Genomic DNA, 113,707 nt, shown 5'->3' on the forward strand with positions numbered 1-113,707 from the left:
GGCCTGGACGTTCATGGGGTATTCGACGGCCTACAACTGGTTTACCGGTCTGGGCGAGATCATTGGGGGTGCCCTGCTTTTATTCCGAAAAACGACGGCTTTGGGAGCCATCATTCTGGTGGCGGTTATCGGCAACATTGTCGCCATCAACTTCTGTTTTGATGTCCCGGTGAAGCTGTATTCGTCGAATCTGCTCTTAATGGCGCTGTTTATCCTGACCACCGACGGCCGGCGACTGATGAATGTCCTTTTGTTAAACCGCCCGGCACCCGCTCTTGATCTGACGCCTTTCCGAACCTCCCGCCGTTGGCGGAGAGGCCGAATTATTTTCAAAACACTGGCAATCAGCTTTGTGCTGTACGGCCAGACTTACGGCGGTTTTATCACCGCAAAGCAATACGGTGACCACGCACCAAAACACCCGCTTTACGGTCTGTATCAGGTCGAAACCTTCGCATTGAATGGCGACACCCTGGCACCAATGCTGACAGACACGACGCGCTGGCGGCAGGTAATGGTTGGAGGGTATAAAAGCTATCCGACTCTGACGATTCGGTATATGAATGATTCCCTGCGAAACTATGCCTTTGAGCTGGATACCGCCAAATTACAAGCCGTCTTATATGCCCGTTCCGACACGGCTCACAAATACCGGCTAACCTACCAGCAACCGGACACAAACTCCCTCATTCTGGAAGGGTCCAACCAAATCGATTCTATTTGTATTCGGCTGAAAAAACAGGACATCCGGCAGTTTCTGTTGGTAAACCGGGGCTTTCACTGGATCAACGAATACCCCATGAACCGGTAATTTTGTCGGTTTTTGCGTTAAAAACTATACCGCCATTTCTCCTACAAAAATAGTTGCATTACTGAAGGATTTTATTGAACTTACTACCGGATTCTAACTGAGACCCTTATGAACCGGCTCTTCCTTATTTTCTCGCTTTTGTCTGCCAACACCACATTCAGTCAGGCACAAGCTGTCCGGGAAGCTGAAGGCAAACTTGAATCCGGACAACAAGCCCCTGATCTGGTTTTGTCCGATAAACAGAACAAACCGGTTCATCTGCTTTCTTACAAAGGCAATGTGGTTTTGGTTGATTTCTGGGCAAGCTGGTGCGATCATTGCCGTCAGGAACACGTTCGACTGAAAGAAATTTATGATCAATACAAAGATCGGGGACTTCAGATCGTCAGTATTTCCATCGATAAAAATCCGAAAGCCTGGCGAAAAGCCCTTCAAAAAGCGGAATTGCCCTGGATGCAACTCACCGATCGGGTAGGCTCCCGAAACATCATTGGCCCTCAATATGGCACAAATTCCATTCCCATCAATCTGCTGATCGATAAGAATGGATATGTGCTTCGGAAAGGACTGCACGGCACCGAACTGGATCGGCAACTCGCGCTGGTCTTTAATATGCCGTAATGTACCTGCAAACCGCCTGTGGGCACTCAGGAATGGGCGGCTACGATTTCCTTTAAAAAGGCCAGAAATGGTGCAGAGAATTCCTTGCGTTTCAGCGCAAATTCAACGGTGGTTTTCAGAAAATCCAGTTTGTTGCCAATGTCGTGGCGTTTGCCCTCGATGCGGTGCGAATAGATGTTTTCGCGTTTGAGCAATAACAACATCGCATCCGTCAACTGGATTTCGTTGTTTTTCCCTTTGGCGGTTTGCTCGATGGCGGCAAAAATGTCGGGCGTCAGGATGTACCGGCCCGCGATTGCCAGATTCGACGGAGCGGCTTTGATCGACGGTTTTTCGATCAGCGTATTCAGCTCCATGATGCTGTCGCTCAGGGCGGTTCCGCCCACAATTCCGTAGCGGTTTACCTTATCGGCCGGCACTTCTTCCACGGCAATGACCGTTCCCCGGTACTGGTCATACGTATCGATCAACTGCTGGGTCACCGGAATCACCGAATCCATGATCGTATCACCCAGCAACACCGCAAACGGCTCGTTGCCAACGTGATGCCGGGCGTAATAAATGGCGTCACCCAAGCCGTTCAACTCTTTTTGCCGGACAAAATGAATATCCGCCATGTCCGACAACCGGCGCATCTCCAGCAACAACGCTTCATCTTCTTTCTCCTCCAGCCGGGTTTCCAACTCGTAATTCCGGTCGAAATGGTCTTCGATGGAGCGTTTGCCTTTTCCGGTAATGATCAGAATATCTTCAATGCCCGAATCGACGGCTTCCTGCACGACATACTGAATCGTGGGCGTGTCGATAATCGGCAGCATTTCTTTCGGTTGTGCTTTGGTGGCCGGCAAAAATCGGGTTCCCAATCCGGCAGCAGGAATTACGGCTTTCTTGATCATAATTTTGAATGAGTGAATGAGTGAATGAGTGAATAAAAAATGGCCGCAGCTATTCACTCATTCTATCATTCGAAATTAAACTACATAAGGTTTGATGACGCGGGCGTTGAGGTGTTTCATCTCGACAAACAGGCGGTTGAGCATGTCGTCGTCCTTGTAAATACCGACAATGGCCCCACCCGAACCGGCAAATGAAGCCGAGGCTCCGATCCGCCGAGCGGCCGAAATCATTTCCAGATTACTATCGCTGATGGTATAGATGCGTCGGCGCAGGTCGAAATTTTCATTCACCAGGGCGTGCAACTGGCTGGTTTCATTGTTCAGAATGGCCTCCCGGCCCTGACGGGCCACATCGGCGATGTCCTGCAACGTTTTGACCACCAGTTCCTCGCCCTTATCCCAGCGCGACCGCACATCGTTGTGAATCCGGCCCGACTGCTTGCCGAGCGACGTTTTATACGCAATGTACAGTTTGGGCAACAACCGCGGTTCGATGGGTTCGTAGTCACCGTGACCGGTTTTTTCCAGCAGTTCCCGGTCGAAGTTCATATAGACGCAACCTTCGTAACACTGAATAACGCGGTCCTGAAGTCCGGCGGTAATGCCCAGTTCTTCCGATTCGGTTTTCAATACCAGCGTTGGCAAATGCGGCAGCGGGATTTCGACCTGATAGAACTTCATCAACGCCCGAAACGTCGCCACAATGATGGCACTGGAGCCCGAAAGCCCCACCTGACGCGGAATCGAGGTGCTGTAGCGGATGGTGAAGTTTTTGTTGGGAAGCCGAAGACCGTGCTGATCGCAGTATTCACAAAACCGCTTGAGAGCCGCTTTGATGAGCGGCACCCCGCCATGGTAGCCCAGCGAGGCAACGGCGTCACGCAGGTGGTAAATACTCCGAAACGAGTTGGTGTCCTGTTCCTGGGGCTCGATGTTCAGTTCCGGTGACTCATAGAGCGACACTGACGCGCCGAAGTTTCGTACGGAAATCGAGATCGTTTTGCCAAAAAAACCGTCGGATGGGTTGCCTAACAGCCCGGCGCGGGCATAGGCGCGAGTTTCAATAATCAAGAGTTTTCTTAATTGGTAACGTATGGCGGCAAGTTAGGGGATAAATGACTAATGAACAATGAAAACTGAGAGATCGGCCCCGGGATTCTGCGTATACGCGGTCTTGTCAGGGACTTTGATCGCTAACTACGCAGCCGATGTCAGGGTCTTTGACCGCCGACAGGGCTCCATCCAGGCAAACACTTACTTGACCGTAAACGCCAGCAGTTTCCCTTCCGTCACTTCCTGTCGCTGCTTAAAAACCTGTTTCCCGCCCCCTTGCAGGGCGAACTCCCGAAGACGGATTTTGCCGTCCAGCACCGCCAGGCTCACCCGGTTTCCTGTCCCCTCCGAACGGATCGTGCAGGTTCCCCAGGCCGACCCGTTCGACCAGAAATAGGTCCCGGGTTTGGCGGTAAAGGTCATCGTTTCGGTCACGCCGGAATACAGAAAACCGCTCCAGGCCAGAACCGCATTCCAACTGGTCATCGACCGGGCGTAGTGGTGACCGCATTCCGGCTCGTTAAACGGATTGCGTTTGCGGCCATCGAACCGGTCGCGGATGCTTTTAAGGCATTTCAATGCGTTGTCCGTTTGCCCTTCGTACAGCATTCCCACGGCGGCTGTGTACTCAAACCCGGTCATGGATTCGGCAAAATACGGAAAGGGTACTTTCAGCCGACCTTTGGGCCAACTGGCCATCAGCAGCCCCGATTCATCACCCAGAACGTACGACCGCATGTTGTTGAAATGGTCGGAAAAGTTGTCCAGGTAATTGTATTTCATGATGCTTTGCAACGACTTCTGAATATGTTCCGGTTTGGCCAGGTAGCCCAGCCCCAGCATATGCGCCATCATCTGCCCCACCAACTGATCGACCAGACAGCCTTTTCCCAACTGGTAATCCGGAACCGGGACGTCCGGGTTCCCCTCCCAATTCAGAAAGGCAAACGTTTTCGGGTCGGTGATTTTGTGTTCGTAATACTCGCCGTTGAACAGATTCTGGTCCATCCAGACACTGCCTTTCCGGTACAAATCCGCACATTTTTGGGCCAGCGCCGGGTCTTTCATGGCCGTTGCCATTTCGGAAGTGGCTTTCAAAGCACCCAGATACCAGAAACCCATCTGCGGATTGGGACCATAATAATCCACATCCATTGTATTGTGCTGCCGACCTTCCATCACCCCGTCCTGGTTGCCATCCCAACCGCCCTGAATCCAGGCGTAACTCATCACCTTTTTGACCTGCTCCCAGTTTTTCCGTAAAAATTCAGGGTTTCCCGACAGTTGCCAGTCGCGGTAAAACTTCAGAATGGTCCCCATTTGACCGTCGGCGGCCACGTTTTTCCAATCCTGGGCTTTCGACAGCGGCAACATCACCCGGAAACTCATTTTACCTTCCGGATTGGTCGCGTAATTAAATTCAATATCCCGCATCGACTGCGACAGGTCGGCGAACAGAAAAGCCGTCGCCTGCTCGTAATTCCAGACGTGTGTACACGAACCAAAACAGGAACCGAATTCATCAAAAACCCCTTCCCAGCCCATCATGTGCCCACTCGGTATCCGGAACACGGTTTGGGAACGCAGCGTAGCCAGATTGAACAGGGCCGCTTCCTTGATCACATCGGGGTACGAACTGGACAAAAAAGCCTCTACAAACTGAAGCGTTTTCTGTTCCAGAACCGGCAGACGGGGCAACGTTTTCGTCATCACCTCCCAGGCATCGGCATACTGCGTCGAATAATAATTGCCGATGGCATCCTGCCCCGCCTTTGACGAAAACGACGACCAGGCCTGTCGGTTCGGAAAATTCCAGGTAATGAAGAACGTGTAGGTCTGGGTTTGGCCCGGCGCAATGGTTTTCTGCACCGCCAGCGACGCCAGCGGATCGTCGTCCACCAGCTTCGCCTTTTCCGTCAATTGTCCGTCCGCGCTGAAATCATCCCAAAAATCGAGCATGGCATTTTCCCAGTCGTTCGAACGCGACGAGGTGCGGTAGCTCACCCCCGCGGGGCTGTTGGTCGTCAGCGCGATGGTTCCCCAAGCGGGGTCCTGCCGACTGACGCTGTCTGAAAACAGGTAGATCCCCTGAAAACCCGCACCGGTTTTATAAACATTGGTATTCTTCTTTGCGCCGGTTGGCACCACATCACCTTTCCAGTCTTTGTGAGATTGACTGCCGTCTTTTCCGACAAAATTGCGCATCGAACCACAAACCGACACCGTTAGTGGCTCTTTGCTGGTGTTGGTCACTTCATAGGCCAGCACGGCAATGGGAATGCCACTCGCGTCGGCATTGCCGGGAACAAACGGATTGAACCCTTTGACCGTCACCTTCACCGGCATTTTGGCGTCCGACAAATGAACCTGCCCAAAGGGGTAAGCCGCGTCGAACGACGCTTCCGAAAACCGGGGAAAACCGTGCTGATTGACCGGTCGGCCTTCGTAGTGCAGGTATTCGGCCGGATCGAGGGGCCCGATCAGGGCTTTGGTCAACGGTTTTCCGCCCGCGGGCAACACGTTGATGGCAAAAAAAGGCGCATTGTTTCCCACCGTAACGGTACTGAAGCCCTTGGCGGGTTTGTTCATAATTTCCCAGTCGCGCAACTCACCCCGACCACCCAGCGAAACGGTTCCGGTGCCAATGCCGCCCAGGGGCAGCGCAAGGTTGTAGAGGTGATTTTGGTCGTAGTGTTTTAATACCGGCCAGGGCGCGGGTTGCCACTGGGCAAAAACCGTCCGGGTGCCAAGCAGCAGCAGAACGAAAATACGGAAAAAAGTCATCGGGTCAGGGGTTAATCCCGTAAAGGTACGAAAGCGGATGCGAACCGGAATGGCATGTCTTTTGATATAATCTAACCCGTCAGCTTAGTCCATTGGTTATTCAACGTTCACTTAACGGTTTTCTTTTCCCATGAAATCCATCTACCCGATTGGCGTTTCAGTATTTCTGTACAGTTTAATCGCTGGCTATTACGCCTACTCGGCAATTCACAACTCCTCCAAATCCCCTGACAAAGTTCGCCGGCGTTTGCTGGCAGCGCTGGCTTTTGGATTTGGAGCGATTTTGCTGGGCTGGATGTCCTATGAATTTTTTCGATAGCGTACCCACCTTCATCACATTCTGATTTTTCCGTGCCCACCCCTATGAATGAAGATACCTTATTTACCGTATTACAAGCCTTACCCACAGCCATCGATACCCCTCTTGTTATATTTGACAATCCAGAACAGGCCCAGATTTGGATCCAACTCAATGGTCTTGAGAAAGATAACCTATGGGTTATTACCAATGACGAGCGTCAGTACTGGGTGGTTTCGGACGATGTAGGGAAACAACTGATCAACCTCGGATTCCAGCGAATCAAAGTGAAACGCCCACCAGCTCCTCCACGATCTTCAGAAGCTCCCGGGGATGAAACGGTTTAGACAGGTAGGCATCGGCCGGAAACAGGGAGGTAATATTTTGGTTTAGGATCGCCAGATCAATCGAAACCGCCACAACGGCCGTGGTCGAAGCGGGGAGTTTCCGGACTTCCCGGATCACGTCACTCCCATCGCCGGACGGCAAATGCATGTCGGCAACCACCACATCCAGTTTGTGCTGGTGCATAATTTGAGTAGCCTGCTGAATGTCGCCGGCCTGAAAAGTAGCATATCCCGCCCGTTGCAGGGCATCTACCATGAGTTTTCGTTGAGAAGATTGGTCTTCAACTACCAATACCGACTTCTTCATTCGACAAAGATGGGAATACGAACACGTTCTATAAACCGTATTTGGGCAACGATTACCTACGTTCCTTTTATCAGGCAAATACCAGACCAATGTTCAAGAAAGTTTGTTTGCGGTATTAGGCCTGAAAACCGCCCGGTCCTCCAAATCTGTGCCAATCAAACCGGGTTTTCAGTAGGGAAATGACGCATATTCCTTTTGTCCACAAACCCATCCGGAAAATGCTATGCGCGCTTTTTTAGTCGTTTTATTTTTTGTTGCATCCAGTCTGGGAAATCTGTTGTCGGTTATATTCTCGGATGACCCTTTCTTACCCGCTTCTCTTCGTCCGTCCAGTAGTCTGGCAACCGTCCCCACCCTTGCAAAAAAGCGGATCGTGTTCATTGCGGGTGCCTGTAGCCACGGTGCCGGCGAACACGAACACAAAGCCGGGTGCCTGCTGCTGGCCCAACGACTCAATGCAACGATGCCCACCATCGACGCCGTCGTTTATGCAGACGGCTGGCCCTCCGATTCGTCGGCGTTTACCAACGCGGCTGCGATTGTCATTTACGGCGACGGTGGAGAGGGGCACCTGATCAACCAACACCTGGAATCGGTGAATACCCTGATGAAAAAAGGCGTTGGACTGGCCTGCATTCACTACGCCGTGGAAGTGCCCAAAGGCCCTGCTGGCACCTATTTTCTGGATTGGCTCGGGGGCTATTTCGAAACGTTCTGGTCGGTGAACCCGGTTTGGACCGCCAGCTACAAAAGTCTGCCCAACCACGCCATTACGACGGGCGTAAAACCGTTTACGATCAACGATGAGTGGTATTACCACATGCGGTTTCGCCCGAATCTGGACGGCGTAACGCCCCTGCTCACGACGGTGCCACCCGCTTCGACGCTGGAACGGAAAGACGGGCCACACGAGAACAATCCGGCGGTACGGGCCGAAGCGGGCCAACCCCAACACACCGCCTGGTGCCGCGAACGACCCAACGGCGGGCGGGGTTTTGGAATCACGGGGGGACATTACCACCGGGTCTGGGCCGATGATAATTTTCGTAAACTGGTGCTAAACGCCATTGCCTGGGTCGCTAAGGTGGACGTACCTGCCGGGGGCGTTTCCTCCGCAACGCCTTCCAAAGAAGAAATGGGGCTCAATCAATGTCCGCATTGAAACGATCCGTTTACGGCTAAACACCTTCAACCAATGGCTTCGGCTTGCTACGCGGGGTGTTTTAAACGGATTTCTTCCTGCTGGTATTCGTTGTACATTTCTGAATCTGTGTTTCTAAACCTTTACTCTGTTGATTCCATGAAAGTTTCTCTTTTCTTTACACTCATCGGTTGTGCCCTCCTGGCGGGGTTCATAGCGCGGTATCCCCAGAAGGCCGTCCGGCTTTTCGATGGCAAGACGTTTCGGGGCTGGGAAGGCGACACGCTTAAAACCTGGCGCATTCGGGACGGTGCCCTGGTGGGTGGTTCGCTCACCGAAACCGTGCCGCACAACGATTTTTTATGCACCACGCGCCCGTACGCCAACTTCATCCTGCGGGTAAAATTCAAACTGCTCGGAACAGACGGTTTCATCAACACCGGCGTGCAGTTCCGCAGCAAACGGCTCACTAAACCCGCCTACGAAATGACGGGCTATCAGGCCGATCTGGGTAAAGGCTACTGGGCCAGTTTGTACGACGAATCGCGCCGAAACAAAACGCTGATTGCGCCGGATTCGATGCTGATTAAGAAAATCCTGAAACCCAATGACTGGAACGACTACGAAATCCGGGCCGAAAACCGCCGGATCCGGCTGTACCTGAACGGAAAACAAACGGTAGACTATACGGAACCGGACCAAACCATTCCGCAGGAAGGGCTGATCGGTTTACAAATCCACGGCGGTGGCAAAGCGGAGGTGCATTATAAAGACTTGTTTCTGGAAGAATTACGCTGAGCTAAGTGGAAAAGGTGTCCGAAAAACCACACAAGTTGTGCGGTTTTTCGGACACCTTTTCATCCTAAGGATTGGCATCAGAATCGCGGAACCCTTCGCCGGTGGCTTCCGGGTCGGTTGTAAATCCGGCAAATCGTACGGCATCATATTCGTAGGCTGTGAAATATACCGGCTTTTCAGTTTGCAACAGGTGATAGATCCGGTCAAACTGGCTAAAGGGTAGCTGAACTTCAGTATACGCAACCCCTATGTTCAGGTAGTCGGCAGGGACGGATGCCGGAAAACGCACGCTTACGGTGTGAGCAGAAAGAGCGCCATCCGCTTTCAGTTCGACCCGAATCGAGAGGGTGTAATTTAAGGACGACGAAGTGAATACATCAACTTTGTAGGTTTCCACTTCACGGTTCCAGATCATTGGCATGGCTATATGGTTTTAGGATTCCCGCCAAGGTATCGGAAAACCTAAAACCAGTAGCCATACAATTGAGTATTCGGTCGTTACGCCAGCAACAACTTAGCCTACGACAGTTTTATCGTGTGCTGAAACGGCGTAAAACCGGTCAGATAAACCGTGGGAGCATCCATCGGCGGCAGAGCGCCCCGCAGCACCACGCCCTTGTGCAAGGCCTTGCCCGGCCCAAACGTAATCGTATCACTCTGAACCGTATACGAACCCGAATCGGCCGACAAAAGATGCGCATTCGGTCGGGTTGGGTGCTTGGTAACACCAGACAAGGTGCCACCCGCCCGAAAGATCAGTTCCACAGAAACCGGGATGTTTTCGGTTCCGGCAATTTGAATTTCCGCTTCCATCCCATTGCCGGTTTCCCGAATCGTCACTTTCGCTTCATAGTGCTGAACTTCGGTTTTCTGGCGGCTGGCCTGCGGCATTTTCACCCAATCGCCAGCCGGATCAATATTTTCCCTGGCAATCGGTTGATAATACGGGCCGTCCAACGACTGGCTCAACACCCAGCTATCGCCCTGCTTCTCAATTTTTTCCGATTGAAACTGCCCTTTCCCAAAAAACGAAGCCGATACCCGAAGGCCCTGCAAAATGGCTTCCCCTTTCGAAAAGGTCAGAAAAACCGGGCTGGTTTTTAAAATGGTAGCATCCCAGTTCCCGCGACGAACCCGTACCAAACCCGAATGGGGAAAGGCTTTTGCGTAGTTGGTTGGCAAGGGTTTGCTGGCGGGAAGTTCGTTCCAGAAAGCCGGATCTTCCAGGTAATAATCCAGAAAATAAACACCTTTGAGTAAGACGGTTTTCTCAATTTGCCGACACAGAGCTGCCAGCTCGCCGTTTTTGTCCCGCAACGCCATAAACCGGGCCGGATAATAATAGCCTTCCAACGTGCCGACCAGTGCTTTGTCCTGCCGACCCGACGCGTCGGAAACCACTTCGCCGTTCGGGTGAATGTAATAGAGGGTCATCGCCAGATTTTTCCGCACGTAATCCAGCAGTTCCGGTTTGTTCATTCCCTTCGCTATCGTGATCAGCAAGCGGTCGGTCAGGGGCGAATAAATCAGGGTGCTACGTTCGTTATACTGCCCGTCTTCATCCATGTCGATGTGTTCGGCCAGCCATTGCTCGATGCGGTTTACGTAGCGGGCATCGGGCCAGAGTGCGTTCAGTTTGGTCAGAGCCGCCGACACCACCCAGCGATGATTCGGCGTGTGAATCCCCCCCACCGTCAGTGCTTCACCCGCTTTTTGCAGGAAAGCTTTCAAGTTGGGTAAAACCGTTTCCAGCCCCGGCGTGCCGGACCGGTTCAACAAACTGTACGCCGTGGTGAGCCGTTTGACAATGAAACCGGTATCGGGGGTTGAATGAAAGTTGGTCGCGGGCAGGTCGATGGTCCCATCCGAATGCTGGATTTTCAGCAGATACTGTACTGCCTGACCGGTTTCGGCCAGGAGTTCTTTCGACCGGTAAAACGTCGATTCCGGGCAGGAAATGGCACAGGCATTCCGCCGGACAAAATCGGCAGTAGACTGCGGATTCGGGATATCCTCCCCATCTTTGACGCCCCCAAAAGCCGGATTGGCCGATTCTTTGATGCGATAGGCCCGGATTTGTCCGATTTGCTGGTCATTGGCTTTAATGACCTCGAGCAGCCACGACGGTTTGGTGTCGGGCGCAGCAGCATAGGAACGGGCCAATGTGGCCGTGGTCAGGGTAGGCAGACTACAAACCGAAGCCGTTCCTATGCGTACGAATGTTCGTCGATCCATCTATACTTTTTTAGGATCGGGGTGAATCCACGGTTTCCGGTACGGACGCGTCAGCAGACCCGTTGCTTCACGGTCGCCGACTACCTCTCTTTTCACTGGATCGTAGACAATGGGGCGACCGGTTTGCATGGAAATATTGGCCAGAATACAACTCGCGGTCGAAATGTGCCCTTCCTCAATATCGGCAACTGGACGTCCGCTTTTTTCGATGGCGGCCAGGAAGTCGATCATGTGTAGTCGGGTGGCCGGGGCGGCATTCAGCTCGATGCGTTCTTCGGTCAGATCTTCGGGATATTTCTCTTTTTCGTAGATAACGTCTTTGTGGATTTTCTGTCCGCCTTTCTCCTGTGGTATAAAATCGTACTGCATGGTGCTGGCCCACAACGTTCCTTTTTCGCCGTATAGCGTAAATGACCACGGATAATCGGGGTTGGTGGCCGTCCCCCAGCTCCGCTGCGACCAGACGCAGTTCAGTTCGGGATATTCAAAAACCGCTGCCTGCGTGTCGGGAATATTAGATTTTCCTTCTTTCTGCACATAAATACCGCCTTGCGAACTGATGCGGGTTGGCCAGCCGAGTTTAAGCATCCATCGAACGGTATCGAACATGTGGATGCACATATCGCCCATGATGCCGTTGCCGTATTCTTTGAAGGTCCGCCACCACCGGATGTGGGGCAACCCGTCGTAGGGGCGCAGGGGAGCCGGTCCCGTCCACATTTCGTAATCCAGAAAATCAGGAACCGCCGTAACCGGTGGATTGCCGTTGGCCCGCATGTGCAGATGGCAAGTCATTTCAACATGCGAGATTTTACCAAGCAGACCTGCATCGACAATGTTCTTCTTGGCTTCGATCAGGTGCGGAGTGCTTTTGCGTTGCGTTCCGACCTGTACCACTTTTTTGTATTTCCGGGCGGCTGCCACCATCGCTTCGCCTTCCATGACATCGACGCTGATCGGTTTTTGCACGTAGACGTGTGCACCGGCTTTCACGGCATCGATCATTTGTAGCGAGTGCCAATGATCCGGTGTTCCGACCAGAACAATATCCAGTTCGTTTTCAGCCAGTAATTTCCGGTAATCACCATATAGTTTGGGCGTTTTGCCGGATTTTTGCCGCTGGCTAACCAGTTTTCCTGCGGCTGCCAGTTGGTTTTTGTCGACATCGCAAAGTGCAACTACTTCAACGGGAGCCACCTGTATCAACCGGAACAGGTCACTTTTACCGTACCAGCCGGTTCCGATCAGGGCAACACGCCAGGTTTTTCCCTGATGGAGTACATCCATCCCATAGGCACCCAGCGTAGAAAGAGCGAGCGACGCCGTGGCGCCCTGTAGAAAACGACGTCGATTGATGTTAAAAAGATCCATTTACTTGAAGGTTTCGGACGGTTATCGCCGGGGTTGTTAGATTCGGTGAATATGTACTTTTTACACAAAGTTTAAAACTTTGGAAAGCTACTAAATTATATGAGAAAAAGTAATTTTTGATTGGGTGGCATCCGGATGGGTAAACTCGCCCTTACCTGACGCTTATTGGATTGCAAACGAAATCTAATTCGAATTCAGCCCATGAAAACCGCCTTCCTTGCTATCTTGCTGCTGATCTCCACCTCAGCAATGGCTCAAACCGACCACATTGGAACGCAGGCTTCCCTGCCCAATCACCCGCGGATTCTGCTGCTGAAAGGCGAAGAAGAGCCGATCAAACAAACCATCGGTTCCGACAAAACCTGGGAGAAAATGCACAACGTCATCCTGGCCGAATGCGACGCGCTGCTGAATGAAGCCCCCATCGAACGGATCCAGATCGGTCGGCGTTTACTCGGTAAATCGCGGGAAGGGCTCCGTCGGATTTTTTATCTGTCTTACGCCTGGCGGATGACTCAGCAGGAAAATTACCTGCGACGGGCGGAGAAAGAACTGCTCGCCATTTCGGCTTTCAGCGACTGGAACCCGTCGCACTTTCTGGATGTCGGTGAAATGACGATGGCGGTGTCCATTGGTTACGATTGGCTGTACTACGGTTTACCTGAACAATCCCGCGCCCGCATCAAAGACGCGATCTTAAAAAAGGGCATTGAACCGTCCTTGAATCCCAAATACAATAGCTGGCTCAAATCGAGCAACAACTGGAACCAGGTTTGCAACGCCGGCATGGTCTACGGCGCGCTTGCTATTTTTGAAGAACAGCCGGAACTGGCGAAAAGCATCGTCAACCGGGCCGTCGATGCGGTGGTGTTGCCCATGGCCGACTACATTCCGGATGGAGCCTATCCCGAAGGCTACAGCTACTGGGGCTACGGAACGAGCTTTAACGTTATGCTGATCAGCGCATTGGAAAAAGCATTCGGCAAAGATTTCGGGTTGGTCGCTCAACCCGGTTTTCTAAAGACGGCGGCTTATCTGCAAAACATGACGGGACCATCCGGCGATGCCTATAATTATTCTGATTCGGGGCTGGGCGGAGGACTGGAACCGGCGATGTTCTGGTTTGCCAACCGCCTGAAAGACCCTTCGCTGCTCTGGGTTGAACGAACGAATCTAATGAACGGCGACCCGAAAAAGCTGGTCAGAGACCGTTTGCTTCCTGCCACCATGCTCTGGAGTGGCGGTATCAAGATTTCTTCGATGGCCGAACCCAAAGAGCTGATGTGGAGCGGAAACGGAAAAAACCCGGTGGCCATGATGCGCACGTCGTGGAGCGACCCCGCAGCGATCTATGTCGGTGTCAAAGGTGGCAGCCCCTCCAACAGCCACGCCCACATGGATGTCGGCTCATTCATCATGGAAGCCGACGGGGTGCGCTGGGCCATGGATTTCGGGATGCAGGATTACGAATCGCTGGAATCGAAAGGCGTGGATTTGTGGAACCGGGCCCAGGACTCGCAACGCTGGCAGGTGTTCCGCTACAATAACTTCGTACACAATACGCTGACGGTCAACAACGAGCTGCAACGCGTTTTTGAGAAAGCGCCTATCACGTCGCTCTCCAAAACGCCCTTGTTCATGAACGCGGTGATGGATCTGAAAGACCTCTACAAAGGCGGTCTGACCAAAGCCACACGCGGGGTTGCGCTGGTCAACAAAGCCTACGTTGTGGTTCGGGATGAACTCGAAAGCCCGGCTGCCGAAACGACCGTTCGCTGGACGATGCTGACCCCGGCCGATGTCAAACTGCTTGGGAAGAACAAGGCCGAACTGACCAAAGAAGGAAAAAAACTGATTCTGGAGGTGCGCGAACCGGCAAAAGTGGTGCTAAAAACCTGGTCAACCGAGCCGACCCACGACTACGACGCGGCCAACCCCGGCACCATTCGGGTCGGTTTCGAAGTCCAGGTACCCGCCAGTTCAAAAACCGCCCTGACGGTTTTACTCCTCCCCGAAAAAGCCATCAAATCCGCTGGTTCAAAAGTACCGGCCCTGGAGAAGTGGCCGAAAGAATAGTTTGTGGTTTACGGTATTCGGTTTACGGTTTACGGTGGCTGACGCGTGCTTCATGCGTCAGCCACCGTAAACCGTAAACCGAATACCGTAAACTGTATACTGTAAACTAAATCGACGTATACGAATACGATTCGGCTTCTTCGTTTGGATCTTCGTCATCCAGCCACAGTTCTTCCGACTCCAGCGTGACGTCGATGTCTTCCATTCTGCGTTGCAGGGGCTCGAACTTTCCGCGTGGCAACCACTTGATCAGAACGCCCGCAAGACTCAGCGAGAACGCTGCGGCCGACAGCGCAATGGCCTTATTTTTTCCATACTGCTTCGTGGCAATACCGGCTAAACCCGCTACGAAGGGCAACAAATACCAGGGATCATTGAGCCGCCGGGCCACGGTATACGCCACACCGGTAGTGGCTCCCAGCACGGCAATGAACACGGGGGTATCGCGATCAGGGTTTGGTTTCCAGACTTTCAGGTTCAATAACAGATTCGGTGTGCCGACGACCGAGGCCGTAGTGAGCCAGCCCGCATAGAGACTGAACGGAATCCGCAAATACTTCTCCGGGCTTTTGACTTTGGTTTTGCCAATTTCGAGTTGGTGGTGGAGGGCCAATGCCACCGGCAAACTGGCTTTTGTAACCAGATCGGAGCCAATCATGCTTTCCATGCGCGGGTCGGAAAATAACCGCCCAAAAACCGCATTCAACACATAGCTGATGGCCAGCCAGGGAGCCGCATTCCGATACCGGCGATTGTGTAGCTGGGAAGGAAAAGCCTGATGAATAGCATAAGCTGTCGTTCCGGCGTAGATGGTCGACCAGACGACGCCAAACGTCCAGCCATCGGGAATGATCGGGTTGGCATCGAAAACCTGACGGTATTCGGGCAGAACCGCATCGGGTTCCTCGTCGTCTTTTCTTTTGGTTGCCGACGTTACCGGTCGATTGGCGGTTGCCGTGTAGAGGATACTGCCAACCACCAAAACGGCGGTTCCCAGCCGCCACAAAAATGAGTTGTTTTTCATACGATCTGACTGTTAGACGGTAGCACAGCCCATCCCTGACGCTCAAGTGTCAGGGATAGGTCTCTTGTTTGCTAACAATCAGAAACGGGAGATGTTGGAAAGTTTTTGGCTTATTTGATCACCACCTTCACATCGATCTGCTTCAGGCGCGGTTTGCCGATGGCGGTGGAGTCGCCCGGTCTGATGCCGGTTCCGAGGCCAATGGCATCGATTCGAATGTAGTTGATGCCCGATTTGATCAGTTGGTTCTTGATGTTCAACACCCGCGTAACGGACAGGGCTTTGTTGCCCATCGGCGGCACGGCGTCGTTGGCATACCCCACCAACCGGATTTGCACAACCGGGTTGTTTTTCAATAAGGTCGACAATTCGCCAACGGTTGCCATTCCGGCGGGTTTTAGCTGATCGGTTCCCGGTTCGAAATCCAGGGCGGGGACCCTAAAACTCCGCCCCGCAGGTGCTTGTGGATTGGTCAGGTAAGCTGCCATGGCGGTCATGATCGGGCTGGTGACCGTTCCGGAACCGGGCAGGGTCGTCGAATCGGTTCGGGCGGTAAGGGCCGGACGGACTTTGGCGGAGTCGACCGGGGCGATGGCGGCTGAATCAACAAATTCGGTGGAGGTTGCTTCTTCCTCGTTGGCCGATGAATACGACTGAGTATTGTTCCAGATGTAATACGCGGCACCGGCCAAAGCCAGCAATGCCAAGGCTCCGACACCCCATTTCACGAGCGAGCCATTGCCTTCTTCCTCAGGTTCGGGCGTAAACCGCTGACGCTCCTGAACGGGAGAACGTTCGGCCAGACCGGTTCGTTTGGCGGGTGTTACGCCCACTGCCAGCAGTTGCTGGATATTCAACCCTTCGGCAATCCGGTCGAGCAGCCGTTCGGGCGTCAGCTCAATCAGATGATCGCGCTGATCGGCGAGCAGGGCAGCCAGACTATCAGCGTCCAGCTTTTTTTCCACCACCAGTTTATTCAGTGTTCCCAAGACCAGGGGCGTCACCAGCCCCAGCAGGGTGATAGCCGCCGAATTTTTGATGTTGGCATAGCCGGAAATGGCCAACCCAATGGCACTTTTCATCGCGGGCAGCAGGTGGCTGATGCTGTTGCTACCCTGTTCGGCCAGCCGGTTAATTTGCTCGGGATCGCGGAGGAGTTCGGGAAAGGTGGCGACGAGATTGGCGTCGAACTTTCCTTTTTGAATGGCATTATATAATTGATTAACCCCGATTTCGGTCGTTGTCCGTTTCATCAGACCCGCTACTACGGTATGAATCAGCCCTTCCAGGGCGACCCGGGTTTTTTCCGGATTCTCATCAACGTAATAGGCCGCCCGGGAAACAACCGAATCAGTCAGGTTTTCTTTCAGTTCGACTAATAAATTCATAAAGACGATATTGCATGGGAACTAACACATCAACACAAAGACCACATCCGCATACACGAGGCTGACGAATACAATATGAAGGATAAAGTTAGACAAAAAAAAGGAGCCAGAAGCGGGAAGTGAAAATCCGGGCTGCATTTTAGACAAAAAAAAGAAGTGAGAGGATCGAAGTAAGAGAAAAGAGGTAATAAATAGGAGAAAAGAAATTTGAAGGCAGAAACCGCCAAACCCCTTATCCCTCTTTTCTTTTACAGCACCCTCCCACCCGTTCAGGCACCCTGAAACTGCCGCAGAAACCGGACGTCGTTTTCAGTGTACAGCCGCAGGTCGTTCACTCCGTAGCGAAGCTGCGTAATACGCTCGACACCCATCCCGAACGCATACCCGGTATATTCTTCCGGATCGATTCCACAATTGATCAGAACGTTTGGATCGACCATTCCGGAACCGGCGATTTCGACCCAGCCGCTGTGTTTGCAAATGTTGCAGCCTTTTCCGTGGCAGATCTGGCACGAAATATCGATTTCGGCACTGGGTTCGGTGAATGGAAAATAGGAAGGCCGAAACCGAATCTTTACGTCTTTGGCAAACATCTCCTTCACAAAATGGTAGAGTGTATCTTTCAGATCCTTGAACCCGACGTTCTTATCGACGTATAAACCTTCGACCTGGTGAAACATGCAATGCGCCCGCGCCGAAATGGCTTCGTTGCGATACACGCGCCCCGGCATGATGGCACGGATGGGCTGGAAGGTTGTATTGTATTTCTGGTGTTCCATCAACCGGATCTGCACGTTCGACGTATGCGTTCGCAACAACAGGTCGGCGGGGGCGCCACTGCTCTTTTTTTCCACGAAAAACGTATCCTGCATGTCGCGGGCCGGGTGGTTATCCGGAAAGTTCAGAGCACCGAAGTTATACCAGTCGGTTTCGATTTCGGGGCCATCCGCCACACTGAAACCGATCCGGCCAAAAATGCGGATGATTTGCTGACGAACGATCATGAGCGGGTGCTGGGTACCATACTGATTCGGAACCACAGGGAGGCTCAGGTCGGCGGGGGCGGTTACGTCGTCTGGCTGGCTGTTTTCCAGCGATGTGCTAAACTCTTTAAACCGCTGCTGGGCAAAATCTTTCAGCGAATTTAATTCCTGACCAACGGCCCGACGGTCTTCCTGGGGCACCTGCTTCAGTTTCTCAAACAGATCCGTTACAACGCCTTTCCGCCCGATATACCGAAGACGAAATTGTTCCAACTGATCCTTGGATTGAATTTGAACGAGTTCAATCTCCTGATAAATTTCTTTGACTTTATCCAGCATGCGCTTTGTATTCTATCCGGGTTGTGGCAAAGATAACCATTTTCCGGGCACCGTTAAAAATAGATCTTGACCGTTCATCACATGTCGCGGTACGGTTGTTGGGCGGTATATTGACAACAGGCGGATGAGGTACATCATTGAAAATACCGCACAATCAGAGATAACCTGTTCAAAATCAGTACAAATCTTTTGTTACACAATCTTACTCGATCCACTATGGAATCCATCCTGAAGGAAAATCTTTTCGACCAAGTGTCCACAAAATTCCCCAAAAGTGTGGAAAAAAAGTCCACCCCCTCAGTCGCCCAAAAACTTCTCATTCCTTTTTACGATCGTAAACGAACAATCTCACTTGAAGAAATTGTCCGTCTGGAGGGTTCCGGCAACTACACGAATTTCTTCCTGAAAGATGGTACCCGCATGTTGGTATCGCGGACCTTAAAAGAATACGAAGACCTGTTGGATGGCGAAGCGTTTGTACGGGTTCATAAATCCTGTATCGTAAACCTCTGCTATGTTCGCCGTTTCTACGTCAAAAAAGAAGGCGAACTGGAATTGAACGACGGACAGCAGGTAAAAATTTCCCGGCGCCGGGCTCAGAACTTCATGGACCGAATTCGCAATTTTTCACCGAGTATTGTACGGTAATTCAGACCGCTAAATTCCCGCAGGTTATGTGTAGTATACGCAAACCGTCACTACGTAGAAATACGTAATCGGTCAAGGGGATATACGGAATGTAACCGCCCATTTTACAAGATAAAGGCTTGACATTTAACCACTTACCTACTCAGGCGAGTCGCTAAATGTCAAGCCTTCCTTTTTAGTGAACGGCAATTTGAGCTAGTTTTGTCATGTCAGTAACAACAAAAAACATAAACAAAACTCTAATCGTCAATCGCTATGGAATCGCTCGCATATCCCTCCTCTACGACACTGCAACCGTTGTTTCCCCGGATGTATCAGCGTAACGCTACCCGCATTGCGCTGCCTTACCTGAATCGCAACATCATGATCTCGGTGGATGACATTGTTAGTCTGCACGGAGAAGGTAATTATACGTTCATCACGACGCGCGACAAAAAGCGGTATCTGGTTTCAAAGACTCTGAAAGCATTCGAACATATGCTCGATCAGTCGATGTTTCTGCGGATTCACAAATCGACCATCATCAACCTGGCCTATGTTCAGTTCAGCGTTTTTGCCACCGAACGCATCGTTCGGTTGACCGACGGCCAGGAAGTAGCCATCTCCCGGCGCCGGATGAAGGAAATCAGCCAGCGGTTGAATGGTTTCATGCAATCGTTATTCAACTGATTGCTTTCCATACAGATAATACTATTACGGTTTATTTTGGGTTAGTTGAGCAGAACAGCCGTTGTCGGCTCCTTCGGGACGGGACAACGGCATGTTTTTTTGCCCCCAAAATGATCACCGATTCAGATGAGCAGAACGCCCCCCAGTCAATAAAAAAGCGCAGCGGTTCTTCTAAAAAAACCACTACGCCGTAAAATAATCTGATAGAACTGAATTTAGAAAAGCCGCATCGCCAGGGTTACCTGCCACGATTTCAGTCGCTGGCTGAATTGAGCCGAATTGGCATCCCCCCCCAGATTCACGGAGGCCACATCGGACAGGCTTCCTTCCCGCCGGACGTCGATCCCAAACCGTCCCAGATCCAGGCCAAGCCCAAGCTGATAACCGTACGTCGCTTTGGCCAGCGCATTGTTCAGACTGCCCGACGTATAATCCTCCAGGGCGTCACGCAATTTCTGATCATCGCTGATGCGGAACGATACGATCGGACCCGCCACGACCCGGATCGGACCACCTTTTAAACCCAGTAAAATCGGCACATCAAAATTGGTCGTTTGGATCGAAACCGTCTCCGTGGTCGGCTGGCCGTTGATGTCACGCACAATGTCGAATGAGCCGCCTTTTGACGACACCAGCAGTTCGGGCTGGATGTAAATGTTTTTTCCAAACCGGGTATAGATTCCGTAAGCCCAGCCGGTTTTGCTGTTGAAACTTTCTTTCAAATTATCGCGAATGACCTGACCGCTGACATTCACCTGGGGGGTGCCGTTGGCATTCAGGCGCGTGGTCACAAAGTCGCCCATGGTGAACTGGGACAGGTTTACCCCGCCCTTGATACCAATACTGAATTGGGCAAAAGTCAGGGAAGGCAGGATCATAACCAGTCCCAAAAACAGGATTTTTTTCATTTGGAGAGATGTTTGAGTGAATAACGAGAACGATGGCAAATGTGCTATGCCGAACCAGTTTTTTTTAGTATATTGTTACTGAACGAGCGCATCGCGTTCTTTGCAGAAGCGAATTTTAAACAGGACACGTAACAGGCCTTTTCCCCCTATTCTGTCACAGCACCCTGCTTAGAAGTGCAATTGTAACCAAAGGTTTAATGGCAAAAACAAAAACAACTTTTTTCTGTCAGAATTGTGGCACCCAGGCTCCCAAATGGCTGGGCCGTTGTCCGGCTTGTGGCGAGTGGAACACCTTTGTGGAAGAGGTGATTACGAAGGAAGAACCCGTGGCCGGCAACTGGCGACCTTCCACCGCAACCAAAACAGCCGCCAAACCGAAAGCCATCCACGCGATCAACTACGAAGAACAGGAACGGACGTTGACGCCCGATGACGAGCTAAACCGGGTGCTCGGGGGCGGTATTGTTCCGGGATCGCTGGTGCTGATTGGTGGCGAACCAGGCATCGGCAAATCGACCCTGCTTTTACAGATTGCGCTCGGTTTGAACGACACGCGGGTCTTATACGTATCGGGGGAAGAAAGCGAACAGCAGATCAAAATGCGCGCCGAGCGACTGCCGGTTCCGGTCAGCGACTGCTACATCATGACCGAAACCTCGACGCAGAATATTTTCCGAACCGTCGAACACTTTGAGCCTGAAGTGCTCATTATCGACTCCATTCAGACCATGCACTCGTCGTTGGTCGAATCAGGAGCGGGCAGCGTTTCACAGGTCCGCGAATGCACCGCCGAATTCATGAAGTACGCCAAGGAAAGCGGCACGCCGGTATTCCTGGTGGGTCACATCACCAAAGACGGTTCATTGGCCGGCCCCAAAGTGCTGGAACACATGGTGGATACGGTTTTAACCTTCGAAGGCGACCGTCATACGACCTACCGCCTTCTGCGGACGACCAAAAACCGCTTTGGCAGTACTTCCGAACTGGGCATCTACGAAATGCAGGGAACGGGTCTGCGGCAGGTTACCAATCCCTCCGAAATTCTGATTTCGCAACGCGACGAAGCCCTCAGCGGCATTGCCATCGGTTCGATGGTGGAAGGCAACCGCCCGTTACTGATTGAAATTCAGGCCCTGGTAAGCATCGCCAACTACGGAACACCCCAACGGAGCAGCACCGGTTTCGACAACAAACGTTTGCAGATGCTGCTGGCGGTTCTCGAAAAACGGGGCGGTTTTCGGCTGGGTCAGCAGGACGTTTTTCTGAATGTGGCTGGCGGACTCAAAGTGGAAGATCCGGCGATTGATCTATCGGTTTGTGCCGCCATTGTTTCGAGTTACGAGGATATTTCCATCCCGTCGTCGGTGGCATTTGCGGCCGAAGTGGGTCTGGGGGGCGAAGTGCGCGCCGTTCACCGCGTCGAATCCCGGATTTCGGAAGCCGAAAAACTGGGTTTTAAGCAGATCTTCATTTCGAAATACAACATAAAGGGGCTGGATTTTGACAGTTACAAAATCAAAATCAAACCCGTCAGCAAACTGGATGAAGTTTTTCAGGGCGTTTTGATGTAGACTGCATGAATGAGCCACTTCCCTCCGATCTCTCCGACAAACTCCGCCAGCTTGCTGAAAAATACGCGGCCATGGGGCAGGATGTTGCTTCGCATCTGGAAGGCTTGCTACAGGCCGATTACCTGACGTATTGGGATTACATTCATCTGGAAACGCTGTTGTCGCTTCAAAATCCGCGAACGGCGTATCCCGACGAACTGATTTTCATTTCCTATCACCAAAGTACGGAACTGTATTTCAAGCTTATTCTGCACGAAATCAGCCAGATTGCCCAACATCCTGCCCTGACCGCCCGGTTTTTCACCGAACGTATGCAGCGCATCAACCGGTATTTCGACATTCTGGAGCGTTCGTATTCGGTGATGGTCGACGGGATGGAAAAGGAACAATTTCTAAAATTCCGGATGGCGCTGCTGCCTTCGAGCGGTTTTCAGTCGGTGCAGTTTCGGGAAATTGAAATCGTTTCCACGGATTTTGTCAACCTGCTTTCCGGTGATTTTCCGACCGATTTCGTCCCCACTCCGACGCTGGAAAGCCTCTATCCTTATCTGTACTGGAAACAGGGCGCTACCGAACTGGCCACTCAACAAAAAACCCTGACACTCCGGCAGTTTGAAAGCCACTATTCCGACCGGCTGATCCGACTTGCAACTGAATACCGTCGCTGCAATCTGTGGCAGCGGTTTCTGACGGTACAAAATCAGAACGAACCCACGGACGAACTGATTCACCAACTGCGCGAATACGATCACCGGCTCAATGTACGCTGGAAATCCATGCATTTGCGTTCGGCGATGCGGTATTTGCACCAGAATCCCGACGATATTAAAGCCACCGGCGGTACGAACTGGCAAAAGTACCTCCCTCCCCGGGAGCAGAAACGCCTGTTTTATCCCCAACTGTGGAGTGAAGCCGAACGGCAGGAATGGGGGAAAATGAGTAAAATAGATGGTTGAATGGTTTGATGGTTGAATGATTAAAGATGGTTTGATGGTTAAATGGTTAAATGGTTAAAAATGGTTGAATGGTTTGCCAAAAATTCTAACCATCCAACCATCTCCAACCATTTAACCATCTCCAACCATTTAACCATCTTTAACCATTTAACCATCTTTAACCATCCAACCGCCGTTTTTTTTTACTTTTGCTCCGATCTACTAAATCCGTATCGAATGAACCGCATAAAACATTGTCTGCTGGTGGCCGGCTTTCTGGCTCTCAGTACCCTCACCTCGTTTGCTCAACGCAATCCTGAAGACAAAGCCGGCTGGAAGCTTGGCTCCCAGTCGTATTCCTTCCGGCTGTTCACCTTTGCCGAAGCCCTTCGCAAGATCGATAGCTGCGGACTGAAATACGTGGAGGCTTTTCCGGGCCAGACCATTGGGGGCGGCATCGAAGGCAAAATGGATTACAAAATGGATGCGGCTACGCGTCAGGCCGTTAAAAAACTGGTGAAAGACAAAGGATTAACCATTGTTGCCTTTGGTGTAGTCAATGCACCGACGGAGGCCGATTGGAAGGCATTGTTCGAATTTGCCAAAGACATGGGTGTTCTGAACATCAATACCGAACCCAAAGTGGAGCAGATGCCGTACATTGGGCGGCTGGCCGATGAGTACAAAATTAATGTGGCCCTCCACAACCACCCCAAACCGTCGCATTACTGGCATCCCGACTCGGTTCTGGCAGTGATTGGCACGAGCAAATACGTGGGTTCCTGCGCCGACATCGGCCACTGGGTGCGTTCGGGTCTGGATCCCGTAGATTGTCTGAAAAAATTGCAGGGCCACATTCTGGGCATGCACTTCAAAGACGTGAAGAAAGACACACCCGATGGCAAATACCACGATGTGATCTGGGGAACCGGCGATTGCAAGGTGGATGCCGTGATTACGGAACTCAAACGCCAAAAGTTCAAAGGCCCGATCTCCGTCGAATATGAATACCACTGGGAAAACAACGGCCCCGAAATTGCCGAAAGCGTCAAATACTTCCGAAGTACTTACAGCAAATCGAAATAAACCAAAAAGAGCCCCCATCCTGTGATTGGGGCTCTTTTTTGGTGTGGAAATGCCGGATTATCAGCGCAGAGAAACAGAGCGCTCAGGTTGAACCGGTGTTTTGGTTTGGAGGTTAACTTCTTTCACAATTTTAGAAGTCCCGTCCGTTACGACCACTTTATATTTTCCGTCTTCCAGTTGGCTCAGGTCAAACCGGGTGCGGGTGGTCGTTTCGTTCTTGTCCAGTTGCTGGGTAGCCAGAATCGCACCGCTGCCATCCAGCAGTTGTACGTTCAGTGAAGATCCTTTTTCTTTGGCAACCATTACGTTGACCTTGGCATTTTGAGCGGAGGGGTACAAGCCCACCTGATAAGTGCCGGCCACTTTTTCGTTGTCAGAGTTTGCAAAAGTTACGGTTGATGCGCTTACGGCCAGCGCGACGAGTACGGAAGAAATGAACGTTTTCATGGTGTGTTTACAATTGTTCTTAGTTGTTGTTTATGTCTGTTTGACGATTCAAATATAGCGGCTCCCAGTCGTATGGAGCGACAGATAGTACGCCAGCGGTTGCTGCACCCCGACGAACGGTTTGTTTTCTGGATGAACGATCGAACGGTAAGTGATAAAAAATATGGGTAACACTCAGATTATCAACAAGTTATATATAGACTTAATTTTGAATTATGCCTGTTTGCAAGAATAAAGTAGGGTAATTCAGCGGGTTGTTTCAAAATTTTCTTGACCCAAAAATCGATAGTGCAGAATTTGTTATAACCGAATACGTCGAATGATTGCGTTAGAATCACTTCATCAAATTCCAGCGGTATTTCAGCCTTTTCAATCGGTAATTGCCGCCGAAAGCACCCGCCACGGCGGCATCAGCCCATTTCCCTTTTCCTCCCTCAATGTCGGTTTGAATACTACCGACTTGCCCGAACACGTGGAGGAAAACCGCCGTCGCTTTTTTTCCAGTCTCGGCATTAGTCCGGAGCAGGTAGCCTCTTCGCACCAGGTTCATGGCGACCGGATTCTGACTGTTCAGCAAGCGGGGCGGTTTGAGGGTTACGATGCATTAATAACCAACCAGCCTCATCATTTTCTGACGGTTACGGTGGCCGACTGTACGCCCATCTTGATTTACGATGCCGGACAGCAAGCCGTGGCAGCTATCCACGCCGGGTGGCGCGGCACGGTGGCCCGAATTGTTGAGAAAACCGTTCAGGCCATGAACGACCAGTTTGGCTCTCAGCCCGCTGCGTGTTTCGCCTACGTTGGCACGTGCATCGACCAGGATTCATTTGAGGTTGGCGATGAGGTAGCCGAACAATTTGACGAAGCCCACAAAGTATTTGACAGTGAACGTCAGAAATACCTGATCGACTTAAAAGCTGCCAATGTGGCTCAACTGATCAACGCGGGCATTCCGGCCAGCCAGGTTGGCGTTTCTCCCTATTCGACGGTCACCCACAACCGGGATTTCTTTTCCTACCGGATTGAAAAGGGCAATACGGGGCGCATGGTGGCGGTGATTGGTTTCCGTCCGGCAGAATAACCGCTGGTTCCGGCGAAGTTTGTAAAACAAACCGACTCAGCCTGAGTTCTATTGCCTACAAACTAAACGCTTTGAAAGCCATGGGACTATTGATGACCATTCTGGTTGGAGCCATTGCCGGCTGGCTGGCCGATCTTCTTTTTAAACGCTTCTCGTTTTCCTTATTCACCGAGATTCTGTTAGGCATTGCCGGTGCCTTCGTGGGTGGCTGGATTTTCGGCAACACCTTTGCAACGGGAGCCGGTGGTGTTCTCGACCGGGTTTTGACCGCTTTCGTGGGTGCTGTGATCATCCTGGGCATCGCAGCCCTCATCAAGGGTTCCCGCAAAACCACCTAACCTGCTCCCTTCACTTCGATGTTCGATATTCAACATTCGATATTCAATCGCCATCAATCACAAACTCCACCTCCTTAAAAGCAAAACTCCGAAGCTTTTCACCCACCTGAATGGCCAGCCGACCGGTTTCTTCGACGCCGACGATGATCCCCCGGAAATGTTCGCCATCGGCTTTAAAGATGCTTTCTTCCTGATAGCGGAATAATCGCTGGAGGTAATTCGTTTTCAATACATCGCGTTGACCGGCCCGTAAGGCCAGATAACGGCGCTCGATCGACTCCAGTAAAGCCGGAAACAGTTCCGGCAGAACGAAATCCAGGTCGTTTGGTGTTTCATTGCTAAGGGAGGTCGCAGTTGGCGTTTGAAAGCGGGTTTGGTTGATGTTTAATCCAATTCCAACTACCGACCACGCAATTGTATAGCCATACAGCGTATTTTCAATTAATATTCCACCAATTTTACGCTGTAGAACGTAGAGATCGTTGGGCCACTTGATTTTCAGTCGGTCACCCACGTAAGTGCTCAGCCAGTCGCTGATTCCCAGTGAAACGGCTATGTTTAGCCAGAACTGCTCTGAAGCTTGCAGAAAGGTGGGCTGTAGAAGAACCGAAAAGGTCAGGTTGTGATTGGGCTGCGCTTCCCACTGATTACCGCGCTGCCCTCGCCCGGCGGTTTGGTTACCGGTTATGACGACGGTTCCATCCAGAGCGGTTTCGGACGTGATTAATTCGGCTGCAACATCGTTCGTAGACTGACAAGTTGGCAGATAATTAATTTTTTGTCCAATAAAAAGCGTTTTGGGTCGAAACTTGTACAAATTTTTAATACATTTAGTTGGATGAATACCGAAATTATGGTACAAATTCTAGTTTATAGTAAACGTACCCGCTGGTTTCGGTCTTTGCAATTTAAACCAGTAGCATGAGAATAAATAAACCGAAGGACTTATCATCCGAAGAATTGTGCAAACTCGTCGTGAAGGGAATGCAGGAAAAGAAGGCTGTTGACATTGTTGTCATGGATCTTCGCGACGTTAAAAATGCCATTTCTGACTACTTCGTCATCTGCTCCGGAACATCCGATACGCAGATCGACGCCATCGCTGATTCCGTTGAAGAAGAAGTATTCAAAGCCAGTAAAATCAATCCCTGGCATGAGGAAGGCAAAATGAATCGGGAATGGATTCTGCTCGATTACGTAGATGTTGTCGTTCATGTTTTCAAAAAAGAACGCCGGGTGTTCTATGACCTCGAGCAACTCTGGGGTGACGCTGAAATCCATCTCGTGGAAGAAACCTTTGCCTGATCGATACGGCCTGACCCGGTAACAGGTAACAGAACGAGTGTTTATCCGCTCATACGACCATCTACCCCGGCTACTCCCCGTTTATCGAATCCCAAACCCAGTAGAAACAATCCATTACCAAATGGTGTTTCCTTTTTTGTGTATTTAGCCGTAATTCTGTTGCAAAAATGCCTGATAATAATAGAAATCCACTTTCACCCAGAACTCCCCGTCGGCCAAACTTCCAGGGCTGGATTGTAGCGATCCTGATTGCAGCGATCCTAGGGATAACCTTTTTCAACCGCAGCAGTGCCGTCCGGGAGACGACCATCCGCGGATTTGAAAAGATGGTTAAGAATAAGGAAGTTGACAAGGTAGTCATTGTGAACAATGAGGTTGTAGAAATTACCCTGACCCAACAGGCACTGCAACAAAAATACCGGACGCAATTTCAGGACAAATCGTATTTTAACTCCGAATCCGGCCCCCATTTCAGTTTCCGGGTATCGTCAGCCGAGTCGTTCAAAAAAGACCTGGACCGTATTCAGGAAGGTATTCCCGATAACGAGAAGATCGACTATAAAATCGAACAGCGAAGCGACTGGAGCGGTTTTCTGCAAACCTGGGGCTTCTTCATCGTCATGATCCTGGCCATGTATTTTCTGCTGGGCCGGATGTCGGGCGGGGCCGGGCCGGGCGGTCAGATTTTCAACATCGGAAAATCAAAAGCCGCTTTGTTCGACGCTGAAAACCGGGTGAAGATCACGTTTAACGACGTGGCGGGTCTGGACGAAGCCAAAGAAGAAATCAAGGAGATTGTCGATTACCTGAAAAACCCTACCAAGTTTACCAAACTCGGTGCCAAAATTCCGAAAGGTGCGTTGCTGGTTGGCCCTCCGGGTACAGGTAAAACCCTGCTGGCGAAAGCCGTAGCGGGTGAAGCCGGCGTTCCTTTCTTCTCGCTGTCGGGTTCCGACTTTGTCGAAATGTTTGTCGGTGTCGGGGCGGCCCGGGTTCGTGACTTGTTTAAACAAGCCAAAGAAAAGGCTCCCTGTATCATTTTCATTGACGAAATTGACGCCGTTGGCCGCTCACGCGGACGGGGTTCGATGCCTGGTGCGAACGACGAGCGCGAAAATACGCTGAACTCCCTGCTGGTTGAGATGGACGGTTTTGCGACCGACTCCGGGATCATTATCCTGGCCGCTACCAACCGCCCCGATGTACTGGATTCGGCACTGCTGCGTCCCGGCCGGTTCGACCGCCAGATCAGCATCGACAAACCGGACATTGTTGGCCGGGAAGCGATTTTCAAAGTCCACTTGAAGCCCATTAAACTGGATACCGACGTCGATCCACGGGAACTGGCGGCCCAAACGCCGGGTTTTGCAGGGGCTGATATTGCCAACGTCTGTAACGAAGCCGCGCTGATTGCCGCCCGCCGGAACAAAGAATCGGTCGATATGCAGGATTTCCAGTACGCCATGGATCGCGTTATTGGCGGTTTGGAGAAGAAAAACAAACTGATTGCACCGGAAGAGAAAGAGATTGTTGCCTACCATGAAGCGGGTCACGCCGTTACGGGCTGGTTTCTGGAACACGCCGATCCGCTGGTGAAAGTCACGATTGTACCCCGTGGCGTTGCAGCATTGGGTTACGCGCAGTATCTGCCCCGCGAACAGTATCTATACCGCACGGAACAGCTCATCGACGAGATGTGTATGACACTCGGTGGACGGGCTGCGGAAGATAACGTATTTGGTAAAATTTCGACCGGGGCCCTGAGTGACCTCGAACGGATTACGAAGCTGGCCTACAGCATGGTGACCATGTACGGAATGAATGACAAAATTGGTAATGTTTCGTTTTACGATTCGAAACAGAGCGAATACCAGTTCAACAAACCGTATTCAGAAGCAACGGCCGAAGCCATCGACGATGAAGTACGCAAGATCATCGATCAGGCTTACGTTCGGACCAAGGCCTTGCTGGCTGAAAACCGGGCCGGTCTGGAAGCCGTAGCGAAAGAGCTGCTGGAGAAAGAGATTCTGTTCCAGAAAGACCTCGTCCGGATTCTGGGCAAACGTCCTTTCCAGAAAGAAACAACCTACCAGGCTTACAAGAACAACAGCGAAGTAGTGGAAGAGGAGATTGGTACCGACAGCAAACCGGAACAGACCAAACCGCTGCCGACGCCGGATCTGCCAGCCTTGTCGTAAGAGCCACAACAGAATAACTTAGCATATGCAAAAAGCCGACTTGGGTCGGCTTTTTGCATATCTGATAGTCAGAAGAGAAGGTATCAATTTCCTTCAACTCCTTATTTGAACTTGTACCCCGTCACGTCGAAGGAGTGGTTGGCAGGGCCGAAAAAGATAAGTTTCAAGGTACTGGTGGCCGGTTTTCCGTTCACTTTCTCCGAATAATATTCTTTTTTGGACTGAACCAGCAATTCGTTGGGTGCCAGCGACGACGAGAAATTGATGCTGTGAGCATCCGGAAGTTTGGCTTCCAGCGCCAGCTCGTTGAACAAATACAGCGGATACGAATTGAAAGGTACTTCGGCTACCCAAAGCCACTCGGTGTCGGAACGGCCCAGACTGGCCTTGTATTCGGCCGCGGTCAGGCCGTACTGGCTTCCTTCCCGGCCCGTCGGATGATACCGCTTCTGAAAACGATTCCGGCAGGCAGCGGCCCGATTGGGGGCATAATAAGCCCCGCCAACGTTGTAACGCATGATAATTTTGCCTTCATACTTGTCGGCTACGTAAACCCGGTAGCTGCCATCGGGCTGGCCCGTAACGAACGTATAGCCACCTACCACCCCCGGAAAACTCAGATTCGCCAGCTTCCGGTCGAAGCCGAACTGGCCGGTTTTGGAATTTAACAAAACCTGATACCGCACCACGGAACCATTGTAATCGGTTTGTTCATACACCAGCACCCGATCAAAAACCAACTTCTCGACCACCGCCGGTGGGTTATTTGTTACTGCTACCATCGCCAGGGGCGACTGAGCCTCTACCGGTTGACCTCCCTCCTTTCCTACGCCCATAAATCCGACCAAACCGACCAAGGCAATAAACCGTTTTTTCATATCATCTCTGCAAACTGTGGGTTAATCGACGGTTTCGTCGTTGAGAATGCAATATCCGAGTTTCGGAGGTAAAGAAGCAATGTGTTACCTTTGTATTCCTGAAAAAATATTCATGCCATCGATTGAACACCTACCGCTCCCACCGGACCGAGCCGTTTACTTTGCTTCCGACTTCCATTTAGGAATGCCTACGCCCACCCTTAGCCGCGAACGGGAACGCCGGGTTATCCGCTGGCTCGACCTGGTCAGCAACGATGCCGAAGCCATTTTTCTGGTCGGCGACGTCTTTGATTTCTGGTTTGAATACAAACACGTGATTCCGAAAGGCTTCACCCGCCTTCAGGGAAAACTGGCCGAATTGTCGGACGCTGGTATCAAGCTAAAGCTCTTTTCTGGAAATCATGATATGTGGATGGCGGACTATTTTACCGAAGAGATGGGGATTCCGGTTTACCGGGTACCGAAATCGTACCAGATTGGTGATCAACTCTTCCTGGTGGGTCACGGTGACGGCTTGGGGCCCGGCGATTTTAAGTACAAACAGCTCAAAAAAATATTTGAGAATGGGCTGGCTCGGTGGTTTTTCCGCTGGCTGCATCCCGATATCGGTGTCCTTTTCGGCAATGGCTGGTCACGCAAGCGCAAAGCCGCCGAGCAGCATAAAACCGATGTGTTCAGGGGAAATGAACAGGAATGGCTCTGGCAGTATTGCAAAGAAATGGAGACCCGCCAACACCACGATTACTACATTTTCGGCCATCGGCACCTGTCGCTGGATCTGAAAGTGACCGAAAACAGCCGGTATATCAATCTCGGAGAATGGATCAATCTCAACACCTACGCCCGGTTTGATGGACAAACCACGAAGCTGTTGACGTTCGAAGGGAAGTAGTTTTCGGTGAGCCTTCGTTACGGTGGTTAACGCATCGCATATGATCAATATCGAATATTGAACAACGAATATCGAATGTTGAAGGCGTCAGCCACAGGAACGACAGCCCGCCGAAAACTGTATACCGAAAACCGTAAACCCTAGTTATTCTTCAAAATATCCTGCCGGGACAAGCCTTCCGGTGGGGTGGCATTGAGTTCCTGCCGGAAGTCCTTTTTCTTCAAATCGCCGTTTTTAACCGATTTGATAAAGCTCGCCCAGGCAAACGGATTCAGGAACGGGATCGTGGTCAGTTGCGACCGTCCCGTTATCGATTCCCGGCCAAACCACTGCTGGTTCAGATAATACCGGTAATTCCCGGCAGCACTCATGGGCGTCAAAGCCGCCAATCGCTGCATGGATTCGGCGCTAAGATTGCGGGCCATGTTTTCCCGTTCTTTTTCATCCGGCAATTTCAGGTTGACAAAAGCCTGCTTGAAGAGTTCTTCCGTTGGATACGGATAGACTTTTACCTCGGTCAGCATCTGCACATCTTCCTGCATCGCCACCACCGCCGAATACGACTGCTCCGTTAACCGACGCGGAATGATGTGGTATTGTTTCTTAAAACCGAGGTAACTAAACACAATGCTGTCGCCCGGCAAAACCGGGATGGCAAAATACCCGATGCTGTTGGACAATACGCCCCGACCCGCGCGCGGGATGGAAATGTAAGCTTCCGGCAACGGCTCAGACGTCTTTCCGGCCGTAATAATCCCGGTAAACATGATTAGTTTTTCCTGCCCCTGCGCCCGCGCGGTGTGGCTGGTGGTCAGCATCAATCCCGACGCCAGGGTCAGAATAGCAATAAGTTGTATGAATGAAGTCTTCATGTCTTGATCGTAAAACGCCGGTCTCAACGGCGCATGGTCCAGGTTTAGAGTTCCATGACAGGACATTGGCGGTGCCAAACCGCGTCAGTGTCACGCAAACAGTTTCAAAAAAGTAATAATAAACGGTGCCGCCAGCAGCAAACCGTCGAACCGGTCTAAAAAACCGCCATGACCCGGAATCGTCGAACCGGAGTCCTTAATGGCAATGCTGCGCTTGAACAACGACTCGACCAGATCTCCGTAGGTTCCCGTTACGACAATGATGGCGCCCACACAGTACCACTCCCACGGCCGCAGATCATCGACAAAAATAGTCAGAAAAAAGGCGATAACCGCAGCCGCCAGAGCGCCACCAACCGCTCCTTCCCACGATTTTTTGGGCGATACGCGTTCAAATAATTTCCGTCGTCCAAATTTGGTTCCGGCAAAATACGCCCCAATATCGCTCGCCCACAACAGCACAAGGCAGCCCAGCATCAAACCCGGATGGTAGGTGCCGCCCCGCAACGCCAGCACATTCAGCAGCGCGAACGGAACGGCGACATAAATCAGTCCCAGAAAGGTAAACCCGATATTGGTAAACGGTTTTAAATCCCGTTTTTTATAGAGCTTAATCAAAAAAATCATGGATGCCGCCGGACAGATCAGAAAATAAGTATCGTAGTCAACAATCTGTTTTTCAATCAGATACGTCAATATACAAATCAAACACCCTACCGCCGTACCGTAATACGTCAGCGGCTGATTGCCATCCAGACCCAATAATTTATAAAACTCTAATTGCGTCAACGCACTGATGGCACAGAACAACAACGCAAACGTCCAGTCACTATACCAAATTCCAAATAAGATGATGATGACGCCGACAGCCGCAGCAATAACGCGCTGTTGCAGATTCGTCATCCGATTTAAACGTTCTTTCATGTAGAAAGTTAACTACAAATCAGGGTGGTTTATCCGGCGAAAATAACAAAATATGAACACCTCGTTCCTACCCTGGTTTCTCTTTCCGTCTATTTTTAACTTTATTTACAGTTCTCAATCATTAGAGTTGAATTTGCCAGCGTTCTACTCACCGACCCCCGCCCTGTATGCCTCTCGTTCTGCTATGCCTGTTTTTTCAATTGACAGGAAACACCCTGCAACCTGAAAACGACCTTCGTTCATTGCATTGGGGCATGAGCCGAAAAGAAGTTCAGGCAATTGAACAGACGGTTCCGTTTCGGATTACGGACACGACGCTTCACTATCGGCAGCGTTGGTTTTATAACTTCCCGGCTTCGGTGAAATTCGCCTTTGTCAACGATCAACTCGCTGGAGCCCTGTACATTTTCACTGATCGTCATGTCCGCGCCCAACAGCATTGGGATGAGTATCAAACCCTGGTCAAAACCCTGTCGGATCGCTACGGCCCTCCTTCCGGCGACTACTGGTCGTGGAACTATCCCCTGTATAAAAACCGTCCCGAACGCTACGGCGACGCCGTCCTGCTAAGTCATCTAAGCCGTTCGAGCATCTGGGAAACGGCCCGCACCGTGGTGACCCTCGAAATGTCCGGCAAACCCAAAGAGGGCATCTACACCGTGATTTCGTACGCAAAAAAAAATGACGACAAAAAATAAATGACCAACCACGAACAGGTTTGCGCCGGTCCGGATAATTGGTCATTCGCTTTTCAATATTCCAAATCGGCCGAAATCAGGTAAATCTTGGCCATGGCCGCATCCTCGGTTTGCACATACACTTCGCAGTTTCCCAGGAGATAATTGCTATCTTTTTTATTGACAACAACGGCATTGATTTCGTGTTCGGCTAACAACACTTTTGCCAGTTCGGCGCGGTAGGTGGTAGGTGTCACCAGTACTTTCTCCCACTGATCAGACATAAGGTTGAGACGACGATTGATTCGTTTTTCGAAAAAAGGCTAAAAAACCTATGGTTAAAAGTAGTGAAATTAACGCGCCGGTCAAAGGAACCGAATTCGTATTTTCAATATCGACCGAAATCATCTGCCGGTGATACAACCACACCATCAATACCGTAAACCCGTTGTTGATCGCGTGTGCCAGGATGGGAACCCAGATATTCCCCGACCACACGTACACATACCCAAACAACGCACCCAGCAAGGTGCGCGGCACAAAACCGTAAAACTGGACGTGAATGGCACTGAAAATGAGCGCCGATACCCAGATCGCAACGTGTATGTTGCCCGTCCACTGGGCCAGTTTTCGCTGGACCATACCCCGAAACAACACCTCTTCACCAATACCGGGGATGATGCCAATCACCACCAGCGCAATCACCAGGTCGAGGGGGGAGCTAAAATCGGTCAGGAACGTCGTCAGGCCGGAAATCTGGTCTTCTTTCTGCTTCATCCACGCTTCCAGCCCGGCCAGACTGTCCGGAAAATCAAGGTTCTGATTCCACTCGATGATCAGCCCGTTAAACGGCATGAAGGTGATGGTTAGCAGGGCCACCAAACCCACCGATTGCACCGCTGTCAGTGGCCGGGCATTGAACTCCGCCCACGATTTACGCTCGATCCAGCGAAGGTACAGAATGCAGGGAAGCAGAAACGAACACAGGTGGCTCACAGCCTGAATCAGCATCAGCAAATGCCAGCTCCCCGGATAATCGGCGGGATTCGTTAAAATGCCGGTAATATCCGTAACGGACGTGTTGCCACTGGCCGATGCCCAGGCCGTGAGGAACACCCCGGCCAGTAAACCGCCCAGTGACATGCCCAGCAAAACAAATCCCAACAGAACCAACAGGCTACGAAACGGATGCAGGGGGGGATTGGACGAAGGAGTCAGGCGGAAGTCTTCCATAATTGCTGTAAATTTACGCCCAAACTAGTCAGGAATTCAAAACCGTACCGGTTTTTTATGGAATCGGCTCACACCGGTCAGGTTTTCAAAACCTGACCGGTTGGCGAACATCTTTCGAAAACGCATTGTTAGCGCTATATGGTTAAAATTGGCACAATCGAACTGGGAGACTTTCCCCTGCTGCTGGCTCCGATGGAGGATGTGAGCGATCCGCCGTTCCGGGCGGTTTGCAAGGCCAATGGGGCGGATTTGATGTATACGGAGTTCATTTCGTCGGAAGGACTCATTCGCGACGCGGCCAAAAGCGTCCGGAAACTGGATATTTTCGAATACGAACGCCCGATCGGAATTCAGTTATTTGGGTCGGATATCGAAACGATGCGGGCCTGTGCCGAAATTGCCAGCCGCGCCAACCCGGACCTGATCGACATCAATTACGGTTGTCCGGTCAAAAACGTAGCGTGTCGGGGTGCCGGGGCGGCTCTGCTGCAGGATATTCCGAAGATGGTGAAAATGACCGAAGCCGTCGTGAAAGCCACGCACTTGCCCGTCACGGTGAAAACCCGCCTGGGCTGGGACGACAACACCCGGAACATCATGGAAGTGGCGGAACGGCTACAGGATATTGGCATTCAAGCCCTTACGGTCCACGGCCGGACCCGGGTGCAAATGTACAAGGGTGAGGCCGACTGGACGCTGATTGGGCGGGTGAAAGAAAACCCCCGCATTACGATTCCGATTTTCGGCAACGGCGACATCGATAGCCCCGAAAAAGCCCTGGCGTATAAAAATCAGTACGGCGTCGATGGGATCATGATCGGCCGGGCCAGCATTGGCTACCCCTGGATCTTTAACGAAATCAAGCACTTCCTACAGACCGGCGAACACCTGGCGGCTCCGACACTCGCCGACCGGGTGGCCATTTGCAAGCAGCACCTCGACTTTTCGATTCGCTGGAAAGGAGAGAAAACCGGTATTTTCGAAATGCGCCGACACTATACCAACTATTTCAAGGGGCTGGAAAATTTCAAACCGTTCCGTCTGCGGCTCGTGCAGGCGGATACCTACGGGGAAATCGGCGGTATTCTGGACGAAATTACGGATGTGTATGAAGTCGAAACCGTCTGATGTTTTGCGGTTTTAACGAAAACCGGGCGCCTGGCCAAAAGCCAGCACCGGTTTCGTTTTGGGCTTTTCGTCGTTATCGTGCAGTTCCTGCAATTTTGAATACTTGATCACCGGGTAAACCGCCGACAACAGTGCCCACACAAAACCGGGGTAGCCGTCGAGTAGTCCGCCTTTGAAAAAATAGATTTTCAGAAACGTAAACAGGAAACGCAAGCCCTGGAGCGGGATGTTGGCCTTTTTGTGACGCAACGCCATTTCTTCGGCACTGAGCGTCGTATAGTGGTTCATTTTCAGCACATAATCGTGCAATGATCCATAGCTGTAGTGAATCAGGATTCCCGAGAGCTGTCCAATGGAGCCTTCCACCTGAACAGACTCATGAACAGGAACGGGCGTCATGCGACCGCGGTGCCGGTTGAACAGTCGCAACACCGGCTGGCGGTTTTGCCCGCTGTGCCGCAACACCCTTCCCAGGAAAATCAGGTTACGGGGCAACGTATACCCCGCATGGATCGGCCCGCCGACAAACAAGGCGGCAATTTCGTTGGCAAGCTGCTCCGTCACAATTTCATCCGCATCGAGCACCAGCACCCAGTCATTTTTGGCCTGATCGATCGCGTATTGCTTCTGTGGTCCAAAACCGTTGAACTTCCGGTAGGTAACCCGGCAATTAAAATCACTGGCGATGGTCAGGGTGGCGTCGGTGCTGCCCGAATCGACCACAATGACCTCATCAACCCACTCCACAACTGACTCCAGCGCCTGTTTCAAGGTTCTTTCGGCGTTCAGGGTAATGATGACAACAGAAAGGGGAGCTTTGACCGGGATTTTCATTGGGATAGCAGTGAAGAGGTTGGCTGATGATCCGTGGTTTGGCTGGCAATAACCGGTAGTCCCTGGCGATACCGAAGGCTCTCCCGACCGGGGGCGCCCCGCAGAATGAACCAGGCCAGATGCGCAAAATGCGTACTCCGAAAGGCCTTTCTGCCCACTTTCAGCGTATAAAAAAGCTGAAGCAGGAGTTGTTTCAGTACATTCTCGTTTTTACGGAAATAATAGAATAGAGAAATGTAGTATTCTTTTTCGATCAGCAGATTCCGGCGCGTACTGCCGCCCCCCAGGTGCCGAAACCGGACATCCGGAATCAGCATCGCCTTCCACTCCCGTTGCCGAAACCGCCGACACAAATCTTCCTCTTCGCAATACAGAAAAAACGCCGGATCAAAACCGCCTACCTGCCAGAACGCCGTGGCCCGAACAAAAAGCGCACTGCCTGTCACCACCGGAACGGGCACGGGTTTCTGGTATTTCTGTCGGCGAGGCAGATAATCCGCCGGATTAAACCAGCGCATCAAACCGTGGCCCAGCAAGTTTCCGCTCAGCGAAGGGTAATAATTGAACGATGGTTCATGTTCATCGGCCCGGTTGACGGCCTGCCCCGTACAGACTCCCACCGCTTTGTGGTCTTCCATGAACGCATACAAGCGGCTGCAAACATCGTCGAGCAGTTGGCAGTCATTGTTCAGAAAGAAATAATAAGTTGATGACGGATCGACCACCTGCAAACCCAGCAGTAGCCCGCCCGCAAAACCGAGGTTAACCCGGCTCCGGATCAGTTTCAAAAAAGGTTGTTGATTGAGGGAATACAATCGGTCAAAGTCGGTCTCCTGTGAGCCATTATCAACGACAACAATCTCGTAATCAGAAAGTTGTGTATATTTTTGAATGGAATTAACACAGTCCAGCGTGTAGCCGCTGGAGTTATAATTCAGAATAATAACCGACAGTTTCATACCCAATCCGGTGGCGATAGGATGGTAACTTCATGTTACCGGTTTTATAATTTTTTTAGAGACGGGGCACTACCGTTGAGGACAGGAATCGGTCAGGTAGCGTTGCATTCTACTACGCAAAATAGTTGAACAGCGTTGCGGCTGACCGGCAGTTGTATTTCCAACAACCTCAATCAATCCATAATGGTTTCTTTTCCAGCCATTTGCCTGCGCAACTTTTTATGCTCTGACAGAACCAAACGGCCTCGAACGGTGGTTTTTAAACCATGACGAAACCATTTACCGAAAGCCCATCTTCTGCCAGTGAACCCCTTCCCACTCCTCCAGCCAATCGCCTGCTCCTGGCCTGGCTGTTGCTCATTCTGGTTGCCCTGATCTGGGGAACGTCTTTTATTCTAATTAAACACAGTTTGGGCGTTTTCTCGCCAATGCAGGTCGGAACGGGGCGGATTTTTCTGGCTTTTCTCTTTTTTCTGCCCTATCTGATCATGCTGGGAAAAAAGTTTCCGCGTGATCGCTGGCTTCCGTTGCTGGGTTCGGGGATGCTTGGCTACCTGATTCCCGCCGTCCTCTTTGCCACTGCCGGGGCACACCTGAACAGTTCGCTGGCCGGCACACTAAACGCCCTCAGCCCGCTGTTTACGTTCCTGATCGGGGTCATTCTGTTTCGCGGACGGGCCAAACTCCTCCAGGTCGGCGGTATTCTGCTGGGGTTTGCCGGATCGGTATTTCTGGTGTTTTTTAGCGCTACGGGTTCTTTTTCCTTCAACGGTTATGCGTTTCTGATTGTCCTGGCCACGCTTTGTTACGGTTTCAACATCAACATTGTTTCCCGGTATCTGAGTGACCTGCCCGCCCTGCTGTCGACCGCATCGACCTTTGCCATGGTGGGTCCCATTGCCCTGCTCGGGCTGGCCACCACCGACTTTCCGACGCGGGTGGCGGCTCCGGGGTCAACGCCCGCCCTATTGATGCTGCTTACACTCGGCATGGTCGGTTCCGGTTTTGCCACCATCCTGTTTAATCGGATTATTCAGTTAACTTCCGGCGTTTTTGCTTCCACCGTAACCTACCTCATTCCGGTAGTAGCCGTACTTTGGGGGCTTTTCGACGGCGAACCGCTCCACTGGCCGCAGGTTGCCGGTATGGGAATTTGCCTGTTGGGTGTATATTTGATCAATAAAAAGTGAGCGTTAGCCCATTTCTTAATTCCTTCCATCTATGTTTCGTGCTTCCGTCAACGATCAGCCCCCGTTTGAAATCGATTTTACGGGTGATCTCCCGGTTTTGAATGGCCAACCCCTGACGTGGGATCTGGCCCGGCTGAACGACCGGATGTTTCACATTCTGTACCAGAATCGTTCGTATACGGCTGAAATTCTCGATCTGAACCCGACGGAAAAAACCGCTACGATAAAAATCAACCAGGCGATTCACCAGATCGCCCTGAAAGACCGTTTCGACCTGCTTCTGGAACAAATGGGCATGAGCACGGCCAGCCTGACCAAAATCAACGACATCAAAGCCCCCATGCCCGGCCTGATTCTGAGCCTCAGCGTTCAACCCGGCGACACGGTTCACAAAGGCGATACGGTGCTGATTCTGGAAGCCATGAAAATGGAAAACGTCATCAAGTCTCCTACCGACGGCACCATCAAAACCGTCCGGATCAGCCGGGGTCAAACCGTTGAGAAAAACCAGGTTCTGATCGAATTCAGTTAAGAGTGATGAGTGATGAGTTAAGAATTGGCTGACGCATTCTGTCACAGGAACCTTTTTAACTCATAACTCTTCACTCTTCACTCTTAACTTTTGCTATATTTGCCGCCAAACTTTCCTTCATGACTCAACTAAAATATAAACGCATTCTGCTCAAGCTTAGCGGAGAAGCTTTAAGCGGAGACAAAGGGTACGGCATCGACCCAACGGTTTTGGATGCTTACAGTCTGGAAATCAAGCAAGTAGTTGAAATGGGCGTTCAAGTTGCCATCGTCATCGGCGGAGGTAACATTTTCCGGGGAATCCAGGGCGAACGCAGCGGGATGGACCGGGTTCAGGGCGACTACATGGGCATGCTGGCTACCGTTATCAACGCCATGGCCATCCAGAGTTCGCTCGAACAACACGGCTTGTATACGCGCGTGATGTCGGCCATCAAGATGGAACAGGTTTGCGAACCGTATGTGCGTCGCCGAGCCGTCCGTCACCTCGAAAAAGGCCGCATCGTCATTTTTGGTGCCGGAACGGGCAATCCCTACTTCACCACCGACACCACCGCCAGCCTTCGGGCCATCGAAGTGGAAGCAGATGTGGTGCTGAAAGGAACCAAAGTGGATGGTGTCTACACCGCCGATCCGTTCAAGGACAAAACCGCCACCCGGTTTACGACCATTTCGTTTCAGGATGTTTACGAAAAGAAACTAAACGTAATGGACCTCACAGCCTTTACGTTATGCAAAGAAAATAACCTCCCCATCATCGTTTTCGACATGAACAAATCCGGCAACCTGATCCGGCTGGTCGAAGGAGATGACATCGGGACGTTGATTACCGGCTGAAACATTGCAGAACTTTATTACCAGGAATGATAAATAATAAACATCAAATGATAGATGTCAAATGCACACGGTTTATCATTTGATATTTATTATTTATCATTTGATATTTACGATTTAAGAAATGGAAGAGATTGAGCTATATCTCGAGGACGCCCGGGATACGATGGAAAAGGCGTTGAAACATTTGAATATCGAATTATCCAAAATTCGGGCGGGCAAAGCGTCTCCCTCGATGCTGGACGGACTTCAGGTGGAGTATTACGGCATGAATTCTCCCATTCACAACGTCGCTTCCGTCACCACCCCCGACGCCCGAACCATCGCCATCAAGCCTTTTGAAAAAAAGATGATTGGCGAAATCGAGAAAGCCATCCGAAACAGTAACCTGGGCCTATCACCGACCAACGACGGTGAAAACATCCGGCTGAACATTCCCGCCCTGACCGAAGAACGTCGCCGGGATCTGGTAAAAAAGGTTAAGGCCGAAATCGAAGTAGCCAAGGTTAACATCCGCAACATCCGGAAAGACACCAACGAAGGCATCCGCAAATTAACCAAGGAAGGCGTTTCGGAAGATGAGGTGAAGAAAGGTGAAGAGAAAGTTCAGAAACTCACCGACAGCCACATCGCCAAAATCGACGACATTTTTGCCGCCAAGGAAAAGGATATCATGGTGGTTTAGGTCCGCCGTGCGTGCGCTAACTCCAGCACGTCAACTGATTCATTCGTAACGCTAAAGGGGCCGTCGGCCCCTTTAGCGTTTTTAGGGGTGGTGTCTTCACCTTGCGGTTTTTGTGCTTTAAACCAATTTTAATCCCCCGTTCTTCCCTCCACTTTCCGCCCAAACCAGTCGAAAATCTGCATTTACATTTTTTTCTCAAGGAGTTAAAGCCATAACTAATTCAAAATAGTTACATAAAAGTTACTGTTCATTCAAATCGGTACATGAATAAATGGTTCTATTTTGAAAAATAAGCCTGACCCTGACAGCCGTTTTGCATTTCTATAGATCGTTCCCTGTCCGACTTACCTTCTTTTGGCTCAGCCTGCTGCCGACATCCGGTTGGCTGTGGGCGCAGCCTTTTCGCCTTCCTCAACCCGGCCTCATTACGGACCGGCAGGGATTACCGCAGGCCTTTGTGCCATCGATTGTTCAGGATCGTCAGGGCTTTATCTGGGCCGCCACCCGCGATGGACTCTGCCGCTATGATGGCCAGCGATTCAAGGTCTTTCAACCCGACCCCGACGGGCGGCCCTCCCTTTCCTTTGTCGGGCTGGATCAAATCGAACTGGACCGGCACGGACGCATCTGGGTTGTTTCCGAGCGCAAGGATATCGATATCTTCGACCCACGCACCGAAACCTTTACCAATTTTTCAAGGCAACCCGCTTTTCGCCGATTGGTCAAACCCGGTATGGGATTTACGTTATTCATTGACCGAAAGGATCGACTCTGGCTAAGGAATGGGCAGGGCGTCATTTGCTGGGACGTTGCCAGGAAACAGGGCCACTGGTTTCGTCACCAGCCCCTGCAGGCCGCATCGATCAGCAGCGATGCCGTGTATGACGTGTCGGAAGGAGCGGATGGAACCATCTGGCTGGCTACAGCAAACGGTTTGGATCGCTTCGAGGAAGGCACGCTTGGTTTTACGCACCTGCGGCACCAGCCGGGTAATCCCCAGTCGATGCCTGAGAATGGGTTTGCCGCCGTACGTTGCCGGCCAAAAACCGGAGAGCTTGTGCTCTTCTCCCAGCACTACCTTACCCTGCGACAGCCCCGCACGGGCCAGATGCGTTCCTACCGGTTGCCGGTTCAGGGAACCGAACTGCATGTTGTGCACATCGCCATCAACCAGGAAGGAACGGTTTATTTCCAACAGAATAACATTTTATTTCGGTTTACGGACCAGCAGGGCGTCCAGGTCTTGACCCGCTGGGAGCAGCCCAACGATGCGTGTCGCACGCTGATCATCGATCGAACCAATGTGTTATGGGCGGGCACCGTCGGGGCGGGTATCCGTACCTACGATCTACAGCCCAACCCCTTCCAGAAGCGGCCCTACCGCCGGAGTTTTTATCAGGATCTGCTTACCAACGACTCACTGGGACTGCCCCCGGTTTCCCCAGCGGCTCTAGCCACCTTGAACGGTTTGAGCAGCTATAATTTTCGATCGACCTTCGATCGGTTGGGACGCTTCTGGTTTAATGTAGGTACTTCGGACCTCTACCGGCTGGATCGGAAAACAGGCCAGACGGAGCATTTTCCGCTGCCGATTTCCTTTCGCTGGGAAACACCGGTTTCTATTCCCTGTCCGATGACGACTGATTCACAGGGTCGCGTTTGGGCGATCAACGGCTCCTCCGCTTTCTGGTTTGATGAGAGCAGGGAGCAATGGACCCGGTTCCAATACCCGATCGCGGTTCAGCTTGACAACAGAATTACCGAAGTAGTGGCCGATGAGCAGGCCCTTTGGCTGGCCAGTCAGACCAATGGGTTATATCAGGTTGACCGCCGGACGGGTCAAATCCGGCAGTTTGTCAACCGCCCTGGCGATGCAAGCTCGTTAAGCAGCAATTCGCTCTACTGCCTGTCGTCCGATCCAGACGACCCCAATGTGTTGTGGCTGGGCACCTTTGGCAGTGGATTATGTTCATTTGATAAACGAACGGGGCTATTTCGCCGGTTTACTAAGTCCAACGGTCTGCCCAATAATGTGATTTACTCGGCAAAACCGGATCGGTACGGGTATTTATGGATGGGCACTAATAAAGGGCTTTGCCGGATGAATCGCCGGACGTTCATGACGCAAACCTTTACGCGGGATGACGGCATCATGGCCGACGAGTTTAACCGGTCGCATTATGTCCAGTTTCCGGACGGGAAAATCCTGATGGGCGGACTGGAAGGTTTCACCGGTTTTGATCCCCGGCAGATCGGCCAGGATGCCTTTGAACCTGTGGTTGAACTGACTGAACTGGAAGTCAACAACCAGGTCATCCAGCCGGATAGTCCGGGAGCCTTCGGATCGGCTACCACTTCTTCCAATGATCGATCCATCCTGGGTACGTTGCCCATTCAGGCCACGAATCAACTTACCCTGGATTATAACCAGAACTACCTGACGGTTCAGTTTGCGGCCCTGCAATTCAATCAGCCGAACAAAAACCGGTATCGTTACCGGTTGAAAGGGCTGGAACCCAACTGGAAGTTAACGGACCGGCCCGAAGCCATCTATACCAATCTGCCATCGGGTGATTACGTATTGATGATTAATGCATCGAACACATCCGGTAAGTGGAGCCGCTATGTTCGTGTCCTGGCGATTCGGATCGAACCACCTTTTTGGGCCACCTGGTGGTCTTTTGGGCTGTATTTTCTGATTGGTTTGGGCGTAGCCTGGGGCTTGCTGCAACTCTACCTGAATCGGCTGCGATTAAATCAGACAATCGAACTCAGGCAGAAAGAAGCCGACCAGCTTCGGGCGGTGAATGCGATCAAAACCAATTTCTTTACCAACATCACCCACGAGTTTCGGACACCGTTGACCCTAATTCTGGGGCCGACCGAACAGATGGTGAGTGAGAATCCGGAACCTAAAAACCGCCAACGACTACAAACCATCGGGCAGAATGCCCATCAACTCCTGAGGCTGATCAATCAACTGCTGGATTTATCGAAGCTGGAAGCCAGCGTTATGCCCGTCCACGAATCCAGGGGAAATCTCAGCGAATTCATTCGGCAGTGGTTGCATCCCTTTAGCGACCAGGCAGCGGGCCTGGGCCTGAACCTGACGTTTCGTTCTGAGGTCGAGGGCGATTACTGGTTCGATGCCGAAAAACTGGAACGGATTGTCAATAACCTGACGGCCAATGCGCTGAAATTCACCAAAACCGGTTCGATTAGCGTTTTGTTGGAAACCGCATCCGGTCAGATCAGGCTCACGGTGGCCGACACCGGCATTGGCATTCCGGCCGAACATCTCCCTCACATTTTTGACCGCTTCTACCAGATCAATGATTCGGCGGCAACGCCCGGTACGGGGATCGGCCTGGCCCTGGTTCAGGAATTGGTTCAGTTGCAGGGTGGTCAGGTTTCCGTCGAAAGCCAGCCCAATCAGGGCACTACGTTTACGGTGCTGTTGCCGTATCGACCGGCAGAACCGCCAACCGCATCACCGGACAGCACCCTGCCGGAGTCCATCGGGGCCGATGACGGGCGCGCCGACGACACATCCGTCGAACCGCGTGTGTTGATCGTGGAAGACAATGAGGAGTTAGCCCGGTTTATTGCCGACAGTTTGCCGGAACACTACCGCATCCGGCGAGCCGTCAACGGCCATGATGGCCTGGAACAGGCACTGGAATACATGCCTGACCTCCTTATTTCGGATGTGATGATGCCTGGCATGGACGGTTTTGCCCTGTGTGGTCAGTTGAAGTCCGACCTGCGGACCAGTCACATTCCGGTCATTCTGCTGACGGCCAAAGCCTCCGTTGAAAACCGGCTGGCTGGTCTGGCGCTGGGAGCCGATGATTACCTGACCAAACCCTTTCAGGTGTCCGAACTTCAACTCCGGGTTCGCAACCAACTGGCCAGCAAACAGCGGCAGCGCGAGTGGATACGGAAAAGTTTGAGTGATCCGAACCCGCCCCCCTCCCAACCCGCCGTCGAATCCGACGATCCTTTTCTGACGCAACTGTATTCCCTGCTGGACGCGAACCTGAGCGATTCCGGTTTTGGCAGTGAGCAGATGATGATGGAACTGGGCATGAGCCGAACCACCTTGTTTCGGAAAGTCAAAGCCCTGACCGATCTGTCGGCGAATGATCTGCTGCGTAATTACCGGCTCAAACGGGCCGCCGAATTGCTGCGGGCGGGCCAGAGTGTCAATCAAACGGCCTACCAGGTGGGTTTCGAGAGTCCGGCCTATTTCAGCAAATGCTTTCGGGAGCTTTACCGGGTCACACCCCGCGCGTTTGCCGCCCAGTCCTGAACGAATCATCCCTACCATCGGGTTTTAGCGGTTTTCAGCCCCTTTTACGGCTTTATCGGCGCATTTGGAACAGGCGTTATGGTATTTGGAACAGGCGTTATCGCCCGTTTCTGGTTCATCCTGTAGGTTTGTAACCGACCGTCTACCCTGACCCTCTCCTGCCATGACTCTTTATTTTTCCCTTGCGGATTCCGACACGCCCTGTGTTTGCAGTGCAGAATTTGAACCACTTCTGGAACTATTGAATGGCTTTGTCGCCATCGGCAACCAGCTCTTATCCGCTTACCTGGTGGATGATGATGGCATTCGCATTGACTTACCTCCCGAAGCGTTTGACGGTTTACCCATAACCGGTTGTCTGCAAAATTTATCAAAGCAGTATCACGACCTGCTCGGTATGAAAAACAGAGCCTGAGCATCCTGTTTACCTCCACTCTCTCGTCTGACTAAATATCAACCCCTATGGTAGTATCAACAGAAACAACCCTGACACCCGCTGTTGAGGAAAAATTTGAACAGCTCTGGAATCTGGTCGGCAACACGCCCATGCTGGAGTTATTCTATACGGATCACGGAAAGCCCCGTTCGCTCTATGTCAAATGTGAGCATTACAACCTGACCGGCAGCATGAAAGACCGCATGGCGCTTCACATCCTGCACGAGGCCTATCGGGAAGGAACAATTCGACCGGGCGACCGGATTGTGGAAGCCACCAGTGGCTGCACGGGCATAGCCTTTTCGGCCATAGGCCGGGCACTGGGTCACCCCGTTACCATCATCATGCCGGCCGGGGTTAGCCAGGAACGCATCGAGATCATTCGGAGTCTGGGGGCCGACGTCGAGTTGGTTACCAAAGAAGAAGGTGGTTTCATGGGCGCTCTGCAACGCGGGGAAGAAATGGCCGCCAGCGACCCGCACGTTTTTTTGCCCCACCAGTTCGCCAATCAGTACAACGCCGATGCCCACCGCCTGACCACAGGCCGGGAAATCTGGTTGCAGCTGCAAAATGTGGACGTTACCCCCGATGCCTTTGTGGCTGGCGTCGGGACGGGGGGTACGGTTATGGGGGTTGGAGGTTTTCTTAAATCCCGCAAACCCGGGATTCGTATCCATCCGCTCGAAGCCGCCGAATCACCAACCCTGTCGAGGGGGTATAAAACGGGATCGCACCGGATTCAAGGCTTTTTCGATGAGTTCATTCCCGAAATCCTGAAACTGAACGAACTGGATCATGTCGTGCAGGCCAGCGATGGCGATTCGATCCTTTTAGCCCAGAAACTGGCCTTGCAACTGGGGCTGGCAGTGGGTATTTCGTCGGGAGCCAACGTGATCGGTGCCATCGCCTTGCAACGGGAGATGGGTCCCGAAGCCCGCGTGGTGACGATTCTGTGTGACAGCAATAAAAAGTACCTCAGCACGGATCTGGTCCGGCTGGAACCTGTCAAACCGGGCTATATCGCCCCCGGTATCGAATTCACGAATTACCGGTCCATCAGCCGCTTATCGGTCAGCCTGTCCAATGTGCTGTAACGGCACGCATTCTATTCTATTCCAACATTTTATCGAATGAAAAAAGTAGTACGCATCCTGGCCATCGTCGTTGGCGTTCTTGTTCTTCTGGTTGTTGGCGGCATCAGTTACGTCAAACTCGCGCTGCCCGATGTAGGCCCGGCCCCCGAACTAACCGTTCAGATCGATTCCGCCCAGATTGCCCGGGGCAAATACCTGGCCACCCACGTTGCCGTTTGCATCGACTGTCATTCCGAGCGGGACTGGAAAATCTCCAGCGGCCCGGTCGTGGCTGGTACCGAAGGCAAGGGCGGAGAAGCGTTTACCCGCGAAATGGGCTTTCCGGGACTCTATTTTGCCCGGAACATCACACCGTCGCATCTCCAGAACTGGACCGACGGCGAGATTTACCGCGCCATCACAGCCGGGGTATCCAAAGACGGACGCGCCTTGTTTCCGGTCATGCCGTACGGCAATTTCGGGCAGGCAGACCCGGAAGACATCAAAGCCATCATCGCCTATGTCCGATCGCTCAAGCCCATCGAGAATAATGCGATCCCGGAACCGGAGTCGGACTTCCCGATGAACCTGATCATTAATACCATTCCGACGAAAACGGAAGGCGGCAAACGACCCGACCCCGCCGATTCGGTTGCCTATGGAAAGTATCTGGTTACACTGGCCAGTTGTGGGGACTGCCACACGCCGGTTGATGACAAAGGGCAAAAATTGCCGGGAATGGATTTCGCGGGAGGACGGTCGTTTCCGATGCCAGCCGGAACGGTTCGGGCCGCGAATCTGACCCCGGATGCCGAAACCGGTATCGGGGCCTGGACAAAACCGGCTTTCATGGCCCGGTTTCAGGCAGCCGCACAACCCAATTTCAAGCATCCGCTAACACTCGAACATGCCGAATTCAACACCATCATGCCCTGGATCATGTATTCCGGCATGAGTGAACAGGATCTGGGCGCGATGTATTCGTATTTGAAAACTGTCCGCCCGGTGAAGAATGCGGTGGTGAAATTTACACCCAAAGGAAATCAAGTCGCGACCCGCTAAATAACCCAATGCCCGCCCGGCTGCTGCGGGTTTACAGCCCAGACCATGAAACGGATCAAGCCGTAAAAAACTACTTTCTATATCCACCTCTACCCTTCCGGGCTGCCGACAGGTCAACTTCCAAATTCCACTCGAACCAAAGCCTGCCGTTCGCTTGACTCGGATCAATAAAAAAACCGCCCATGCTGATCTCCAGCGGGCGGTTTTTCGTTTACATGATCTTGAGAACCGATTTTAGTAACTATCGTTCTGCTTCAGATAACCGGGCAGGTTCGACGCACCATCGATGGCGGTTTGCGGGATCGGGAAAATCCGCTTCATTCTATCGCTGTTGGACTTTTCCGTCCACTTGTCCTCGTACTTGCCAAACCGGACCATGTCCGTCCGGCGCAGCATTTCCCAGTAGAATTCAAAACCGCGTTCCCGGTACAACAGATCCAGCGTCATGGCGGTCAGGGCCGGGGGCGGTGTGGTGGCCGTCCGGGCCGCCCGAACGAGGTTGACATCGGCCAGCGCACTGGCGGCATCACCGCTCTTGCGAAGTTTGGCTTCCGCCCGCATCATGTACACATCGGCCAGCCGCAGGATGATGATGTCGGCTTCGCCGAAATTCCGACCACTGACCGATTTTTTGCTGAACTCGTATTTCTCGACCCGGTAGCCGGTGTTGTAGTTGCTACCGGCCACGGTGAAGTCGATTTGCTCCGTGAAGTCGACGGCCTGGGTGGGGCGATTCCGGGTGTCGTGGAACAACTTGGCAACCTTATATTTGCCATCCGCGCATTTCAAAAACACGCCGTTCCGCCGAATCAAACCGTATTGTTGTCCGCGCAAAATTCCCCGGTTGATGTTAAAATTCGCTTCTGCTACGCACGAATCGGCCGGGTTGGTATAAATCGACAGGTTCTGTTTGTAAAACCGCGGATCGACCGACGGGTCATTCGGCGCATAGGCATTCACCCAGGTCCGGTAGTAATCGGGCGTGATGCCCGGTCCGTCGGTGCCATTGGCGTTGGGATAGGCCGGTAGCGGAAACTGATCGCCGGACAGGGAGAAGTACGCCATGCGGTTATGTCCGTTCAGGTCGGCCCGCTGATCGACGGCAAAAATCAACTCCTTGTTGGTGTTGTTGTCCGAATTGAAAATCGAAAAGTAATCCCGCGACAGTTGGTACTGTCCCGAATTGATGATCTTGTCGGTGTATTCGACAACCTTATCCATGTCCTCCGGTTTGAACGTGAACTGAGCCGCATACCGATCCCGATACACAGCCGCATTCAGATACAAGCGGGCCAGCAGCCCCCAAACCGCCCCTTTCGTCAGGCGACCGGGGCCAACGGCCGTCTCCAGATTCGGCTCGACGGCCAGCAGTTCGCTTTTGATGTACTCAACGGCCTGCTCACCCCGCAGAATGGTTGAATTTTCGCCCAGATCGTCCTTGACAAACACCAGCCCGAACAGGTCCAGCGTCAGCAGTGAATAATACGCCCGCATGCCCCGCGCTTCCGCCAGGTACGTTTTCGTAACCGGATCATTCAAAGTCGGCAATGTATTGATGGCGGTAATGGACCGTGAAACGCCCTGCAAAATCAGGTTCCAGGTATTGCGCAGGTTGGGGTCGGTGCTGGTGTGCGTGTGCTGGTGCATCGCCAGATAAATGCCGTTATCACCCCAGTCCGTACCACCCCGATACGGCAGAATGGCCTCGTCCGTTGAGATTTCCTGAAGCGCGAAGTAGTTGGTATGCAGGAAAATATCCGGCAGCCTGGCATACACCGGTGCAATGATTCCATCGGCAGCCTGCCGGTCGGAGAGGCCCGAAGCCGAGGCTTCATCCAACACATTCTCGGACAGATTCGTACAGCCGTTGAGGACGTACATCCCAGCCAGCATGACACTAAGTATGAGTTTCTTTTTCATGATTTCGGAGATTAAAAAGTAAGATTCAGGCCCAGAACAAACGTTTTGGCTTTCGGGTAGCTGAGGTAGTCGATGCCGTAGGAGGAAATCCCGTTGACCGTCCGGTCCGTATTCACCTCGGGGTCATACCCGTCGTACTTGGTAATCACAAACAAATTCTGGCCCGTGGCCGACAAGCGGATGCCGGAAACCCAGCGGTTGATGCCGAGCAGCTTGGGGCTGAGGTTGTAGCCCAGTGACAGGTTGTTGAGCCGCAAATACGACCCGTTTTTCAGGTAGCGCGACGAAACCGGTGCCGAGTTGTTGATCGACTCGTTGGCGTACTGAATGGCTTCGGGCGTGGTGTTCAGCCCCTTCGACAACCGCAGTTTGTAGAAATTGGAGTTGGCGGTGTTGTCGTACAGTTTGTTCCCCGAAACGCCGTTGAAATTCACCGCCAGATCGAAGCCTTTGTAGGCCACATTGCTGTTGAAGTTGAACTGTTTCGTGGGCAGGGCGCTTCCCACGGCCACCCGGTCTTTGTCCGTCACAATACCGTCGCCGTCCACATCGCGGAAGGTGCTGATGCCTTTGTCGTCGAAACCGGTAAATTCCTTGAGGAAAAAGGTACCGATGGGCTGGCCGTTGACGTAGCCGTTGATGGTGGCCGACGTCAGACCGGAACCAGAAGCTGACCCGGACGGAATGACGGTATAGGGCGAGTTTTTCACCTCGTTGTCGATGAACGTAACGTTCCCGCCGATGTCGAACCGGAAACCGTTCAGGTTGGCATAGCGGTAATTCAGATCCAGTTCGACGCCTTGGTTGGTAATGGTCATGTCCGGCACATTGGTCCAGAACGTACCTGCCGGTTGAACGGGGTCAGCCGGGATCACTTCCAGCAGAATGTTGTTGGAGACTTTCCGGAAATAATCGACCGAACCCGACAACGCGCCTTTGAACAAGGCGAAATCCAGTCCGATGTCGGTTTGGGAAGACACCTCCCACTGAATGTCCGGGTTGGCCAGCCGCGAATACGATGTTCCGGCGGGATATGGCCCCGTGGGAGCCAGCGGATAACTCGTCGTGGCCGACACCTGCGAGGTAAACAGCGCCTGCGTGATTTTGGACGGAATTTCCTGGTTACCGGTTTGTCCCCAGCCCGCCCGCAGTTTCAGATCAGAGAATGGGCCCGATTTCAGGAACGCTTCTTCCGACAACCGCCAGCCCACCGAGAACGACGGAAAAATACCGTATTTGTTGTTGGACCCAAACTTGGATGAGCCATCGGCCCGCACTGTGGCCGTCATCAGGTATTTGTCGTTGTACTGGTAATTGACGCGGGAGAAGAACGATTGAAGTTCATTTTCCAGGGCGTATCCGCCGGGGCGGTTATTCGCCAGCGTCAGATCCTGTCCCAAACCGGGATTGTAGATCGGCTCGATGGGCGAAATCGGGAATTTGTTGATGCTTGAGCTGCGTTCCTGCACGAAAATCTTCTGGTACGAATGGCCCAGCAAAGCCGTCAGGTTGTGCTTCGTGGTCGATAACGTATAGGTGAAGTAATTCTCGATCAACACGTTGCGGTTGGTTTTGTAAATGGTTTCCAGCCGACCGTCCTGCAAGGGAACCGCGTTGGGCAACGACTGCAAATCCCGCACCGAACTAGAGTTGTCAACGCCCAGGTTGAGTTTGTACACCAGATCTTTCGTGATTTTGAACGAGGGCGAGATATTCCCGATTACCCGGTTGATGGTGGTTACGTCCTTTTCCAGTTTCAACGGAATCAGCGGGTTCACCCCACTCTGGTATTTGAAGGGTTCGCCGTTGGCGTCGTAAGCCGGCAACGTCGGATTGGCGGAAATCGCCCCGCCCAGCAGGCTCTCGACCGGTGGACGACGGCTGTAGGTGCTGGTCGCATTCAGGTTGACATCCACATTCAGACGGTCTTCCATGAATTTCTGCGACACGTTGATTCGTCCCGTATACCGCTTGAATTCGCTGTTTTTCAGAATACCATCCTGGTCCTGAATCCCGAAAGAGCCGTAGTATGTCAGCTTTTCGGCTCCCCCGCCGAACGACACGTTGTGGTTTTGGGTGTAGGCGGTCTGCGTAATTTCCTTCTGCCAGTCGGTGGACGCTTTGAAATCTTCCAGCACCCCGCCTACCGCCGGAACCTGCCGCCGGTATTCATCCGCCGAATATACCGGCAACGCCCGCGTCAGGTTGGAGATCCCCAGACTGGACGATACATTGAAGGTTGAAAAACCGGATTTGCCTTTTTTAGTCGTGATCAACACCACGCCGTTGGCACCCCGCGAACCATAAATAGCAGTAGCCGAAGCATCTTTCAACACGTCGATCGACTCGATGTCCTGCGGGTTCAGAAAATTCAGCGGGTTGGAGGTTCCACCCGTACTGGAGTTGTCCAGCGCAATACCGTCCAGCACAAAAAGGGGCGTACTGCCCGTCCGAACCCCACCCGGCCCCCGGATCGTAATATTCTGAGCGCCACCCGGTTCGCCACTGGCGGAGGTGACATTGACCCCGGCCACTTTGCCTTGCAAAAGCTGCTCCGGCGAATTGATGATCCCTTTGTTGAAATCGGCACTTTTGATCGACTTCACCGAACCGGTCATGTCTTTCTTGGCCGCACTCCCGTAGCCGATCACTACCACCTGCGACAGTTCTGACGCCGATGCTTTGAGGGATACATTGATTGTGCTCTGGTTGCCGACCGCTATTTCCTGCGAAACAAAACCGATGAAACCAAACACCAGGACGGCATTGCCTTCCGGCACGGCAATCCGGTAATCACCGTTGGCGTCCGTGGTGGTTCCGCGCTGGGTTCCTTTCAGCACGACGCTGCAACCCGCCAGGGCTTCGTTCGTCAGGGCATCCGTCACCCGCCCGCTGACGGTGACATCGGCTACCGCTCGGTCACCCTGTGAGCTGGACGTTTTAATCGTTGCCAATGCCTGACTTTTCCCCTCGACCGCCAGTAGCGTTAGGGCGAGCAGGACACAGCAAAGTCTCCTCCAGTGCATTGTAAAGGGAGGAGAAAAAGAGTAGAAAATCATCATATAGGTAGAAAGTTAAATGGTGACAAAGGTCTCGGAATCTGTGCAATTCCAATTCTTTCGCCAAATATTTAAAAATAATTTAATATATCCAGCGACACCAAATTACTCCTACCCTTACCCCAGAAATTTGCTCACCCGGAAAGGCAGCGGTCGTCTGGCTGTATACGCAATGCAAAGAAAAATTTTAGCTATTTCCTGCTATTCAGCACGGTTTCTACCATTTAAATCCGAATTTTCGGGTTATTCGGACAAACGAAGAATCAAGAACAGAGTGTAAAAAAAAACGGTAATTTTCTGAAAAATAAATTGCTTGTCAAAGCATTTAGTTCCCAGAAAGTTACCGTTGTTACGTTTGTGTTATCTTTTAAATTACACTGATTAGGTCAGACTGTTAGCGCAGAACGGCTATGGCAACCGGGTTCGGAAATACCCATACACCCAGGTTCCGGCAATGGCACTCAGCAGCGTCACCAGAACCACCACAAAACCGCTGCCGATCTGGGCAAACAACGGCCCCGGACAGGCTCCCGTGATGGCCCAGCCGAGACCGAAAAGCAAACCGCCGTAGATTTGACCGGAGTTGAATTTCTTGGGATGAAACACCACCTCATCACCCGCTATCGTTTTGATTCTAAACCGTTTGATCAGCCATATCGACAGCATCCCGACCACAATCGCGGAACCGATGACACCGTACATGTGAAAACTTTGCAGCCGGAACATCTCCTGAATCCGAAACCAGGAAACAATCTCCGCCTTGACAAAGACAATGCCGAACAGAATGCCAACCACCCCGTATTTCAGGTTCCCGACAAACCCTTCCTCCCGCTTCATGTCGTTGGGTGCATCGCACGCCAACATCTCTTCAACTTCTATTTTTTCCATTCGTGAATCTCCGGTTTTTAAAACAACTTCATGAGGTGGGGTAAAATCAGGTGCGTCATCGCAAAACCGCCCGCCATAAAACAGCAGGTAGCGACCAGCGACGGCCATTGCAGGTTGGAAATTCCCATGATGGAATGCCCCGACGTACAGCCACCCGCCATGCGCGTTCCGAACCCAACCAGAAAACCGCCCAGCACGAAAAATACCAGCCCTTTCAATGTAAACAGGTTAGCCACGTTGAAGATGTCACCGGGCATCAGACCTGAGAAATCATGGATGCCCAGGGCTTTCAGATCCGCGACGGTCTGGGGTGAAATCTGAACAGCCTCCGGGTTGGCCAGAAACTGTCCCGCCAGAAAACCGCCGATGAGAATACCGGCCACAAAAACCAGGTTCCAGATTTCGTGTTTCCAGTCGTACTTAAAAAATGGAATGTTAGCCGGTATACAGGCCGCACAGATGTGCCGCAGCGACGACGAAATTCCGAATGATTTATTGCCAATCAACAGCAAGGCTGGCACCGTCAGTCCGATTAGCGGCCCGGCCACATACCAGGGCCAGGGCTGACGGATTAACTCTAATAACTCCATAGATTTTCTATTTTTTTATTCAACTGGCTAATTTACAAATTTGTTACGCCTTTTTCAAAGTCGTGGGACACACATAATCCGTAATTTCAAAAAGCCCGGTTTTCTTGATGGCGTCAAAACCGCCTGTCACATCCACCAGCTTTTCATACCCTCTTGCTTGCAGGATGGATGCTGCCATCATGGAGCGGTAGCCGCCCGCACAATGGATGAAAAGGGTTTTGTTTTTGGGTAACTCCGCCATGTGATCGTTGAGGTATTCCAGCGGAATGTTGCGAACCCCGGCAATGTGTTCGGCGGCAAATTCACCCGGTTTCCGCACATCGACGATCTCCAGCTCCCCTTCTGCCATCCGGTTTGCCAGCGACTCCGCCGAAACCGACAACAGGGTGTCGCTCTCCTTCCCGCTTGCCTCCCAGGTGCCGAAACCGCCCGCCAGAAAGCCCAGCACCTGGTCGTAGCCCACCCGCGCCAGTCGCGTTAACGCTTCCTGCTCCTGACCCGGTTCACAAACCAGCAGCAGATTGTGTTTTACATCCGGAACCAACGTGCCGACCCAGGGAGCAAATTGGCCGCCCAGCCCGATGTTGATCGAATTTGGAATGAAACCCTGACGGAAAACCTGCGCCGGTCGGGTGTCGATAATCAGGGCACCGGTTTCGTTGGCGGCTGCTTCAAACGCATCCGGACTTAGGGCCTGTCCTCCCCGTTTCAAAACCGTATCGATGCTTTCGTAACCCTGTTTGTTGAGCGCAACGTTCTGTGGGAAATACTGCGGAGGGGCCAGCAAACCGTCGGTTACTTCCTTGATAAACTCCTCTTTCGACATCGAAGCCCGCAGCGCATAGTTGAACAGCTTCTGATTGCCCAGCGTATCGGTGGTTTCTTTGCTCATGTTTTTGCCACAGGCCGAACCCGCCCCGTGACCCGGATAGACGATAACATCGTCCGGCAGCGTCATGATTTTGGTGCGCAGCGACTCGTAGAGATAGCCCGCCAGATCGTCCATTGTCAGGTCCGCTTTCTGGGCCAGATCCGGACGGCCGACGTCGCCGATGAACAAGGTGTCGCCACTGAACAGGGCGGTTTCCTTCCCGCTTTCATCCAGCAGCAGATAACAGGTCGATTCCATCGTGTGGCCGGGCGTGTGCAGCACCCGGATTTTGACGGAACCGAGTTGCAATTCTTCCCCATCGGTTGCGATGTGGGCTTCAAAATTCGGTTTGGCCAGCGGCCCATAGACGATGGTAGCCCCGGTTTGGCGCGCCAGGTCGAGGTGACCGGACACGAAGTCGGCGTGAAAGTGGGTTTCCAGCACGTATTTGATGCTGGCACCCGCTTTGGCGGCTTGTTCCACATACGGTTTTACTTCGCGCAATGGGTCGATAATGGCAACCTGGCCTTCACTTTCAATGTAATAGGCACCCTGGGCCAGACAGCCCGTATAAATCTGTTCAATTTTCATGGTTTTCAATTCGGTTCTGGTTTAACAAAAATTCAGGTCGATGCGTTTGAGATTCAACCTATAGCAAAGGTAAAAAGGCGGCAACGGGCGTTCCGTGACTTTTGTTACACGCCGGACTGATTAGAGAAAAGTTTCTTTCACAATAATGTAGACACCCATCGCCAGTACGAACCAGCCGAAAGCTTTCTTGAGTTTCGGGCCGGAAACAAACCGGGTCAGGTAGGTACCGAGCAAAATCCCGAGGATCGACAGGGCTGTAAAGGCCAGCAAAAACCGCCAGTCGATCGTTGTGATTGACAGGCCGCTCAGAAAGCCGATCAGCGAATTGGCGGCAATGATCAGCAGCGAAGTCCCGACGGCCATTTTGATGGGCAAGCGGGCCAGTAAGACCAGCGAGGGAATGATCAGAAAACCGCCCCCCGCGCCCACAACACCCGTCAGAATACCAACCAGAACCCCTTCCGTCGCCAGTAAATTGGGGCTAATCCGGTTCTGGACAGCGTCCGTTTCAATTCGGTGGTCGCGGATCATCGAGCCGGAAGCCGCCAGCATGACCAGCGCAAATACGACCATGATGGCGACGTTTTTACTCAGGTAAAAGGCCGGGGTTGAAAAAACCGGATCCGGAATGGCCGGAACGAGGTAGGTGCGGGTGAGGTAAATGGCGGCAAACGAAGGGAGTGAAAAGGCCAGCGCGGCCCGGTAGTTGACCAGCCGCTGCTGCATATAGCGAACGGCACCGACCAGCGAGGTGGTGCCGACTACAAACAATGAATAGGTGGTGGAAACCGTTGGGTTGATGCCGAGCAGATACACCAGCACCGGCAGGGTCAGGATGCTGCCGCCCCCGCCGATGAGACCCAGGGTAATCCCGATCAGGATCGATGCCGCAAAGCCCAGAATTTCATGCGAACTCATGCTGTTTTTTTTAACAAAGCACGCCATGAAAAACGGGCGGTTCCGTGATATATGTCACACGGGCGACCATTTTCTACAAAATTTCGATTTTATTGCGTGACAACCGGAGGTAGCCCACGCGCTCCAACTGCTTCAGCAGACGGGAAATCACCTCCCGCGACGTCGCCATTTCGCGGGCAATTTCTTCGTGGGTGATCTGCAAAACCGTACACTGGCAACTCTGGGTTTTCTTCTTCAAATAGGTCAGTAACCGTTCGTCGAGTTTCTGGAACGCAATGCTGTCGATGGTGGCAATCATGTCGTCGAACCGGCGCTGGTAGGTACGAAAAACGAACTGTTTCCAGGTGGGAAACCGGCAAATCCATTCATCGACTTTCTCGACCGGGATGAAAATCAGACGGCTTTTTTCTTCGGCAATCGCCGTAATTTCGCTGGGTTTGTTGTCGGGCGTGCCCGTCATCGAGATGGCGCAGGAATCCAGCCCACTCAGGTAGTAGAGCAAAGCCTCATTACCGACCGCATCGGGGCGCATAATTTTGATGGAGCCACTCAGAATAATCGGCACCGAGCGGATGTAACTCCCCGGCCGGATCAAATATTCACCTTCTTCAACTTCCTGATAAATCCCGATCCGGTTTATTTCTTCGATTAGCGCCGGTTCAAAACTTCCCCGAAATGCGGCATTGACTACCTGACTGTCGTTGATCATTCCTCTCGCTGTCTTTCACCGTACCCGAACGTCGGGCCGGTCGTCTTCTTTAAGACATTTTTTTTCGGCGTTTGGTGCCTATCCCAAAGAATGCGTAGAGCGGGCAAAAATTCATTAAACTGGTGGCAATCATAATTCCGGCTCCTGCCAGGGCCACCACGGCCCATACGCCAGTCACCACATCCGCAATATAAAGCCCTATTAACGTGGCGGCAATCAGCAACCGAACCACCTTATCCGAAAAACCAATGTTCTTTTTCATAGCCTTACTTTTTGGGATGAAGTAAGGGCTATCCGGGAACCTAATCAGTGACATTTATCACAATAGCCTGTGATTTTTGATGGTCAAACCGGTTTTCAGGGTTTTCTGACAAATTGATCCAGAAAGGCTTTGGCGAATGCGGAGGCTCTCAGGTCGCTCTGCAGCTTCGGATTGGTTCTGAAAATGTCGAATTTGGCGTAAAAAGGGCGACTCAAATCCTGCGAATTAGCCAGAATAATAAACGTCAAATCGCGTTCGGGAATCTTGACGAACAGCGATGAATTGCCCGTCCACCAGCCCGTATGCCAAAGAATCCGCAGCTTTTTATAGTCACGCACAAACCATCCCAGGCCGTAGGGAAGCACCTTGCCATTTCGGGAATACGTTGGCGTAAAAACCTGTTTCCAGGTTAGGGGGTTTAAGAGTTTTTGTTCGTCAATGGCCGTCGAATAGGCCGCCAGATCGCTGACACACGACATCAATCCGGCCGCCGGGCCGAAATGGGTCGGATACGCGATGGGTACAATCCGGCCTTTTTGCAGATCATACGGTTTGGCCACCAGCTTGCCATACGCTTCCCGATTAAAGCCCGTCAACGCAAAATTAGCCGTATCGGCCAGATTGGGCGCGGTATGGGTAAGCCCCAGCGGTCGGATGATGTTGTCGACCACCAACTGCCCGAACGTTTTTCCCGATTCTTTTTCAATGGGCTGAGCCAGTTTGCCGTAGTAATCGCCGTTGTAACCAAAGCTGTAGCCCGGTTTGAAACCGTTGAACGAGTTTCCCTGGGCCGTGTGAGTCAGCAGGTGTTTGAGTTTAATCCGGTCGTCGTTTCCCCAACGCGCACCCAACTGAATGCCGTATTTTGTAACCGGATCATCCAAATTGACCTTGCCCCCTTCCACCAGTTGCATCAGGATGATGGCCCCGAAGGTTTTGGTAACCGACGCCAAATGATACACCGTATGCTCGGTGGGTGTTACCTTATTTTCAATGTCAGCATAGCCCAACCCCTTATACCAGACCAGCTTTTTTCCATGCACTACGCCAACGGAAAGCGATGGGATCTGGTATTTCTGTCGTAAGGCTTCCAGAATTGCCGCAAAACCGGTGGTATCGGCGGAAGAAAACGTGCGCTGGGCTTGCAGCGATTGTGAAAACAGGAAGAGTAAAAGGCCGTAGAAAACTTTCATTCGTGTTGTTTTTGAAACAAATAACGAAAACCGCAGTCTCCTAATCTTCTCAAAACCGGATTTGAGCGTTCATTTCCGGTTTTTCTCTCTAATCTAGCCTCTGTTGTCTGGAAAGAAAAAGAGGCCTCTGTTTCCAGAGGCCTCCTGACTATTCAAAATAGGTTAGTTGGTAAACTTATTGCTTGTCCCACCAGATACGGGTCGTAAACAGATCCGGGCCCTGGCGGGTAATGGCTTCCTGAATATTCGGGTTAATCCCGGGTTCTCCCTGCGGATACCGCAACCGGCGCGGAATCTGGCCGTTGGTTTCGTTCCCCGGATAATTGACCGGAGTCAGTTTGGGGAGTCCCGTTCTCCGCCAGTTCGCCCAGCCTTCGAGGTGGTTCAGCACCGAGCCGGTGATCACCCACATTTCGGTATGGATGGCGTTCATTTTATCCTCCAGCGACCCCGCCGGATATGGGTTGGCAGCCGCGTAAGCCGCCACATCGGCATCCGCAATCACCCCACCATACGACGCCAGTTGCCGGACACCCGCGCTTTGACCGGCTTCAAACTCGGTTTTAGCGGTTCCGGTAGCCCACCCCCGTTCAATGGCTTCGGCTTTCAGCAAACGCGCTTCGGCGTGGGTCATGATGAAGTACGGATTTTCCAGTGCATACATATTCGGAGCCACCCGCGAATAATTATCCAGACTGGTTTCGGGCAGTGTTTTCAGGGTCGTCGCATCGGTTCCGGGCGGAATTCCGCGTTGTTTCGCCACAGTCTTATCGCCGTTTTTCAGTGCCGAAATTACCGTCAGGCGCGGGTCTTTCCGGGCTTTCAGCGCATCGATGAACGTGCTGGCCCACTGGATGTTATTTCCGTTGGCAATGCCGCGTCCCGCGCCGAGGTTCCACGAATTGGCGTTGGAGTTGGTGCCGGCCCCCGTGTTCGAGAACTTGATCGAAAAGCTATCGTCGTTGCTGGCCATAAGGCCGCCGTCGATGGCTTTCTTGGCCCAGGCCTGCGCCCCGGCCGCATCCACTTTCTGCATCCGCATGGCCAGCCGAAGCATCAGCGAATTGGCGCCACGTTTCCATTTTTCCAGATCACCGGCATACACAAAATCGGCGGTTTTCGGAATGTAGGCCGTGGGACTGAACGCTTTCCCGGCCTCTTCCAGTTCTTTCAGCAAGTCGGCGTAAATGTCCTTCTGCGCATCGTATTTCGGCGAGAACACCCCGTCCAGATAGCCTAAACCCGCTTCTTTGTACGGAACATCGCCGTATAGATCCGTGATGTTGGCCATCTCGACCACCCGCAGAATCCGGGCCATCGACAGAATGTTCACGTTTTTCGCATCCGCTTTGGCCAGTGCAATGAGATTGACCAGATTTTTGATCGAATTCGGGTACGAGTTCACGAAATAGGCTTCGCTCAAATCACCCTGGTAGGTATACACCGTTCCCCGGTAAAAATTGACTTCTACCGACGACATCTGCTGAATGACGGTCGACGCGTAGATGAAGTTGGCCCGCCAGGATTTATACCCCGGATCGCCCGCCGACCCCGGAATGTGCAGCGTGGCCCCCGACAACAGGTAGTCCAAAGGCACCGACGAGGGCGTGTTGGGGTTGACGTTGATCTTTTCAAAATCTTCCGTACACGCCCCAAACGTAAACAGAAGTGTGGTCACTATCAGTATTTTGCGTAACATATGGTGGTATCTTTTAGAAGATGAGCGCATGACTTAGAATTTCAGATTCAGGTTAACCCCCACCGTCCGGGTTGGCGGCACACCGGCCAGTTCCAGTCCCTGGGCGTTCGAATTGTTGTAGGTCGATTCGGGATCGATGTTCGGCGTTTTCTTCATCAGAATGGCTAAGTTCCGGCCCACGAGCGAAATGGACGCCCCTTTGAACGGCGATTTTCCGAACACCCGCGTCGGAATCGTGTAGTCGATGATCACCTGCCGGAGTTTCAGGAAGTCGGCACTGTAGACAAACGGATCGGCAATGTTAAACAGCCGCTCGTAATACTGCTGCGCCGGTACTCTCACAGTATTCGGTTCGCCTTTTTCGTTGACGCCCTTACCAACGATGCCCGTTTCGCGGCCTTCCAGCGTCGACTTCAGCAAGCCCCGGCGGTTGGCGTAGGCGTTGGTTCCGGAGTAAATCACCCCGCCAAATTTCCCGTCGATCAGGAAGCTCAGGCCGATGCCTTTATACCGGAACGAGTTGGTGAAACCCAGGGTGGTGGGTGCCACGCCGGTGCCGAAATTGACCAGATTACCCTGCAAGGGATAGCCCTGCGAGTCGTAAACGACATTGCCCGACGCGTCTTTTTTGTAGGTAAATCCTTTCACCTGGCTATAGGGCAAACCCACCACCTGGTGAATGTAGGCAATCCGCGTCCGGTTTTCGTCCACCTGCAGCGTAGTCAGGTTGCCGTACAGACTCACGACTTCGCTTTGGTTGTAACCCATGTTGAATGACGCATCCCACGAGAAATCCTTCGCCGAAGCCAGTCGGTAGGTCAGCAACAATTCGAGTCCTTTGTTGGCGATCTCGCCCACGTTGAACAACGCGCTGCCGTAGCCGGAGGTGTTGGAAATCGTAGCCGCCACAATGTCGTTGGTGGTTTTCCGGGTATACAAGGCAAAGTCGACCCCCAGTTTGTTGTTGAACAGCCGGGTTTCCAAACCAGCTTCCGAAGTGGTCGACGTCAGCGGTTGCAGGTTCGAATTCGGCACACGGTCGCCGTTGATCTGGGCCAGCGGAGCGCCCAGGTGTGCGCCCGACAAACCGTAGTACAGAGACAGATTATACGGATCGGTGTCGCCACCGGCCTGCGCCCACGATGCTCTCACTTTCAAGTAATTGATGGCGGTCGGCAATTTGAAAGCCTCCGAAACCACAAAACTCCCCCCCACCGACGGATACAAAATGCTGTTGTTGCCTTTAGCCAGGGTCGAGAACCAGTCGTTCCGGGCTGTTGCCGTCACGAACAGATAGCCATTGTACGAGAATTCCGCCGAACCGTAAACGGAGTTGATTCGTTTCTCGATGTAGTTTTCGCTGGAACTCCGGGCGGCCGGGTCGATGTTCGAAATGTCGTAGAAATACGGAATGTTGAAGTTGCTGCCGCCGTACGACGAGTTCTGGTAAGTCTGTTTCATCAGGTTGCCCCCGAACAGCGCATTGATCCCAAACCGGTCGCCAAACTTCTTGTTGATGCCCAGCAGCAGCTCAGAGTTGGTTTCCGTGAAATTCCGGTTGCCGACGTTCATGCCCCCACGCGGCTGAAATGGCGTACCGTAGGGCGTGATGGTCAGGTTGCGGTAGTTGAAATTGTCGAAACCCAGCCGACCGCGCAGAAAGAGCCAGTCAGTGAAGTTGAAGCGGGGCTCGACGACGCCGATGATCCGGCCTTTTTTATCTTCCTGCCGCCAGTTATTGGCCGCCACATACGGATTCTGGATGTAAATGTTGTCGGACCAGACTTTTTCGGAACCGTCGTCATTGAGCGGGCTTTCTTTCAGGGCCGAGAGCGGCAACGAAGTCGGCATGGCGTTGATCGCGTACGTCGCACTCCCCGGCGAATCGGACAGGCGGGGCCGGTTGGTGGTTTTCTCCAGAATGTACTTGACGTTCGTGACAATCGACAGTTTAGGCCCCAGATTGGCGTTGACGTTCAGTGCAAAATTGTTCCGGCGCAGTCCGCTGTTGGGAATGATGGCCTTGTTGTTGAGGTCATTCATCGACAACCGGTACGTAATGCTCTCGGTTGCACCCGTCAGCGCCACCGAATTGGTGAACGTGCTTCCGATGCGGTAGAAATCGGTCTGGTTGTTTTTGTAGGCGGAATAAGGCCGTGATTTTCCGTCGAAATTGATGGTGTTTGAACCATCCAGTTTGGCGCCCCAGCTATTCGAGGTCAGGGCTTCGGCCACGGTGGTCGGCTTGATGCCGTTGTTGCCCATGCCGTATTCATACTGGTAATCTTTGTAGGTGGGCAGTAACAGATTCTCCGCCACGTAGTTGCTGCTCAGTTCAACGCCGATGCCCTTGTTGGCTTTCCCGCCTTTGGTCGTCACCAGAATTACGCCATTGGATGCGCGGGAACCGTACAGGGCCGAGGCCGTGGCCCCCTTCAATACGCTGATCGTTTCCACTTCGTCGGGGTTCAGGCTGGAGATACCGTCTCCGCTGTCGCCCCCGCCCCACATCCCGGCCGAACCCAGGTTGTCATTGTTGATCGGCGTTCCGTCGACCACGATCAGCGGCTGGTTGTTGCCGGAAATCGAACCATTCCCGCGAATGACAATCCGGCTCGAACCACCGGGGCCTGTCGCCGTGTTGGCCACGTTCAAACCGGCCACTTTTCCCTGTAGGGAGTTTGCCATGTTGACGGTTCGGGCCTGGGTCAGTTCCTCCCCTTTCACTTCGGTAACGGAATACCCCAGGGCTTTTTTCTCTTTCTTGATCCCGAGGGCCGTCACCACCACTTCACTCAGCGTCGATTCTTCGGGCATCAGCGACACATCGATGGTGGTCGAATTACCGACTTCGACTTCTTTCGGTATAAAACCGATGGAACTGAATTTGAGGGTCGCCCCTTTTTGAACCTGGATGCTGTATTCGCCCCGGTCGTTGGTGATCGTTCCGCGGGTCGTGCCTTTGATGAGCACGTTGACCCCGTTTATTTCGCTTTTGCCCTCCTCCGTCACCTTGCCTTTGACCTCGACGGTTTGCGCAAAGCTGAGGGTTGACAAAAGGGAGAGGACCAGAATCCTCAGAAAACATAGACTTCTTTTCATAGTAGGTGAAAAATTGAGGTGGAATTGAACGTGGTTTTTAAAGTCATTTGGGGTTTGATTGGTTGCCAAATCGGAAAACAAAGCCAGTTCAACGCACTGGCTTTGTCCGGACTACCAACCTATAATTGATCCTAATAAACTCATTGTCAAAATGTAATCACTACTTAATTGTTACTTCATGCCGCTTGCCCGTTGGCAGTCGGCATGGCTTCCTGCCGCCCGGTCTGGTAGAGCCGGTTCTTCGTAATCAAGTCGTTCAGTCGCTCGACCGAAGTGGCCGACCGCAGTCCGTCCGCCGGGGTATTGACCACGTAGTCGAGCAAACGCCCAAGGGTAGACGTCGCCACGTGCATCCGGGTATCCGATGATGCGTAGTAGATAAAAACCGTCCCGTCGTCGTCCAGAATCCAGCCGTTGGCGAAGACGACATTGGACACATCGCCAATGCGCTCCTCGCCTTCGGGGGCGATAAAATACCCCGCCGGTTTGTAAATCACTTTCGTTAGGTCCTCTAAATCCGTCATAAACAGATACAGGACGTAGCGCAACCCGGCCGCCGTGTTCCGAACGCCGTGGGCCAGGTGCAGCCAGCCTTTCGTGGTTTTGATTGGTGCCGGTCCCTGCCCGTTTTTTACCTCATACACCGTGTGGTAGCGTTTCTCATCCACGATGTATTCCCGGTCGATCACCGGATTTTCCATCGAATCGGTCAGACCAAACCCGATACCTCCGCCCGTTCCGGCTTCGATAAAACCGTCTTGCGGACGGGTGTAGAGTGCGTATTTTCCGTTCACAAATTCCGGATGCATCACCACATTCCGCTGCTGTGGTGAAGGCGAAACCAGATCGGGGAGCCGTTCCCAGGTTTTCAGATCCCGCGTCCGGGCCATGCCGCACTGCGCCGATGCCGAGGATTCGTCGCCTTTCCGGGCCGACGGATCTTTGCGCTCGGTACAGAACAGGCCGTAAATCCAGCCGTCTTCGTGTTGCACCAGCCGCATGTCGTAGACGTTGATGTCCGGTTCGCCGGTTTCGGGCATCGTAATCGGGTAATCCCAAAACCGGAAGTTGTCGATTCCGTTGGGGCTTTCGGCCACGGCGAAAAACGACTTCCGGTCACTGCTTTCGACCCGCACCACCAGCAGATACTTCCCGTCAAGCCGGATGGCTCCGGCGTTAAAGGTTGCGTTGATGCCAAACCGCTCCATCAGATAGGGGTTTGTGGCCGGGTTCAGGTCATACCGCCAGAACAAGGGAGTGTGCCGGGCCGTCAGAACCGGGTACTGGTAGCGGTCGAAGAGGCCGTTGCCGGGTTTGAGTTTCTCGTTCGGCCGCGAAATCAATTCAAAATGGCCCTCTTCCAAGGTTTTCAATCGTTCCTGAAAGGCAAATTTCATTGGTTCTAGTATATGAATTCTTCTATCGATTCGGCGACGCTGCGCTGTTACCTGCTTACGGGATAATTTGCCCCGAATGGTCGCGTACCTTACGGCACGCCAGCGCCTGAACTATCCACCCGTTTTCTACCGACGCTACGCTGTTACATCCCTCTGGGATAATTTGCTCCGCCAGGGACACAACCACTCGATTTCTACCGACGCGGTGCTGTTGCATCCCTTCGGGATAATTTGCCCCGAATGGGACACAACCACTCGATTTCTACCGACGCGGTGCTGTTGCATCCCTTCGGGTTGTTTTGCCCCGAATAGGATAGTTTGCCCCGCCAGGGGCTTAACAGCGCAGCGTCGGTAGATGACAGAACCGATTTATTTCCCGCGTGCCGTGAGGCACGCGACCTCCAACGCGGTGCTGTTGCATCCCTTCGGGATCAATGGCCGGGTTTTATAACACCTCAATTACAACCATTCGTCAATGTACCAATTACCTGTATTTTAGTGCGTTAATACTGATGAAACTGCCACAGAAACCGGCTTCGCATCCTCAACGGGCAGGTTGTCCCACCAGGTTTTTTTGAGAATTACGGCACAAACCGCCAGGATCGTCAGCGTGACCGACAATTCGGTGTACATGCTGACGATCAGATACATCGGCAGCATCGTCAGACAGCATTGGGCCACAACGCCCACCCCGACGTTGAACGCATCGCGTTTGAAATTTTTGTTGGCTTCGAACGACGGATCCTCGGCCACGACCATTTCGTGAATCGGTTGCCAGAACCCCCAGGGGCGGACGGTTCGGTAAAAGGACTTCAGCGTTTCGGATTTCGTCGGGGGTGTCAGCAGGGAACCGGCCACGCAACCGGCCAGCGACAAGCCGAACAGCAGCGGGAAATAATACAACTCCAGGGTTTCTTTAAAAAGGGCGGGAAAAATCAGCGCCGGAACGATCCCCGCCAGCATACCCCAGAAAAAACCGCTGGCGTTAAACCGCCACCAGTGCCATTTCAGCACATTCGCAGCCACATAACCGCCGTACAAGGCCGACACAATCCACTGCAGGATGCTGTTGACATCCCGGACAAACAAGCCCAGCAAAATACCAAAACCGGCCACCGCCAACCCCGACGCGTAATTCATCCGGGCAATCCGCCGGTTCGATGCGCGCGGATTGACGTATTTCAGGTAAATATCATTGACGATGTAGGCCTGCGCGGCATTGAGCGTACCGGCAAATGTACCCATGAAAGCCGCCAGCAAACCCGCCAGCAACAGCCCCATCAACCCCGCCGGAACGAACTGCAGGATGGCTGCGGGCAGAATTTTCTCAAAGTCGATGGCTCCGTTGGGGGCCTGCAGGTTGAGCTGATCAAAATGCAACAGGGCCAGAACCGTAAAGCCCATGATCATGGCGTAGCGAACCGGCAGCAGCACGATGGATACAATACCGCTCATTTTGGCCGCATCCTGAGGGGATTGGGTGGACAGCACCTTTTGCATGTCGTAGTTGGGGGCCGGGCCGGCCAGACTCGCCAGAATGCCTTTGAAGGTCATCATCATGAAGAAAATGCCAAACAGCGAAAAACCGTCGGATTTGATTTTGGCGTTTACCGCTTCAATCCTCCCGGTCCAGTTCAGATCGTCGAGATGCCAGCTAAAAAAGGGCGTGTACCAACCTTGCGGTACGCTCAACGAACTGACCGCCAGATTGTCCATTGCGATCGACGCAATGACGAACGCGGCAATGGTCATGATGATGTACTTTAGAATATCGCCGATGACGATGCTGGTCATGCCGCCCAGAATGGCGTAAAAAACCGCAAACGAAGTAAAAATGATGCCGTAGAAGGGGGCGACGTAAGCCGGTGAAACCGTGAAAGGTAAATAGGGTGCGACGGTGGAAATAGGAATGAATATTTCGACAAACTTGCCCAGCCCGACAAATCCGTAGGCCATGAATCCGAGGCAACTCAACAGGGCGAAAACGACGACAACCGTGTGGGAAGCCGTTACGCCCCGCCCGGAGCCGAAGCGGGTTCCGATCCATTCTGCACCGGTGGCCACGTTCGACCGGCGCAGCCAGACGGACAGGTACATCATCAGAAAAACCTGGTTGAAAACCGGCCAGAGCCACGGAATCCAAAGGCTCTTCATACCGTAGACGAACGCCAGCGCCACCATCCACATGGTGCCCGAGATGTCGAACATATCGGATGCGTTCGACAATCCGAGCATGTACCAGGGCAGGGTTTTGCCGCCCAGCATGTATGCCTCCTTATTCTGGGCCGCACGTTTTTTCAACCCCAATCCCAGCAAAATAACGGCCACCAGGTAGCCGACTATGATGCTGAGATCAAGTGCTGAAAGTTTCATGAAATAGAGATTGGTTCAATGTTCCAAAAGTATACGCTTTTTCCGACTACAGAGTAATACTTTTTTAGCATTCTTTTGAACAAATGCTATTATAAATTGAATGATAATTCTGCCAATTATCCTGTTTTAGGTCAATTTAACCTGTAAAATACAATTATTACCAATAAATAGCTAAGTTATTCGTAAAAGGGTTTGATACTATACTCACCCAAATTATGGTACTTTTTGCCTATCTTTGTTTCTGTCTTGCCTGTCACCAGCTATTCCGATGAGTGCGATTTACCGGGAAATTACGCCCCTGACCCAGAATGACTGTTACACGCTTTTTTCACGGATCAAGAAGGATTTCGATTTCCCCCTGCATTCGCACGAGGAGTTTGAACTGAACTTCATTGCCAATGGCGCCGGTACGAAACGGATCATCGGTGATCATACGGACGTGATCGAGGATCTGGAACTGGTGCTGGTGGGCAGCAATCTTCCGCACGGGTGGTTCAATCACCAGGGGCCGAGCCAGGAAGTGCATGAGGTAACGATTCAGTTTCACCGCGATTTGTTCGATGAAAAACTGCTTCGGCGTAACCAGCTCAGTTTCATCCGGGTATTGCTGGAACGGTCGGCCAAAGGCATTGCGTTTTCGCGGGAAACCATCGAGTCGCTGCGCCCCCGTCTTGAAGCCCTGGCGCAGAAAAGCGGTTTTGACTCGGTGCTGGAACTGATGTCGATTCTGCACGATCTGTCGATTTCGCGGAACATGCGGACGCTCTCGAACGCGTCGTTTACCAACGATCCGTTGCATTTCCACAGCCGCCGGATCGAGAAAGCGTTCGAGTTCATGCAGGCGAATTATGACAAGGATATTTCGCTCGCCGATCTGTCCAAAGTCGTGAATATGCCGGAAGTATCGTTCAGCCGGTTTATCAAAAAACGAACCGGGAAGACCTTCATCGACAGCCTGAACGAAATCCGGCTCGGCCACGCGTCAAGACTGTTGATCGATACCACCCACACCATCACCGAAATATCCTACAAATGCGGTTTTAACAATATGTCGTATTTCAACCGTATCTTCCGTCGAAAAAACGGTTGTACCCCCCGCGAGTTCCGGCAGAATTATTCGGGAATCCGGGTTTTTGTGTGAGTACGGTCGTCGGTTTTCCGTGAATGGAAATGCCTGAAAACAGCGAATAATGAATACCGAACAACCGAATAACGAAAGCCACCGTAGACGGAAAACCGATTACCGTAAACTATAAACCGAATACCGTAAACCAAAAATAACCTCGTGGAAAGACGAAAAGCACTTAAAAGTTTGGCGGTGGCCGTGGGCGGACTGGTGAGTCTGCCGGGTTGGGCAAACGGCTGGAATTCGGCGAACCTCCCATCCGGAGCGTCGTTTCTGGCTCCCCGCGCCGATGCGGTTTTAGCCGAAGTGGTGGAAACCATCCTGCCGGCCACCGACACCCCGGGCGCGAAAGCCCTGGGCGTTCACACCTTCATTCAGAAAATTGTGACGGATTGCATGGAACCGTCGGCGCAGGACAGTTTAACCAAAGGACTGACGGCCGTGGAAGCCCTCGCCCAGAAAACCTACAGCAAATCGTTTGCCTCGCTCGATGCCGGTCAGAAAGCCGAGGTGCTGAAAACCATGAGCCAGTCGTCGGACGCCGACGAAAAAGGATTTTTTTCGCTGGTAAAAGGCATGACCATCCGGGGCTACATGACCTCCGAATACGTCATGAACAACATCACCCACTACGAAATGGTACCCGGTCGGTACCATGGTTGTGTGCCGGTGGTAGCCAAAAACACAACGCCTAAAACGCAACAAAACAAATAGTAGCCCGAACCCCTATGGCAAATTTTGCAATCGATGCAGTAAAAGCAACCACGTATGACGCCATCGTGATCGGATCAGGGATCAGTGGCGGTTGGGCTGCGAAAGAGTTGACGGAGAAAGGATTACGTACCCTGGTGCTGGAACGGGGCCGCGACGTCAAACACGTGGTCGACTACCCCACGACCATGCTCAACACCTGGGAAATGGAACACCGGGGGCAGTTGCCGCTCGGCATCCGGAAGGAAAACCCGATTGTGGGCAAATGTTATGCCTTCCACGAAGGGTCGGCGCATTTTTTCGTGAAGGATGCGGAACACCCGTATGTGCAGGAAAAACCGTTCGACTGGATTCGGGGCTATCAGGTGGGGGGCAAATCCCTGCTGTGGGCGCGCCAGACCCAGCGCTGGAGCGACTTCGACTTTCAGGGCCCGGCCCGCGACGGATTTGCGGTCGACTGGCCGATTCGGTATGCCGACATCGCGCCCTGGTATAGCCACGTTGAAAAATTCGCCGGTATTACCGGAAATAAAGACGGTTTGGCCACCTTGCCCGATGGCGAGTTTCTGCCCCCGCACGAGTGGAACTGCGTTGAAAAATACTTTAGCCAGCAGATGGCGGCCAAATACAAAGACCGCCCGGTCATTATGGGCCGGGCCGCTCACATCACCAAACCGCAACCGATTCACCTGCAACAGGGCCGGGCGCAATGCCAGCACCGGACCATTTGTGAGCGCGGCTGTCCGTTTGGCGGGTATTTCAGCAGTAATGCTTCTACCCTGCCCTGGGCTGCTAAAACCGGCAAGCTGACTTTGCGCCCTCATTCGGTGGTGCATTCGATTATCTACGACGAGAAAAAAGGCAAAGCCACCGGCGTACGCGTGATCGACGCGACCACCAAGGAAATGATCGAATTTTATGCCCGGATCATTTTTGTCAATGCGGCCGCTTTGAACACCAATCTGGTGCTGCTGAACTCCACCTCGAACCGGTTTCCGAACGGTCTGGGCAACGACAGTGGTGTGCTGGGCAAATATGCCGCTTTCCACAACTACCGGGCGGGCATTTCGGGTGAATACGACGGGTATCTGGAATCGACCACCGAAGGCCGACGCCCCAACAGCCCGTATATTCCACGTTTCCGGAACGTTCATAAACAGGAAACTGACTTTCTGCGGGGTTACGCAGCCGGTTTTTCAGCCAACCGCATTTCCCGGTCGAACCAGGAGGGTTTCGGTGCCGATCTAAAAGCAAACCTGGCCAATCCAACGCTGGGCGGCTGGAGTGTGGGTTCGCACATGATGGGCGAAACCATTCCTAAAGAGAGCAATTACGTGGCGCTGGACAAAAGCCTGAAAGATCCGTTTGGCATTCCGCAGTTGAAAGTGTCGATTGTGTACGACGACAACGACGACAAGATGGTGAAGGATTACCAGGAGCAGATGATGGAAATGTTCACCGCAGCCGGTTTTAAGAACCTTCGCGTTCGTGACGACAAACGCAATCCGGGGCTGGATATTCACGAAATGGGCGGGGCCCGCATGGGCAAAGATCCCAAGACGTCGATTCTCAACAAATGGAACCAGATGCATCACGTCAAAAATGTGTTCGTGACCGACGGGGCCTCGATGACGTCTACCTCAACCCAAAACCCGTCGCTGACCTACATGGCACTGACAGCCCGGGCGGTGGACTACGCGGTGAAAGAGATGAAAAAGATGAATCTGTAGAATTAAGTTATATCGCAGAGTTGAGCGGAGAAAAAAGGAGTTGAGCAGAGAAAAATAAACTCTGCTCAACTCCTTTTTTCTCCGCTCAACTCTGCGATATAACTCTTTATCTATTTTACGCTCGTTTCCCCGTGGGGCGTGTGCAGAAATTTCTTCCCGGCGGCTTTGATTTTCAGCAGGGAACGCATCATTCGGAAAACCAGCAACGGGAAAGTCAGCACATCCCGAATCGAGATTTTCTGCCAGAGGTAACCCGGAATCGAGATCAGGAGGCTGAACAGAAGCGTTGCCAACATGCTGCCAAAGTAGCCCCAAACCATCGGATTTCCAATCACCAAGCCAGCCAGTGTCCCCACAAACAGGAGTGCGAGAAACAAAACGCGTGGGATGAGCAGCGCCTTCAGCAACCCGTTGAAAGCATGCCAGTTTCCCCTCATCAATTGCCGGATGCCGGTGCCGAAATACAGCTTTACGAAGTGAATCTGAGCAGCAATCCAGCGGGTTCGCTGGCGTTCGAACACTTCCAGATTCTGCACTTTCTCGTCGTAAATCAGGGCCTGTTTCAGGTATGCGATCTCAATATCTTCCGTCAACAGCAGCATTTCCAGCTCTTTGTCGTAGCCCCCCACCGACCGAATCTGGCCCATCGCCCGCTTCATCGTATCGGGTTCAAACGCCATGCCTGACCCAATCAGCGATGCCGAGAAGCCCAGCGCCCGCTGTCCGCCCCGAAACAGGTGGTTGTTGACCTCTTCATTCATGGCGTCTAAAACCGCTACGCTGGTGTTCGTGTTTTTAGCCACCCGATGGCCCTGAACCGCCCGCCAGCCGCAATCGAATGCCTGGTTGATCCGATGCAGAAAATCGGGTGCCATGTGGTTGTCGGCATCGGAAACGAGCACAATGTCGTAGACCTGCTCCGGAAGAAGTTCAAGGGCTTTTGTCAACGATTTCTGAACCGTCGATTCTTCAAAACTCACCACCAGCACTTTGACCGGAAATTGGGCAAGCTGTTGCAAGGTCTCAGCGCGAAACGAGTCGGCAATCACGAAAAGATCGTAGGAGTCAGACGGATAGGTTTGCTGAAGATTGGCCTGGACCGAGTCCAGAATGACTTTATCCTCCTTGTAGGCGGGTACCAGAACGGCAATTCGGCGGGTGCGGGTTGTGGCTTTGCTCGCGGGTTCGCTGTCGTCTCCGCCAAACCAGCCTGCCACGGCACAAATAAGAAGATACAGAATATTAAATCCGAGGTACAGACCGATCGGCAGAAAAATCAGATACCCTACAAAATCCATGATCTGGTAAAATTATCACTGTACAAATCAATTCTGCTTGTCAATTTGTCTGATAATCTTCGTTTCACCCAGGATACGGCGTTTTTTTCTACGGCGATCTTCCTCTTTCTAACCATCAGATTCATGTCGATCTGACAGCAAATAATATACCATTTAATCAGTTAAGTGTATTCTCAACCCAAAGATTTCCATTAGGGCTTGGGTTACTTACTTTTCAGGGGTCTACTTTCAATCAGTAGGACAGAGAAATTAATGTCTGGTAATAAAATACGTATTAAGCCCGGACAGGTACGGTCTGTGCGTAAAAGGGGGCCGCACCAACCACGGGCCGCGAAAAGGCATTCGACGCCCGACGGAGCATCGCCCGGATTTTCGCCTGCAATTCGAGGGGATTGAACGGTTTTGTCATGCAATCATCAGCGCCATTTTCCAGACACCGAATGCGGAAGTTGCTGTCTTCTGAACCCGACAGGGCCAGAATCGGAAGCGAATGGTAGCGGCTGCTTTTGCGAACCAGTTGGATCAATTCCAAACCGTCCACCTTCGGCACTTTCAGGTCGGTAACAATAAAATCGGCAGAAAGGCCTTTTTCGAGCAAATTCATGGCTTCATTCCCGTTGGAGGCCACAATCACATTGAACTCGGCGGCAAGCGTCTCCTGCAGAATACGAACCAGGAAACGGTTACTCTCTACAATCAACAGGTTTATTTTTGGGACTTTCATAGCAAGTTGTTGTTTGGTTCAAATCGAGACACTAAAAATTTACGGCAACATTTCTATTATAAGTAAAAACACTTACACCATAATTCAATTTTAACGAATTGACGGGCAAATATCAGATATAAAAGCGGCATCTACATGAATTTTAAATCTAGTTATATTTGGCCAAATCACATTTTAATCTCCTGTCTACTAGAAATTTAACCTATTTTTTTACTAAATCACTTTCCTTTCGCTTGTCATTATTATCAAACACCGGGACAAATATAGAGTACCTAATTTGAAGTCAAAACAAAATGTGTAATTATTTTTGCAATATAAGAAATTAATCATGCTACTCATATTTGAATTACCGGAAAACAAACCGGGTTAGGACGTCAGAGCATAAATGTTACCGTATTTCTACTCTGGGTATCATCCATTATACAGAATACCTAAATTACCAGACACACTTGGCACGATATGTGATTAGTATTCAAGGCTACTTCTGACAGATTATGACTGTTTTTCAACGGTAGCCCGTGAACACAACCGGCACAATGCGAGCAGTCTACTTTCCCAACTTAAACGGCTTACGATTCATCGCTGCTCTTTGGGTGATCATTCACCACATCGAACAAATCAAGCTCATTTTCAAAGTTGATAACTACTGGCACCTGCCCTTCGTCGATCTGATCGGGAAGCTGGGTGTCGTGTTGTTTTTTGTCCTGAGCGGTTTTCTGATCACCTACCTGCTTTTGCAGGAAAGAGCGGTTACGGGTACGATTGCAATCCGCCATTTTTACCTGCGACGGGTGCTCAGAATCTGGCCGCTGTATTACCTGATCGTGGTTTTAGGCTTGTTCGTGCTGCCCCACATTCCGTTTTTTGACATTCCGATTTATTCTGATTTACTGCACAGAAGTTTCCTGGTCAAAGTCATTCTGTTCATTGTTATTCTGCCCAACCTGGTGGCTACGCCCGTACCCCACATTAACCAAACCTGGTCGATTGGGGTGGAGGAGCAGTTCTACGCCTTCTGGCCTTTGCTCATGAAAAAGGTGGGCCATCCGCTGCGGGTGGCCTTAGGCACGATTGTGGTTTATCTGCTGATCAAGTTTGGCCTGCTCTTTCTAACCTCCATGGGAGTTACCAATCAGGCAATCAGCTTTATAACAAAATTCTGGAACAGCTTCAACGTGGATTGCATGGCGATTGGCGGGGTGATTGCCTGGGCACTTTTCTACCGCCGGGAAGGCATCCTCCGCGTGCTGTTCAACCGCTGGTTGCAAGCCGCCGTTTACCTGCTAACGGCTTTCATGATCGTTCGGGGAGTTGAAATACCGTATCTGCACCAGGAAACCTACGCCTGTCTGTTTGCGGTAATCATTCTCAACCTGGCCGCCAATAAACAGACACTCATCAAGCTTGAACACCCGGTTTTACATTACCTCGGCAAGATTTCGTTCGGCATCTATATGTACCACATGATCGCGATCTTAATCGCTTTCAAACTGCTGCAACCCGTTTTTCCGGGCAACAACTGGTTGCTCTACACTGCCAGCATTCTGCTGACCATTCTCCTGGCTGCGGCCTCCTACGAATGGTTTGAACGCCGTTTTATCAAGGCTAAAATCAAGTATTCCAAAGTTGTCAGTGGCGACAATATTGCCGAGCCGGTTGTCAATTCGCCCGGCGCTACCGACGCTATCCAACCGACCCTGACCAACACCAAATAACCGTACCGTGAGCGCCCTGCCAGGGGTTCCAATTCGCAAAAATGGGCAATCAGACCGCTTCCTTATCGTACACCATACAGAAGAACTTCTGGTTATTCAGCCTGCTTGGAACACTCATTGCCGTAGCTTCCGGTTTCCTAATTGCCAGACTAGGAATTCTCGGATCGGCGGTTATTATCATCCTACCGCTCGGGCTTCTTCTGGTGGGAGGTGTGCTGGCCGAGCCCAAATTCGGTTTTCTGGTCTATGTGCAGCTCAGTTTTCTGGTCAATGCCCTCGCCCGCTTTCTGCCCGTCAGCATTCCATTCGGGATGATCATCGACGGCATTCTCGGACTAACCGTGCTGAGTCTGATCGTGAACAACCGGCGATTGTCGTGGAAACGGTTGCATCATCCGGCTTTTTACCTCGTCGGAATCTGGTTTTTTTACACGGTGCTGGAAATCTTTAATCCGGAATCGCCCTACCGGGCCGCCTGGTTTTTTCACGCCCGGTCCTTTTCCCTGCATTTTTTCATTGTCACCTGCACCATGCTGGTCATCGACCTGACGCGGGGCGATATCCTGATTATTCTTCGAACCTGGCTCGTCTGGTCCTTTCTGGCGGCCCTCTGGGCGTTCAAACAGCAATACATTGGCCTGACCACCAATGAGATGATCTGGCTCAACTCGGGAGCCGCTTCGACACACATCCTGTTTGGTCACCTGCGCAGTTTCTCGTTCTACACCGATGCCTCGCAGTTTGGGGCCGAAATGGCCGCCGTTTCACTCCTCTGTTTTATCTGGAGTTTTGAATCCGAAACGTTACCGCGTAAGCTGGGGTACCTGTTCCTGTTGCTGGTCTATTTCTGGGGCTACGCCGTTTCGGGAACGCGCAGCGCCCTTTTTGTGCTGATTGCCGGCTACGGTTTTTATTTATTCATGAAGCGGGATCTGCTCAAAATTGCCATCGGGATCTGCGTGGCGGCTCCCCTGCTTTTTGTCCTGAAATACACCAACGCCGGTAGCGGTAATTACCAGATTCAACGCATGCGAACGGCCCTCAACCCGCTGGAAGATCCGTCGTTTCTGCTGCGGTTGAAAAACCAGCAAAAACTGGCTAATTACCTGAAAGACTTGCCATTCGGCGCGGGCATTGGAACCTCACTCGATACGGGCCAGCGGTTTTCGCCCAACCACTGGGCCGCCCAGATTTCGCCGGATAGCTGGTATGTCGAGCTGTGGATCGAAACCGGCCGGGTGGGCATGGTTCTGTACATTATGATGCTGATCGCGCTGATTTCGATTGGGGTTTACCGGGTCTGGCACCTGAAAGACCCCTGGCTCACCTCCACGATGCGGGGCCTGGTGGCCGTTTTTGTCGGCATCGCCGTCATGGGGTATTCCAACCCGGTTCTGGGTCAGTTCCCCACCAGTTCCATGCTGTTCATCAACGCACTCCTGTTCACCACCTGCAATCGGTGGGACAAGAGCTAGGCGGTTTTCGGTTTTCAGTTTTCGGTTTTCGGTGGCTAACGCAGTTACAAACCCGACCGGTAGCCTGCGTCAGCCACCGAAAACCGAATACAGTAAACCGAATACCTATACTTTTAATCCTTATTCCTCAACCTCTATGAAACGTCGCCAAGCCATTCTGGGAATCGCCCTTTTGGGAACTGGCAGTATAATCGTGAATGGCTTCAAGTGGATTTCCTGGTACAAAAATCCCGATCTGGTGTTCATCCACAGCCAGAAAGAACTCCTGGCGGCTTTGGCTGAAACGATTATTCCGGCTACCGATACGCCGGGCGCCATTGCCGCCGGTGTCCCCGATTTTATCCTGAAAATGGTGCTGGAAAACACGCTGAAGGTTTCCCAAAACCGCTTCATCGAAGGCCTGAAAGCCGTCGATCCTTACAGCATCAGCCGGTTTGGAAAACCGTACATAAGATGCTCCCGGCAGGAGCAAAACGAGGTAATGCGGCATTTCGAAAAAGACGGAAAACCGTTTGAGGGAATTCCCGGAAAAGTGGAGCGGAAACTGATTGGCAATTCGTTTTTTACCACCCTGAAAGAATACACCTGCGTCGGGTATTACACGTCGATGACCGGCGCAACCCAAGGGCTGGCCTATGTTTTTACGCCTGGCCACTACACCGGTTGTATTCCGCTTTTTGCCGGACAAAAATCCTGGGCCATCCGCTAACCACGACCTTTCCATGACCCCCATTCCTGTTAAAAACAACGGAAAAGAATTGTATACTTTCGATGCCATTGTCGTCGGTTCCGGCATCAGTGGTGGCTGGGCCGCCAAAGAACTCTGCGAGCAGGGCCTGAAAACGCTGGTGCTGGAACGGGGCCGGAACGTCGAGCACATCACCGACTACCCCACCTCCGAGAAAAACGCCTGGGAATTTCCCTACCGGCTTAGCACCGTGTTGCAGGACCGGCGGCAAAGTCCGGTTCAAAGCAGTTGTCCGGTGTATAACGAAGCCACTAAACATTTTTTTGTCAACGACCAAGAACACCCCTACGTCCAGGAAAAGCCGTTCTCGTGGATCCGGGGCTACCAGGTGGGCGGACGCTCGCTCACCTGGGCACGGCAGTGCTACCGGCTCGGCGAACTGGATTTCGAAGCCAACGCCAAAGACGGCATTGCCGTCGACTGGCCCATCCGGTACAGGGAAATTGAACCCTGGTACGATTACGTCGAGAAATTTGTCGGCATCAGCGGTCAGGCCGAAGGGCTCCCCCATTTACCAGACAGCCAGTTTTTGCCCCCTATGGAGCTGAACTGCGTGGAAACCCACCTGAAACAGCAGATTCGCCGTCACTACAAAGACCGGATTCTTACCATTGGCCGGGTTGCGAACCTCACGCGCGGCTGGAACGGGCGTGGCCCCTGCCAACACCGGAACCTGTGCAACCGGGGCTGCCCGTTTGGTGGGTATTTCAGCAGTAATTCGGGCACATTACCCGCAGCTGCCCATACGGGAAACCTGACGTTACGGCCGGATTCCATCGTCGCCGAAGTGCTGTATGACGAACACAAAAACCGGGCGACCGGCGTTCGGGTGATCGATGCCCGCACGAACGAAGTGACCGATTATTTTGCCCGGATCATCTTCCTGAATGCCTCAACGATTGCCACAGCCTCGATTTTGCTGAACTCCGTTTCCAGCCGATTTCCCAACGGATTGGGCAATTCGAGCGATCAGGTCGGGCGGAATCTGATGGATCATTTCATGATGGGAGGAGCACAGGGCGAGTTTGAAGGCTTTCAGGATCAATACTATAGCGGTCGGAGGCCCACCGGTTTTTACGTTCCCCGCTTCCGAAACATTAGTCCCGAGACCCGGAGCAAAGACTACCTGCGCGGGTTTGGCTACCAGGGCCGGGGCGAACGGGCCGAGTGGGGTGAATTATACCGGGGCACCAGCGGTTTTGGTGAATCGCTGAAAGCCACCCTCGCGACGCCCGGCCCCTGGAACGTGGTGATGGGGGCCTGGGGCGAGACCCTCCCCTACGACGACAACCGGGTGACCATTGACCCGGAGGAGCGCGACCAATGGGGCTTACCCCTCGTTCGAATTAATTTTAAGTACCGCGAGAACGAGATCAACATGCGGTCGGACATTAAAAACAGCGCGGCAGAAATGCTCGAAAAAGCTGGCTTCAAAAAGGTGGAAAAATTCTACTTCGACCAGCCACCGGGTTCGGCCATTCACGAAATGGGAACCGCCCGGATGGGCCGCGACCCCAAAACGTCGGTGCTCAACGCTTTCAACCAGATGCACGATGTCAAAAATGTGTATATTACCGACGGCAGTTGCATGACCTCGTCGGCCTGCCAGAATCCGTCGCTGACCTACATGGCGCTGACGGCCCGCGCCTGCGCCCATGCGGTTTCTGAACTGAAGAAATTAAATCTGTAGATGATAGCGAACGACCGCCTGAAACTGGCCCATTTGATTCTGGCCCACGGACAACCCGAGCAACTCAGCCGCCTGATTCAGTCATTGCAGCACCCAAATGCGGATTTTTACATTCACATTGACGAAAAAACCGATCTGACGCCTTTCCTGAAAATGCGGAAAAACCTGAACGTTTTCTTCATCCGAAAACGGGAAAAGGTGTTTTGGGGAGCCTACAGCATTGTTCAGGCCACGCTGAACGGGTTTGAAGAAATCGTTGCTTCCGGCATTCCGTATGCATACATCAATCTGCTGAGTGGTCAGGATTATCCGCTCAGACCACCCGGTTTTATCCATGATTTTTTGAAAGAAAACGCCGGAACGCAGTTCATGGAGTTTTTGTCGGTAGATTACGAATGGCACGAGGCTCTGCCCCGGGTGAAAAAATACCACCTCATCAATTATTCTTTTTCCGGAAAATACGCGGTCGAAAAGCTGCTGAATGCGGTATTACCCAACCGGAAAGCCCCGGAAAACCTAACCTTTGTGGGCCGTTCTCAATGGTTTACGATTACTTTAGGCGCTGTTCGCTACATTCTGCTGTATCTCCGGGAACATCCGAAGGTCGTCCGCTTTTTTAAAATGACCTGGGGGGCCGACGAACTGATTTTTCAAACCGTTCTGTATAATTCCGCTTTCAAACCGGCGATGCGCAACGAGAACCTGCGCTACATCGACTGGTCGGAAGGAAACGCGAGCCCGAAAACGCTGACTATCGCGGATGAAACCGCCTTGCGGAACTCCGGGAAGCTCTTCGCCCGAAAATTCAACAGCACGACGGAACCCGAAATCATGGACATTCTGGACGCTTCATTCCTGAAACGCTGACATTTTCAGACCTGAACCGCCGGTTTTGTCCACGTTTTTTCGACCGGGTCATACTGCTTCAGCAAGCGGGCCGGGTTTCCACCCACCACGGAATATGCCGGAACGTTCCGCGTCACGACACTCCCCCCCGCCACCACCGAATGCCGCCCGATGGTGACCCCCGCCGTAATGACGGCATTGGCGCCAATCCAGCATTCGTCTTCAATCACAATTGGCCGGGTAACGACGGGCTGTTCCCGAATCGACCGGCTCACGTCTTCGTAGGAATGGTTCAGGCCCGACAGTACGACGTGCTGGGCAATGATCACATCCGTCCCGATCGTCACTGGTCCAATCACCACCGACCCAATGCCGACCGTACACCGATCCCCAATCAAAACCGGTCCCACGCCATTGTTGATCACACTGAACGCTTCGATCACACTGTTTGAACCCAGCGCAAACGGGCTGAAAGGCAGCACATCGAGCCGCACCGACGACCGGATCATCGACGTCCGGTGCCGTTTGTGAATGAACGGATTCACGAACCAGCTCACCCATCGCCGGGGCCGGGCCTCATGCCGGGGGATCAACAGCCAGTGGATCAGGTGTTTTAGCCGGGGGTTGCGGTCGATGAACGCTTTCATACGGTTTTCAGAAACGAATCAGGTGGTTTGGGGCTGAGAAACAAGCAGTTGATCAATGGCATCGGTTAAGGCACCCACCGAATTAGCCCAGGTATGCTCCCAGGCAAAGGCAATCCGTTCGTCGGGCGACGACAGGATTTTACCATTCAGAACGTCGGCGATGCGGGCAACAAATTGCTCTGCGTTTTCGGCCAGGTAAACGTGTCGGTCAAACAACGCCATCGTTTCCGTTTTACCGGCAACCACCGGTTTTCCCATCGCCAGGTATTCGTCAATTTTGCGCGGATAATTCCCGATGGTCACTTCGTTCAGGACCTGCGGATTGATCAATACGTCCATAGCCGCCAGATAGGCCGGAATCTGATGGGGCGATTTGGGACCGAGAAACGTCACATTGGGCAGGGCTTTCAACCGTTCGGTGGGGAACGAGTCGTCGGTGGCGCCAATCAGAACCATCTGCCAGTCAGGCCGCTGGCGAGCTACGGTTTCGATCAGACCACCATCCAGCCGCAAACCGGTGAGCGCGCCGGCGTAGCCAATGCGGGGATAAGGAATCGCAGCCATGTCGGCCGGTATTTCGTGGATAGCCGCCGGATCGAACATTTTCAGATCACAGCCCTGCCCCACATAAACCGAACGCGGGTTGTACCGGGCCGCCTGGTTGGCGAGGTAGAGCGAATTACTGGCCACCAGATCGACCTTGCTCATCAGCAGCGGTTCCAGCCGTTCGCCGTGCCGTTTCCAGAAATCGACCGCCAGAAAATTATCCCGCAGGTAGTAGACATACACCGCCGGTTTGAGCAATTCCTTCAGGTAAAAGCCCTGAAGCATGTCATTGTCATTGATCAGCACGAAAGATTTCCAACCTAACTCCTTCACCGCCAGCTTGATTTCGTTCGACAAAACCGTCCCGTTGTAGCGGTTGGCCCAATCGTACAGGGGCGTATCGGGCAACCAGTTGAAAGAGCCTAACAACGATCGGGGCGACAACACCCAGAGGTTCGGTTCGGCCTGAAACAGGTGCTTCCCTTGGTTTTCGGCCACAAATTCATCGCGTCGCTGCGCGCGGCCCGATTTTTTGGAAAGCCGCGCCGACCAGTCCAGCGGTTCGTTGACAAACAGCACCGAATGGTTTTCGGACAAGGTTCGGGCCATGTCCCGAATGTTGCTGCCCAACTGCTTTTCCTCCCAGGGCTGCCGGGAAGTGATGACAAAATTCGTTCTGCCAGACAACTTATTCATGATTCCGTATGATACCTGATTAGACTTTCTCGATGATCTTTTATTTATGTCTGATAAACAACATCTTCACCATTCTCTTTCCAGGAAGGACAGAGCAAATAGTATGCTTAATTTTCGGATGACTAACGTATCTGATCATTTGTCTGATAATTTGAATTGGAACAGGCTCAAATCATTTTCGAAATAAATATTAGCGGGGTAACTCTGTATCTATACGAAGACTCATCCGCCTACAATATAAAGAAAAACAATTAGTTAATATAAATACCTACTTTATCCCTGCGGATGCAATACAAACCCCGCAACCACAGAATGGTACTGTTTTTGCTACCAGTATTCTGTTAATTATACCATGCGACCTTCGACGGGCCGATCCTTCGTGATGACATCCAGATTATTAAATTTAGTATTCAATACACATCGAAAGGGTATCATATTGCCCTTCTGTTGTCTATTTATAACCTCTTTGCTTTACGGTCAAACGACGGCTCCCACCGCCCAAACGCCCGCTGCTCAAGCGCCTTCGGCAACCAACGATACCCTCTACCTCGACATTACCCAGGATCTGTCTACCCAACTACTGCCTTTTGAAGAAATCTACAAACTCGCCCTCACCCGGTCTCCCCTGATCCGGCTGGAAAATGAATCGATTATAACCCAAAATGCCGATTACAAACTTTCTAAAATTCAGATTCTGGAGTCGGCGACCGGTTTTACCAATTATTCCTTCGGGAACCAGGCGATTCTGTCGAACACCTCTTTTGGGGCAGATGCACTGGGGCAGATTGCCAATGGATACCGGACGGGCGTCGGGCTTCAGATCAGTTTGTATGACCTGTTTGGCAGAGGGCATAAAATCCGGCAGGCCCGCGCCAATTATCAGACATCACTAATTAAAAAGGAAATTGCCGAGTTGCAATTAAAAAAAGATCTGGTTACCGTCTATCAGGACTTGATGACCTCGCAGCGGGTGTTGAAAATCCGTATTCAGGATGAACAGGCGGCTTTCGCGGTTTACCGAATTGCCGAAGCCGACTCCCAGCAGGGACGCATCGATCCGAAAAGTATGGCCACGGCCAGCAATGGCTATGCCCAAACGAAGTCCATTGCCGAACAGGCACGTGGTGAATTCCTGAAAAACGTCTTCTACCTCGAAGCAACGGTGGGCGTTCCGATTCAACAACTAAAACGGAAATAACTCCAATCTCGTCAATGACACCACGGGTTTTCCTGCGTCTATTAAAACAACATGCGCTCTGGTTTATTCTGATTCCTGCTCTGACGGCGGGTTCAGTCTATTTTTTTACGAAAGATGACCCCCGGGTTTTTAAATCCCAGGCAACCCTCTACACGGGGCTGGCATCCGGCTACTCGTTGCTTTCGGATCAGCAGGCCGGTTTTATCGACCACTCGGCGGCTGCTTTTGAAAACTTGCTGACTACCCTCAATTCCAAGGAAACCCTGCGTCAAATTGGGGTAGATTTGCTGACCCGCCATCTGCCGCTCGACAAGCCGGACGGTAAAATTCTGTCACAACCGGCCTTCCAGGAACTGCGTCTGTACATTCCGGAAAATCTGCGGCTTTCGCTGACCAAAAATGCGGACGAAGCCACGCTGCACGCCCGGATCGACAGCCTCTCCCGCACCGCTACCGACAACCCCGTTCAGTTTGTCCTGATGAAATCGTACGCCTATTGCTCGATCGCAACGATTGGAAAAAAGTTAAAAGCAACGCGCCGTAGCCCCAGCGATATGCTTGATCTGGAGTATGAATCCTATGATCCGGCGGTGGCGCAGCAAACCCTGAGTTATGCCATTACCATCCTGAATAAACGGTATACGACCCTGAAAACCGCCGAGACCAACTCGGTGGTCAGTTATTACGAAGAACAGACAAAGGCAACAAAGAAGCGACTGGATGAGGCCGAAAACAAACTCCGGGCTTTCAGTGTGCAGCATAAATTGCTGAATTTCGAGGAAGAATCGAAAAACGTCGCGGCTTCGCGGGAGCTGTTTTCCGGTGATTACAACAAGGAGCTGATGACCAACAAAGCTGCCAAGGCGTCCATGGATGCGTTGAACAAACGCCTGGGGCAACTGGGGCCTCTGCTGCTGGCCAATGGAGATCTGAAAGCCAAACAGGCGGATTTAACCGACGCGCAGAATCAGTTGGTCAACGCCCAGGCGTATGGACAGCCACAAAATGTCGTTACGCGGTTGCAGAACCGGGTCGAACAGGCCTCGGAAGCCCTGAAAGTAACCGCCCGCAACTATACGGCGGCCGAAAGTACGCCCGAATCCATCCCGCAACGCACCCTGTTGAACGAGTGGCTGGAGAAGGTAATCGACTTTGAAGAATCGTCGGCCCGGCTCGAAGTCTACAAATCCCGCATGGGCGAATACCAGGCCAAAACCGAGGAATACAGCCCGCTGGAATCCGAACTTCGGCAGCTAAACCGGGATTTGACACAGGCCGAAAAAGACCACATAGCGTCGGTACACTATCTGAATCAGGCCATTACGCACCGCCAGGACATTTCTGTCGAAGGGGCCTTGACCACGCTGGATGCCCCAAATTTTCCGTATGATGCGCAATCGAAACGGTGGCTGTTCATTGCGCTGGGCTTCGGCGTGGGCTTGTTCATTGCCCTGTTGTTGACCGCCATCCGGTTCTGGATCGACCGCCGGATCAGCTCGCCGGAACAGGCCGAGTCACTGATCGGACGACCCGTTGCCGCCGTTTTCCCGACAGTTCGCAAGTTTACGATCGACTCCAAAGCCGGACGGACGGCCCTGAGCATGTTCGAGCAATTGTGCAATGCGATCAATTTCGAGATCATCAAAACCACCGCGACAAAACCGTATCCGCCCCTGATCACGCTGTTCAGCGTGCGGTCGAAACAGGGGAAAACCTGGGTGGCCAACAGCCTCGGCCGGATGTATGCCGAAGCCGGCCAGCAGGTCGCCTATTGTTATCCGCGCCTGAACGACGAGCAGCAGAAAATCGAGCAGGAAGGCGTTACATTTTTCCCCTACACCCGGCGCTCGGACCTGATGAACGTCACGGAAATCGATTACCTGTTCGATGAAGAAACCAAATTCGATGCCTCCCAATACGACCGGATCATTCTGGAAATACCAGCGCTCATCAGCAGTCCGATCCCGGTTTATCTGATCGATCAAAGTACAGTTTCGATTCTGGTGACGGATGTTAACAGCATCTGGGCCCGAACGGAGCGGAAAGTGCTGGAGATGTACCTGAAAATTGCCACCCACACGGTCGTAACGGTCTTGAACCGGGTCGACGGCAGTTACATCGACGCCCCCAGCAAGGCCGATGCCCAGCAAAGACCGGTTCAGCCCGAGCATTCGGTGGAAGTACAACGCACCCTCCGTTCATTGGAAAACCAGCGGACGCTTCAATACGGAAAACTATCGTAGCTGATTTTTAAAGGAACATGAGTACGAAACAACAGGCCATCAGTGGCGGGAAATGGATCACAATTTCCACCGTAATTTCGACGGTGTTCCAGTTTCTGCAGGTTTCCATTCTGGCCCGCATTCTGGAACCGTCAATTTTTGGCGTGGTCAGCGTCAGCACGCTGATCATCAATTTCTTTTTCATTTTCAGCAATCTAGGCTTTTCCAACTCCATCATTTCCAAGCAGGAAAGCGACCCCAAAGTACTTTCAACCCTGTACTTTATGGGTTTATTACTGGGAGGAACCGTCTTCCTGATCGTCTATTTCAGCTCCCCGCTCGTCGTCTCGTTTTACCGCGAACCCCGGCTGGACAAAGTCATTAAGCTGGCTTCCTTTTATTTCATTATTAATTATTTAGGCCAGATTTATCTGTTCATTCTCCAGAAAGAACTGCAATTTAAATCGGTCGCCATTATTGAAATCATCGGCACCTTTACCGGTACGTCCATTGCCATTGCCATGGCCTATAATGGATTTGCCGAGACGTCCCTCATCATTGGTTATCTGATCATGCACGTGGTCCGAACGGCGCTGTCGATTATCCTCGGTTTGAAGTATTTCATCCCTTCATTTTATTTCAACCTCAGCATCATTAAAGAACACCTCCGGTTTGGGTTGTTCAATGTCGGTGACGGTTTAATTGGTTTTATTCAGGGGAATGCGGATAACATTATCGTCGGCAGTTTGCTGGGTGTAACGTCGCTGGGCTATTATACTATCGCCTATCAACTGGCGGTTTTTCCCATCAATAAACTGAATCCCATTATTTTGCAGGTAGCCTACCCGGTTCTGGCGAAGATGAAGGGCAATGATCTGGAATTAAAAAACTCGTATTTGAAAATTCTGGACATCATCAGTTACCTGAATCTGCCGTTACTGGCCGGTTTATACATCACCGCTGAAAGCGTTGTTCCGCTGTTTTACGGGCCGGGCTGGGACAACACCATTCCGTTGATCAAGATCTTTGTTTTCCAAAGTTTTTTTGGCTGTCTGGCCCACCCGCTGTTCACCCTGGCCTTCACGAAAGGGAAACCCAACCTGCTGTTTTACTTAAACCTGGCTACCCTGGTGATCAAGGTGCCGTTGCTGTATTTCTTCGGGAAATACTGGCACGTGACGGGTATTGCTTTTTCGTATCTGACGACCACCTTCATCAGTTTAATCCTGAATTTTTACATTGCTCATTCACTCATTGGAAGTTTTATAAAAGAATTTTTAGCGAACATTATTAAACCGCTTAGTTTCTGTGCCTTGATGGTGCTGATGATCTTTGCCTATAAATATTTTGTCGGTTATGCCGGGGTGCTCAATACCATAGCGGAAGTTGCCATTGGCGGCTTGATCTATTTAACCCTGACGTTGCGGTATAAAGTAACCCTGCCGGAAATCAGGACATTCCGACAGTCGTTGTAAACAGACCAGAATCCATTCATGAAACATCGATTCCAGGTTCTCGATATATTCCGGGGCATTTTTGCTTCGATGGTGGTCTTGTTTCATGCATCACCTTTTGCCGACACACCCTTACTCAACAATCCTTTTGTTGATAACTCGGACATGTTTGTCGATTTCTTTTTTGTATTAAGCGGTTTTGTCATTACGTATAGTTATCCCACGATGGCGACCGGATCCGAGTTCGGAACCTTTATCAAAAAGCGCTTGCTTCGAATCTATCCATTGCATTTTATTTTACTGTTCTGTTTCGTCATTATCGAGAATATCAAGCTCTACTTTTCAAGCTATATCCACATCAATCAGCCTTTTAATGAAAGCAATAACGTCTTTACCTTTTTCACCTCCCTTTTCCTGCTGAATTCGGTTAAAATGCCAGGTGTCCACGACGTGAGCTGGAACATTCCAAGCTGGTCGATCAGTGCAGAAATGGTTTCTTACCTGCTTTTTGGTGCCGTGTTGGTGATGCTGTTCAAAACCGGATTGCAAGCGCTGAAATACCTTTTTTTTGGTTTATTGCCGATCATAGCACTCTTTATTCTGGTTGTAATAACGGGTCGGTATGAAATCAATTATAGCTTCGACTACGGTTTTTTAAGAGGGGTCATCGGTTTTTTTACCGGTTCGTTGTGCTACTACGTTTTCAATCGGTTTTATCCGGTATTGGTTACCCTAAAATCAGGATTCTTTTCAATAGTTGAAATCCTGTCGATGCTGGTTCTGGCCACCATGATTTATTTTGGAAAAGAATTAAAAGCAATCGGATTCGTTTATGAACTGATTTTTTTCATTGCCATTTTGACCTTTTCATTCGAACGGGGCCTCCTTTCGGCTTTATTAAAAAAATCGAACGTCTTAAAAAACATTGGAACGTACAGCTATTCCATTTACATGACCCATACGCTGTTATTGAGTCTGTTCAATGTGATTTTTATCCGTCTGCTCAAGCTTCCTCCTTCGGCCTATGTCTATCTGGTTTTCTTAAATTATTACCTGATCTATATCGTGTCACAATGGACCTATCACCACATTGAAATGCGTTTCAACAAAGGCATCAAGGCCGTTTCGTTTGGAAAAAAGAAGGTGGTTTCAAAAATAAGTTAACGGAAAGTGTTCAGAAAAAGGGAAGTCAAAAAGAAGTATTCATGAAAATAAAGTCGCATTCTATCATCAACTCCGTTGTGTATCTGATCACCCTCGTCTTCGTTACGATCAGTTGTCAGCCCACAATTACGCCCCAACCCGTTGCTGATTTTTCGGTTGAAAAAGTAACCGGATCGCCGGGAAAAATAAAGCTGACCAACAAGTCGCTCAATGCCAAACGTTATCAGTGGCTATTTGGCGATGGGCGTGCTTCGACGGATGAAGCGCCGGAAATCGAATACAAAACCGACGGCACCTATACGATTGTGCTGACGGCCAAAAATGACGTTGGAGAAGACCAGGTTTCCAATAGCATCGAGATCGGTGGTTTGGTAAAATACGTAACGGCCGGTTTTGACTTTGCCCCGGTTAGTGGCTCGGCGAGTCGCATCCAGTTCACCAATAAATCCGTGAATGCCGACCGTTACCAATGGGAATTTGGCGACGGACAGGCCTCGACCGATGCCAATCCGACCATCGAATTTAAAGCCAACGGCATTTATTCCGCGCGGTTAATTGCCAAGAATGGAAACAGCACCGATGAGGTTTCCAAAAGCGTTTCCATCACCGGAATACCGACCTCAGGCAGTGTGATGTTCTACACCAATGGCCGGGGCGACGGCTCGGACATTGAAGTGTACGTAGCGAACGCCATGCAGGGCGTTATCAACACCGTTCAGACCTCCGGAGTCCCCACATCCTGCGGTTTGGATGGCAATGTTACGTTCCAGAATACCGACGGAAACTACAGCTTTTATGCCCAGTCGAAAAGCCGTTCGTGGTCGGGTGTGATTACGGTTAAAAATGGCGAGTGCCGCATGAAATTGTTAGCTCAATAAGTCAGAACTTCAACCTGTAAGCCCGTGAGCAATCTACTTTTACCAGACTGGCTTTCTAAACATTCATTTGTTTATTATCCGGAAAGTGTTACTTCGGGACAACTCAAGGAGTTACGCTCCCGGCTGGCCCAGTATACCGTCGATAAACCGGAGATTTCCATCGTCATTCCGGCTTACAACGAAGAGGCTAACTTATTGCACACGCTATCGTCGCTGGCCGATCAGAAACTTTCCCATTCGGCAGAACTGCTGGTGGTCAACAACAACTCATCCGACCGTACGCAGGAATTGCTCGACAAGTGCGGGGTTCGTTCCATTATCGAACGCCGGCCCGGTGTGGCGTTTGCCCGGCAGGCCGGTTTGGAAGCGGCCCGGGGAACCTATATGGCCAATGCCGATGCGGATTGTCTGTATCCCTCGGGCTGGGCGGAGGCCATTACGGCCCCTCTGCACAATCCGGACATTGCCTGTACCTACGGGCTGTATTCGTTTTTGCCGAGTCAGAAATCGTCGCGGCTGGCCTTGTGGGGCTACGAAAAAACGGCGCAGCTCGTCAACAACATTCGAAACCGCGACAAGGTGTTCATGAATGTCTACGGGTTCAACTTTGCCTTTCGCCGGGCCGATGCCCTGGCGGTGGGCGGTTTTGCGCTGGATAGCGGCCGCGAAGGCTCGGTGGCCGAATTGGTGGCCGCCGGGATCAAACCCCCGCCCTCCGGGAAGTGCGAAGACGGCTGGATGTCGCTGTCGTTGCAACAGCAGGGAAAAGGTCGTACGGTTCGGGTTACCGATCCGAATGCGCGGGTCTGGACGAGCGACCGGCGGCTGATCGCCGACGGCAGCCTCACCAAAGCCTTTACGACCCGCGTCCGGCAGGCTCTCCGCGATTTGAGACTGCCCTTTTCTGCGTCCGGTACCACACCGTCCTGATCCGAATTCCGTTTTATGGTTACTGATCGGATGGCGGCAGGACAGATGCTATTTCGTAAAACCATCCTGATGATGCTCTTGGGTACGGGCTTTCTGACAACCGGTTTTGCGCAGTCCTGCAACGGCGTTTTAGGGGAGGCCATTATCAACGAGACGTTCGGCCGCAGCGTGGTCACGCCCCTGGAAGCGGGCAAAACGACGTATCAATTTGTAGCCGACCGCTGTCCGGGTGACGGTGAATACATCCTGGCGAATTCGACCCACTGCTACGGTTCGACCTGGCACACGGTTGAAGAAGATCATACGCCGGATGACAACAATGGGGTGATGGCCATTGTGAATGCGTCTTATGAAGCCGGTGAGTTTTACAGTCAGCCGGTTCCGGGTCTGTGTCAGGGCATTACGTACGAATTTTCGGTTTGGGTTCTGAATTTGATGAATCCTATCCGGGCTAATGGCTGCAATCCGATTGAGCCGGTACCGCTGGACCCGAATATCACCATGAAAATTGAACGGGCCGACGGCAGCAGCATTCAGGTGATCAACACGGGGGCCATCGGGCGATCCATGACGCCCACCTGGATCCGGTATTCGATTTTGTTTACGATGCCGGCGGATGGCAATACGGTGGTGGTGAAGCTGATCAACAACGGGCCGGGCGGTTGCGGCAACGACCTGGCACTGGACGATATTCAGTTTCGGCCCTGCCACCCGCTGCTCCGGATTGCCCACAGCGGCAACGCCGGTTCAAACCTGGATGTTTGCGCGAATACAACGCAGTTGGTGACCTCGTCGCTGGGCCCCGGTTATGACAAACCGGTGTATCAATGGCAGGAAAGCAGGGATAGTGTGAGGTGGGAAGCGATTCCCAACGCAACGGGTTCAACATATGTGATTCCGGTTACGTACGCCGACAAACGGTATTACCGCCTGGTGTGTACGCAATTTCCGAATGCGATAACGGAGCAGAATACGTCCTGCAAAACCGTGTCCAATGCGTTAAGCATTACACCGATTCGGGCGTCGGAATGTCGGGGTCCTAAAATTTATGTACCCGATTCCTTTACACCCAATCAGGATGGAATTAATGATGTCCTGGTTATTTACCACGAAGACAACGTATCGTTTGAATTAGAAATTTTTAACCGGTGGGGCAGTGTCATTTTTAAAACCGACACCAACGGACCCCGATGGGACGGAATGTACCAGGAAAAACCATGTATGGAAGGCGTTTATCCCTGGAAAATAACGTATCAGTCGGTTGAACCCAACCAGAAAACCAGCGCGTCTATAAAAACCGGTCAGGTACTGCTATTGCGCTGAAATCCGGTTTTTATAGACGCTGATCGCATCGATTTAAATCACTTTAAAACTATGGAAAATCACTTTCCGGGCGTAACCCTACTGGTCACTCATTACAACCGCAGCGGTTCGCTGGAGCGTTTATTAAAGGCCTTCCAAGACCTGAACTGTTCCTTCGACGGTGTGGTGGTTTCGGACGACGGCAGCAAGCCGGAACACGTCAAGGCCCTCACCGAGTTGACGAAGCGGTACGATTTTCAGCTCGTTACCACGCCGAAAAACCGGGGACTGGGCAACAACATCAACAAGGGGCAGGATGCCGTCAAAACGCCGTATACGCTGTATGTTCAGGAAGATTTTGTGCCAAAAGCCGCGTTTGCAACCCACTTCAAGGACGCGCTGGACATCATGAATCAGGAGAAAGACCTCGACCTCGTCCGGTTTTACGCCTACTTTTCCTACCCCTATCTCGAACCGTATGGCAAAGGCTTTTCACGCATGGTTTACAAACCCGGCCCCTGGTATGCCAATCACCTGAAATTTTATCTGTACAGCGATCACCCGCATTTAAGACGGAGTAATTTCCTTCAGAAATTCGGTCGGTATGTGGAAGGAAAAGATGTCAATGTCACCGAATTCCAGATGTGTCTTTCCGTGATTCAGAAAAAAGGAAAAGGGCTTTTTTTTAACGAATTTACGACAGTATTCGATCAGAAAAATTCGGCCAGCGAACCGAGCACATTTTACCGCGCAAGCTGGCGGGAAAGCACCAACCCGTTCCTGCTTTTCGCCCGCTGGTGGTATTTAAAATACCGGCTTCTTAAAAATACGTTCGAATTAGCCCTGTTGAAAGAGTGAACCGTTTTCTTCCACACCGAATCGAGTTACCCACCGTAAATACTGAGCCTATGGATTCCCACTCAACGCACTTTTCAGACGTCACGCTATTGATCACGCATTACAACCGCAGCGGTTCGCTGGAGCGTTTATTGCGTACATTTAAAGCGTTAAACTGTTCGTTTGATGACATTGTAGTTTCCGACGATGGCAGTAAAAAAGAGCATTTACAGGCCATTCGCGACCTAAAAAAACAGTATACGTTTCGGCTCATCACCACTCCGCAGAATAAAGGGCTGGCCAACAACATCAACAAAGGGCAGGAAGCTGTCAAGACGCCGTATACGCTGTATGTTCAGGAGGATTTTATTCCCAAGCCCACCTTTGCGGCCTATTTCAAGGACGCTCTGGCGATGATGAATCAGGACAAGGATCTGGACATTGTCCGGTTCTACGCCTATTATCCGTATCCGTATCTGACGCCTTTCAAAAACGGTTTTTCCCACATGCACTACAAACCGTGGTATACCAACTATACAAAAATCTACTACTACAGCGACCATCCGCACCTGCGACGCAGCTCGTTTCTGGATAAATTCGGCCGGTATGTGGAAGGCATCAAGTCCGATAAAACCGAGTACCGAATGTGCCTTTCGTTTATCAAAAACAAAGGAAAAGGCGTTTTTCTGACGGATTTTAACGCCATGTTCGAACAGAAGAACTCCGACGATGAACCCAGCACGGTTACGCGCAGCAACTGGAAACACGAGAATACCAATTTCTTCGTCGTCTGGGGGCGCGCCCTGTATCGCCAGGTCAAGTACAATTACGATCTGCTGTTTTCCTGACTGCTATTCACTCCAATGAACCAACCGGCCGCTTCACCAGCGGCTTTTTTCGTTTCAACAGTTCTCCGAAATCCATTCCGGCCCCTTCCTAAAAAAGAAGCGGTACCGGATGACTCCGGTACCGCTGAGCACTCTGGTTATGAACAGGAAATGAACGACTAAATCTGCTCTTCTCCCACAGAACCGCCCTATTTATCCGCTTTCAACACTTTCCGAAAGGTCCGCTCGTTGCCCTGTTTGATCTCGAGAATGTACATCCCCACAGGCAGGGTCGACACGTTGATTTCGCGCGAATAACCACCCGACGATTTCACCCCGTTCACCTGCTTGTGCAGGGTTCCCATGCTGCCGCTGAACACGTTGATTTCGACGGGTCCGGCGTTTTCATTGGCCACATCGACCGTAACAAAATCGACGGACGGATTGGGATATACCCGAACCGATTGGTTCAGCGACTGGTCTGTCAATTCTGCCGAACCCAGCCGGGCCGTTGCGGTGGTCGACGTGGCCGACGTCACCGCCTGATCGGAAGCAATCACGAAAATCGGGGTTTCCGTCACCGTTAACGTCACCTTACCGGCAACTGTAGGAATTGTCTGAACGTCAGCCGTGTCCCGTCCCATTTGGGGCGTGTAGACTTTGGCATGCCCCGCCGTTCCAAGATCCAGTGTATACGACGCCGTCCGGCCCACTTCATCCGGCACTACCAGCACGTAGGCCGATTTGCCCTGGAATTCATACCGGTCGACAATCGGATTGGTGCTGATCGTCTGTTTGTAGGTATACTCCCCCAACAGCTTGTTGGCCTGGAAAATAAAGTCAGCAGCCGGTTTGCGCGTGAAGTCCTGGTTGATCAGACCGGAAGAACCAAACTGCGTTGGATTCAGGAAGTTATCATCGTACATCTGGTAGAAGAAAACCCGCTCCACCCCCGACCGGGCGTAGAACAACGCCGTCCGCAAAATCCAGTCGGCCTGGGTCTGGTATTCGTTTTTGTTGCCGATCGGAATGGCTTTCAGCGGACTGCCCTGGTTGGCATCATACCCCGTTTCGGTGACCCAAACCGGCATATCATACGCATACTTGTGAGCCGCTTCCACAAATTTTTGTACCACATTCACCGCCGAAGAAATCTCCGGAGCCGCGCCCCGCGAAGAGGTTCCGCTTTGTGACGAATTGGAATTGTCGGGATACAAATGGTAGTTGATCACATCCCAGCACAGGTTGACGGTGCCATCGGGTTTGTAGCCCCGGTATTGCTTGCACCAGTCGATCATGCCCAGCAGGTAGTCGGGGCCGGCATAGGCCGAAGCCATCCCACCAATCACCACTTTCACGTTCGGATCGGCGTTTTTGACCCCAACGCCCGGTCCCATGGTGTTTTTGTGACCATCGTAGAAAGCCGACAGGTTGGCTGCATATTCGCGGGCAGTCTGGTACCCTTTGCGGCCTTTCCACCATTTGTCGCGTTCGTTGTCGCACTCGATGTACTTGATCAATCCCAACCCGATTTTCACCGTATTGACGGGATCGCCGGTCCAGCGCGGGGTGCTGTTCACACTGACCAGCGCCGGGTTTACGTTCGGGTTGGAGCCATACCGGGCCATGTACTGAAACGCGACTTTGGCCTGATCGATGTACGAAGCCGGGTTGGTAAAATCACTACCGAAACGCAGCGGCACATTTTCCGAATCCCGCTGGTCCTCCGGATAGGTCGCCAGCATCCAGCCCGGCAGGGTTTTCAGACAGGCCAGCACCTCGATGCCTTCGGCTTTGCAGCGTTCATAAATGGCGTCGTAGTTCCAGCCTCCGCTGTGGGTCGGGTTGTAGGTAAACTTGCCTTCGTTGGCTTCCAGTTTCTCCCAATCCATGTAATGCCGAATGCCCCGGAAGGTTTTGACGGCTTTCATTTTCGTCTCGTCGATGATGTCCGGGTTGCGCCCATCTTCAAAATCCCACTCGAAGGCGTTGGCACCGAACATACTTTTCAACTGAATGGACTTCTGCGGAATCGGTGTTACCGGAACCGTGGTCGGCGTATAGCTGCCATACAATTCCATTTCGGTCGGATAGCCCCACCACGCATTCAGTACCAGATACCGGGCATTGCTGATGGGCACATCCAGCCTGAATTTGGCGTCACCGGTCGTTGGCCGGGTCGGATACGGCCCCACCCAACCGTTGTATTCCTGCCCCGTAAAGGTCGCAATCGGGATGATCTGCCACTGATCAGTAATGACAGACAGCGTCATCGGATTATCGGTCATCATGCCGGAGCCATCAAAAAACTTGATGCTTTCGATGGTCATGGTTTCTCCGGGTTGCAGCGGATAATAGGCATCGAAGTTGCTGAGGACCTTGCCATACCCCGTGTTGACATCCACGTTCGTCACGCCATCAAACAACCCTTCCAGGCCATTATTGACGTTGTTGAGCTGGTACCAGCGCTTGGCCTCAATCGGAATTTTAACGGCGGTGGAAGAGGTTGGGGGCGTCGTTGGAGCAGGCTGAACCACGAGAGTTCTCGTCACGTTGCTGGCCGCAATGAAGTTCGCATTGCTGGTTTGAGAAGCCGTAATCGTTGCCGTCCCCGCGCCGGTCACGGTCGCTTTCCAGGAACCGGTTGAATTGGAAACGGAAACCACCGCCGAATTGGACGAAGCGAAGGTAATGGCGGTTTCGGTGTTGTTGCTGCTGGCCGTTAGATTGAACGGCGCGTCGCCGACGGTTTTGTCCGACAAAGCGGCAAAGGTGATCACCGACGGCACCGCCACGGGTGCGGTTGTCTGCACATCGACCCAATTAAAATTCCAGTCGCCCTTCACGGCGTAAATGCGTAAAATCTGGTTTCCGGCGGGTAAGGTAGCGGTGCCGCTCACCGTCGAAAAACTTTGCCAGCCGCCGGTATACGGGATGTCTACTGTGGTCAATACCGTTCCAGAAGCAGTTCTCACTTCAATTTTGCCATCACCATATTGTTTCGCAACACGGAAATGAAAGGCGTAGGGGCCAGCCGACGCCACATTGACGTTATAGTCAAGCCAGTCGTTGTCGTCGATGCGTCCCACATTCAGTCCACCACCCGCATCAGACGTTGTTTCGGTTTGAATACCGTTCATGCCGGAATACGTTTCCGCTTCAATTTTGCCAGGTAATGCGGTTGCGCCCTCGACCTGAAACCAGTTAAAATTCCAGTTACCGGCCACAGCCTTCAACCGCAGAATCTGTTCTCCCGCGTTTAGATAAGCCGTTGTCGAAATGGTTTGCCAGGCCTGCAAGCCCCCGGTTTGCGGAACACTGAGCGTCGTCAACACCGTGCCATTGAAGGTCTTCAGTTCAATCTGGCCGTTTCCCCACCCGTTGGCAATCCGGAATTTAAGGGTGTATACACCGGCGGATGCCACCTTGACGTGGTAGTCCATCCAATCGTTGTCGTCGATCCAGCCCACATTCTGTCCACCGCCCGTATCGGCCGTATTTTCGGTTTGAATACCGTTCATTCCCGCAAAGCTCTCGGCTTCCACCCGACCCGGAACGGGCGTAAAAGCGGATAAAGTCGTGATGGGCTGGCCAAACGCCTTGATCTTTTGCGGAATGTTGTTGCTGTATTTATGAATAACAATGGCCTCAGCAAAAACCGCCTGAGCCAGCGGCATGTCGATCCAGGTCATATAGGTGGGTCCCTCAAAAGTACCGAGCAGAATTTTCTCGGTGCCGTTCACGGCATAAATCGAGGCCGGTTTGTCGGAAAACACCCCTTCCGCGTCGAAGAAAGACAGGCGGCTGATGAGGGCTTTCTTTTCCAGTTTCAGTGTCACATCCACCCACTTGAAGTTGTTCGTCCAGGCCTGCGCCACCAAACTGTCGGTGTTGTCGTTTAGCCAGGGTGAATAATCCTGACCCGTTTCTTCACTCGGCGTCACAGACACAAACCGGATGCGTTCTTCCGCCTGCGCAAAAAGTACAATTGATGTGATGAAACAGAGAAGCGTCAGTACAGTTTTTTTCATAGTTACTTGCTTAAATGGACGTGTTATGAAATATAAAGTTTGACAGAATGAAAGCTGATTTAGAATAGAAAAACAACTATTTAATCTAACACTTTCAATCAAATATACCTCAGAATCAGCAATATAGTTCAATGATTTTCATCATGAAAACAGTCTGCACGATTATCAGACATGAAAATATTTTTGCAAATTTTAAGTAGTTGATTTAAATAACAAGAATAATATCCCTTCGGATTCTAAAAATAAAATCACAGAAATAGGAAATTATTTTTGCAAATTCTTTCAACTATTTTTTACATTTTTCAGATTTTTTTTGGTGCTCAAAAAAAAAACCAAACAGAATTAGGTGCAGCAGCAGGAAATTTTAAAAAGAAGGAAAGGAGGTATCTTAAGCCTTTTTATGAAGAATGAGGGGCAGTCAGAATAATCCCCGGCGCATTTCCTTTTACAAACCGAAAGGTAAGTATTAATGCGGAGTCAAGGTTGCCCGAAGAAGCGTAAATTGACGATCTACTTAAAAACCAATTAAAGCAAAATACACCCTATTGGAATTTTTATACTTTAAAAAGCCAGCAATCAGATCTTGATTACCGGATTTTTATACCTACTTAACAACAGTTTTTACAGATTATAACCCATACGTACGCTCAACTTCACCGGCCCGGCGAACCTTCTCCCAAGTGCCCGATTGATTTCCTTTTAAATACCGGACCAAACCGGCCAGCGCACAGACATTCATGAATGTGAAATAAAACGGGACAAAGAGCAATTTCCAGCGTAGATTCTTTTTTTCGAGCCGGTAACCGACCCAGGCAGCCACATAGAAAATACATTGAAGCACGAACAAAACCGTCCAGCCATACTGTCCCGACGGAGCAATCCCCAGTTCCCGAATCGCCAGCCAGGCGTTGGCCAGAAAAATCAGGGGCAAACACAGGGGCGCCACGGCCCAGCGCATCGCCCGGTGCGACACATACTCGAAGGTCAGCCAGCCGTAGCGAAAAATATTCAGTAAATAGGTCAGCCGGACAATGGACTGAAAACCGCCGGCTGCAATCCGGATTTTCCGTTTCTGCTCATCCACAATCGAAAACGACGGACGCTCCATCGCGTAGGCATCCGGCTCATAGGCAACGCGGTAGCCCTGTCCGGCAATTCGGAGCGAAATGATGAAATCATCTAGAATGGTGTCGGTTTCAACCGGCTCATACAAGTCCGTCCGCACCGCAAACAGCTCACCGGCCGCACCGACGATGGTGTGCAAATCGGAGTCCAGACGCTTCAGGAACGATTCGTATTTCCAGTAAAGTCCTTCCCCCGAACCAGCCGCCGACTCGCTGTCGTTCGTCAAAATTCGTTTTTCACCAGCCACCGCTCCCACCTTCGGATCCCGAAAATGGCGGACCAGATTCTGCACGGCCTCCGGGTTCAGAATGGTGTTGGCATCCGTAAAAATGGCCAGCGGGGTTTTCACCTGCAACATGGCGCGGTTCATGGCGGCCACCTTGCCCCGGCGTTCCGTGCCTTCCATGATCGCCACCCGGTTGCCGTATTTCGAGCGCAGGAAGTCCGCAGAACCGTCGGTCGATCCTTCTGTAACGAACAGAAAATGAAGCCTATCGGCGGGATAGTGCTGCGCAAAGGAGTTCGCCACCTTGTCGGGCAGACACGACAGTTCGTTGTAGGCTGGCACGATCAGCGTGACATCGGGTGCAAAAACCGCATCGGTTTTCAAAGCCGGCCTGCGTCCCCGGATTTTTACCAGAAGCCAAACCAAAATTCCGTATCCGACGTACGTATACACCACGAGTCCTGCGCAGACAACCAGAAAAATATCCATAGTGATTCGTTAAGTAGTCGCCACTACGCGCGGCAGAACGTCTTTGGCCGGTTGGTGAATTTTGTTGCTGAAATGCCAGAGAACCGCGTTTTTCAGCGCGATGAGGTAGTTTTTCTGCCGCCTGATGGCGTAGAGAAAAGCCGCTTTGGTGAGAGCAAAGCTGAAATAGTAGACACAGAAAAAAAACAGGGGAAAACCGCTCACGTTTCTGCGCATAAACAGCAGCCGGTTTCGCGTGTGGTAGTACACCTTCAGCGGATTGGTTTTGCCAACACTAATCGATTCCTTGTGGTAAATAAGGGCCGAAGCCTGGTAGTAGATCTGGAAACCGGCCCGCTGAATTTGCATCGACCAGTCCAGTTCTTCGTAATACAGAAAGAACGATTCGTCCATTGCGCCCCCCTTCTCCACGGCCCGGCGGCTCACCATCATGGCGGCACCGTGGGCAAAAGCCGTTGGCCCGGATCGATCGTGTTGCCCGCGGTCGGTTTCACCCAGCCCGATGGACCAGGTACGGCCGGTATAGCGGTTTAGCGGATAATAGCCTGCGTATTGAATAATCGTTGGATGGTCAAAAAAACGGATTTTGGGGCACGTAATGCCAATCTTTGGATCGGTTTGGAATGGCGCCAGCAACTGATCGAGTAAGTCTGGCGTCACCTCCGTGTCGTTGTTCAGAAAAAAGAAATAATCACCTTTGGCGTGTTGCATCCCGAGGTTGTTACCGCCCGAAAAACCGAGGTTTTCGGGGCTAACCACGACCTTCACGTTCGGATAATTTCCCTGCCGGATGCGCTCGGTGGGATCTTCGGTAGAAGCGTTGTCTACCACAATAATTTCAAAGCGGGGGTATTTTAACCGTCGGGTCGATTCCAGCAGCTCGCAGGTCACCGCGGCCTGGTTGTAGTTGATCGTAATCAGCGAAATCAGCGGCACGCTGGCTACACGTTCTCCTTTTGCCATACCGCCTTCAGGGTTCGTATTACAATCATCAGGTCCGTTTTGAACGAGTATTTTTTGGCGTAAAGCACGTCGAGCTGGATGCGTTCCTGATCCGAAACGGCCGCTCCTCCGCGTTTGGTCACCTGCCAGAGTCCCGTTAAACCGGCCGGAGCCGCAAACCGCCGGGCATAGCCCGCAGCCGTCAGCTTTTCGGCTTCGTAGGGCGGCAGCGGCCGGTTACCGACAAACGACATATCTCCCCGGAGAATGTTGTAAAACTGCGGCAGTTCGTCGATGCTCGTGTTGCGCAGCACCTTGCCAAGCCGCGTCACGCGGGGGTCTTCCTTGAACTTCGAAAACATGGCCTTGGCTTTTTCGGCCCGGAAATGGACTTTTTCGCAAACCTGCTTATCGTCCAAAAAAAGCGGCTGCTGGCACCCGGTTCCGGCCAGTTGGCAAGTGTCACAAAGCTGATCCGTTGCCTCTTCCACTTTCGCGACATTGTACATGTTTTTGGAAGCCATGCTCGCCAGCATCTGGTCGGCATCCGTGCGCATGGTTCGGAACTTGTACATATTGAACACCTTATACCCCATTCCGACCCGCTTCGAACCGTAGAAAATGGGGCCTTTGGAGTCTAGTTTTACCAGAATGGCGACCACCAGCAGCAATGGCGAAATCATCAACAGTAGGAAAAACGACAGCACGATGTCGAAGATCCGTTTGCCGATTGGCATCCGAACCTGAACGGGCTTGTGGGCATTTCCGCCGGTTTCGGCATACTGTTTTTTCAGAACCAGATACGATAACCGGGTCTGAAAAGCCGCTTCGGAATAACCGTAGTGGAACACATCGATGACGCGCCCCCGAAACGGTTCGACTGTCAGATCGATGGGAGTTGGGGAATCGCCCGTTAGCAAAATGGTGGAGAGTTTTCCGGAACGCGGTTTGGCCTTAATTGCATTCAGGAACGAGGTGCTGTTCAGCCGGTCGTTGAAAACCACCAAATCGACAGCCGGTTCGGCCTCCAGAAAAAAAAGGGCCTGCTCCAGGCTGGATACCACCGTAATGGATGCCGTCTCCCCAAATGCCTGACTAAAATCGGCGGCCATCTGGGGATCGTCCTCGACGTATAAAACCCGAAACGTTGTTCCGTTCGCTAAAACCGTCAGCATACAAAGGGAGGGCTAAAAAGAATCAGTAAGTCGGTTTGTTTCCGGGTGCCGGGGTTGGTTGCGGACTGCCCCTTCGGCGCAGAATCGCATTTATTTTCGCCTTGACTTCCAGCGGATTAAAGGGTTTGATCATGTAATCGTCGGCCCCCTGCTCCAGACAGGCGATTTTGGTCGCACTATCGGTGAAAGTCGACAACACGATGATGGGCACCTGCGTCAGCAACGAACTGGCCCGAATGGTCCGGATCAGGTCCTGCCCGCTCAAATACGGCATCTGCAGATCGGTGATGATGATGTCGACTGGATTCCCCGCTTCCAGCCAGTCCATCGCTTCAATGCCATTGTTCAGCGTCGTGACCTCAAACTCCGCTTTCAATGTATGACGAAGAACTTTACGGATGTACGTATCGTCTTCTACAACCAGAACATGGTATTGGTTTTCCATAAATTATCTACGAATCGTACCCGTAAACTAAAAGATGTGTCCGCAACAGGTAGTTATTCAAATTTACTATTTAATGCACCAGTAAACAGCACCGTATACTAACAATACGAAGTAGTAACAAAAATCATACTACAAATCGAGGTTTCATTAAATTTTGTCTGATAAATAAATGTCAATTCGTAGAATATTGTTCTTTTTTCGAAGGGAGAGAGCTATTTTAATCGAAATTTAATAGCCTATAGTCTGAGTATCCGCACTCTGACCGGATCTTTTTTGGCATATGAACAGGTCGTTCTATAATCCTTTTTATTTTGTTAATTGCTGCAATTCGGTTTTTAATACTGGCTGCATATGTTCCAGATTTTGTATGAAGTTACGATAGGCATCCGGGATCATTTCATCATTCGATTTTTCCTTTGCCAGCCGTTCTATAACCTCCAGTTGCTGTTCCAGACGGGTAAGTCCCACCATGCCCAGCCAGGGCCTCAATTGGTGGGTCATTGCGCCTACGCCCGTCCAGTCCTGCACTTCTATCAGGTTCTCCAACACCTGAAAAGCGGGAACGACTTCATCCAGAAACATTTCGATCGATGAAATCAGGGTTTCAGTATCGTCTTCATACAGTTGCAGCAGACGGGCGCGGTCCAGTTGATCGATGCCCTTGTCGGCGGAATGGGTCATGTCTACCAAAATAGGATGTGTTACGGTGGGTCCGGTTTTTCCGGTATTCGTTAGTTGAGCCGCTGGCAATACTTGGCGATTTTCTGAAACAAATCGTTGGGGTTGAACGGTTTGGTCACATAATCGTTGATGCCCGCATGAATGGCGCGGTCGCGGTTGCTATACGTGGCCGAAGCAGTCAGGGCAATCACCGGAATTTTGGCGTCCGTTTCCCGAATGTGTTGCGTGGAGGTGTAGCCATCCATTACCGGCATCTGAAGATCCATCAGAATGAGATCGTAGGAACCCGCCAGAAATTTTTCAACACCGATCTGTCCATTCTCGGCCACATCCACCAGAACCCCCCAGCGACTCAGGAACTTGAGCGCAACTTTCACATTGACCGGATAGTCTTCCACCAGCAACACCCGGACGCCTTTCAGGGTCTGGTCGTTGATGGCATCGGGAAGGACATAGGCTTGTTTCACGGCGGAACTGATGCGCAAATCAAGGGTAAAATGAAACTTTGCCCCTTTTCCTTCCTCGCTTTCCACTTCAATCTTGCTGTCGTGCAGTTCGAGCAATCGCCGGGTAATGACCAGCCCCAGCCCGGTTCCGCCAAACTGCCGGGTCGTGGCCGAATTGGCCTGGGTAAACATCTCAAAAATGGCCTGCTGTTTTTCGGGCGCAATCCCGATCCCGGTATCCTGCACCGAAACATAAATCGAAGCCACTTCGTCGTCTTTCTGAAGCAGCGACAGTTCGATGGTAATCGTGCCTTTTTTGGTGAACTTGATGGCGTTGGAAACCAGGTTGGACAAGACCTGCCCGATCCGCAGCGAATCCCCAATCAGCGAATCCGGAATGTCGTCGTCCACCATCAGTTTGATGCGGGTTCCGTTTTCCTCGGCTTTAAACTGGTGGGCGCGTTTGATGTTGGAAACCAGGTGTTTAAAATCGAAATTGGTTTCTTCGAGTTCCACTTTCCCGGCTTCGATCTTACTGAAATCCAGAATGTCGTTGATGAGCGCGTGCAGGTGTTCAATCGAAAATTGCAGCGTTTTGAGGTTTTCGGCCAGAGCGGGCGGCACTTCTTCCTGGCTCATCAGGTAAGTCATGCCCACAATGCCATTGAGCGGTGTCCGGATTTCGTGGCTCATCATGGACAGAAATTCCGATTTTGCCAGGGTGGCATTCTCCGCAACTTCTTTTGCCGACCGCAGTTCAAGCTCGATTTGTTTGCGGTGTTCAATCTGTTTTTGCAAAAAATCGACCAGTGAAACCAGATTCTCAGGGCCAAATTCCGGCATTTCATCCCCTTCCGGAATTTCCATCGACTGGATGGCTTCGATCAGTTTTTCTTCCGATTGCCGGCGCTGGCTGATTTCCTCCTTGAGCTTCTGGTTGATCGTGGCATATTCCCGCTCATTGAGAAATGACGAATGCTCGAACAATTCCTTGTCGCGGTCAAAGTTTTGATACGATTCATTGACAGCCTTGACAAACTGCTGAAAACGCTCATGCTTCAGACACTCTTCCGTCAGGTGTTTATTGATTTGTCGGGCCAGCAGTTTATGGAAATTCGTGGTGTCCATAGCGTCAGTTTTCGGAAAAGACCGTCACGGTCATCGTTTGGTTGTGTAGCTCGCAACGGGTGTTGGACTGCAAGGGAGAAATTTCTCCATAGGAATAAAAACCTGTCATCACCGCATCGGTTCCAAACACTTCGCGGGCGGCTTCAACCTCCTCATCGGTTCGCTGCCCCAACACCAGCTTCCGACCTACACAGCTAATCAGGATTGCCAGTTCAGGTGCGAAGTTGAGCTGGGTCAACGAGGTGTGTGCAGCCTCGGCCGACGCGTCGATGAGCCGGTCGAAATTAGCGGTCATAAACCGTACAAGGGCCTTTTCGGGCATTTCACCCGCAAACGTCATGCTTTTGGCTTCTTCATCGATGGCCAGAATGGTGCGCACCAGGGGTTCCGAGCCGGCCGTGGCCCGAATGGAGAGTGGGAAAAGCAGAGCCGCTGAAGGCAGACTTTCGGCGTATTTCCCCAGATACTCCTTGTATAAATCCAGCGCGTGTTTACCGTCGATCTGGTACAACACATTGTAGGTCGCTTTGGTCACTTCGCGTTCCGGCCCGAAAACATCCCAGCCCCCCATCGATCCATGCCCGATTTTGAGTTCCGTGCCGTAAAAACCGATACCGACAATTTTACCCGCAGCCGGGTCTTGGTTCAGGCCCACGAGTGTCCGTTCAAACCGGGCGGCATCACCGGCCAGCCCCCCTGAAATGGGAATGTGCCGTTTCAGCAACTGATTGAGTGCTTCGGTCAGGTCGCTGCCGTTCACCCAGCTTCCATCAGAAATTAGAAAAATAGCCGCCAGATCAGGTTCGTCCAGTTCCCGGGCTATTTTTTCGCCCGCCTGAAAACTCTCTGTGTGTTTACGAATGTCGATCTGTACGGTTCGGACCCGCGTTTTTTCAAACTCAATGGCGGTGGCAATAACCGATCCGTCATGAACCTTATCGAGGTAAATTTCGCCAGCCGTGGAATTGATCACGATGTCGGCCACCGGATAGCGGTTGCGAAGCTGTTCGTAAACATTTGATTTTTCTAATAAAAACCGTTCACCAAATGCCAAAACTAACTGGGCATTATCAGCCAAAAAACCCGGCGTTTCCGACAAGGACGACCACGCCTGGTTTTCAAAAACAGATTGATTCAGTTTCATTCGTGTGTGACAGTAAAAAAAGTAAGGTGGGTAAGCCGATACGATCCATTCCAAGAGCAGAATACGTAAGTAGTTTTCCCTACAAATAGTATACTAAATGGTAACTTCCGGATAAATAACGGTGAATTTTTTTCTGATTAATCCTACTTTTCCCAAACCGGCCCGTTTCTCTTACACCCGTTCTACAAGTCCGAAGCCGTAAATTCTGTCCGGGAAAGCATGGTTATTCCGAAAACAGCACCAGCGTTTTGAAGCAGAATCCAAACGAAAAAAAAGAGGGGAAATCAATCAGAACAACCTGTAATTGTCAGACAACTACTGCACAAATATCGTGCTAATTTCGATACAAAATTTAAGGATTTATTTATTTCTTTTGTGTAAGCAGGTTAGCCTGCAGCAGGTAGCGAAACGATAAGGAATTGTACTCACTACGACTGGGTTTCGAGGGGTAATTCGGTCTGGTAAATATCGGCAAAACATTCCTGCAGTTCGTGAACATAATGCAGATACCGGCGGCTGCTGACGCACAGCCAGCAATTGAGACCGGGGACTAATTTCAGATCCTGAAAAAACCAGAAGTGACGGGCGGCATCGGGACGAAAGCCGAATGAGGTCAACCATTGCTTGGTCAACCGAATGGGCTGGGGACGGTGGTGTGGCAGGATTTCCTGCAACAGCTTTTCAGTGAACAGCGTCGGTTCATTTCCGACGTAATAGTATCGGCCAACTTGTGGCGGGCTGATTTTCATGGCATGGGATCGGTAAAATCACGAACACACAAAAGTAGAGGGTTTATTTCAAATACGGCAAGTGAATTAGATTGTGAAAGTTACTTTTTTTTACAGTCTTTGTCACCATTTATTCACTAACGGTATAATTTCACCTATTTATCTACGGTTTTAGCGTTTTTTATTCTGTGTCGAACGGATTCTGGCAAAAATGGCTACAAATTTTACTTGAATCACCCCTTTTTTAACGAAACCGATCCGGATTGAATGGACTCAGTTCCATGGCCGGTGCGCGATTGTCGAGACAGTCGGCTACCAGTTTACCCGAAGCGGGTCCCAGGCTCACGCCCATCATCCCGTGTCCGGTTGCTAGTGTCAGGTTTTCAATGCCCGAAACCCGACCAATATACGGTAATCCGTCGGGCGAGCAGGGCCGCAATCCGCTCCAGACCTTCGACACGTCCGGCAGTTGAGCCGGCAGATCGGGGTAATAGTTTTGGATGGAATTGACAATGCCACGCACCCGATTCATATTAACGGACAAATCGGTTCCGGCCACTTCAAGCGTACCGGCAAACCGCAAATCCGCTCCCATCGGCGTGGCCGTGGCGCGGGCTTCCAGCATGATGGCCGGAACCCGGATGTTCGGACGCTGGTTTTGCAGCATGAAACTGTAGCCTTTGCCCCCCTGCAACGGCAGCGAAATCCCCAGCAACCGCATCAAAGACGGTGACCAGGAACCGGCGGTAATGACCACTTCGTCAACGGGGTGTTCGGCTGTAAACGTTTTGACGGAAGTAATCCGGGAACCCGACCGGCCAAAACCGCTCACCGATTGGTTTTCCAGCAGCGTGACGCCCCTTTTTTTCAAATACGTCACCAGCGAGCGGATGAACTGACCGGGGTTCAAATGCGCATCACCGGGGTAATATACCGCCCCCCGGACGTCTACCCGGGCATCCGGCTCCAGGTCCTGAACCTGCTCCCCCGACAACTGCAGTGCTTCGATGCCGGCGCGGTTGGCCACTTCCGCTTCCTCCGCCATTTCGTGTTCAGCAGCAGCGGTTTTATACAGCATGAGAAGCCCGTCTTCCTTCCAGCCAAACGACAGGCCATCGGTCCGGGCGAGTTCCTGATACAGTTTTTTACTCAGCAAGCTAATGTCACGCAGCGCCGGAATCGCCCGCTCGACGTGCTCGGGCGTCGAATGTTTGTAGAAGAGCCAGCCCCAGCGCAGAAGATCGGCACTCAGACGTGGTTTGATGTAAAACGGACTGGTCGACCGCAGCAGCATCCGCATGCCTTTGGCCATCATGCCCGGCTGCGCCAGCGGGATGATGTGACTCGGCACAATCATCCCGGCATTGCCGAACGAACAGCCGTCCGTCAGCGTGTTTTGATCGAAAACCGTTACTTTGTAACCCGCCTTGTCCAGATAATAAGCTGAACATAAACCGATTACTCCACCACCAATAATACCGATGTGTCTCATATTACCTGAAAACCATGTACATAGGGATCGTCTTCATCCAGAATAATATGATTGAAGCCGTGAATAATAGCCCAGCCTTCGATGCTCGGCACAATGGCGGTTTTTCCGGCCAACTCGGTTTCCTGCTCGATGCGGCCCGTAAAAATGGAACCGATAATGCTTTCGTGAACAAAATCCTGACCCGGTTTCAGCCAGCCTTTGGCATACCACTGCGCCAGCCGGGCCGACGTGCCGGTGCCGCAGGGCGAGCGATCAATGGCTTTGTCGCCGTAGAAAACCGCATTACGGGCCATCGACGTAGCCGCCAGCGGTTTGCCCGTCCACAGAATGTGGCTCAACCCGTTGATGGTCGGGTTTTCGGGATGCACAAACGTATACTGTTCGTTCATCCGCTCCCGCATCACGCGCGCCCAGGCGATGAGTTGTTCTGCCTTGAAATGCTGTAAACCGGCAAAATTGGGCTGTGGGTCCACAATGGCGTAAAAGTTGCCACCGTACGCGACGTCGACCGTCAGGGTTCCCAAGTCCGGGCAATCGACCGTCAGCCCCTCGGCCGCCAGATACGATTTGACGTTGGTGATTTTAACCGATTTCACCTTTCGCCCCTCCTGCCGGTATTCGGCCCGAACCAGGCCGGCGGGAACTTCCAGGTTCAGGACGCCCGGTGTTTTTGGCACAACCAGCCCCTGCTCGATGGCCACCGTCACGGTTCCGATGGTGCCGTGACCACACATCGGCAAACAGCCGGAGGTCTCGATAAACAGCACGCCCACATCGTTGGCGGGGTCGCTGGGCGGATACAGAATGCTGCCCGACATCATATCGTGGCCGCGCGGTTCGAACATCAGACTCTTCCGAATCCAGTCGTAATCGCGCAGAAAATGTTGCCGTTTGGCACTCATCGTCGCACCCACGAGGTGCGGAATACTCCCACCGGTGACCACCCGGACGGGATTCCCGCAGGTGTGGGCGTCGATGCAATAAAAATTATAGTTCATACGGAGAGACGACTACACCGTTTGCAGTTCGGGACGGATCGCCAGGGCGGCTTCAATAATGCCCAGCACCCGTTCCCGCTCTTCGCCCTCCAGCGTCAGCCGCGGGGCACGAACGTATTCCGAACCAATGCCAGTGGCCGTGGCGGCAAGTTTGATATATTGCACCAGTTTCGGCTGAATATCCAGCTCCAGCAGGGGCATAAACCACCGGTAAATCCGGATCGCTTCGTCGATTCGACCGGCTTTCACCAGCTCATAAATGGCCACTGTTTCCTGCGGGAAGGCATCGACCAAACCGGCCACCCAGCCATCGGCACCCGACACCAGGGCTTCCAAGGCCAGCGTGTCTACCCCACCCAGCAAACTGTAGCGGTCGCCAAAGGCATTCCGCATCCGGGCAATGTTGGTCAGGTCGCGCGTCGATTCTTTTACGGCCCGAATGTTTGGCAAAACCGCCAATTCCTCAAACATGGCCACAGTGGTCATGATTTTATAATCGACCGGATTGTTGTAAATCATGATCGGCAGCGACGTTTCCTGCGCGATGGTTTTGAAAAACGCAACGGTTTCGCGGGAATCCGCAAAATACCGCATCGGCGGCAAAAGCATCATGCCATCGGCTCCGTTTGCTTCGGCTTCCCGCGCACCCCGAACCGCTTCTCGCGTCGACGCTTCTGCCACATTCATAATCACCGGAACCCGGTTTTTGGTAGTTTCCAATGCTTTTTCCAGCAAAGAAAGTTTCTCGGGGCCAGTCAGCGTACTGACCTCTCCCAGTGAGCCGGCGATGATCAGACCGTGAACACCGGCATCGAGTTGAGCCAGGATGTTTTTGGCGAACAGTGGCAAGTCGAGTTCGTCGTCGGCCGTAAAAGGCGTGAGCAGGGCGGGATAAACCCCTTTCCAGGGTACGGAGATAGCCATAATATCAGGGATTGATCGGAGTTGATTGGATGCGTGCCACCTGCACGCTTCAGGTAGAACAAATTTGGCAAAATAACGAATGGCTCACTTCATGGAGATTGATTGATTCTGATACTCTTTTTGCCACTTTATGGGTTTGAAAGAAAATAAACGACCAATTCTGTATCAATTTCGAAAATTATCGCTACTTTGTTTTGCATCACCGTCTCTATTCATCACACAATCCATTTTGAATCGATATGATTTCGACCATCATTTCCCCGCATGAGCAGCCGTCAGCGCTCCCCCGTTTTCATTCCTGCCACCCTTCATTTCTGGCTTTCCAATGAAACCGCTGCTGTTCCGGATTCCCACCGTTGCGGATCGCTCGTTTCGGGTTCAGGTCGATGATGGGTCTCATTTTTACGACCGGCTTCATTTTCATCCCGAACTACAATTGACGTTAATCAAAGAGAGTGTGGGTACGCAGGTCATCGGCGACCGCATCGACCGTTTCCGACCCTACGATTTATTGCTTTTGGGGGCCAATTTACCGCATGTGTTTCGCAACGATCCGGTTTATTTCTCCGCAAAATCCGCTCAGCGGGCCTTGTCTTATTCCGTCTATCTTCGTCCTGAACACCTGAAAGAATCGTTTTTTGGAATGCCCGAGTTAAACCACCTCAGCCAGCTTTTTCAGGAAGCCCGGCACGGCGTTCGGATTCGCTTCAACGAACCGGTTTCAACCACGCATTGCATGGAAGAACTGCACACACTTCGTCCTTTCGATCAAGTGATGGCACTATTAACCGTTCTGGATTGCATGGCGACCGATTCGAGACGGGAAATGCTGTCGATGACAGCCTACGAACAGCCCCGCCGTCCCGACGATCACCAGCGGCTCGACAATGTATTTACCTACATTCTGAACCACTACGCTTCGCCCATCACCCTGGAAGAAGTGGCTGCTCAAGCCCATTTGACCGAAAGCGCGTTTTGCCGGTTTTTTCGTCTTCATACCCGAAAAACGTTTTCACAATTGCTGAATGAAGTCCGGATCGAACACGCTTGCCGTTTGTTGCAGGAATCGAAACTCCCGATCAGCCAGATTGCTTTTTCGTGCGGCTACACGAATTTGTCGAACTTTAACCGTCAATTTAAGCTCATTACGAGCCTGACGCCGGGTCAATACATCAAAGCCATTTTCTAAAAAATATGAGACTGATTTTCAGAAAACTTCTCCTTATTCTCTTTTTCTTCACCGGTTTTCAAGCTGCAAGGGCGCAATTTCAGGGCGTCCGCTGGACCTCCGACGGAAATGCCTATCTGACCGTTACCCCGGAAGCGGTTCTGCAAACCGAAGTGGTTTCGGGGAAGGCAACCACCCTGATTTCCAGGGAACAACTCACCCCAACCGGCGCATCGAAACCGCTGACAGTGGCCCAGTTGGCGTTCAGCCGCGATTCTTCACAGGTGCTTATTTTCACCAATACCGCCCGGGTCTGGCGCTACAACACCCGGGGCGATTATTATCTGCTCGATCGGAAAAGTAATCGATTGCGGCAGGTGGGAAAAGACCAGCCTGGTCAATCGCTGCTCTACGCCAAGCTGTCGCCTGACGGAACCAAGGTAGCATATGTAAGCAAAAACAATCTGTTCGTGGAAGATGTGGCGACCGGACAAACCACCCCACTGACCACCGACGGCACCCGCAAACGCATCAACGGCACCTTCGACTGGGCGTACGAAGAGGAGTTCGGCTGCCGCGACGGTTTTCGCTGGAGCCCGGACAGCAGGCAAATTGCCTACTGGCAGGTAGACGCCAGCACAATTCGAGACTATTTGATGCTCAATACGACGGACTCGGTTTACTCCCGTGTCATTCCGGTCGAGTACCCGAAAGTCGGGGAGTCGCCCTCACCGGTTCGCATTGGGGTCGTCGCGGCAACGGGCGGATCAACCCGCTGGCTGGCCATTCCGGGCGATCCGCAACAACATTACCTCGTGCGAATGGAATGGTTTCCGAACTCGAATGAGCTGATTATTGAACAATTAAGCCGAAAACAGAACCAGAGTATTCTTTTTGTAGCTCAACCCGACAATAGCTCTGTGACGCCGATCCACCGCGAAACCAGCGACACCTGGATCGATACGAAGGGAATCTGGAACCGGGGCAATCCCGCCGGTTGGGAATGGCTGGACGGTGGTAAGGCATTTATCTGGGTTTCCGAAAAGGACGGCTGGCGGCATCTGTATCGGATCAGTCGCGACGGCAAAAAAGAACTGTTGCTCACGCCCGGTTCGTATGACATTGCCAACATCAACTACACCGACGAGCGAAACCAGTACATTTATTTCACGGCTTCCCCTTCCAATCCGACCCAGCGGTATTTGTACCGTGCGAAAATGGATGGGAAGGGCAAACCGGAGCGCATTTCTCCTGCAAATGAGACAGGAACCCATGCCTACGACATCGCCCCCAGTGGTCGATATGCCCAGCATACGTTCAACAGTCACCAGATACCGATGATCACAAACTGGATTCGTTTGTCCGACAACCAAGTCGTTCGTGCGTCTCCCCGCCCCACTTCCAACCCGCAAACGCCCCGGAATGTGGAGTTTTTCAAGGTTCAAACCGCCGATGGGATTACACTGGACGGCTGGATGCGAAAACCCGAAAATTTTGACAGTACCAAAAAATATCCGGTCGTTTTCTATGTTTACGGCGAACCGGCAACCACCACGACCAGCGACGTCTTTTCGGCGGGCAGCAATGCGCAGTTTGACGGCGATATGGCCAAAGCAGGCTATTGCTACGTTGCCCTGGATAACCGGGGAACACCGGCACTGAAGGGAGCCGCCTGGCGCAAAGCCATCTACCGGCAGATCGGGCGGATCAACGTTCGGGATCAGGCGATGGGGGCTAAAAAACTGTTCGAGCAACACGCCTATCTGGATACCAGCCGGGTCGCCGTCTGGGGTTGGAGTGGCGGTGGCGCAACCACGCTTCACCTGCTGTTTCAGTATCCCGAAATCTATAAAACCGGCATTGCCGTGGCGGCTGTGGGCAATCAATTGTTCTACGATAACATTTACCAGGAGCGGTATATGGGCTTACCCCAGGAAAACCGGGAAGATTTTGTGGCCGGTTCACCCATCACCTATGCCAAAAATCTACGCGGGAATCTCCTCTATATTCACGGAACGGGCGACGACAATGTGCACTACTCCAATGCCGAAGTCCTTATCGATGAACTCATTAAACACAACAAACAATTTCAGGTGATGCCCTATCCAAACCGGACGCATAGTATTTCGGAAGGCGAAGGCACCAGCCGTCACCTCCGCAGTCTATACACCCGGTATTTGCTGGAACACTGCCCTCCGGGGCCACGTTGAGTGCGGATATAAATGATTTAACTCCGAATGGAATACGACATGATTCATCAACTTTCTAAATCCACTGGGCTCCTGCTGGCAGCTCTGTTTTTTTCCTTAGCGGTTCAAGCCCAAAAATATGCGTTTACACACGATGACACCTTACGCGGTTCCATTACCCCGGAACGGATCTGGTGGGACCTGACGTATTATCATCTTCAGGTAAAAATCAATCCGGCGGACAGTGCGATCAGTGGCAGCACAACCATTTACTACCGGGTTTTAAAACCCAACCAGACGCTGCAAGTTGATTTACAACGTCCCCTTAAAATTCAGAAAATTGTTCAGGAAGGGAAGGAATTGGTTTTCAGGCAAGATGGAAATGCCTACTTTATAACGCTTCAGAAAAAGCAGGAAATTGGGCAAACCGAGTCGCTGGTGGTTCACTATGCCGGAAAACCGCGGGTAGCCAAACGCGCGCCCTGGGATGGCGGCTTTGTCTGGAAACGGGATAAAACCGGGCAATGGTTTATTGCTACAGCTTGCCAGGGATTGGGTGCCAGTGCGTGGTGGCCCTGCAAAGATCACATGTACGACGAGCCCGACAGTATGCTTATCAGCATTACCGTACCCAAAGGATTACAGGATATTTCCAATGGCCGTTTGCGCGGGGTGACTGAGCACGACGATGGAACCCATACGTTTGACTGGTTTGTGAGTAACCCCATTAGCAACTACGGCGTCAATGTCAATATTGGCAACTATGTTCATTGGGCAGACACACTTCAGGGTGAAAAGGGGCGGCTGACCATGGATTTTTACGCCCTGCCCGAACATGCCGATTCGGCCCGTCGGCAATTTCAACAGGCAAAGCCCATGCTGAAAGCATTTGAGCACTGGTTTGGACCGTACCCATTTTACGAAGACGGTTACAAACTTGTCGAGACACCCTATTTGGGAATGGAGCATCAAAGTTCGGTGACGTACGGCAATCGCTTTCGGAACGGGTATCTGGGACGCGATTTGTCGGGAACCGGTTTTGGACTTCTTTGGGATTTCATCATCATCCACGAATCCGGTCACGAATGGTTTGCCAACAACATTACTTACCGGGACGTTGCTGATATGTGGGTACACGAGAGCTTTACCAATTACTCTGAGAACCTCTACACGGAATATTACTACGGAAAAGATGCGGGATCGGCTTATGTAATGGGTACCCGGGCGCTTATTCGAAATGACCGGCCCATCGTCGGAACCTACAACGTAAACCACTCAGGTTCAGGTGATATGTATTATAAGGGCGGAAATATGCTGCATACAATCCGGCAAATTATCGGTGATGATACGAAATGGCGGGGAATTCTGAGGGGTCTTAACCAGACTTTTTATCACCAAACCGTTGATGGAAAACAAATTGAGGAGTACATCAGTCAACAATCCGGCATCAATTTTCAGAAGGTATTTGATCAATACCTGCGCGATAAACGCATTCCCACGTTGGAGTATAAATTGATTAAAAACAAGATCCAATACCGCTGGACGAATTGTGTCGAAGGCTTTAATATGCCGTTAAAAGTGTGCTTAAACAATCCCGGTCCTAACGAGACCCTCAACCCAACTATGCAATGGCAGACATTGCCCATCTCGGGTATCGATTCGTTAACTAGCGATCCTGCTTATTATGTATTGGTTCAATTGGCGAAATGAAACTGGTACCGAATTTCGAGATATAGGTCACAAAAAAAGCTCCCCGCTAATGCGGGGAGCTTAGGAAATCTGTGGTGGCGGCAACCTACTCTCCCGGAAGTGACTCCAGTACCATCGGCGTAACGGGGCTTAACGGCTCTGTTCGGTAT

Annotated in this window: 95 protein-coding genes (1 of these 95 only partly in view); 46 read left to right on the plus strand and 49 right to left on the minus strand. The window is 51.9% G+C overall.

Annotated features, from left to right (window positions below):
- Together ACS5NO_RS24910 and ACS5NO_RS24915 are read left to right on the plus strand one after the other, a co-directional pair.
- Nucleotides 1-811 carry the 3' portion of a DoxX family protein gene (locus ACS5NO_RS24910; protein ID WP_439417639.1) on the plus strand. Its footprint begins 488 nt before the window's first position, so 811 of the gene's 1,299 nt are visible here — the last part of the coding sequence; its start codon lies beyond the left edge, outside the window; it ends in the stop codon at nt 809-811.
- 108 nt (nt 812-919) lie between these two features.
- Complete coding sequence (locus ACS5NO_RS24915) at nt 920-1,432, plus strand: TlpA family protein disulfide reductase (protein ID WP_150875711.1); 513 nt, start codon at nt 920-922, stop codon at nt 1,430-1,432.
- Nucleotides 1,433-1,458: 26 nt separating this feature from the next.
- Here the strand turns inward: ACS5NO_RS24915 and galU are convergent, their stop codons facing one another.
- From galU to ACS5NO_RS24930, 3 genes are all read right to left on the minus strand, one after another.
- A complete protein-coding gene (gene galU, locus ACS5NO_RS24920) occupies nt 1,459-2,328 on the minus strand; it encodes a UTP--glucose-1-phosphate uridylyltransferase GalU (protein WP_114405935.1) in 870 nt (289 codons plus the stop codon).
- Between the two features lie 75 nt (nt 2,329-2,403).
- Nucleotides 2,404-3,399: a mevalonate kinase family protein gene (locus ACS5NO_RS24925; RefSeq protein ID WP_439417640.1), complete on the minus strand. Its 996-nt coding sequence runs from the start codon at nt 3,397-3,399 to the stop codon at nt 2,404-2,406.
- Between the two features lie 183 nt (nt 3,400-3,582).
- Nucleotides 3,583-6,165: a GH116 family glycosyl-hydrolase gene (locus ACS5NO_RS24930; protein ID WP_439417641.1), complete on the minus strand. Its 2,583-nt coding sequence runs from the start codon at nt 6,163-6,165 to the stop codon at nt 3,583-3,585.
- Nucleotides 6,166-6,295: 130 nt separating this feature from the next.
- Between ACS5NO_RS24930 and ACS5NO_RS24935 the strand changes: the two genes are divergently transcribed.
- Nucleotides 6,296-6,484, plus strand: a complete 189-nt coding sequence (locus ACS5NO_RS24935; protein WP_133299806.1) for a hypothetical protein — start codon at nt 6,296-6,298, stop codon at nt 6,482-6,484.
- A gap of 261 nt (nt 6,485-6,745) precedes the next feature.
- Here the strand turns inward: ACS5NO_RS24935 and ACS5NO_RS24940 are convergent, their stop codons facing one another.
- Nucleotides 6,746-7,117, minus strand: coding sequence for a response regulator transcription factor (locus ACS5NO_RS24940; RefSeq protein WP_114405938.1), 372 nt, complete (start codon nt 7,115-7,117; stop codon nt 6,746-6,748).
- A 223-nt stretch (nt 7,118-7,340) separates the two neighbouring features.
- Here ACS5NO_RS24940 and ACS5NO_RS24945 point away from each other — a divergent pair, with 223 nt between their 5' ends.
- Both ACS5NO_RS24945 and ACS5NO_RS24950 read left to right on the plus strand, forming a co-directional pair.
- Nucleotides 7,341-8,279 carry a ThuA domain-containing protein gene (locus ACS5NO_RS24945; protein WP_439417642.1) on the plus strand — a complete coding sequence of 313 codons (939 nt, stop codon included), beginning with the start codon at nt 7,341-7,343 and terminating at the stop codon, nt 8,277-8,279.
- 138 nt (nt 8,280-8,417) lie between these two features.
- A complete protein-coding gene (locus ACS5NO_RS24950) occupies nt 8,418-9,056 on the plus strand; it encodes a 3-keto-disaccharide hydrolase (protein WP_439417643.1) in 639 nt (212 codons plus the stop codon).
- Between the two features lie 64 nt (nt 9,057-9,120).
- Here the strand turns inward: ACS5NO_RS24950 and ACS5NO_RS24955 are convergent, their stop codons facing one another.
- From ACS5NO_RS24955 to ACS5NO_RS24965, 3 genes are all read right to left on the minus strand, one after another.
- Nucleotides 9,121-9,477 carry a hypothetical protein gene (locus ACS5NO_RS24955; RefSeq protein ID WP_439417644.1) on the minus strand — a complete coding sequence of 119 codons (357 nt, stop codon included), beginning with the start codon at nt 9,475-9,477 and terminating at the stop codon, nt 9,121-9,123.
- Between the two features lie 98 nt (nt 9,478-9,575).
- Nucleotides 9,576-11,291: a hypothetical protein gene (locus ACS5NO_RS24960; RefSeq protein ID WP_439417645.1), complete on the minus strand. Its 1,716-nt coding sequence runs from the start codon at nt 11,289-11,291 to the stop codon at nt 9,576-9,578.
- Nucleotides 11,292-12,662: a Gfo/Idh/MocA family protein gene (locus ACS5NO_RS24965; protein ID WP_439417646.1), complete on the minus strand. Its 1,371-nt coding sequence runs from the start codon at nt 12,660-12,662 to the stop codon at nt 11,292-11,294.
- Between the two features lie 201 nt (nt 12,663-12,863).
- Here ACS5NO_RS24965 and ACS5NO_RS24970 point away from each other — a divergent pair, with 201 nt between their 5' ends.
- A complete protein-coding gene (locus ACS5NO_RS24970) occupies nt 12,864-14,738 on the plus strand; it encodes a heparinase II/III domain-containing protein (RefSeq protein ID WP_439417647.1) in 1,875 nt (624 codons plus the stop codon).
- A gap of 106 nt (nt 14,739-14,844) precedes the next feature.
- Here the strand turns inward: ACS5NO_RS24970 and ACS5NO_RS24975 are convergent, their stop codons facing one another.
- The 3 genes from ACS5NO_RS24975 to pheS all read right to left on the minus strand — a co-directional run bounded on the left by ACS5NO_RS24975 (nt 14,845) and on the right by pheS (nt 18,472).
- The gene (locus ACS5NO_RS24975) at nt 14,845-15,762 is read right to left on the minus strand and encodes a TspO-related membrane protein (RefSeq protein WP_439417648.1); all 918 of its coding nucleotides are present in this window, start codon (nt 15,760-15,762) and stop codon (nt 14,845-14,847) included.
- Nucleotides 15,763-15,872: 110 nt separating this feature from the next.
- Nucleotides 15,873-17,150 carry a DUF937 domain-containing protein gene (locus ACS5NO_RS24980; protein ID WP_439417649.1) on the minus strand — a complete coding sequence of 426 codons (1,278 nt, stop codon included), beginning with the start codon at nt 17,148-17,150 and terminating at the stop codon, nt 15,873-15,875.
- A 269-nt stretch (nt 17,151-17,419) separates the two neighbouring features.
- Complete coding sequence (pheS, locus tag ACS5NO_RS24985; protein ID WP_439417650.1) at nt 17,420-18,472, minus strand: phenylalanine--tRNA ligase subunit alpha; 1,053 nt, start codon at nt 18,470-18,472, stop codon at nt 17,420-17,422.
- Between the two features lie 216 nt (nt 18,473-18,688).
- Here pheS and ACS5NO_RS24990 point away from each other — a divergent pair, with 216 nt between their 5' ends.
- Entirely contained in the window at nt 18,689-19,120 is a 432-nt protein-coding gene (locus ACS5NO_RS24990) for a LytR/AlgR family response regulator transcription factor (protein WP_138993836.1), read from the plus strand.
- Nucleotides 19,121-19,375: 255 nt separating this feature from the next.
- Nucleotides 19,376-19,789 (plus strand): LytR/AlgR family response regulator transcription factor, encoded by a 414-nt coding sequence (locus ACS5NO_RS24995; RefSeq protein WP_170315687.1) that lies wholly within the window; start codon nt 19,376-19,378, stop codon nt 19,787-19,789.
- 215 nt (nt 19,790-20,004) lie between these two features.
- On the opposite strand, the gene ACS5NO_RS25000 is transcribed toward ACS5NO_RS24995, so the two are convergent.
- Nucleotides 20,005-20,697: a porin family protein gene (locus ACS5NO_RS25000; protein WP_439417651.1), complete on the minus strand. Its 693-nt coding sequence runs from the start codon at nt 20,695-20,697 to the stop codon at nt 20,005-20,007.
- A gap of 197 nt (nt 20,698-20,894) precedes the next feature.
- Between ACS5NO_RS25000 and radA the strand changes: the two genes are divergently transcribed.
- The 3 genes from radA (at nt 20,895) to ACS5NO_RS25015 (ending at nt 24,289) form a co-directional block, all read left to right on the plus strand.
- The gene (gene radA / locus ACS5NO_RS25005) at nt 20,895-22,268 is read left to right on the plus strand and encodes a DNA repair protein RadA (RefSeq protein WP_439417652.1); all 1,374 of its coding nucleotides are present in this window, start codon (nt 20,895-20,897) and stop codon (nt 22,266-22,268) included.
- A 5-nt stretch (nt 22,269-22,273) separates the two neighbouring features.
- Nucleotides 22,274-23,224 carry a tryptophan 2,3-dioxygenase family protein gene (locus ACS5NO_RS25010; protein ID WP_439417653.1) on the plus strand — a complete coding sequence of 317 codons (951 nt, stop codon included), beginning with the start codon at nt 22,274-22,276 and terminating at the stop codon, nt 23,222-23,224.
- 216 nt (nt 23,225-23,440) lie between these two features.
- Complete coding sequence (locus tag ACS5NO_RS25015; RefSeq protein ID WP_439417654.1) at nt 23,441-24,289, plus strand: sugar phosphate isomerase/epimerase family protein; 849 nt, start codon at nt 23,441-23,443, stop codon at nt 24,287-24,289.
- 60 nt (nt 24,290-24,349) lie between these two features.
- On the opposite strand, the gene ACS5NO_RS25020 is transcribed toward ACS5NO_RS25015, so the two are convergent.
- Complete coding sequence (locus tag ACS5NO_RS25020; protein ID WP_439417655.1) at nt 24,350-24,736, minus strand: T9SS type A sorting domain-containing protein; 387 nt, start codon at nt 24,734-24,736, stop codon at nt 24,350-24,352.
- Nucleotides 24,737-25,055: 319 nt separating this feature from the next.
- Here ACS5NO_RS25020 and pgeF point away from each other — a divergent pair, with 319 nt between their 5' ends.
- Nucleotides 25,056-25,820 carry a peptidoglycan editing factor PgeF gene (pgeF, locus tag ACS5NO_RS25025; protein ID WP_439417656.1) on the plus strand — a complete coding sequence of 255 codons (765 nt, stop codon included), beginning with the start codon at nt 25,056-25,058 and terminating at the stop codon, nt 25,818-25,820.
- An 80-nt stretch (nt 25,821-25,900) separates the two neighbouring features.
- Complete coding sequence (locus tag ACS5NO_RS25030; protein ID WP_114406033.1) at nt 25,901-26,158, plus strand: GlsB/YeaQ/YmgE family stress response membrane protein; 258 nt, start codon at nt 25,901-25,903, stop codon at nt 26,156-26,158.
- 43 nt (nt 26,159-26,201) lie between these two features.
- Here the strand turns inward: ACS5NO_RS25030 and ACS5NO_RS25035 are convergent, their stop codons facing one another.
- On the minus strand, nt 26,202-26,975 hold the full coding sequence (locus tag ACS5NO_RS25035; protein WP_439417657.1) for a biotin--[acetyl-CoA-carboxylase] ligase: 774 nt from the start codon (nt 26,973-26,975) through the stop codon (nt 26,202-26,204).
- A 104-nt stretch (nt 26,976-27,079) separates the two neighbouring features.
- Between ACS5NO_RS25035 and rsfS the strand changes: the two genes are divergently transcribed.
- Together rsfS and ftsH are read left to right on the plus strand one after the other, a co-directional pair.
- Nucleotides 27,080-27,463 (plus strand): ribosome silencing factor, encoded by a 384-nt coding sequence (rsfS, locus tag ACS5NO_RS25040; RefSeq protein WP_114405957.1) that lies wholly within the window; start codon nt 27,080-27,082, stop codon nt 27,461-27,463.
- 167 nt (nt 27,464-27,630) lie between these two features.
- Nucleotides 27,631-29,661 carry an ATP-dependent zinc metalloprotease FtsH gene (ftsH, locus tag ACS5NO_RS25045; RefSeq protein ID WP_114405958.1) on the plus strand — a complete coding sequence of 677 codons (2,031 nt, stop codon included), beginning with the start codon at nt 27,631-27,633 and terminating at the stop codon, nt 29,659-29,661.
- 101 nt (nt 29,662-29,762) lie between these two features.
- Here the strand turns inward: ftsH and ACS5NO_RS25050 are convergent, their stop codons facing one another.
- A complete protein-coding gene (locus tag ACS5NO_RS25050; RefSeq protein ID WP_439417658.1) occupies nt 29,763-30,539 on the minus strand; it encodes a hypothetical protein in 777 nt (258 codons plus the stop codon).
- A gap of 112 nt (nt 30,540-30,651) precedes the next feature.
- Between ACS5NO_RS25050 and ACS5NO_RS25055 the strand changes: the two genes are divergently transcribed.
- A complete protein-coding gene (locus tag ACS5NO_RS25055; RefSeq protein WP_439417659.1) occupies nt 30,652-31,431 on the plus strand; it encodes a UDP-2,3-diacylglucosamine diphosphatase in 780 nt (259 codons plus the stop codon).
- Nucleotides 31,432-31,571: 140 nt separating this feature from the next.
- Here ACS5NO_RS25055 and ACS5NO_RS25060 read toward each other — a convergent pair whose 3' ends face one another.
- Both ACS5NO_RS25060 and ACS5NO_RS25065 read right to left on the minus strand, forming a co-directional pair.
- On the minus strand, nt 31,572-32,303 hold the full coding sequence (locus ACS5NO_RS25060; protein WP_439417660.1) for a carboxypeptidase-like regulatory domain-containing protein: 732 nt from the start codon (nt 32,301-32,303) through the stop codon (nt 31,572-31,574).
- A 90-nt stretch (nt 32,304-32,393) separates the two neighbouring features.
- Nucleotides 32,394-33,227 carry a phosphatidate cytidylyltransferase gene (locus tag ACS5NO_RS25065; protein WP_439417661.1) on the minus strand — a complete coding sequence of 278 codons (834 nt, stop codon included), beginning with the start codon at nt 33,225-33,227 and terminating at the stop codon, nt 32,394-32,396.
- Nucleotides 33,228-33,394: 167 nt separating this feature from the next.
- On the opposite strand from ACS5NO_RS25065, the gene ACS5NO_RS25070 reads away from it, so the two are divergent.
- The gene (locus tag ACS5NO_RS25070) at nt 33,395-33,925 is read left to right on the plus strand and encodes a hypothetical protein (RefSeq protein WP_439417662.1); all 531 of its coding nucleotides are present in this window, start codon (nt 33,395-33,397) and stop codon (nt 33,923-33,925) included.
- Between the two features lie 53 nt (nt 33,926-33,978).
- Here ACS5NO_RS25070 and ACS5NO_RS25075 read toward each other — a convergent pair whose 3' ends face one another.
- Both ACS5NO_RS25075 and ACS5NO_RS25080 read right to left on the minus strand, forming a co-directional pair.
- Nucleotides 33,979-34,188 (minus strand): DUF2007 domain-containing protein, encoded by a 210-nt coding sequence (locus ACS5NO_RS25075; RefSeq protein WP_114405964.1) that lies wholly within the window; start codon nt 34,186-34,188, stop codon nt 33,979-33,981.
- Nucleotides 34,181-35,137, minus strand: a complete 957-nt coding sequence (locus ACS5NO_RS25080) for a CPBP family intramembrane glutamic endopeptidase (protein ID WP_439417663.1) — start codon at nt 35,135-35,137, stop codon at nt 34,181-34,183. Before ACS5NO_RS25080 ends, ACS5NO_RS25075 begins: the two co-directional genes overlap by 8 nt.
- A 138-nt stretch (nt 35,138-35,275) precedes the next feature.
- On the opposite strand from ACS5NO_RS25080, the gene dusB reads away from it, so the two are divergent.
- The gene (gene dusB, locus ACS5NO_RS25085; protein ID WP_439417664.1) at nt 35,276-36,265 is read left to right on the plus strand and encodes a tRNA dihydrouridine synthase DusB; all 990 of its coding nucleotides are present in this window, start codon (nt 35,276-35,278) and stop codon (nt 36,263-36,265) included.
- A gap of 12 nt (nt 36,266-36,277) precedes the next feature.
- Here the strand turns inward: dusB and ACS5NO_RS25090 are convergent, their stop codons facing one another.
- Nucleotides 36,278-37,099: a glycosyltransferase family 2 protein gene (locus ACS5NO_RS25090; protein ID WP_439417665.1), complete on the minus strand. Its 822-nt coding sequence runs from the start codon at nt 37,097-37,099 to the stop codon at nt 36,278-36,280.
- Nucleotides 37,096-38,058 (minus strand): glycosyltransferase, encoded by a 963-nt coding sequence (locus ACS5NO_RS25095; RefSeq protein WP_439417666.1) that lies wholly within the window; start codon nt 38,056-38,058, stop codon nt 37,096-37,098. Before ACS5NO_RS25095 ends, ACS5NO_RS25090 begins: the two co-directional genes overlap by 4 nt.
- 266 nt (nt 38,059-38,324) lie before the next feature.
- Here ACS5NO_RS25095 and ACS5NO_RS25100 point away from each other — a divergent pair, with 266 nt between their 5' ends.
- The 8 genes from ACS5NO_RS25100 (at nt 38,325) to ACS5NO_RS25135 (ending at nt 48,181) form a co-directional block, all read left to right on the plus strand.
- The gene (locus ACS5NO_RS25100) at nt 38,325-39,248 is read left to right on the plus strand and encodes a DMT family transporter (RefSeq protein ID WP_439417667.1); all 924 of its coding nucleotides are present in this window, start codon (nt 38,325-38,327) and stop codon (nt 39,246-39,248) included.
- Between the two features lie 31 nt (nt 39,249-39,279).
- Entirely contained in the window at nt 39,280-39,780 is a 501-nt protein-coding gene (locus ACS5NO_RS25105; protein ID WP_439417668.1) for an acyl-CoA carboxylase biotin carboxyl carrier protein subunit, read from the plus strand.
- A 119-nt stretch (nt 39,781-39,899) separates the two neighbouring features.
- On the plus strand, nt 39,900-40,616 hold the full coding sequence (gene pyrH, locus ACS5NO_RS25110; protein WP_114405971.1) for a UMP kinase: 717 nt from the start codon (nt 39,900-39,902) through the stop codon (nt 40,614-40,616).
- A gap of 121 nt (nt 40,617-40,737) precedes the next feature.
- A complete protein-coding gene (frr, locus tag ACS5NO_RS25115; RefSeq protein WP_114405972.1) occupies nt 40,738-41,298 on the plus strand; it encodes a ribosome recycling factor in 561 nt (186 codons plus the stop codon).
- 313 nt (nt 41,299-41,611) lie between these two features.
- Nucleotides 41,612-45,610, plus strand: a complete 3,999-nt coding sequence (locus tag ACS5NO_RS25120) for a hybrid sensor histidine kinase/response regulator transcription factor (RefSeq protein WP_439417669.1) — start codon at nt 41,612-41,614, stop codon at nt 45,608-45,610.
- A gap of 163 nt (nt 45,611-45,773) precedes the next feature.
- Nucleotides 45,774-46,025: a hypothetical protein gene (locus ACS5NO_RS25125; RefSeq protein ID WP_138993858.1), complete on the plus strand. Its 252-nt coding sequence runs from the start codon at nt 45,774-45,776 to the stop codon at nt 46,023-46,025.
- Between the two features lie 47 nt (nt 46,026-46,072).
- Nucleotides 46,073-47,140 carry a PLP-dependent cysteine synthase family protein gene (locus tag ACS5NO_RS25130; RefSeq protein ID WP_439417670.1) on the plus strand — a complete coding sequence of 356 codons (1,068 nt, stop codon included), beginning with the start codon at nt 46,073-46,075 and terminating at the stop codon, nt 47,138-47,140.
- 36 nt (nt 47,141-47,176) lie between these two features.
- Nucleotides 47,177-48,181 carry a c-type cytochrome gene (locus tag ACS5NO_RS25135; RefSeq protein ID WP_439417671.1) on the plus strand — a complete coding sequence of 335 codons (1,005 nt, stop codon included), beginning with the start codon at nt 47,177-47,179 and terminating at the stop codon, nt 48,179-48,181.
- Between the two features lie 234 nt (nt 48,182-48,415).
- Here ACS5NO_RS25135 and ACS5NO_RS25140 read toward each other — a convergent pair whose 3' ends face one another.
- From ACS5NO_RS25140 to ACS5NO_RS25200, 13 genes are all read right to left on the minus strand, one after another.
- Complete coding sequence (locus tag ACS5NO_RS25140; RefSeq protein WP_439417672.1) at nt 48,416-50,101, minus strand: RagB/SusD family nutrient uptake outer membrane protein; 1,686 nt, start codon at nt 50,099-50,101, stop codon at nt 48,416-48,418.
- Between the two features lie 11 nt (nt 50,102-50,112).
- Nucleotides 50,113-53,163 (minus strand): SusC/RagA family TonB-linked outer membrane protein, encoded by a 3,051-nt coding sequence (locus tag ACS5NO_RS25145; protein ID WP_439417673.1) that lies wholly within the window; start codon nt 53,161-53,163, stop codon nt 50,113-50,115.
- A 405-nt stretch (nt 53,164-53,568) separates the two neighbouring features.
- Nucleotides 53,569-54,048 carry a YeeE/YedE family protein gene (locus ACS5NO_RS25150; protein WP_439417674.1) on the minus strand — a complete coding sequence of 160 codons (480 nt, stop codon included), beginning with the start codon at nt 54,046-54,048 and terminating at the stop codon, nt 53,569-53,571.
- A 17-nt stretch (nt 54,049-54,065) separates the two neighbouring features.
- A complete protein-coding gene (locus tag ACS5NO_RS25155; protein WP_439417675.1) occupies nt 54,066-54,638 on the minus strand; it encodes a YeeE/YedE family protein in 573 nt (190 codons plus the stop codon).
- Between the two features lie 43 nt (nt 54,639-54,681).
- On the minus strand, nt 54,682-56,100 hold the full coding sequence (locus ACS5NO_RS25160) for an MBL fold metallo-hydrolase (RefSeq protein WP_439417676.1): 1,419 nt from the start codon (nt 56,098-56,100) through the stop codon (nt 54,682-54,684).
- A gap of 120 nt (nt 56,101-56,220) precedes the next feature.
- Nucleotides 56,221-57,018 (minus strand): sulfite exporter TauE/SafE family protein, encoded by a 798-nt coding sequence (locus ACS5NO_RS25165; protein WP_439417677.1) that lies wholly within the window; start codon nt 57,016-57,018, stop codon nt 56,221-56,223.
- A gap of 73 nt (nt 57,019-57,091) precedes the next feature.
- Entirely contained in the window at nt 57,092-57,727 is a 636-nt protein-coding gene (locus ACS5NO_RS25170) for a Crp/Fnr family transcriptional regulator (protein WP_439417678.1), read from the minus strand.
- A gap of 49 nt (nt 57,728-57,776) precedes the next feature.
- Nucleotides 57,777-57,989 carry a YgaP family membrane protein gene (locus ACS5NO_RS25175; RefSeq protein ID WP_150875760.1) on the minus strand — a complete coding sequence of 71 codons (213 nt, stop codon included), beginning with the start codon at nt 57,987-57,989 and terminating at the stop codon, nt 57,777-57,779.
- Nucleotides 57,990-58,084: 95 nt separating this feature from the next.
- Nucleotides 58,085-59,182, minus strand: coding sequence for a serine hydrolase domain-containing protein (locus tag ACS5NO_RS25180; RefSeq protein ID WP_439417679.1), 1,098 nt, complete (start codon nt 59,180-59,182; stop codon nt 58,085-58,087).
- A gap of 175 nt (nt 59,183-59,357) precedes the next feature.
- Nucleotides 59,358-60,881, minus strand: coding sequence for a SusD/RagB family nutrient-binding outer membrane lipoprotein (locus ACS5NO_RS25185; RefSeq protein WP_439417680.1), 1,524 nt, complete (start codon nt 60,879-60,881; stop codon nt 59,358-59,360).
- A gap of 33 nt (nt 60,882-60,914) precedes the next feature.
- Entirely contained in the window at nt 60,915-63,983 is a 3,069-nt protein-coding gene (locus ACS5NO_RS25190; protein ID WP_439417681.1) for a SusC/RagA family TonB-linked outer membrane protein, read from the minus strand.
- A 176-nt stretch (nt 63,984-64,159) separates the two neighbouring features.
- Nucleotides 64,160-65,380, minus strand: coding sequence for a glycoside hydrolase family 130 protein (locus ACS5NO_RS25195; RefSeq protein ID WP_439417682.1), 1,221 nt, complete (start codon nt 65,378-65,380; stop codon nt 64,160-64,162).
- A gap of 495 nt (nt 65,381-65,875) precedes the next feature.
- Nucleotides 65,876-67,753 (minus strand): sodium:solute symporter family protein, encoded by a 1,878-nt coding sequence (locus ACS5NO_RS25200; RefSeq protein WP_439417683.1) that lies wholly within the window; start codon nt 67,751-67,753, stop codon nt 65,876-65,878.
- A gap of 268 nt (nt 67,754-68,021) precedes the next feature.
- On the opposite strand from ACS5NO_RS25200, the gene ACS5NO_RS25205 reads away from it, so the two are divergent.
- The 3 genes from ACS5NO_RS25205 (at nt 68,022) to ACS5NO_RS25215 (ending at nt 71,320) form a co-directional block, all read left to right on the plus strand.
- On the plus strand, nt 68,022-68,894 hold the full coding sequence (locus tag ACS5NO_RS25205) for an AraC family transcriptional regulator (protein ID WP_439417684.1): 873 nt from the start codon (nt 68,022-68,024) through the stop codon (nt 68,892-68,894).
- Nucleotides 68,895-69,038: 144 nt separating this feature from the next.
- Nucleotides 69,039-69,593: a gluconate 2-dehydrogenase subunit 3 family protein gene (locus ACS5NO_RS25210; RefSeq protein WP_439417685.1), complete on the plus strand. Its 555-nt coding sequence runs from the start codon at nt 69,039-69,041 to the stop codon at nt 69,591-69,593.
- A 14-nt stretch (nt 69,594-69,607) separates the two neighbouring features.
- Complete coding sequence (locus ACS5NO_RS25215) at nt 69,608-71,320, plus strand: GMC oxidoreductase (RefSeq protein ID WP_439417686.1); 1,713 nt, start codon at nt 69,608-69,610, stop codon at nt 71,318-71,320.
- Between the two features lie 110 nt (nt 71,321-71,430).
- Here the strand turns inward: ACS5NO_RS25215 and ACS5NO_RS25220 are convergent, their stop codons facing one another.
- Nucleotides 71,431-72,618 carry a glycosyltransferase family 2 protein gene (locus tag ACS5NO_RS25220; RefSeq protein WP_439417687.1) on the minus strand — a complete coding sequence of 396 codons (1,188 nt, stop codon included), beginning with the start codon at nt 72,616-72,618 and terminating at the stop codon, nt 71,431-71,433.
- Nucleotides 72,619-72,892: 274 nt separating this feature from the next.
- Nucleotides 72,893-73,342: a response regulator transcription factor gene (locus ACS5NO_RS25225; RefSeq protein WP_439417688.1), complete on the minus strand. Its 450-nt coding sequence runs from the start codon at nt 73,340-73,342 to the stop codon at nt 72,893-72,895.
- A 536-nt stretch (nt 73,343-73,878) separates the two neighbouring features.
- Here ACS5NO_RS25225 and ACS5NO_RS25230 point away from each other — a divergent pair.
- The 5 genes from ACS5NO_RS25230 (at nt 73,879) to ACS5NO_RS25250 (ending at nt 79,837) form a co-directional block, all read left to right on the plus strand.
- Nucleotides 73,879-75,057, plus strand: coding sequence for an acyltransferase family protein (locus tag ACS5NO_RS25230; RefSeq protein ID WP_439417689.1), 1,179 nt, complete (start codon nt 73,879-73,881; stop codon nt 75,055-75,057).
- A 41-nt stretch (nt 75,058-75,098) separates the two neighbouring features.
- Entirely contained in the window at nt 75,099-76,532 is a 1,434-nt protein-coding gene (locus ACS5NO_RS25235; RefSeq protein ID WP_439417690.1) for an O-antigen ligase family protein, read from the plus strand.
- A 136-nt stretch (nt 76,533-76,668) separates the two neighbouring features.
- The gene (locus ACS5NO_RS25240) at nt 76,669-77,241 is read left to right on the plus strand and encodes a gluconate 2-dehydrogenase subunit 3 family protein (RefSeq protein WP_439417691.1); all 573 of its coding nucleotides are present in this window, start codon (nt 76,669-76,671) and stop codon (nt 77,239-77,241) included.
- Between the two features lie 13 nt (nt 77,242-77,254).
- A complete protein-coding gene (locus tag ACS5NO_RS25245; protein WP_439417692.1) occupies nt 77,255-78,970 on the plus strand; it encodes a GMC oxidoreductase in 1,716 nt (571 codons plus the stop codon).
- Nucleotides 78,971-79,837: a beta-1,6-N-acetylglucosaminyltransferase gene (locus ACS5NO_RS25250; protein WP_439417693.1), complete on the plus strand. Its 867-nt coding sequence runs from the start codon at nt 78,971-78,973 to the stop codon at nt 79,835-79,837.
- A gap of 5 nt (nt 79,838-79,842) precedes the next feature.
- Here ACS5NO_RS25250 and ACS5NO_RS25255 read toward each other — a convergent pair whose 3' ends face one another.
- Together ACS5NO_RS25255 and ACS5NO_RS25260 are read right to left on the minus strand one after the other, a co-directional pair.
- Nucleotides 79,843-80,463, minus strand: coding sequence for an acyltransferase (locus tag ACS5NO_RS25255; protein WP_439417694.1), 621 nt, complete (start codon nt 80,461-80,463; stop codon nt 79,843-79,845).
- Nucleotides 80,464-80,481: 18 nt separating this feature from the next.
- Entirely contained in the window at nt 80,482-81,705 is a 1,224-nt protein-coding gene (locus ACS5NO_RS25260; RefSeq protein ID WP_439417695.1) for a glycosyltransferase, read from the minus strand.
- Nucleotides 81,706-82,171: 466 nt separating this feature from the next.
- On the opposite strand from ACS5NO_RS25260, the gene ACS5NO_RS25265 reads away from it, so the two are divergent.
- From ACS5NO_RS25265 to ACS5NO_RS25305, 9 genes are all read left to right on the plus strand, one after another.
- Nucleotides 82,172-82,903 carry a TolC family protein gene (locus ACS5NO_RS25265; protein ID WP_439417696.1) on the plus strand — a complete coding sequence of 244 codons (732 nt, stop codon included), beginning with the start codon at nt 82,172-82,174 and terminating at the stop codon, nt 82,901-82,903.
- A gap of 14 nt (nt 82,904-82,917) precedes the next feature.
- Entirely contained in the window at nt 82,918-85,146 is a 2,229-nt protein-coding gene (locus ACS5NO_RS25270; protein WP_439417697.1) for a GumC family protein, read from the plus strand.
- 17 nt (nt 85,147-85,163) lie between these two features.
- Nucleotides 85,164-86,600: an MOP flippase family protein gene (locus tag ACS5NO_RS25275; protein ID WP_439417698.1), complete on the plus strand. Its 1,437-nt coding sequence runs from the start codon at nt 85,164-85,166 to the stop codon at nt 86,598-86,600.
- A gap of 18 nt (nt 86,601-86,618) precedes the next feature.
- Entirely contained in the window at nt 86,619-87,743 is a 1,125-nt protein-coding gene (locus ACS5NO_RS25280) for an acyltransferase family protein (protein ID WP_439417699.1), read from the plus strand.
- Nucleotides 87,744-87,784: 41 nt separating this feature from the next.
- A complete protein-coding gene (locus ACS5NO_RS25285; protein ID WP_439417700.1) occupies nt 87,785-88,621 on the plus strand; it encodes a PKD domain-containing protein in 837 nt (278 codons plus the stop codon).
- A 24-nt stretch (nt 88,622-88,645) separates the two neighbouring features.
- Nucleotides 88,646-89,551, plus strand: a complete 906-nt coding sequence (locus ACS5NO_RS25290; RefSeq protein WP_439417701.1) for a glycosyltransferase family 2 protein — start codon at nt 88,646-88,648, stop codon at nt 89,549-89,551.
- A gap of 72 nt (nt 89,552-89,623) precedes the next feature.
- Nucleotides 89,624-90,874 (plus strand): T9SS type B sorting domain-containing protein, encoded by a 1,251-nt coding sequence (locus tag ACS5NO_RS25295; protein ID WP_439417702.1) that lies wholly within the window; start codon nt 89,624-89,626, stop codon nt 90,872-90,874.
- A 51-nt stretch (nt 90,875-90,925) separates the two neighbouring features.
- Nucleotides 90,926-91,711 (plus strand): glycosyltransferase, encoded by a 786-nt coding sequence (locus ACS5NO_RS25300; protein ID WP_439417703.1) that lies wholly within the window; start codon nt 90,926-90,928, stop codon nt 91,709-91,711.
- Between the two features lie 50 nt (nt 91,712-91,761).
- Nucleotides 91,762-92,538 carry a glycosyltransferase gene (locus ACS5NO_RS25305; RefSeq protein ID WP_439417704.1) on the plus strand — a complete coding sequence of 259 codons (777 nt, stop codon included), beginning with the start codon at nt 91,762-91,764 and terminating at the stop codon, nt 92,536-92,538.
- A gap of 188 nt (nt 92,539-92,726) precedes the next feature.
- Here ACS5NO_RS25305 and ACS5NO_RS25310 read toward each other — a convergent pair whose 3' ends face one another.
- From ACS5NO_RS25310 to ACS5NO_RS25365, 12 genes are all read right to left on the minus strand, one after another.
- Entirely contained in the window at nt 92,727-96,548 is a 3,822-nt protein-coding gene (locus ACS5NO_RS25310) for a carbohydrate-binding protein (RefSeq protein ID WP_439417705.1), read from the minus strand.
- A gap of 628 nt (nt 96,549-97,176) precedes the next feature.
- Nucleotides 97,177-98,388, minus strand: a complete 1,212-nt coding sequence (locus tag ACS5NO_RS25315; RefSeq protein WP_439417706.1) for a glycosyltransferase family 2 protein — start codon at nt 98,386-98,388, stop codon at nt 97,177-97,179.
- Between the two features lie 9 nt (nt 98,389-98,397).
- Complete coding sequence (locus tag ACS5NO_RS25320; protein WP_439417707.1) at nt 98,398-99,351, minus strand: glycosyltransferase family 2 protein; 954 nt, start codon at nt 99,349-99,351, stop codon at nt 98,398-98,400.
- Complete coding sequence (locus ACS5NO_RS25325; protein ID WP_439417708.1) at nt 99,330-100,505, minus strand: sugar transferase; 1,176 nt, start codon at nt 100,503-100,505, stop codon at nt 99,330-99,332. The genes ACS5NO_RS25320 and ACS5NO_RS25325 overlap by 22 nt, the downstream gene beginning before the upstream one ends.
- 22 nt (nt 100,506-100,527) lie before the next feature.
- Complete coding sequence (locus ACS5NO_RS25330) at nt 100,528-100,950, minus strand: response regulator transcription factor (protein WP_114406011.1); 423 nt, start codon at nt 100,948-100,950, stop codon at nt 100,528-100,530.
- A 306-nt stretch (nt 100,951-101,256) separates the two neighbouring features.
- Nucleotides 101,257-101,631, minus strand: a complete 375-nt coding sequence (locus ACS5NO_RS25335) for an Hpt domain-containing protein (protein ID WP_439417709.1) — start codon at nt 101,629-101,631, stop codon at nt 101,257-101,259.
- A 50-nt stretch (nt 101,632-101,681) separates the two neighbouring features.
- The gene (locus ACS5NO_RS25340; protein WP_439417710.1) at nt 101,682-103,205 is read right to left on the minus strand and encodes an ATP-binding protein; all 1,524 of its coding nucleotides are present in this window, start codon (nt 103,203-103,205) and stop codon (nt 101,682-101,684) included.
- Nucleotides 103,206-103,209: 4 nt separating this feature from the next.
- Nucleotides 103,210-104,349, minus strand: coding sequence for an FIST signal transduction protein (locus tag ACS5NO_RS25345; RefSeq protein WP_439417711.1), 1,140 nt, complete (start codon nt 104,347-104,349; stop codon nt 103,210-103,212).
- 428 nt (nt 104,350-104,777) lie between these two features.
- Nucleotides 104,778-105,098 (minus strand): hypothetical protein, encoded by a 321-nt coding sequence (locus ACS5NO_RS25350; RefSeq protein ID WP_114406015.1) that lies wholly within the window; start codon nt 105,096-105,098, stop codon nt 104,778-104,780.
- 223 nt (nt 105,099-105,321) lie between these two features.
- The gene (locus tag ACS5NO_RS25355; protein ID WP_439417712.1) at nt 105,322-106,569 is read right to left on the minus strand and encodes an NAD(P)/FAD-dependent oxidoreductase; all 1,248 of its coding nucleotides are present in this window, start codon (nt 106,567-106,569) and stop codon (nt 105,322-105,324) included.
- Entirely contained in the window at nt 106,566-107,567 is a 1,002-nt protein-coding gene (locus ACS5NO_RS25360) for a 4-hydroxyproline epimerase (RefSeq protein ID WP_439417713.1), read from the minus strand. Before ACS5NO_RS25360 ends, ACS5NO_RS25355 begins: the two co-directional genes overlap by 4 nt.
- 12 nt (nt 107,568-107,579) lie before the next feature.
- Nucleotides 107,580-108,491 carry a dihydrodipicolinate synthase family protein gene (locus ACS5NO_RS25365; RefSeq protein ID WP_439417714.1) on the minus strand — a complete coding sequence of 304 codons (912 nt, stop codon included), beginning with the start codon at nt 108,489-108,491 and terminating at the stop codon, nt 107,580-107,582.
- Nucleotides 108,492-108,816: 325 nt separating this feature from the next.
- Between ACS5NO_RS25365 and ACS5NO_RS25370 the strand changes: the two genes are divergently transcribed.
- From ACS5NO_RS25370 to ACS5NO_RS25380, 3 genes are read left to right on the plus strand one after another with little or no spacing between them, the layout of a single operon-like run.
- Nucleotides 108,817-109,680: an AraC family transcriptional regulator gene (locus ACS5NO_RS25370; protein ID WP_439417715.1), complete on the plus strand. Its 864-nt coding sequence runs from the start codon at nt 108,817-108,819 to the stop codon at nt 109,678-109,680.
- 5 nt (nt 109,681-109,685) lie between these two features.
- Nucleotides 109,686-111,869: a S9 family peptidase gene (locus ACS5NO_RS25375; RefSeq protein WP_439417716.1), complete on the plus strand. Its 2,184-nt coding sequence runs from the start codon at nt 109,686-109,688 to the stop codon at nt 111,867-111,869.
- A gap of 39 nt (nt 111,870-111,908) precedes the next feature.
- A complete protein-coding gene (locus ACS5NO_RS25380) occupies nt 111,909-113,558 on the plus strand; it encodes a M1 family metallopeptidase (RefSeq protein ID WP_439417717.1) in 1,650 nt (549 codons plus the stop codon).
- Nucleotides 113,559-113,707 lie beyond the last annotated feature (149 nt).

It is taken from the genome of Larkinella fluvii (genome assembly GCF_051857545.1).
GTDB lineage: Bacteria > Bacteroidota > Bacteroidia > Cytophagales > Spirosomataceae > Larkinella.

Excerpts from the sequence above, each read along its gene's own strand:
- ACS5NO_RS24915 (WP_150875711.1), top strand. The coding sequence starts at position 920 with ATGAACCGGCTCTTCCTTATTTTCTCGCTTTTGTCTGCCAACACCACA.
- galU (WP_114405935.1), bottom strand. The coding sequence starts at position 2,328 with ATGATCAAGAAAGCCGTAATTCCTGCTGCCGGATTGGGAACCCGATTT.
- ACS5NO_RS24930 (WP_439417641.1), bottom strand. The coding sequence starts at position 6,165 with ATGACTTTTTTCCGTATTTTCGTTCTGCTGCTGCTTGGCACCCGGACG.
- ACS5NO_RS24935 (WP_133299806.1), top strand. The coding sequence starts at position 6,296 with ATGAAATCCATCTACCCGATTGGCGTTTCAGTATTTCTGTACAGTTTA.
- ACS5NO_RS24940 (WP_114405938.1), bottom strand. The coding sequence starts at position 7,117 with ATGAAGAAGTCGGTATTGGTAGTTGAAGACCAATCTTCTCAACGAAAA.
- ACS5NO_RS24945 (WP_439417642.1), top strand. The coding sequence starts at position 7,341 with ATGCGCGCTTTTTTAGTCGTTTTATTTTTTGTTGCATCCAGTCTGGGA.
- ACS5NO_RS24950 (WP_439417643.1), top strand. The coding sequence starts at position 8,418 with ATGAAAGTTTCTCTTTTCTTTACACTCATCGGTTGTGCCCTCCTGGCG.
- ACS5NO_RS24955 (WP_439417644.1), bottom strand. The coding sequence starts at position 9,477 with ATGCCAATGATCTGGAACCGTGAAGTGGAAACCTACAAAGTTGATGTA.
- ACS5NO_RS24960 (WP_439417645.1), bottom strand. The coding sequence starts at position 11,291 with ATGGATCGACGAACATTCGTACGCATAGGAACGGCTTCGGTTTGTAGT.
- ACS5NO_RS24965 (WP_439417646.1), bottom strand. The coding sequence starts at position 12,662 with ATGGATCTTTTTAACATCAATCGACGTCGTTTTCTACAGGGCGCCACG.
- ACS5NO_RS24970 (WP_439417647.1), top strand. The coding sequence starts at position 12,864 with ATGAAAACCGCCTTCCTTGCTATCTTGCTGCTGATCTCCACCTCAGCA.
- ACS5NO_RS24975 (WP_439417648.1), bottom strand. The coding sequence starts at position 15,762 with ATGAAAAACAACTCATTTTTGTGGCGGCTGGGAACCGCCGTTTTGGTG.
- ACS5NO_RS24980 (WP_439417649.1), bottom strand. The coding sequence starts at position 17,150 with ATGAATTTATTAGTCGAACTGAAAGAAAACCTGACTGATTCGGTTGTT.
- pheS (WP_439417650.1), bottom strand. The coding sequence starts at position 18,472 with ATGCTGGATAAAGTCAAAGAAATTTATCAGGAGATTGAACTCGTTCAA.
- ACS5NO_RS24990 (WP_138993836.1), top strand. The coding sequence starts at position 18,689 with ATGGAATCCATCCTGAAGGAAAATCTTTTCGACCAAGTGTCCACAAAA.
- ACS5NO_RS24995 (WP_170315687.1), top strand. The coding sequence starts at position 19,376 with ATGGAATCGCTCGCATATCCCTCCTCTACGACACTGCAACCGTTGTTT.
- ACS5NO_RS25000 (WP_439417651.1), bottom strand. The coding sequence starts at position 20,697 with ATGAAAAAAATCCTGTTTTTGGGACTGGTTATGATCCTGCCTTCCCTG.
- radA (WP_439417652.1), top strand. The coding sequence starts at position 20,895 with ATGGCAAAAACAAAAACAACTTTTTTCTGTCAGAATTGTGGCACCCAG.
- ACS5NO_RS25010 (WP_439417653.1), top strand. The coding sequence starts at position 22,274 with ATGAATGAGCCACTTCCCTCCGATCTCTCCGACAAACTCCGCCAGCTT.
- ACS5NO_RS25015 (WP_439417654.1), top strand. The coding sequence starts at position 23,441 with ATGAACCGCATAAAACATTGTCTGCTGGTGGCCGGCTTTCTGGCTCTC.
- ACS5NO_RS25020 (WP_439417655.1), bottom strand. The coding sequence starts at position 24,736 with ATGAAAACGTTCATTTCTTCCGTACTCGTCGCGCTGGCCGTAAGCGCA.
- pgeF (WP_439417656.1), top strand. The coding sequence starts at position 25,056 with ATGATTGCGTTAGAATCACTTCATCAAATTCCAGCGGTATTTCAGCCT.
- ACS5NO_RS25030 (WP_114406033.1), top strand. The coding sequence starts at position 25,901 with ATGGGACTATTGATGACCATTCTGGTTGGAGCCATTGCCGGCTGGCTG.
- rsfS (WP_114405957.1), top strand. The coding sequence starts at position 27,080 with ATGAGAATAAATAAACCGAAGGACTTATCATCCGAAGAATTGTGCAAA.
- ftsH (WP_114405958.1), top strand. The coding sequence starts at position 27,631 with ATGCCTGATAATAATAGAAATCCACTTTCACCCAGAACTCCCCGTCGG.
- ACS5NO_RS25050 (WP_439417658.1), bottom strand. The coding sequence starts at position 30,539 with ATGAAAAAACGGTTTATTGCCTTGGTCGGTTTGGTCGGATTTATGGGC.
- ACS5NO_RS25055 (WP_439417659.1), top strand. The coding sequence starts at position 30,652 with ATGCCATCGATTGAACACCTACCGCTCCCACCGGACCGAGCCGTTTAC.
- ACS5NO_RS25060 (WP_439417660.1), bottom strand. The coding sequence starts at position 32,303 with ATGAAGACTTCATTCATACAACTTATTGCTATTCTGACCCTGGCGTCG.
- ACS5NO_RS25065 (WP_439417661.1), bottom strand. The coding sequence starts at position 33,227 with ATGAAAGAACGTTTAAATCGGATGACGAATCTGCAACAGCGCGTTATT.
- ACS5NO_RS25070 (WP_439417662.1), top strand. The coding sequence starts at position 33,395 with ATGCCTCTCGTTCTGCTATGCCTGTTTTTTCAATTGACAGGAAACACC.
- ACS5NO_RS25075 (WP_114405964.1), bottom strand. The coding sequence starts at position 34,188 with ATGTCTGATCAGTGGGAGAAAGTACTGGTGACACCTACCACCTACCGC.
- ACS5NO_RS25080 (WP_439417663.1), bottom strand. The coding sequence starts at position 35,137 with ATGGAAGACTTCCGCCTGACTCCTTCGTCCAATCCCCCCCTGCATCCG.
- dusB (WP_439417664.1), top strand. The coding sequence starts at position 35,276 with ATGGTTAAAATTGGCACAATCGAACTGGGAGACTTTCCCCTGCTGCTG.
- ACS5NO_RS25090 (WP_439417665.1), bottom strand. The coding sequence starts at position 37,099 with ATGAAAATCCCGGTCAAAGCTCCCCTTTCTGTTGTCATCATTACCCTG.
- ACS5NO_RS25095 (WP_439417666.1), bottom strand. The coding sequence starts at position 38,058 with ATGAAACTGTCGGTTATTATTCTGAATTATAACTCCAGCGGCTACACG.
- ACS5NO_RS25100 (WP_439417667.1), top strand. The coding sequence starts at position 38,325 with ATGACGAAACCATTTACCGAAAGCCCATCTTCTGCCAGTGAACCCCTT.
- ACS5NO_RS25105 (WP_439417668.1), top strand. The coding sequence starts at position 39,280 with ATGTTTCGTGCTTCCGTCAACGATCAGCCCCCGTTTGAAATCGATTTT.
- pyrH (WP_114405971.1), top strand. The coding sequence starts at position 39,900 with ATGACTCAACTAAAATATAAACGCATTCTGCTCAAGCTTAGCGGAGAA.
- frr (WP_114405972.1), top strand. The coding sequence starts at position 40,738 with ATGGAAGAGATTGAGCTATATCTCGAGGACGCCCGGGATACGATGGAA.
- ACS5NO_RS25125 (WP_138993858.1), top strand. The coding sequence starts at position 45,774 with ATGACTCTTTATTTTTCCCTTGCGGATTCCGACACGCCCTGTGTTTGC.
- ACS5NO_RS25130 (WP_439417670.1), top strand. The coding sequence starts at position 46,073 with ATGGTAGTATCAACAGAAACAACCCTGACACCCGCTGTTGAGGAAAAA.
- ACS5NO_RS25135 (WP_439417671.1), top strand. The coding sequence starts at position 47,177 with ATGAAAAAAGTAGTACGCATCCTGGCCATCGTCGTTGGCGTTCTTGTT.
- ACS5NO_RS25140 (WP_439417672.1), bottom strand. The coding sequence starts at position 50,101 with ATGAAAAAGAAACTCATACTTAGTGTCATGCTGGCTGGGATGTACGTC.
- ACS5NO_RS25145 (WP_439417673.1), bottom strand. The coding sequence starts at position 53,163 with ATGATGATTTTCTACTCTTTTTCTCCTCCCTTTACAATGCACTGGAGG.
- ACS5NO_RS25150 (WP_439417674.1), bottom strand. The coding sequence starts at position 54,048 with ATGGAAAAAATAGAAGTTGAAGAGATGTTGGCGTGCGATGCACCCAAC.
- ACS5NO_RS25155 (WP_439417675.1), bottom strand. The coding sequence starts at position 54,638 with ATGGAGTTATTAGAGTTAATCCGTCAGCCCTGGCCCTGGTATGTGGCC.
- ACS5NO_RS25160 (WP_439417676.1), bottom strand. The coding sequence starts at position 56,100 with ATGAAAATTGAACAGATTTATACGGGCTGTCTGGCCCAGGGTGCCTAT.
- ACS5NO_RS25165 (WP_439417677.1), bottom strand. The coding sequence starts at position 57,018 with ATGAGTTCGCATGAAATTCTGGGCTTTGCGGCATCGATCCTGATCGGG.
- ACS5NO_RS25170 (WP_439417678.1), bottom strand. The coding sequence starts at position 57,727 with ATGATCAACGACAGTCAGGTAGTCAATGCCGCATTTCGGGGAAGTTTT.
- ACS5NO_RS25175 (WP_150875760.1), bottom strand. The coding sequence starts at position 57,989 with ATGAAAAAGAACATTGGTTTTTCGGATAAGGTGGTTCGGTTGCTGATT.
- ACS5NO_RS25180 (WP_439417679.1), bottom strand. The coding sequence starts at position 59,182 with ATGAAAGTTTTCTACGGCCTTTTACTCTTCCTGTTTTCACAATCGCTG.
- ACS5NO_RS25185 (WP_439417680.1), bottom strand. The coding sequence starts at position 60,881 with ATGTTACGCAAAATACTGATAGTGACCACACTTCTGTTTACGTTTGGG.
- ACS5NO_RS25190 (WP_439417681.1), bottom strand. The coding sequence starts at position 63,983 with ATGAAAAGAAGTCTATGTTTTCTGAGGATTCTGGTCCTCTCCCTTTTG.
- ACS5NO_RS25195 (WP_439417682.1), bottom strand. The coding sequence starts at position 65,380 with ATGAAATTTGCCTTTCAGGAACGATTGAAAACCTTGGAAGAGGGCCAT.
- ACS5NO_RS25200 (WP_439417683.1), bottom strand. The coding sequence starts at position 67,753 with ATGAAACTTTCAGCACTTGATCTCAGCATCATAGTCGGCTACCTGGTG.
- ACS5NO_RS25205 (WP_439417684.1), top strand. The coding sequence starts at position 68,022 with ATGAGTGCGATTTACCGGGAAATTACGCCCCTGACCCAGAATGACTGT.
- ACS5NO_RS25215 (WP_439417686.1), top strand. The coding sequence starts at position 69,608 with ATGGCAAATTTTGCAATCGATGCAGTAAAAGCAACCACGTATGACGCC.
- ACS5NO_RS25220 (WP_439417687.1), bottom strand. The coding sequence starts at position 72,618 with ATGGATTTTGTAGGGTATCTGATTTTTCTGCCGATCGGTCTGTACCTC.
- ACS5NO_RS25225 (WP_439417688.1), bottom strand. The coding sequence starts at position 73,342 with ATGAAAGTCCCAAAAATAAACCTGTTGATTGTAGAGAGTAACCGTTTC.
- ACS5NO_RS25230 (WP_439417689.1), top strand. The coding sequence starts at position 73,879 with ATGCGAGCAGTCTACTTTCCCAACTTAAACGGCTTACGATTCATCGCT.
- ACS5NO_RS25235 (WP_439417690.1), top strand. The coding sequence starts at position 75,099 with ATGGGCAATCAGACCGCTTCCTTATCGTACACCATACAGAAGAACTTC.
- ACS5NO_RS25240 (WP_439417691.1), top strand. The coding sequence starts at position 76,669 with ATGAAACGTCGCCAAGCCATTCTGGGAATCGCCCTTTTGGGAACTGGC.
- ACS5NO_RS25245 (WP_439417692.1), top strand. The coding sequence starts at position 77,255 with ATGACCCCCATTCCTGTTAAAAACAACGGAAAAGAATTGTATACTTTC.
- ACS5NO_RS25250 (WP_439417693.1), top strand. The coding sequence starts at position 78,971 with ATGATAGCGAACGACCGCCTGAAACTGGCCCATTTGATTCTGGCCCAC.
- ACS5NO_RS25255 (WP_439417694.1), bottom strand. The coding sequence starts at position 80,463 with ATGAAAGCGTTCATCGACCGCAACCCCCGGCTAAAACACCTGATCCAC.
- ACS5NO_RS25260 (WP_439417695.1), bottom strand. The coding sequence starts at position 81,705 with ATGAATAAGTTGTCTGGCAGAACGAATTTTGTCATCACTTCCCGGCAG.
- ACS5NO_RS25270 (WP_439417697.1), top strand. The coding sequence starts at position 82,918 with ATGACACCACGGGTTTTCCTGCGTCTATTAAAACAACATGCGCTCTGG.
- ACS5NO_RS25275 (WP_439417698.1), top strand. The coding sequence starts at position 85,164 with ATGAGTACGAAACAACAGGCCATCAGTGGCGGGAAATGGATCACAATT.
- ACS5NO_RS25280 (WP_439417699.1), top strand. The coding sequence starts at position 86,619 with ATGAAACATCGATTCCAGGTTCTCGATATATTCCGGGGCATTTTTGCT.
- ACS5NO_RS25285 (WP_439417700.1), top strand. The coding sequence starts at position 87,785 with ATGAAAATAAAGTCGCATTCTATCATCAACTCCGTTGTGTATCTGATC.
- ACS5NO_RS25295 (WP_439417702.1), top strand. The coding sequence starts at position 89,624 with ATGCTCTTGGGTACGGGCTTTCTGACAACCGGTTTTGCGCAGTCCTGC.
- ACS5NO_RS25300 (WP_439417703.1), top strand. The coding sequence starts at position 90,926 with ATGGAAAATCACTTTCCGGGCGTAACCCTACTGGTCACTCATTACAAC.
- ACS5NO_RS25305 (WP_439417704.1), top strand. The coding sequence starts at position 91,762 with ATGGATTCCCACTCAACGCACTTTTCAGACGTCACGCTATTGATCACG.
- ACS5NO_RS25310 (WP_439417705.1), bottom strand. The coding sequence starts at position 96,548 with ATGAAAAAAACTGTACTGACGCTTCTCTGTTTCATCACATCAATTGTA.
- ACS5NO_RS25315 (WP_439417706.1), bottom strand. The coding sequence starts at position 98,388 with ATGGATATTTTTCTGGTTGTCTGCGCAGGACTCGTGGTGTATACGTAC.
- ACS5NO_RS25320 (WP_439417707.1), bottom strand. The coding sequence starts at position 99,351 with ATGGCAAAAGGAGAACGTGTAGCCAGCGTGCCGCTGATTTCGCTGATT.
- ACS5NO_RS25325 (WP_439417708.1), bottom strand. The coding sequence starts at position 100,505 with ATGCTGACGGTTTTAGCGAACGGAACAACGTTTCGGGTTTTATACGTC.
- ACS5NO_RS25330 (WP_114406011.1), bottom strand. The coding sequence starts at position 100,950 with ATGGAAAACCAATACCATGTTCTGGTTGTAGAAGACGATACGTACATC.
- ACS5NO_RS25335 (WP_439417709.1), bottom strand. The coding sequence starts at position 101,631 with ATGACCCATTCCGCCGACAAGGGCATCGATCAACTGGACCGCGCCCGT.
- ACS5NO_RS25340 (WP_439417710.1), bottom strand. The coding sequence starts at position 103,205 with ATGGACACCACGAATTTCCATAAACTGCTGGCCCGACAAATCAATAAA.
- ACS5NO_RS25345 (WP_439417711.1), bottom strand. The coding sequence starts at position 104,349 with ATGAAACTGAATCAATCTGTTTTTGAAAACCAGGCGTGGTCGTCCTTG.
- ACS5NO_RS25350 (WP_114406015.1), bottom strand. The coding sequence starts at position 105,098 with ATGAAAATCAGCCCGCCACAAGTTGGCCGATACTATTACGTCGGAAAT.
- ACS5NO_RS25355 (WP_439417712.1), bottom strand. The coding sequence starts at position 106,569 with ATGAGACACATCGGTATTATTGGTGGTGGAGTAATCGGTTTATGTTCA.
- ACS5NO_RS25360 (WP_439417713.1), bottom strand. The coding sequence starts at position 107,567 with ATGAACTATAATTTTTATTGCATCGACGCCCACACCTGCGGGAATCCC.
- ACS5NO_RS25365 (WP_439417714.1), bottom strand. The coding sequence starts at position 108,491 with ATGGCTATCTCCGTACCCTGGAAAGGGGTTTATCCCGCCCTGCTCACG.
- ACS5NO_RS25370 (WP_439417715.1), top strand. The coding sequence starts at position 108,817 with ATGAAACCGCTGCTGTTCCGGATTCCCACCGTTGCGGATCGCTCGTTT.
- ACS5NO_RS25375 (WP_439417716.1), top strand. The coding sequence starts at position 109,686 with ATGAGACTGATTTTCAGAAAACTTCTCCTTATTCTCTTTTTCTTCACC.
- ACS5NO_RS25380 (WP_439417717.1), top strand. The coding sequence starts at position 111,909 with ATGATTCATCAACTTTCTAAATCCACTGGGCTCCTGCTGGCAGCTCTG.